This window comes from Clostridium carboxidivorans P7, from assembly GCF_001038625.1.
Lineage (GTDB): Bacteria > Bacillota > Clostridia > Clostridiales > Clostridiaceae > Clostridium_AM > Clostridium_AM carboxidivorans.
Window position 1 is genome coordinate 1,960,833 of sequence record NZ_CP011803.1, and the last position, 115,343, is coordinate 2,076,175.

At 28.6% G+C, this 115,343-nt stretch carries 99 protein-coding genes, 1 other RNA gene and 3 other annotated features (2 of these 103 cut by a window edge); of the genes, 31 read left to right on the forward strand and 69 right to left on the reverse strand.

What is annotated here, in order from left to right; translation table 11 throughout:
- Positions 1-1,498, reverse strand: partial view of a methyl-accepting chemotaxis protein gene (locus tag Ccar_RS08420; protein ID WP_007059085.1) — the 5' portion only. It extends 215 nt beyond the left edge of the window; 1,498 of the gene's 1,713 nt are visible here — the first part of the coding sequence; the start codon lies at positions 1,496-1,498; its stop codon lies off the left edge, out of view.
- A gap of 493 nt (positions 1,499-1,991) precedes the next feature.
- On the opposite strand from Ccar_RS08420, the gene Ccar_RS08425 reads away from it, so the two are divergent.
- Entirely contained in the window at positions 1,992-2,366 is a 375-nt protein-coding gene (locus Ccar_RS08425; RefSeq protein WP_007059084.1) for a hypothetical protein, read from the forward strand.
- Positions 2,367-2,436: 70 nt separating this feature from the next.
- Here Ccar_RS08425 and Ccar_RS08430 read toward each other — a convergent pair whose 3' ends face one another.
- The 4 genes from Ccar_RS08430 to Ccar_RS08445 all read right to left on the reverse strand — a co-directional run bounded on the left by Ccar_RS08430 (position 2,437) and on the right by Ccar_RS08445 (position 8,725).
- On the reverse strand, positions 2,437-3,693 hold the full coding sequence (locus Ccar_RS08430) for a glutamate-5-semialdehyde dehydrogenase (RefSeq protein ID WP_007059083.1): 1,257 nt from the start codon (positions 3,691-3,693) through the stop codon (positions 2,437-2,439).
- Positions 3,694-3,721: 28 nt separating this feature from the next.
- Complete coding sequence (gene proB / locus Ccar_RS08435) at positions 3,722-4,849, reverse strand: glutamate 5-kinase (RefSeq protein WP_007064678.1); 1,128 nt, start codon at positions 4,847-4,849, stop codon at positions 3,722-3,724.
- 509 nt (positions 4,850-5,358) lie between these two features.
- Positions 5,359-7,644, reverse strand: a complete 2,286-nt coding sequence (locus tag Ccar_RS08440; RefSeq protein WP_007064677.1) for a sensor domain-containing diguanylate cyclase — start codon at positions 7,642-7,644, stop codon at positions 5,359-5,361.
- 229 nt (positions 7,645-7,873) lie between these two features.
- A complete protein-coding gene (locus Ccar_RS08445) occupies positions 7,874-8,725 on the reverse strand; it encodes a CAP domain-containing protein (RefSeq protein WP_007059079.1) in 852 nt (283 codons plus the stop codon).
- A 247-nt stretch (positions 8,726-8,972) separates the two neighbouring features.
- Here Ccar_RS08445 and Ccar_RS08450 point away from each other — a divergent pair, with 247 nt between their 5' ends.
- Positions 8,973-9,443, forward strand: coding sequence for a hypothetical protein (locus tag Ccar_RS08450; RefSeq protein ID WP_007059078.1), 471 nt, complete (start codon positions 8,973-8,975; stop codon positions 9,441-9,443).
- Positions 9,444-9,587: 144 nt separating this feature from the next.
- Here Ccar_RS08450 and Ccar_RS08455 read toward each other — a convergent pair whose 3' ends face one another.
- From Ccar_RS08455 to Ccar_RS08470, 4 genes are all read right to left on the reverse strand, one after another.
- The gene (locus Ccar_RS08455) at positions 9,588-10,880 is read right to left on the reverse strand and encodes a lactate racemase domain-containing protein (protein WP_007059077.1); all 1,293 of its coding nucleotides are present in this window, start codon (positions 10,878-10,880) and stop codon (positions 9,588-9,590) included.
- A gap of 62 nt (positions 10,881-10,942) precedes the next feature.
- Positions 10,943-12,364: a sodium:solute symporter family protein gene (locus Ccar_RS08460; protein WP_007059076.1), complete on the reverse strand. Its 1,422-nt coding sequence runs from the start codon at positions 12,362-12,364 to the stop codon at positions 10,943-10,945.
- 220 nt (positions 12,365-12,584) lie between these two features.
- Positions 12,585-12,792: a binding site (T-box leader), on the reverse strand.
- A 170-nt stretch (positions 12,793-12,962) separates the two neighbouring features.
- Complete coding sequence (locus Ccar_RS08465) at positions 12,963-16,067, reverse strand: DEAD/DEAH box helicase (RefSeq protein WP_007064676.1); 3,105 nt, start codon at positions 16,065-16,067, stop codon at positions 12,963-12,965.
- 24 nt (positions 16,068-16,091) lie between these two features.
- Positions 16,092-16,991, reverse strand: a complete 900-nt coding sequence (locus Ccar_RS08470) for a sensor histidine kinase (protein ID WP_007059074.1) — start codon at positions 16,989-16,991, stop codon at positions 16,092-16,094.
- A 291-nt stretch (positions 16,992-17,282) separates the two neighbouring features.
- Between Ccar_RS08470 and pdxR the strand changes: the two genes are divergently transcribed.
- Together pdxR and Ccar_RS08480 are read left to right on the forward strand one after the other, a co-directional pair.
- The gene (gene pdxR, locus Ccar_RS08475) at positions 17,283-18,761 is read left to right on the forward strand and encodes a MocR-like pyridoxine biosynthesis transcription factor PdxR (protein ID WP_007064675.1); all 1,479 of its coding nucleotides are present in this window, start codon (positions 17,283-17,285) and stop codon (positions 18,759-18,761) included.
- The gene (locus Ccar_RS08480; RefSeq protein ID WP_007059071.1) at positions 18,762-19,457 is read left to right on the forward strand and encodes an aspartate/glutamate racemase family protein; all 696 of its coding nucleotides are present in this window, start codon (positions 18,762-18,764) and stop codon (positions 19,455-19,457) included.
- Between the two features lie 338 nt (positions 19,458-19,795).
- On the opposite strand, the gene Ccar_RS08485 is transcribed toward Ccar_RS08480, so the two are convergent.
- From Ccar_RS08485 to Ccar_RS08535, 11 genes are all read right to left on the reverse strand, one after another.
- Positions 19,796-20,992: an MFS transporter gene (locus tag Ccar_RS08485; RefSeq protein ID WP_007059070.1), complete on the reverse strand. Its 1,197-nt coding sequence runs from the start codon at positions 20,990-20,992 to the stop codon at positions 19,796-19,798.
- 168 nt (positions 20,993-21,160) lie between these two features.
- Positions 21,161-21,613 carry a Fur family transcriptional regulator gene (locus tag Ccar_RS08490; protein ID WP_007064674.1) on the reverse strand — a complete coding sequence of 151 codons (453 nt, stop codon included), beginning with the start codon at positions 21,611-21,613 and terminating at the stop codon, positions 21,161-21,163.
- A 38-nt stretch (positions 21,614-21,651) separates the two neighbouring features.
- Positions 21,652-22,281, reverse strand: a complete 630-nt coding sequence (locus Ccar_RS08495; RefSeq protein ID WP_007059067.1) for an O-methyltransferase — start codon at positions 22,279-22,281, stop codon at positions 21,652-21,654.
- A 214-nt stretch (positions 22,282-22,495) separates the two neighbouring features.
- Positions 22,496-23,035, reverse strand: a complete 540-nt coding sequence (locus Ccar_RS08500) for a Chromate resistance protein ChrB (protein WP_007059066.1) — start codon at positions 23,033-23,035, stop codon at positions 22,496-22,498.
- A 146-nt stretch (positions 23,036-23,181) separates the two neighbouring features.
- Complete coding sequence (locus Ccar_RS08505; RefSeq protein ID WP_007059065.1) at positions 23,182-23,925, reverse strand: ABC transporter permease; 744 nt, start codon at positions 23,923-23,925, stop codon at positions 23,182-23,184.
- Positions 23,918-24,841: an ATP-binding cassette domain-containing protein gene (locus Ccar_RS08510; RefSeq protein ID WP_007059064.1), complete on the reverse strand. Its 924-nt coding sequence runs from the start codon at positions 24,839-24,841 to the stop codon at positions 23,918-23,920. The genes Ccar_RS08505 and Ccar_RS08510 overlap by 8 nt, the downstream gene beginning before the upstream one ends.
- Before the next feature lie 139 nt (positions 24,842-24,980).
- Positions 24,981-25,667, reverse strand: coding sequence for an ABC transporter permease (locus tag Ccar_RS08515; protein WP_007059063.1), 687 nt, complete (start codon positions 25,665-25,667; stop codon positions 24,981-24,983).
- 18 nt (positions 25,668-25,685) lie between these two features.
- Positions 25,686-26,426, reverse strand: coding sequence for an ABC transporter permease (locus tag Ccar_RS08520; RefSeq protein ID WP_007059062.1), 741 nt, complete (start codon positions 26,424-26,426; stop codon positions 25,686-25,688).
- Positions 26,419-27,330, reverse strand: coding sequence for an ABC transporter ATP-binding protein (locus tag Ccar_RS08525; protein ID WP_007059061.1), 912 nt, complete (start codon positions 27,328-27,330; stop codon positions 26,419-26,421). Before Ccar_RS08525 ends, Ccar_RS08520 begins: the two co-directional genes overlap by 8 nt.
- Positions 27,331-27,502: 172 nt before the next feature.
- A complete protein-coding gene (locus tag Ccar_RS08530; protein ID WP_007059060.1) occupies positions 27,503-28,954 on the reverse strand; it encodes a serine hydrolase domain-containing protein in 1,452 nt (483 codons plus the stop codon).
- A 421-nt stretch (positions 28,955-29,375) separates the two neighbouring features.
- Positions 29,376-30,704, reverse strand: a complete 1,329-nt coding sequence (locus Ccar_RS08535; protein WP_007059059.1) for an erythromycin esterase family protein — start codon at positions 30,702-30,704, stop codon at positions 29,376-29,378.
- Positions 30,705-30,912: 208 nt separating this feature from the next.
- Between Ccar_RS08535 and Ccar_RS08540 the strand changes: the two genes are divergently transcribed.
- Positions 30,913-31,374, forward strand: coding sequence for a redoxin domain-containing protein (locus Ccar_RS08540; protein WP_007059058.1), 462 nt, complete (start codon positions 30,913-30,915; stop codon positions 31,372-31,374).
- Between the two features lie 78 nt (positions 31,375-31,452).
- On the opposite strand, the gene Ccar_RS08545 is transcribed toward Ccar_RS08540, so the two are convergent.
- Positions 31,453-32,148 carry a response regulator transcription factor gene (locus Ccar_RS08545; protein ID WP_007059057.1) on the reverse strand — a complete coding sequence of 232 codons (696 nt, stop codon included), beginning with the start codon at positions 32,146-32,148 and terminating at the stop codon, positions 31,453-31,455.
- 250 nt (positions 32,149-32,398) lie between these two features.
- On the opposite strand from Ccar_RS08545, the gene Ccar_RS08550 reads away from it, so the two are divergent.
- Together Ccar_RS08550 and Ccar_RS08555 are read left to right on the forward strand one after the other, a co-directional pair.
- Positions 32,399-33,589: a hypothetical protein gene (locus tag Ccar_RS08550; protein WP_007059056.1), complete on the forward strand. Its 1,191-nt coding sequence runs from the start codon at positions 32,399-32,401 to the stop codon at positions 33,587-33,589.
- 43 nt (positions 33,590-33,632) lie between these two features.
- Positions 33,633-34,808 carry a M20 metallopeptidase family protein gene (locus Ccar_RS08555; protein ID WP_007059055.1) on the forward strand — a complete coding sequence of 392 codons (1,176 nt, stop codon included), beginning with the start codon at positions 33,633-33,635 and terminating at the stop codon, positions 34,806-34,808.
- An 87-nt stretch (positions 34,809-34,895) separates the two neighbouring features.
- Here the strand turns inward: Ccar_RS08555 and Ccar_RS08560 are convergent, their stop codons facing one another.
- The 5 genes from Ccar_RS08560 to Ccar_RS08580 form a co-directional block, all read right to left on the reverse strand.
- Positions 34,896-35,858: a methyl-accepting chemotaxis protein gene (locus Ccar_RS08560; protein WP_007059054.1), complete on the reverse strand. Its 963-nt coding sequence runs from the start codon at positions 35,856-35,858 to the stop codon at positions 34,896-34,898.
- A gap of 16 nt (positions 35,859-35,874) precedes the next feature.
- On the reverse strand, positions 35,875-36,906 hold the full coding sequence (locus tag Ccar_RS08565) for an FIST signal transduction protein (protein ID WP_007059053.1): 1,032 nt from the start codon (positions 36,904-36,906) through the stop codon (positions 35,875-35,877).
- A gap of 395 nt (positions 36,907-37,301) precedes the next feature.
- Positions 37,302-37,856, reverse strand: a complete 555-nt coding sequence (locus tag Ccar_RS08570) for a pyruvate kinase alpha/beta domain-containing protein (protein ID WP_007059052.1) — start codon at positions 37,854-37,856, stop codon at positions 37,302-37,304.
- Between the two features lie 25 nt (positions 37,857-37,881).
- Positions 37,882-38,406 (reverse strand): nitroreductase family protein, encoded by a 525-nt coding sequence (locus tag Ccar_RS08575; protein WP_007059051.1) that lies wholly within the window; start codon positions 38,404-38,406, stop codon positions 37,882-37,884.
- A gap of 98 nt (positions 38,407-38,504) precedes the next feature.
- Entirely contained in the window at positions 38,505-39,380 is an 876-nt protein-coding gene (locus tag Ccar_RS08580; protein WP_007059050.1) for a LysR family transcriptional regulator, read from the reverse strand.
- A gap of 461 nt (positions 39,381-39,841) precedes the next feature.
- Here Ccar_RS08580 and cooS point away from each other — a divergent pair, with 461 nt between their 5' ends.
- Positions 39,842-41,734 (forward strand): anaerobic carbon-monoxide dehydrogenase catalytic subunit, encoded by a 1,893-nt coding sequence (cooS, locus tag Ccar_RS08585; protein ID WP_007064672.1) that lies wholly within the window; start codon positions 39,842-39,844, stop codon positions 41,732-41,734.
- A 100-nt stretch (positions 41,735-41,834) separates the two neighbouring features.
- Here the strand turns inward: cooS and Ccar_RS08590 are convergent, their stop codons facing one another.
- From Ccar_RS08590 to Ccar_RS08650, 13 genes are all read right to left on the reverse strand, one after another.
- Positions 41,835-42,542 (reverse strand): TVP38/TMEM64 family protein, encoded by a 708-nt coding sequence (locus tag Ccar_RS08590; protein WP_007059048.1) that lies wholly within the window; start codon positions 42,540-42,542, stop codon positions 41,835-41,837.
- A 456-nt stretch (positions 42,543-42,998) separates the two neighbouring features.
- Positions 42,999-43,679: a YdjY domain-containing protein gene (locus Ccar_RS08595; protein ID WP_082141591.1), complete on the reverse strand. Its 681-nt coding sequence runs from the start codon at positions 43,677-43,679 to the stop codon at positions 42,999-43,001.
- Positions 43,680-43,770: 91 nt separating this feature from the next.
- Positions 43,771-44,451 carry a TVP38/TMEM64 family protein gene (locus Ccar_RS08600; RefSeq protein WP_007059045.1) on the reverse strand — a complete coding sequence of 227 codons (681 nt, stop codon included), beginning with the start codon at positions 44,449-44,451 and terminating at the stop codon, positions 43,771-43,773.
- Between the two features lie 125 nt (positions 44,452-44,576).
- Positions 44,577-45,719: a (Fe-S)-binding protein gene (locus Ccar_RS08605; protein ID WP_007059044.1), complete on the reverse strand. Its 1,143-nt coding sequence runs from the start codon at positions 45,717-45,719 to the stop codon at positions 44,577-44,579.
- Positions 45,720-45,775: 56 nt separating this feature from the next.
- Positions 45,776-46,774 carry a phosphotransferase gene (locus tag Ccar_RS08610; protein ID WP_007059043.1) on the reverse strand — a complete coding sequence of 333 codons (999 nt, stop codon included), beginning with the start codon at positions 46,772-46,774 and terminating at the stop codon, positions 45,776-45,778.
- On the reverse strand, positions 46,752-47,456 hold the full coding sequence (locus Ccar_RS08615; protein WP_007059042.1) for a TIGR04282 family arsenosugar biosynthesis glycosyltransferase: 705 nt from the start codon (positions 47,454-47,456) through the stop codon (positions 46,752-46,754). Before Ccar_RS08615 ends, Ccar_RS08610 begins: the two co-directional genes overlap by 23 nt.
- Before the next feature lie 4 nt (positions 47,457-47,460).
- Positions 47,461-48,135, reverse strand: a complete 675-nt coding sequence (locus Ccar_RS08620; RefSeq protein ID WP_179945233.1) for a TIGR04283 family arsenosugar biosynthesis glycosyltransferase — start codon at positions 48,133-48,135, stop codon at positions 47,461-47,463.
- Positions 48,136-48,193: 58 nt separating this feature from the next.
- On the reverse strand, positions 48,194-49,246 hold the full coding sequence (locus Ccar_RS08625) for an ABC transporter ATP-binding protein (protein ID WP_007059040.1): 1,053 nt from the start codon (positions 49,244-49,246) through the stop codon (positions 48,194-48,196).
- An 11-nt stretch (positions 49,247-49,257) separates the two neighbouring features.
- The gene (locus tag Ccar_RS08630; protein ID WP_007059039.1) at positions 49,258-50,061 is read right to left on the reverse strand and encodes an ABC transporter permease; all 804 of its coding nucleotides are present in this window, start codon (positions 50,059-50,061) and stop codon (positions 49,258-49,260) included.
- A gap of 39 nt (positions 50,062-50,100) precedes the next feature.
- On the reverse strand, positions 50,101-50,961 hold the full coding sequence (locus Ccar_RS08635; protein ID WP_007059038.1) for an ABC transporter permease: 861 nt from the start codon (positions 50,959-50,961) through the stop codon (positions 50,101-50,103).
- Positions 50,962-51,001: 40 nt separating this feature from the next.
- Entirely contained in the window at positions 51,002-52,234 is a 1,233-nt protein-coding gene (locus tag Ccar_RS08640) for an ABC transporter substrate-binding protein (RefSeq protein ID WP_007064667.1), read from the reverse strand.
- 125 nt (positions 52,235-52,359) lie between these two features.
- Complete coding sequence (locus tag Ccar_RS08645) at positions 52,360-53,232, reverse strand: nucleoside hydrolase (RefSeq protein WP_007059036.1); 873 nt, start codon at positions 53,230-53,232, stop codon at positions 52,360-52,362.
- Positions 53,233-53,387: 155 nt separating this feature from the next.
- Positions 53,388-53,621, reverse strand: a complete 234-nt coding sequence (locus Ccar_RS08650) for a TIGR04540 family protein (protein ID WP_007059035.1) — start codon at positions 53,619-53,621, stop codon at positions 53,388-53,390.
- A gap of 284 nt (positions 53,622-53,905) precedes the next feature.
- Here Ccar_RS08650 and ssrS point away from each other — a divergent pair.
- Positions 53,906-54,098, forward strand: a non-coding RNA gene (ssrS, locus tag Ccar_RS26310) — 6S RNA.
- A 59-nt stretch (positions 54,099-54,157) separates the two neighbouring features.
- Here ssrS and Ccar_RS08655 read toward each other — a convergent pair.
- The 3 genes from Ccar_RS08655 to Ccar_RS08665 form a co-directional block, all read right to left on the reverse strand.
- Positions 54,158-55,150, reverse strand: a complete 993-nt coding sequence (locus Ccar_RS08655; protein WP_007059034.1) for a methyl-accepting chemotaxis protein — start codon at positions 55,148-55,150, stop codon at positions 54,158-54,160.
- Positions 55,151-55,169: 19 nt separating this feature from the next.
- A complete protein-coding gene (locus Ccar_RS08660) occupies positions 55,170-56,270 on the reverse strand; it encodes an FIST signal transduction protein (RefSeq protein WP_007064666.1) in 1,101 nt (366 codons plus the stop codon).
- Between the two features lie 258 nt (positions 56,271-56,528).
- Positions 56,529-58,130, reverse strand: a complete 1,602-nt coding sequence (locus Ccar_RS08665) for a cell wall-binding repeat-containing protein (RefSeq protein WP_007059032.1) — start codon at positions 58,128-58,130, stop codon at positions 56,529-56,531.
- 319 nt (positions 58,131-58,449) lie between these two features.
- Here Ccar_RS08665 and Ccar_RS08670 point away from each other — a divergent pair, with 319 nt between their 5' ends.
- Genes Ccar_RS08670 through Ccar_RS08680 form a run of 3 tightly spaced genes read left to right on the forward strand, consistent with a single transcriptional unit; the run spans position 58,450 to position 60,258 of the window.
- Positions 58,450-58,830 (forward strand): hypothetical protein, encoded by a 381-nt coding sequence (locus Ccar_RS08670; RefSeq protein WP_007059031.1) that lies wholly within the window; start codon positions 58,450-58,452, stop codon positions 58,828-58,830.
- On the forward strand, positions 58,817-59,431 hold the full coding sequence (locus Ccar_RS08675) for a DedA family protein (RefSeq protein ID WP_007059030.1): 615 nt from the start codon (positions 58,817-58,819) through the stop codon (positions 59,429-59,431). Before Ccar_RS08670 ends, Ccar_RS08675 begins: the two co-directional genes overlap by 14 nt.
- 59 nt (positions 59,432-59,490) lie before the next feature.
- Positions 59,491-60,258, forward strand: a complete 768-nt coding sequence (locus tag Ccar_RS08680; RefSeq protein ID WP_007059029.1) for a 3'-5' exonuclease — start codon at positions 59,491-59,493, stop codon at positions 60,256-60,258.
- A gap of 27 nt (positions 60,259-60,285) precedes the next feature.
- Here Ccar_RS08680 and Ccar_RS08685 read toward each other — a convergent pair whose 3' ends face one another.
- Entirely contained in the window at positions 60,286-61,422 is a 1,137-nt protein-coding gene (locus tag Ccar_RS08685; protein ID WP_007059028.1) for an SLC13 family permease, read from the reverse strand.
- Positions 61,423-61,594: 172 nt separating this feature from the next.
- Between Ccar_RS08685 and Ccar_RS08690 the strand changes: the two genes are divergently transcribed.
- Positions 61,595-62,131, forward strand: a complete 537-nt coding sequence (locus tag Ccar_RS08690; RefSeq protein WP_007059027.1) for a DUF6143 family protein — start codon at positions 61,595-61,597, stop codon at positions 62,129-62,131.
- A gap of 136 nt (positions 62,132-62,267) precedes the next feature.
- On the opposite strand, the gene Ccar_RS08695 is transcribed toward Ccar_RS08690, so the two are convergent.
- From Ccar_RS08695 to Ccar_RS08720, 7 genes are all read right to left on the reverse strand, one after another.
- Positions 62,268-64,526 carry a DEAD/DEAH box helicase gene (locus Ccar_RS08695; RefSeq protein ID WP_007059026.1) on the reverse strand — a complete coding sequence of 753 codons (2,259 nt, stop codon included), beginning with the start codon at positions 64,524-64,526 and terminating at the stop codon, positions 62,268-62,270.
- Positions 64,520-66,397: a site-specific DNA-methyltransferase gene (locus Ccar_RS08700; protein ID WP_007059025.1), complete on the reverse strand. Its 1,878-nt coding sequence runs from the start codon at positions 66,395-66,397 to the stop codon at positions 64,520-64,522. The genes Ccar_RS08695 and Ccar_RS08700 overlap by 7 nt, the downstream gene beginning before the upstream one ends.
- Before the next feature lie 292 nt (positions 66,398-66,689).
- Entirely contained in the window at positions 66,690-66,833 is a 144-nt protein-coding gene (locus Ccar_RS27010) for a hypothetical protein (RefSeq protein WP_007064665.1), read from the reverse strand.
- 63 nt (positions 66,834-66,896) lie between these two features.
- Entirely contained in the window at positions 66,897-67,340 is a 444-nt protein-coding gene (locus tag Ccar_RS08705; RefSeq protein ID WP_007059024.1) for a hypothetical protein, read from the reverse strand.
- A 165-nt stretch (positions 67,341-67,505) separates the two neighbouring features.
- A complete protein-coding gene (locus Ccar_RS08710; protein ID WP_007059023.1) occupies positions 67,506-69,434 on the reverse strand; it encodes an ABC transporter ATP-binding protein in 1,929 nt (642 codons plus the stop codon).
- Positions 69,421-71,160 (reverse strand): ABC transporter ATP-binding protein, encoded by a 1,740-nt coding sequence (locus Ccar_RS08715; protein WP_007059022.1) that lies wholly within the window; start codon positions 71,158-71,160, stop codon positions 69,421-69,423. Before Ccar_RS08715 ends, Ccar_RS08710 begins: the two co-directional genes overlap by 14 nt.
- A 53-nt stretch (positions 71,161-71,213) precedes the next feature.
- Positions 71,214-71,645, reverse strand: coding sequence for a MarR family winged helix-turn-helix transcriptional regulator (locus Ccar_RS08720; RefSeq protein WP_007064664.1), 432 nt, complete (start codon positions 71,643-71,645; stop codon positions 71,214-71,216).
- A gap of 244 nt (positions 71,646-71,889) precedes the next feature.
- Positions 71,890-72,139: a binding site (T-box leader), on the forward strand.
- A gap of 144 nt (positions 72,140-72,283) precedes the next feature.
- Between Ccar_RS08720 and Ccar_RS08725 the strand changes: the two genes are divergently transcribed.
- The 3 genes from Ccar_RS08725 (at position 72,284) to Ccar_RS08735 (ending at position 74,368) form a co-directional block, all read left to right on the forward strand.
- Positions 72,284-72,799 carry a tryptophan transporter gene (locus Ccar_RS08725; protein ID WP_007062956.1) on the forward strand — a complete coding sequence of 172 codons (516 nt, stop codon included), beginning with the start codon at positions 72,284-72,286 and terminating at the stop codon, positions 72,797-72,799.
- A 17-nt stretch (positions 72,800-72,816) separates the two neighbouring features.
- Entirely contained in the window at positions 72,817-73,995 is a 1,179-nt protein-coding gene (locus Ccar_RS08730) for a M20 metallopeptidase family protein (protein WP_007062955.1), read from the forward strand.
- 115 nt (positions 73,996-74,110) lie between these two features.
- A complete protein-coding gene (locus tag Ccar_RS08735; protein WP_007062954.1) occupies positions 74,111-74,368 on the forward strand; it encodes a hypothetical protein in 258 nt (85 codons plus the stop codon).
- 78 nt (positions 74,369-74,446) lie between these two features.
- Here Ccar_RS08735 and Ccar_RS08740 read toward each other — a convergent pair whose 3' ends face one another.
- The 7 genes from Ccar_RS08740 to Ccar_RS08770 all read right to left on the reverse strand — a co-directional run bounded on the left by Ccar_RS08740 (position 74,447) and on the right by Ccar_RS08770 (position 83,644).
- On the reverse strand, positions 74,447-75,046 hold the full coding sequence (locus tag Ccar_RS08740; protein ID WP_007062953.1) for a TVP38/TMEM64 family protein: 600 nt from the start codon (positions 75,044-75,046) through the stop codon (positions 74,447-74,449).
- Positions 75,047-75,297: 251 nt separating this feature from the next.
- The gene (locus Ccar_RS08745; RefSeq protein ID WP_007062952.1) at positions 75,298-77,292 is read right to left on the reverse strand and encodes a methyl-accepting chemotaxis protein; all 1,995 of its coding nucleotides are present in this window, start codon (positions 77,290-77,292) and stop codon (positions 75,298-75,300) included.
- A 184-nt stretch (positions 77,293-77,476) separates the two neighbouring features.
- Positions 77,477-78,922, reverse strand: coding sequence for a HAMP domain-containing sensor histidine kinase (locus Ccar_RS08750; RefSeq protein ID WP_007064661.1), 1,446 nt, complete (start codon positions 78,920-78,922; stop codon positions 77,477-77,479).
- 23 nt (positions 78,923-78,945) lie between these two features.
- Positions 78,946-79,641, reverse strand: coding sequence for a response regulator transcription factor (locus Ccar_RS08755; RefSeq protein ID WP_007062949.1), 696 nt, complete (start codon positions 79,639-79,641; stop codon positions 78,946-78,948).
- Positions 79,642-79,686: 45 nt separating this feature from the next.
- Positions 79,687-80,499, reverse strand: coding sequence for a CPBP family intramembrane glutamic endopeptidase (locus tag Ccar_RS08760; RefSeq protein ID WP_007062948.1), 813 nt, complete (start codon positions 80,497-80,499; stop codon positions 79,687-79,689).
- A gap of 89 nt (positions 80,500-80,588) precedes the next feature.
- The gene (locus tag Ccar_RS08765; RefSeq protein ID WP_007062947.1) at positions 80,589-81,419 is read right to left on the reverse strand and encodes a CPBP family intramembrane glutamic endopeptidase; all 831 of its coding nucleotides are present in this window, start codon (positions 81,417-81,419) and stop codon (positions 80,589-80,591) included.
- A gap of 275 nt (positions 81,420-81,694) precedes the next feature.
- Positions 81,695-83,644 (reverse strand): oxidoreductase, encoded by a 1,950-nt coding sequence (locus Ccar_RS08770; RefSeq protein ID WP_007062946.1) that lies wholly within the window; start codon positions 83,642-83,644, stop codon positions 81,695-81,697.
- 186 nt (positions 83,645-83,830) lie between these two features.
- Between Ccar_RS08770 and Ccar_RS08775 the strand changes: the two genes are divergently transcribed.
- On the forward strand, positions 83,831-84,379 hold the full coding sequence (locus Ccar_RS08775; protein WP_007062945.1) for a PadR family transcriptional regulator: 549 nt from the start codon (positions 83,831-83,833) through the stop codon (positions 84,377-84,379).
- Positions 84,380-84,482: 103 nt separating this feature from the next.
- On the opposite strand, the gene Ccar_RS08780 is transcribed toward Ccar_RS08775, so the two are convergent.
- Both Ccar_RS08780 and Ccar_RS08785 read right to left on the reverse strand, forming a co-directional pair.
- The gene (locus Ccar_RS08780) at positions 84,483-85,304 is read right to left on the reverse strand and encodes a nitroreductase family protein (RefSeq protein ID WP_007062944.1); all 822 of its coding nucleotides are present in this window, start codon (positions 85,302-85,304) and stop codon (positions 84,483-84,485) included.
- Between the two features lie 347 nt (positions 85,305-85,651).
- Positions 85,652-87,043, reverse strand: coding sequence for a methyl-accepting chemotaxis protein (locus tag Ccar_RS08785; protein WP_007064659.1), 1,392 nt, complete (start codon positions 87,041-87,043; stop codon positions 85,652-85,654).
- 292 nt (positions 87,044-87,335) lie between these two features.
- On the opposite strand from Ccar_RS08785, the gene Ccar_RS08790 reads away from it, so the two are divergent.
- From Ccar_RS08790 to Ccar_RS08805, 4 genes are all read left to right on the forward strand, one after another.
- Complete coding sequence (locus Ccar_RS08790) at positions 87,336-88,052, forward strand: LytR/AlgR family response regulator transcription factor (RefSeq protein WP_007062941.1); 717 nt, start codon at positions 87,336-87,338, stop codon at positions 88,050-88,052.
- Between the two features lie 2 nt (positions 88,053-88,054).
- Complete coding sequence (locus Ccar_RS08795; RefSeq protein WP_048030031.1) at positions 88,055-89,395, forward strand: sensor histidine kinase; 1,341 nt, start codon at positions 88,055-88,057, stop codon at positions 89,393-89,395.
- Between the two features lie 174 nt (positions 89,396-89,569).
- Positions 89,570-90,301: a hypothetical protein gene (locus Ccar_RS08800; protein ID WP_007062938.1), complete on the forward strand. Its 732-nt coding sequence runs from the start codon at positions 89,570-89,572 to the stop codon at positions 90,299-90,301.
- 410 nt (positions 90,302-90,711) lie between these two features.
- The gene (locus Ccar_RS08805; protein WP_048030033.1) at positions 90,712-92,697 is read left to right on the forward strand and encodes a methyl-accepting chemotaxis protein; all 1,986 of its coding nucleotides are present in this window, start codon (positions 90,712-90,714) and stop codon (positions 92,695-92,697) included.
- An 87-nt stretch (positions 92,698-92,784) separates the two neighbouring features.
- On the opposite strand, the gene Ccar_RS08810 is transcribed toward Ccar_RS08805, so the two are convergent.
- Positions 92,785-93,645, reverse strand: coding sequence for an MBL fold metallo-hydrolase (locus Ccar_RS08810; RefSeq protein WP_007064654.1), 861 nt, complete (start codon positions 93,643-93,645; stop codon positions 92,785-92,787).
- A gap of 393 nt (positions 93,646-94,038) precedes the next feature.
- Here Ccar_RS08810 and Ccar_RS08815 point away from each other — a divergent pair, with 393 nt between their 5' ends.
- The 5 genes from Ccar_RS08815 (at position 94,039) to Ccar_RS26315 (ending at position 98,092) form a co-directional block, all read left to right on the forward strand.
- A complete protein-coding gene (locus tag Ccar_RS08815; RefSeq protein WP_007064653.1) occupies positions 94,039-94,533 on the forward strand; it encodes a prolyl-tRNA synthetase associated domain-containing protein in 495 nt (164 codons plus the stop codon).
- A gap of 402 nt (positions 94,534-94,935) precedes the next feature.
- Positions 94,936-95,799, forward strand: a complete 864-nt coding sequence (locus tag Ccar_RS08820; RefSeq protein WP_007062439.1) for a TerC/Alx family metal homeostasis membrane protein — start codon at positions 94,936-94,938, stop codon at positions 95,797-95,799.
- 123 nt (positions 95,800-95,922) lie between these two features.
- The gene (locus Ccar_RS08825) at positions 95,923-96,153 is read left to right on the forward strand and encodes a FeoA family protein (RefSeq protein WP_007062438.1); all 231 of its coding nucleotides are present in this window, start codon (positions 95,923-95,925) and stop codon (positions 96,151-96,153) included.
- Between the two features lie 18 nt (positions 96,154-96,171).
- Positions 96,172-97,935 (forward strand): ferrous iron transport protein B, encoded by a 1,764-nt coding sequence (gene feoB, locus Ccar_RS08830; RefSeq protein WP_007062437.1) that lies wholly within the window; start codon positions 96,172-96,174, stop codon positions 97,933-97,935.
- Between the two features lie 16 nt (positions 97,936-97,951).
- Entirely contained in the window at positions 97,952-98,092 is a 141-nt protein-coding gene (locus tag Ccar_RS26315; protein ID WP_007062436.1) for a FeoB-associated Cys-rich membrane protein, read from the forward strand.
- Positions 98,093-98,128: 36 nt separating this feature from the next.
- Here the strand turns inward: Ccar_RS26315 and Ccar_RS08835 are convergent, their stop codons facing one another.
- The 7 genes from Ccar_RS08835 to Ccar_RS08865 form a co-directional block, all read right to left on the reverse strand.
- Positions 98,129-98,515 carry a CBS domain-containing protein gene (locus Ccar_RS08835; protein ID WP_007062435.1) on the reverse strand — a complete coding sequence of 129 codons (387 nt, stop codon included), beginning with the start codon at positions 98,513-98,515 and terminating at the stop codon, positions 98,129-98,131.
- 96 nt (positions 98,516-98,611) lie between these two features.
- The gene (locus tag Ccar_RS08840; protein WP_007062434.1) at positions 98,612-99,409 is read right to left on the reverse strand and encodes a ribonuclease H-like domain-containing protein; all 798 of its coding nucleotides are present in this window, start codon (positions 99,407-99,409) and stop codon (positions 98,612-98,614) included.
- Between the two features lie 129 nt (positions 99,410-99,538).
- On the reverse strand, positions 99,539-101,230 hold the full coding sequence (gene argS / locus Ccar_RS08845; protein ID WP_007062433.1) for an arginine--tRNA ligase: 1,692 nt from the start codon (positions 101,228-101,230) through the stop codon (positions 99,539-99,541).
- A 119-nt stretch (positions 101,231-101,349) separates the two neighbouring features.
- Positions 101,350-101,566: a binding site (T-box leader), on the reverse strand.
- A gap of 54 nt (positions 101,567-101,620) precedes the next feature.
- Positions 101,621-103,633 (reverse strand): methyl-accepting chemotaxis protein, encoded by a 2,013-nt coding sequence (locus Ccar_RS08850; RefSeq protein ID WP_007062432.1) that lies wholly within the window; start codon positions 103,631-103,633, stop codon positions 101,621-101,623.
- Between the two features lie 275 nt (positions 103,634-103,908).
- Positions 103,909-104,289 (reverse strand): hypothetical protein, encoded by a 381-nt coding sequence (locus tag Ccar_RS08855; protein WP_007062431.1) that lies wholly within the window; start codon positions 104,287-104,289, stop codon positions 103,909-103,911.
- A gap of 130 nt (positions 104,290-104,419) precedes the next feature.
- Positions 104,420-107,467 (reverse strand): efflux RND transporter permease subunit, encoded by a 3,048-nt coding sequence (locus Ccar_RS08860; protein ID WP_007062430.1) that lies wholly within the window; start codon positions 107,465-107,467, stop codon positions 104,420-104,422.
- Positions 107,468-107,483: 16 nt separating this feature from the next.
- Entirely contained in the window at positions 107,484-108,719 is a 1,236-nt protein-coding gene (locus tag Ccar_RS08865; RefSeq protein WP_007064652.1) for an efflux RND transporter periplasmic adaptor subunit, read from the reverse strand.
- Between the two features lie 276 nt (positions 108,720-108,995).
- Here Ccar_RS08865 and Ccar_RS08870 point away from each other — a divergent pair, with 276 nt between their 5' ends.
- The gene (locus Ccar_RS08870) at positions 108,996-109,673 is read left to right on the forward strand and encodes a response regulator transcription factor (protein WP_007062427.1); all 678 of its coding nucleotides are present in this window, start codon (positions 108,996-108,998) and stop codon (positions 109,671-109,673) included.
- Entirely contained in the window at positions 109,663-110,706 is a 1,044-nt protein-coding gene (locus Ccar_RS08875; RefSeq protein WP_007062426.1) for a HAMP domain-containing sensor histidine kinase, read from the forward strand. The genes Ccar_RS08870 and Ccar_RS08875 overlap by 11 nt, the downstream gene beginning before the upstream one ends.
- A gap of 13 nt (positions 110,707-110,719) precedes the next feature.
- On the opposite strand, the gene Ccar_RS08880 is transcribed toward Ccar_RS08875, so the two are convergent.
- Entirely contained in the window at positions 110,720-111,895 is a 1,176-nt protein-coding gene (locus tag Ccar_RS08880; RefSeq protein ID WP_007062425.1) for an MFS transporter, read from the reverse strand.
- Positions 111,896-112,198: 303 nt separating this feature from the next.
- On the opposite strand from Ccar_RS08880, the gene Ccar_RS08885 reads away from it, so the two are divergent.
- The 3 genes from Ccar_RS08885 (at position 112,199) to Ccar_RS08895 (ending at position 114,748) form a co-directional block, all read left to right on the forward strand.
- Complete coding sequence (locus tag Ccar_RS08885) at positions 112,199-112,882, forward strand: response regulator transcription factor (protein WP_007062424.1); 684 nt, start codon at positions 112,199-112,201, stop codon at positions 112,880-112,882.
- Entirely contained in the window at positions 112,882-114,249 is a 1,368-nt protein-coding gene (locus Ccar_RS08890; protein WP_007064651.1) for a sensor histidine kinase, read from the forward strand. Before Ccar_RS08885 ends, Ccar_RS08890 begins: the two co-directional genes overlap by 1 nt.
- A gap of 145 nt (positions 114,250-114,394) precedes the next feature.
- Positions 114,395-114,748, forward strand: a complete 354-nt coding sequence (locus Ccar_RS08895) for a four-helix bundle copper-binding protein (protein WP_007062421.1) — start codon at positions 114,395-114,397, stop codon at positions 114,746-114,748.
- A gap of 120 nt (positions 114,749-114,868) precedes the next feature.
- Here the strand turns inward: Ccar_RS08895 and Ccar_RS08900 are convergent, their stop codons facing one another.
- Positions 114,869-115,343, reverse strand: the final stretch of a protein-coding gene (locus Ccar_RS08900) for an FAD-dependent oxidoreductase (protein ID WP_007062420.1). It continues 1,088 nt past the right edge of the window; the window shows 475 of its 1,563 coding nt (coding positions 1,089-1,563); the start codon falls outside the window, past its right edge; the stop codon is at positions 114,869-114,871.

Here is a 115,343-nt window from a genome sequence, read left to right on the forward strand (position 1 = left end):
TTGAAATTTTTTCAGACATATCTCTTACATAATCAGAATCTTTTTCATACTGCACACCTGTATTCATAAGTAATTCATAGCTAGGTTTAACAATATTTTCCATATAGTGTAATATGTCTTGTCCACTTTTTGATAAACTGTCAAATGCATTCCTTACTTGAGATACCATATTTTGAATATTCGTCACAGCTTGAGAAGATTGTTCTGCCAAATCTCTAACTTCATCAGCAACCACTGCAAATCCCTTTCCTTGTTCACCAGCTCTTGCTGCTTCTATTGCAGCATTTAACGCAAGAAGGTTTGTTTGCTCTGCTATACTTCCAATGGAATCAGCCATAATTTTAACTTCTTCAACCACCTTACCGTCCTCAATTGATTTTATAATATTACTTTTCTTTTCCTTATATATTAAGCCTCCCTCTTTTATGTTTTTAGCTGCTTTATCTTTTATATCAATTGCACGTTTGCTTATTTCCTCTGAAGAATTCTTAGCATCTATTGACCTGTTTAGTAATTCACTAGTTGATATAGAAATATCCTGCATAGATGTATTTACGCCTTCGGTTGTTGAGCTCAACTCTTGAGCTCCTTGTGAAATTTGTTCAGTTGATTCATTTGCAGCCTCCATCATAGATGTAATTTCCTCAGTTGTTGCAGATAATTCCTCGCTGGAAGAACTTATGTCTCCTGCACTATCTATTATTGAACTTATTAATTCTTTCACATTTTCACAAGCTTTATTTAAAGCCTTACCTAAATTACCTATTTCATCTTTTCTATCCACTTCTATAGATTTACTTAAATCTCCTTCTCCTAGAGCTTCTGCAAAAACTAAAACTTTATTTATTTCCTTTGAAATCATAAGTGCTATAAACAAGCCAATTATAATTGCAAGTACTAATCCTACCACACCTATAATAGTTGTAATAATAAAAGATGATTCATATGTACTTTTATTCTGAGCATCTGCCTTATCTGCTTGATCAGAATTTACTTTTATTAGATTATCCATATCTTCATAAATTTTTGTTCTTGATTTAGTAACATCAGAAAATTTTTCTTGTGCACCTTTATAATTATTTTCATCAATAAGTTTTATTACAGCAGTAAATGCTTCTTTATATGTACTCCTATCCTTTTTTAACTGTGAAAAAATTGATTCTTCATCTTTAGACAACAATGTTTTCTCATAAGTATCTATACTTGTATCATTTTTGGCACTTAAATCAGTAATTTCTTTTTTTATGCTGTTCTTATCACTCAAGTCCTGTTGATATACAATTTTTAACAAATCTGAGCGAACATCTGCATAATTTTCTTTCATAATCATCAACGTTTCTATTGACTTAAGATTATAATCATGCATAGAGTTAGCATTAGAATATATTGATTTCATATTATATACTCCAATAAATCCAACTACACCAATAAATAATGCTACTACAACAAATGCCGATATTAATTTTTGTACCATTTTTAAATTTTTAAACCACTGCACAATTTGTACCCCCTTAAAATTTTACTAAACACATTTGATTTTTATCATATTGAATATTTAATCATAAATGTTGTTTCGTTAATTATTTGTAATAATATGGTCCCAAAATTGTTCAAACTTCATGATAATAATACATATCAGCTTAAACCTAAATATTCACAATTTTTAGTATAATTTTTCACTTTAAGATTTTTTGTATTATTTTTTTAAAATTGTACAAGATATACAAAATATTTATTTTGTATAATTCATATATAAGTATACTTTGTTTGTAATTTTATGCTAATCCCATTTAACAAATCATTAAGCTTATATCTCTCCTCATTAGATCATCAAATTCTACTTTTATATCACATAAAATATACTAAAGTTTTTTAACTTATCTATCTCTTACAAACTTCCTTAATTAATTAACAAAATGTTTTCTTGAATGGATAAAACACATATGCTAAAGTAATTGTAATATAATAATAATTTTTTAGGAGGAATGACATTGAATAAGTTTTCTTATTATTTAAAAGATTGTTATGGCTTAGATAAATTTTCTAAATATCTTTTGATTATTTCTCTTATTTTTTCACTAAATAGAAATAGTGTAATCATAGGAATATTATTAGCATTTTATGCTACTTGGAGAACTCTTTCAAAAAATAAATATAAAAGGTATCAAGAATTGCAGGGCTTCGAAAATAGCATTCTTATAATTAAACAAATGATATATAGATTTAAAATGAAAATTAATGATTTTAAATATTATAAGGTATTTAAATGTCCTCATTGTTCTCAAAAACTTAGAGTTCCTAGAAAAAAGGGCAAAATACTAATTACATGCAAAAAATGTCATACTGAATTTCATGGTAGAACTTAAATAAAAAATAAACTAGAAACTTTTATATTGTTTCTAGTTTATTTTTTTATTTAAATTTTCACACTCTCTTTTATTTTCTAGTTTGTCCCTGACCATATATAATATATTTCGTGGTAGTCAACTGCTCAAGTCCCATAGGCCCTCTAGCATGAAGCTTTTGAGTACTTATTCCTATTTCTGCACCAAATCCAAATTCACTTCCATCAGTAAAACGTGTAGATGCATTTACATATACTGCAGCTGCATCAACCTCATTTAAAAATCTCTGGCTATTTTTATAGTTATTCGTAATTATAGCTTCCGAATGTTTGGTTCCATATTTATAAATATGATCCATTGCTTCATCCATAGAATTCACAACTTTCACTGCTAAAATCAAATTTAAATATTCAGTTTCCCAATCTTTCTCCTCAGCTGAAACTATATCCTTTATATACTTTTCTGTTTCCGTGCATCCTCTTATTTCAACCCCTAAAGCTTTCAAAGTTTCACCAAGCTTTGGTAAAAATTTTGGAGCAGCATTTTTATGCACTAACAATGTTTCCATAGCATTACATACAGCAGGTCTTTGAGTTTTTGCATTAACCACTATATTTTCAGCCATTTCCAAATCGGCATCTTCATCTACATATACATGACAGTTTCCAACTCCAGTTTCAATTACAGGTACAGTGGAATTTTTCACTACATTTTGTATAAGGCCTGATCCACCTCTAGGAATAAGCACATCTATGTACCCATTCAGCTTCATCATGCAATTAACTCCTTCTCTGTCAGTAACTTCTATAAGCTGAATACTTCCCTTTGGAAGTCCTGATAGTTCTCCTGCCTTGATTATAGTATCTGCAATAGCCTTATTAGAATTTATAGCTTCTTTTCCTCCTCTAAGAATTACAGCATTTCCGGACTTTATACATAAAGCTGCTGCATCTACAGTAACATTAGGTCTTGCTTCATAAATAATTCCTATAACTCCAAGAGGTACTCTCATTTGGCCTATTTGAAGATCATTAGGTCTTCTCCACATTTTTAATACTTGGCCTACAGGATCACCCATAGAAGCAACATTTTTGAGACCTAATGCCATATCCTCTATTCTCTTGTGATTTAAAGCCAATCTATCTAACAAAGCTTCTGTCATACCATTGCTTTTACCTTCTTTTAAATCTTTTTCATTTTGTTCCAGTATAAAAGTTTCATTATTTATTAAAGCTTCACTCATACTAATTAGTGCTTTATTCTTTTCTTCAGCACTCAAATAAGCGAGTTTTCTTGATGCTTCTTTAGCTTTTAAAGCCTTATCAAATATATAATTATTAATATCCATCTTCGTACCCTTCCTTTAGTTTATGTTTTTAGGATATGACCATATTATTACAATGTATTATTTCATCATAATTTTTGTACCCTAATTTGTTTTCTATTTCATCTGAATTCAAACCTTTAATTTGTTCAATTTCACTTGAACTATAATTAGTTATTCCTCTTCCTATTTCTATACCTTTAAAATTTTCAATAGATACAATTTGACCTTGTTCAAAAAAACCTTCAACATTTACTAACCCTTTAGGTAAGAGGCTCTTATGATTATAAAAAATAGCTTCAAAGGCTCCATCATCCACTACTAGCTTTCCTTTTAAATCAGTACTGAAGGTAATCCAGTGCTTCCTAAGTGGAAGTGGATGTTCATTAGGTGCAAATAATGTGCCAACTTCTTTTAAATTAACAATATCCCTTATAACATTTTCATGTTCACCATTTGCTATCACCATTGAAACCCCCGCAGCAGTAGCAATTCTTCCAGCACTTATTTTTGTAGCCATTCCACCTGTCCCTAAAGAAGACCCTGCACCACCAGCACAATTTTCAATTTCTTCTGTAATTTCTTTAACTTCATGTATAAGCTTTGCATTAGGGTTGGTTCTTGGATTGCTATCATATAATCCTTCAATATCTGAAAGCAAAATCAATAAGTCCGCTTCGACAAAAGAAGCTACAGTTGCAGATAAAGTGTCATTATCTCCAAATTTTATTTCATCTACTATAATAGCATCATTTTCATTTACTATAGGAATTGCTCCCATTTCAGCTAAAGCAAAGAATGTATTTCTTGCATTTAAAAATCTAGTTCTATGAGAAATATCATCCTTTGTTATAAGAATTTGTGCAGCTACTTTTCCATATTCCGAAAAAATTTTTTCATACATATGCATAAGTATTCCCTGGCCTACAGCAGCAGCTGCTTGCTTTTCTGGAATTGTTTTAGGTCTGCTTTTAAGTCCTAATTTCCCAATTCCAGCAGCAATAGCTCCTGATGTAACTAGTACCACCTCTTTGCCTTCATTATGCAAATCAGCTATTTGCCTCACAATTTTTTCAATTTGATTTAAATTTAAGAGACCACTTTTGTGTGTTAAAGTAGAAGAACCAACCTTTATGACTATTTTTTTTACGTTTTTTAAATATTTTTTCCTAAGCTCCATAACCTTTTAGTTGCAAAACGCAACTTAAACCCGCCACTTAAAATATAAACATGTGTTATTAAAATGATATAATGTAAAATGTATAACTTCATATTCTATGTTATGAAATTCAATTTAAAGCATAATTTTGACTAACGAAATGAATGTTACCTATTATCACAATTTATCATGAAATGATTACTTTAAAAATTGACCTGTTCACATTGACAAAGTTTGCAGCAGATTTTTTACCACCTTCCCTGTTTTTTGCAGTGATCATTATTTGCAATACTTAACATAAATTTAATGGATCAGTAAACATATATTAATCACTAAATAAGTTCAGCTGAGTTTTAGATAATACAAAAATATCCAAAACTTACTTAAACAAATATATTTTTGATGCCCTTGCCCACATCTTGCTTCTTATTGTAGAACTTTCAAAATATTATAATTTTGAATTTTCTTTTCATATATAATAATATATATTTCTCACTTATGCAACCACATGTATATATCTTTTTAAATTTTTAAGTGTTTTTTTTCATTATTTTCTTCTTTTCATACATTCTTTTATCTGCTATTTTTAAGAGCTCAGCAATATTAGTAGAATCCTTTGAGAACTCCGCAAGTCCATATGCAAATGTGATTTTTAGATATTTACTAAAGTCAAAGGAATAATTCTTTAATGTAACATTAATTCTTTCAATAATGTCAAGAACTTGAAGCTTGTCTTTATTAACAAATATCACTTCAAATTCATCTCCCCCGCTTCTTCCAAAAATATCATTATTATCAATTTCAGCTTTGAATATTTCTACAAATTTTACTAAAAATTTATCTCCAATATCATGACCATAATTATCGTTAACTGTTTTTAAATTATTTAAATCTATTATGCATACAACAAAAACTTTATTTGAAAGAACTGCTTCATTTATGGTTTTGACGAATAATTCTCTAAAATACCGTCTATTGCACAAACCAGTTAAAGTATCATACCTTGACATATATAAGGTCTTTTCTATTAATTGAGCATTTTTTAAAGCTATAGCAATTTCATTACACAAGTGCTTAACTAAAAGTTTATCCTCTTCTGAAAATTTACTATTATTATCTATATTAAATAAACTAATAAATCCAATTATTTTATCATCAATGATAATGCTGTTGCATAAAAGTTCAACAGGAACCTTATTAAACATGCTTTTCCAATGATCATATATATATTTTTTTCTAAATAGAAATTTATCCAGTTCACCTACTATTGTAGGATTATTCAATTTATCTAAATAATAACGCTGGTACACAGGTATATCTTCAATATCATAACTCATTTCCAATTGATCAAAAGAATACCCTTTTGAAGCCTCATAGATTAACTTGCTATCTCTTATAAATAAAATACTTCCAACTTGTGCATTGGGGATTATTTCCAAGGATTTTTCTAATATCATCTGAACAGAATTTCCAACTTCTTCAGAACTCAATGTTTGATTACTTATTTCCATCATTGAACTTGTTATATTTTTCATTTGTTCTATTTTATGTCTTTGGCATTTTAACAATTCATTTGCTTCCTGCAATTCTTTTGTAACTTCATTAGTAAGGTGAGTAAAGGCTCTAATTACTCCAATATCCTTATCATCAAAAAAACTTTTTAAGGAACATTTTTTATTAATTATTGCTTCTTTATTATTCCTTGATACTTGTTCTCCTTCTGAAAGTCCTAATATTGTCATAGTTGCATTTAATAATTGATTTGAATTATTACCAGTAAAAAACTCTCCATAAGTAAAAAATCCATAAGCAGGAGCTATTCTATTTAAAGGTATTGTTTCCAATTCAATATTATTTTGCATGAAAGATCTTCTTATAGAACATGAATAAATAAATACACCTTCTATTGGCTTATTTTGTAAACTACTAACTATGTTTAAAGAATTATCAATTATCATATTAACATTACCATAACCAAATTGAACCTTGTCACCAGTTTCTATATTTCCAAGAAAAGTCATAGATCCATCATCATGACATTTAAAAGGTACTCTAGCTATATTTATATTATCTTTTTTTATTATTAGAGGAAATTCTGTAGCAGACATAGGTAATTCTTCAGCTACTTTATCACCAAGATACTTTTTATAAATATCCATAGTTTTTATATTATTTATTGTAAAAATTCTATTATTTATTGCTTTAGTAATGGTCATTAATTTTCCAATGGAACACCAACAAAAGCTATATTCAGTAGTAACATTAAGTTCTCTACCCGTAAGAGAAGCAGCTGCAACACCATTTTGTATAATTTTTTCTTTTGTGAATACAAACGTTTTCTCAAAATATCCATTATCACTAGCTTTTCCACCACAAACTATGATATTAGAATTTGCTTTCTGTATTCCTTTAATTATGCCATGTCCACTCATTAACAAACCTTCTGAAAATAAAATAATAACCTTTGTGTTTTCTTCAACTAAATCCTTTACAATACAGTTTCCTAATTTATTTTCATTGTCATGGTTGTTTAAAATTTTTGTTTTAACTTTGGTTTTTTCAAAAATTGAAAAAGATATTATAGTAGCTTTAGTACAAACTTTCCCTTCAAATATTTCTCCAGCGGTTGTTGAACCTATAATTTCTGCTTGAGGAAGTAAGGAGGTTATCTCACTTATAATTCTTCTAATAAATTCAATTTCAATTACTCCAGTAAAAATTTGAATAAGAATATTACATTCAGTATCTATATTTTTACTATAAATAAAAGATTTCATTTTCATAAAATCAGTATATATAAATCCATATTGTTTCATACCGCACCTCCTAATAAAATAATTATCTTAATCCTCAAAATATCTAATTCTAATTATAGTACAAAATTTTATAAAATTATTATATCACATTGCAATAATGTAAATATAATAATTTAACATTTTAATGTAGTTTATTTATCAAATCTTATAATAAAGAGAAATAAGCTATACTATACCTATTTTGTAAATTTAGTTAGGTATAAATATAGCTTACTTTATTATATTTATATTATTGAGGTCTACTTATAAACATCTGACTAAACATATTGCTATAAGGTCCACCTTGTCTTATTCCTATTCCTATATGAGTAAAATCAGGATTTAATATATTTTTTCTATGCCCTGGAGAATTCATCAATGCATTTTCAGCATTTTGAACACTCTGGTTACCAGCAATATTCTCACCAGCTGCAACATACTTTATTCCAAAGGATTTCATCATATCAAAAGGACTTCCATACTTAGGTGAACTATGACTAAAATAGTTATTATCTATCATATCCTGAGCTTTAATTCTAGCTACATTACATAATTGAGTATCAACCTTTAATGCAGGCAAATTATTTTGAGCACGAGCATCATTTACCATCTTTATCATCTGCTGTTCTCCAGAACTTAAAGTACTGGAATTTGTTTGTGCACTTGGTGTTTTTGGTATGTTTGTTCCTTGTGCAGCACCTCCAGTAGTACTTCCTTGCGGTGCTGTTGCAGTATTATCAGGTGTAGCTTGAGGTTTTTTATCATCAACTACCACAGCTTTGCCTTGTTCTGTAGGTATAAAACCAATTGAATTGTCAGGAAGCTTTACTGCATACCAATCTTGAACCTTACTAACTACATCATAGGAATTTCCCTTACTTGTTCTTTGTATTACAGGTGCATCATTAGCACAGCTTCTTCTTATACTGGTATTGTCATCAGTTATTTTTATTCTTTGAACATTTTCTGTTCCATATGCCGAAGATTCTACTCCGCCAATAGGTTGTGCTTTCTTTGGCATAGCAGCATTTTGCCTAGCTGTGCATCCAAATAGAGAAAGGGATAATATACATATAGAAAAAATAGATATTTTCTTTTTCACTGCATTTCCACCTTTCTTTGTAAATTTACATTATTTAATGAACACCTATATTATTAGTAGATATTATGTATTTTATTTATGTAAGTTTTTACACAATAAATTTATAAAATCAAAATATGCAAATTTATCTATAAATATATATTTACATATTTTAATTTTATAATTATTATATAAATATACATATTTTATGTAATTGGTTTGTTACACTAATTAATTTATTAAGAACAGTCATAAAGGAGTTGTTTATATGGACAATACTGAAAGCATTAAAAATATTAATACTCATAAAAAAGAACCATTATTATATGAAAAATCTAGAAGAAAAAAGGTTGCATTAAAGAGTGCTAGAGACTATCTGGAATTTAATGAATTGATGAAAAAGGAATTGAACACCTATGGAGAAAGAAGAACCAATGATTTGTCCGAACTAATATTATTAGTTAAAAATGTTTTATTAATGACCTCAGACGATGTGAATTTAGAAGCCCTAAATTATTCGGATACTAAAATTCCTATAATAGATTACAATATCAATATTGAAAAAACTCAACTGGATTTAGTTTTAATAAAGGATTCAGAAATTTGTAAAAAGACTATAGACTTTGGAAAATGTTCAGGTACATATATATGTTCTCATAGAATAAAAAATTCTAAATTATTAAGTATAGGCATACCTTATTCAAACATACCAGGATACACTATATATATAATTTATTGATATATACTTTCTAATGTGTTGATGGACTAGCTGTTCTAATGCTATCATAATTTAAGAATTATATTTTTTATTCATAAACTTTAAGATTGCTATAATTAATTAAGCTCTTAGACTTTTCATAATTATAGCAACCTTAATAACATTTTATTTTGTAAGTATTGGCAGTGTATTTGCAGCATGAGGCATCAAATAAGTTTTAATATTTTCTCCCTTTTCTTTATACACTATTTTCAAAGCTTCATCTACAGTTTTTACAACAGTAATATTAGCATTTTTAACTAACTCCTGCTTAATATTCGATACCAAAATCACTTTAAATTTATAAGCAGTTTCACACATGCAATATGCTATAAATTTGCCAATTGAAAAATTATTTCTAACAAATTTTTCTCTGTCAAATATATTATCATAGTTCAAAATCAAATCTTGAATTTCTTTTCCTCCCCCAAGGCCTTCTCTACACTCTAGAAGTGCAATCATATATCCACCTTCATTTATTGCTTCTCTAGCATTTGTCAATGTTTTTGTAGCTTGGTACAAATTTATGTCCTTTGGATATCCTCCTGAACTTGCAATTACTAAATCAGCCTTTTCTTTTATACCTACTCCATCTATATTCTTTAAAATTTCCATTCCCTTTTCATGAGCAGCTATATAATTTCCTGCTACAGCAGCAGCTATTTGCCCTTCTGAACCCATTACTACATTAAACATGAAGGTTGGCCTTACAAAGCTAGCAGCCTGAAGCATATCCTGATGTACAGGATTGTTTTCTATACCACCTGGATATACACCATCTCTTATACTTTCACCTAAATTATCATTTAAGGAAAGTGAATGATTCTTCATTATAGTTTCTGCACCAGATATACCTGGTAAAATAGTTTTCTTTCCGCCTGCATAACCTGCAAGTAAATGATATACTATACCACCTGTTATTACTATATGATCACATTCCATGGCAATTTTATTTATGTAAACAGAATTGCCATAAGTAGTTTCCCCAAGATATACTAGATTATCTTTATCATAACAATCATGATCTATAACCTCAAATCTAGCTGCAAGTTTTTCTCCAAGCAATTTTTCATGCTCTTCTCTTGTTTGCTTTCTGTGCGACCCCAATGCACTTATAAAGACTATGTCTTTATCCTGAACTCCACCAGCATTTATTTCTTCTACTACTTTATTTAAATATTTATCTGTTTTTTGCCATGCTCTAGTAACATCTGGAATTACCACACATACTTTTTCTCCTTGATGTACAAGTTCTTTAAGTCTGGCACTCCCTATTGGATTTTCTAAAGCCTCTTTAATAATTTCATCTTCACTTTTTTCTTCTTTTAACTTATTAGATTCAATTACCCCAATTAAATTTTTTTCCTCTACACATATCTCCATAGATGTGCTTCCATAATTCATTTCAACCTTTTTCATATTAAAAATGCCCCCTTTTATAATGTAATTATTTAAAAATCAACTTCTAATGATTCATAAATTTAATTTTCACTTAATGCCACTTCAATTCCTTCCACAGCATTAATTGTTTTTCTATCAAACAATGGAGTTATTAAGAATGTTATAAGACAAACTATCCATTCTGCATATATGACATGAGGTAATATCCTTACTGCTGGTACTAACTGCCATACTACTAACACTATAATTCCTGCTACTGCTGTATTAAATGCTGAATTTTTTCTACAAATAGATGGTACAAATGTTGTAAATATAAATACTATACTAAAAGCAGTAGTTAAACTTAAAGCCATCATTAATAAACTCAATATTCCCTTTGCTTGAATAGCTATAAAGAATGTTACTACTCCTAAAATTACTACAAAGAATTTAGTAATTTTCATAAGTTCCTTTTCCCCTATATTTTCATTGACAAATCTCTTATATATATCTTGTGAAAATAAAGTTGCTGAACCCAAAAGCATATTGCAAGCTGTTGATATATCAGCTGCCCATAAAGCTGCTAAAGTTATACCTGCAAGTAATGGATTTAAAGATGTAATAACCATTGGAAGTGCCATAGTAGCACTTACACCTGGATATGACACTCTAGCAACCATTCCAAGCATTGCTGCAAAGAAACCAATAGGAATCATTAAAAGCCCTCCTATTATGTATCCTTTTCTTGCAGCATCTGCATCCTTTGCACAAAAGGAAACTTGTACAACACCTTGAAGTGAAAAACATTCTGTTATCATTACTATAAACCATACTATTATTGTAGGCAACCCTAATCCATTCACTGGATGAAAATAAGTAGCTGCATTTGGAACTTTTAAAGCCATATTATGAATTCCACCACTAAAAGCTACTGCTAACACTGTAACTACAATGACTCCCATATATTTTAAAGGTACATTAAATAAATTACAAAGTCCTGTAGACCACATACCCCCAATAAAAGTTATTCCTATGAATACAACTGCAGTAGTAATCATTCCTGTTTTCAATGTAAATACAGCTGGAAGTAATGAAGATAAAATTGCTCCTCCTGCTATATATTGAAGTGAAGTAATCATAAGTTGAATTACTATTTGTCCTATTACACAAACTATTCTTCCTTTAGTATCATAAAATCTTTCAAACATTTCTGGTACTGTGGAAACATTTAACTGTCTATATTTCTTTGCTCCTATTAACCCCATAAGAATAGAACCTACACCCCATGCAACAGTATACCATCCTGCTGAAAGTCCTACCTTATAAGCTTGTTCAGCTACACCTATAGTAGATGAGCCTCCTATAGCAAGCCCCACCATTGTAACAGTTATAAGGGTAGTATTTAATCCCCTGCCTGCCAATATATAACCTTCTGCCCCAGATGATGCTTTTTTTCTAGCATAAAAACTAATACAAAATAATATAGCAACGTAAATAGCTACAACTATAAAAGATATATTCATAAATAGCCCTCCTCATTTTATAATTTCAATAATTTCATATGTATTTATATAAATTTTCGCGAAATCTTTATATTCTTAAAAGTAAAATTATTTTTCAACACTGTATAGTGGTAAATTGAAAATATTAAAAAAATCATCTCTAACAAAGTTAGAGACGAAAATATCGCGGTACCACTCTATTTAATTATTTATGAATTTTGGGTATAAAAAAAGTACCTTGAAAAGGGACGAGTTCTTTCTCGCGGTACCACCCTGATTGATTACATAAATAATCCACTTTTACCTGTAACGTAGGTCTTACGCCATGGTCTACTTAATTTCAACCTGAAACTTAGGAATGAACTTCACCATGCTTCATCGCTAATTTGCACCAACCATTAGCTCTCTTTTTGAATCTGCACAATTACTCTTTCCGTCATCGCTTTTAAATTTACTACATTTATTGTTTCAAATTATAAATCATAAATTTTACTCGTGCAAGTCTATAGCAAGCTAAATATCCTTATGTAATCGTTAATTTATTCATTTTTCATTAATTTTCTTTGAATTTATCCAATTTATAATTATTTAAAATATCAATTACATTATTATAATATTTCTAACCACTACCAAAAAGTTGTATTAATTCTTCCTTTGATAACTTATTTATTACATTACTATTTTTAAGTTCTCCTGTGATAATATTATGAATTAATTCTTTTTTATGCTCTTGTAATAAAATGATTTTTTCTTCTATAGTTCCTCTTGCAACTAATTTAATCACCTCTACCACATTTTTTTGTCCTATTCTATGTGCTCTATCTGTAGCTTGATCTTCTACTGCTGGGTTCCACCATGGATCAAAATGAATAACTAAATTTGCTGAAGTTAAATTAAGTCCAGTACCTCCAGCCTTTAATGAAATTAAAAATACCTTTACTTTTGTGCAGCTGTTAAATTCATTTACTAATTTAATTCTTTCCTTAGATTTAGTCGAACCGTCTAAATAAAAATATTCAATATCATCTTCTTTTAAGGCTTCTCCTATTTTTTTGAGTACAGAAGTAAATTGAGAAAATAAAAGTACTTTTCCATCAGAGGTTATATGTTCTTTCACTAATGATAATGCCACTTTAAGCTTACCATTTCCTCCTTTATATTCATCAAATATAATAGATGGATCTAAGCAAATTTGTCTTAACTTCGTTAGATAAGAAAAAACCTCTATTTTTCCCTGATAATTATTTTTTACTTTTTCCCTAACACCCTTTATATAAGAATTATATATTGATTTTTGAGCTGATGTCATTTCAACTAATATCTTTTTTTCTATTTTATCTGGTAAATCTTCTACAACTTCCTTTTTAGTTCTTCTTAGAATAAAAGGTTTGATTAATAGCTTAATACTATCCAAATCACAATCATTATCCAAAATAAACTTTTTTTCAAAAACTTCTTTGGAATACAAATATCCAGGCATTACAAAATCAAATATAGACCAAAGCTCTACTAAATTATTTTCAATTGGAGTTCCAGTAAGTGCAAACTTTACTCTTGCTTTAATGTGTTTAACAGTTCTTGTGATTTGTGCTAAAGGGTTCTTTATATTTTGTGCTTCATCAATGATACAATAATCAAATTCAATATTTTCATATTTATCAATGTTATTTTTTAAAGTTCCATAAGTGGTTAAAATCACTTCATGTTCATCTATTATTTTTTCATAGTTCACACTGCTTCCATACGCAATTCCTATGTTTAAATCAGGTGCAAATCTTTCTATTTCATCTCTCCAATTATAAATTAATGATGTTGGAGTGATTATTAAAGTTTTCTTATTTTCTTCTGACATAATAAATGCTATTGTTTGTACTGTTTTACCAAGCCCCATTTCATCTGCTAAAATACCACCTAATTCTAATTCACTTAAATTTTTAAACCACTTTAATCCGTTAAATTGATACTTTCTAAGTTCTGTTTTTAAATTACTAGGTACTCTTACTTTGTCGTGATTTATGTCTTCAAGCCTAGATTCTATATTTTTTAATATTTCTTCCCCCCTAGTAAACTTAAAATTTCTATTCTTTAAGCCTTCTTTTAAATATAAAGCTTTATTTTTATCTATAATTATTGTATCCTCTATATTCTCATTAGCGCTTAATACTTGTATTAAATTAAATAAACTTATTATACCTTCATCTTCAAAATCTATAAATTCATTATCCTTAGTTTTATAAAATTTATTATTAGATTTATAGCTTTGAAAAATGTTATCAAATTCATTTGGGTTAATATCCCCAATATTATAATTAAGCTTAAAATATCCATCTTCTTCATACAAATTTAATTTTACATATGATGCATCGTAAACCTTATTTTTTAATCCTTCTCCTATAATAACATTACCTAATGAGTGTATGTTATCTTTACCATTTCTCAAAATATAGAAAAGATCTTCATCATTGCCAATAAACATAAATCGATTTTCTCTTTTTATAAATTTATAATATTCAAGCTTCATAATAACTTTTTCTTCTTTATTAAAATTTCTTATAAGCTTTTCTTTACTATCAGCATTTTCTAATATATTAAATTTGTCCTTATTATAGGTTATAAAAGCATCACAATAGACATTGGAATTTTCCTCATAAATAAAAAAGTCCAATTTAAATGAGCTAGACCCAAACCTCTTTACACTTTCTGAAACAGTAACATCTTTTGATATACTGCTAAGTAATGCAATAATTTTTTTATAATTTTCTATAGTCTTTCCATATAAAATTTCATTCTTCATTTCAAACTTGTTATACAAAGGAACATATTTGTTAATTTGACTATTTGAAGGCAAATAAATCTTATCATTAAAAAGATAAACATCTCTATTTTCATTTAAAGCAACAGGCAGCTTTTTATGGGTTGTTATCACAAAACACTCATTTTTTTCCTTAAGTGTGAAGCTAAGAGGTAAATTTTCATTTGTAACCAATGCCTTATATTCTATAGCATTATATTTAAATACAATCTTACTTCCACAAATACACTGCAGAAATTCTCTTAAATCATTAGGATTAATTACTAAATTTCTTACTGATGCCAATATTCCTTTATTTATGTGAATATATTCTCTAATAAAACATACAATTTTCATACTTTCAGAAGAAATACAATATTTAATGGGATTATAAATAAATTGACTGCTAAAAGGAATACTTGTTTTATTATCTATATGAGAAATAAAGCTCTTTATGTTAGTAATTAAATATTTATGTTCTTTACCTAATCTAAACTCCAATTCATAGCTAGTACTTCCCTTCCATGACTTACAAGTTATCTTTACATCTATATCTAATATAATTTTTTTACTATTTTCATATAAATCTTTTTCCAAAGCTTTTTTCTTATAAAAAAAGTTTAAAAATTTATATGCACTAGCTGTTAAATGTTCACACATAAATAACTTCTTACTTTGGGAAATTTCTTTAAAATCACTGCAGCTGCAGCTTACATCTTCTAATTTTTTATTCAATAAGTTTATTTTTATATATGTTTTAAATTTTCTTTCATTAGCACCTTGACTTACATCCCCATATATGTGATATGTATTATTTATATTTTTTCCCTTTATATTTGAAACCAATCCTTCTTTAAATATCTTTTCTCCGCTTTTTCGCATAAAATTAGATGATGGTTTGAAAATTATTTTTTCCAATTCCTTTAAATTCATTTTCTCACCACTTTCCTATATTACTTAAACCTTCTGAAATCTACAACAAATACTTAATACATTCTCTTTAATATCTGCTGATATACTACCATTCATCTTATGAACCAATCCCTTTACAATAGCAAGTCCAAGACCAGTTCCTTTTCCACTTCGTGTTTTATCTGCCATATAAAATCTATTAAAAATATTTTTCACATCATCTAAAGTCAAATCTTCAACAGTATTTTTTACCTGTAATATTGCAGTATTCTTTTCTAATTTTAAACATACTTCTACATTATCTTTTGCATATTTAACACTATTACTTAATAAGTTTTCAATTACACGCTGCAAAGATTTTTCTTCAGCTATAATATATATATTATTTTTAGGTATTTCTATTCTTGGATTTATATCTCTATTTATAAAATCAGTATATTTCCCTAATATGCATTCTTGTAATATTTTATTAATATTCAATTTTTCTAAATTCAATTCATAATCTAATGACTCTATTAAAGATAATTCATAAAAATCATTAAGCAAAACTTCTAGTGCCTTTGCCCTCTTTTCAGCTATATCTAAGTATTCCTTCTTTTCATCTTCACTTGTATTATCTAATTTTAAAAATTGAATATATCCTATTATTGATGTTAAAGGCGTTCTAAGGTCATGAGACATATTTGCAATGGTTTGTCTTAAGTCATTTTCAAGCTTAACCTTATTTGCCTCACTTTGTTTTTTTATTTGTATAATTTCATTTATTTTCTCAGCCAACTTTTCAATTTTTTTGTTTAATAATCCTATAGTTATCTTTTTATCCACTTTGTTTGCATTAATATATACAATCTGATTTGTTATGCTTTTTATTTGTCCTTCTACATAAAACAAACGAAAAGCTAAAAATACACATATAATTAATAAAAATATAATTATGTATACCACCTTGTCCCTGCCTTTCTAAAATAGAAATACAAAAACAGCACTAATATTCACAGGTATTAATACTGTTTTTATTAAAATTTCGCATTTATATTAATATATAATTCAAACATTTTTCTATTATTCACATATTTATTATATCCTACTTATAAACAGAATTAAACATAATTTATATAATTAATGTGAACTATTAATCAAGTGGATGGTATTATAAAACATTAAATTGGAGGTTTTTTAGTAGAATAAAATTGATATAATAAAACTATAAACAAACTTAGCTAAGCGAGTGATTATATGAAAATTAACATTGAAAGAAATAGTAAAACTGCTTTATACCTTCAAATTAAAAATCAAATAAAAGATATGATTTATTTAAAAAGACTTCCTTTAGATTACACATTACCATCTGAAAGAGAGCTTGCAAAAATATTACATGTTAATAGAAGTACAGTTGTTAAAGCTTATGAAGAACTTAAAGCTGAAGGTCTTATTGATTCACAGATTGGTAAAGGAACCTATATTGTTTTCTGCGATGAAAATACACTAAAAAATAGATCCACAAGCTTTAGAAAACATTTATTTTGGGATGAAATATACAGTAAAAATTCAAAAAACAATCATAATGATGTTATTAGTAGAATAATGGATATTGGGAATAATGAAATAGTTTCCTTTGCTGGTGGTATTCCATCACCTGAACTGTTTCCCAAAAATGAATTTCAAAAAGTTCAAATTAAATTATTAAAAGATGAAGTAGAAAACATGTTTTTACACAGTCCAGTAACTGGGTATAATGAACTAAAAAAAGAAATTAAAAATTTAATGCTAAATAGAGAAGTTAGAATATCTACTAACAACATAATGATTACTTCAGGCTCTCAACAAGGACTGGATTTAATTGTAAGAGCTTTTGTAAATCCTAATGATATAATTTTAGTAGAAGAACCTACATTCTTCGGTGCTATTCAATTATTTGAAGCTCTAGGTGCTGAAATTGTAGCAGTACCTGTTGATGAATATGGAATTCAAGTTGATGCACTAGAATACTTAATAAATAAATTAAAGCCAAAATTTATTTACAGCATTCCAAATTTTCAAAATCCAACTGGAATTACAATGAGTTTAGAAAGAAGATATGAACTTATCAGCATTATTGAAAAGTATGGTATTCCTTTAATTGAGGACGACCCTTATGGTGAACTAAGATATGAAGGAAAAGATTTACCTTCTTTAAAAGCTTTAGATAAAAATGATTATGTTATTTATTTAAGCACATTTTCAAAAGTCATTTCTCTAGGTCTTAGGGTTGGTTGGATCGTTGCACCAGAGAGAGTAATAAATAAATTAAGTTCATTTAAACAATTAACTGATTTGCATGTAAATACCTTAAGCCAGCACATGATATGTGAATTTCTAAAGCAAAGCTACTATGAAAATCATATTAAAAGAATAAAAAAAGAATATACCTTCAAAAGAGATCTAATGATTAAAGAATTAGAAAAAAACTTTACAGAAGTGGAGTTTTACAAACCACAAGGAGGATTCTATTTGTGGTGTAAGTTTCCAAACAGTATTGATTTAAATTTACTATTAAAAAAATCAATAAAGAATAAAGTAAATTATATTCCCGGAAATTCTTTTTATGCTAAAAATAAAGAAAAAAGCAACTTTATTAGACTAAATTTTACTTATCCCAAGAGAAAAGAAATAGTTACAGGTATAAAACGATTAAGAAATAGTTTAGATGAAATAATTAAAAAGGAGATGTACTAGTTGAAAAAAATTGGTTTGATTGGTGGAATGAGCTTTGAATCATCCCTAGATTATTATAAAATTATAAATGAAACTACTCAATTAAAATTAGGAGGACTTCACTCTGCTGAATGCTTAATGTATTCAGTGGACTTTGAAAGAATAGAAGTGTTGCAGCATGAAAATAAATGGGAAGAGTTAACTGATATTATGGTGAATATTGCTAAAAAGCTTAAAGATGCAGGTGCAGATTTTATTGTAATATGCACCAATACAATGCATAAAATGGCAAATGCCATAGAAAATAGAGTAGGAATAAAAGTTTTACATATAGCGGAAGCAACCGGTGAAAAAGTAATTGACAATGGATTAAAAAAGGTTGCATTACTTGGAACAATATTTACCATGAAACAAGATTTTTATAAAAAAGTGTTAAAGGAAAAATTTAATATTGATGTAATCATTCCAAATGAAGCTGATAGTGAAATAGTTCATGAAATTATCTATACAGAATTATGTAAGGGAATAATAAATGAATCTTCAAAAGAAAAATATAAAAAAATAATAAAAAATCTAGAATTAAATGGTGCTGAAGGAGTAATATTAGGTTGTACAGAAATACCTCTACTTATAAAACAAGAAGATGTTGACATTCCAGTTTTTGATACAACAACAATACATGCTGTTTCTGCAGTTGAATTTGCTTTAAATAAATAACATCTAAATTGTTAATACGAATTTAAAGCACATTGCGACACAACTTTTCAGAGGACAGAGGACAATTGACAAAGGACAGTGAAGGATGATTTTTCTCCGCTTTGCTGCAAAAAATCTTTAATTAAATTTTTGATGGCTCGTTTCACTAAAGTGAAACATTGCTGATTTATATAAATTAAAAGCTTATTTTGCGTTAGCAAAATAAGCTTAAAATAAATTAGTTTTCTGACGTAAGGAGGAAAACTCACCTTCATTGTCCTCTGTCCTCTGTCAATTGTCCTCTAAAAAATGCTTCGCATTTTGCTTATATTATGAATTATTTTTATGATATTTATCTCCTAGTCATTTTTCTCTAAATTTATAAAGAATGTAGCCAAAATTCCTATCACTAAACAAGCTGCAAGAGATGTGAAAGTAATGGTGTAACTTCCAGTCTTAAGTAAGCGCATAGTTAAAACTGGCCCAATACTAGCACCTAAAAATAATATAAAAGTATACATAGAAACTGCTGAACCTCTTGTTTTTCCTCCAAGCACACCAATTAATGAAATCAAAGTTGGAGTAGTAATTGCAATACCTATTACAAAAATCACACTCATAATAATCATAAATAGAGCACTTCTACTAATTCCTATTAATGCAAGTCCTATAATTGAAAGTAATAATGAACCTCTAAGAACAGATATAATACTAAATTTTTCTACTAACTTTCCTGCATATGGTGACAGCACCATTCCAATAATTCCTATAAGCCGTACGTATAATATTTGTTGAGTAGTAAAATTAAATTTAGGACTACTTAGAAAATTACCTAATGCACTGTACATACCAACAAATGACAATAATAGTACTAAAGCAATAATATATGCATATTTCAATGATTTTATCTTAAATACATTTTTCATCTGTTTAAATACCTTTGAAATATTAGTATCAGGCTGGCTTATAGGAAGATTAGGTATAAACAGTATTATTAATAAAGTAGTTATTAAATATATAAGTCCAAGAATATAAAATACAAAGTTCCATCCTATATGTTGATTCACAAAACTACTAAAAACTTGTCCAATTATTCCTGCCATCAAAAATCCTGTACTGATAAATCCAATAGCTACAACTCTTTTTTTAGGTGGAAATAATTCTACTGCATATGAAAGAGCTACAGGTGAAAAAGTTGCTGCTGCTGCACCTTGTATTCCTCGAAGTGTAATAAGTGTTACTAAGTTATGTACTGTTCCTAAAAGGAAAGAAATAATCGTCAAAGCACTTAATCCAATAATTATTACTTTTTTACGACCATAGCGATCTGACAATGGTCCATGACACAAACAACCAATTGCAAAACAAAGTGAAAATCCACTACTACTCCATACAGCTTTAGAAACCTCCACTGAAAAAATTTGTGAAAATGTTGAAACCAATGGAATTGTAACATACAAACTAGACATTATAACTAATCCTGACCAAAACAGTATCAATGTAATTAGCGAATAACTTTTTGTATCATCTATATTTTTTGAAATAAAATTATTCATTTTCAAAACCTCCAAAATCTTAATTGTTAAAATAATATAATTGCTAAGCTCCCTTATATCCTAATATCTTACTACCTACTTCATGTTCTATTAATTATCTTAAAAATTCAATTTTACAACTTACCCAACTGAAGCTGAATGTACAAAATTAAGAATCATATGTACTATCTATTTCTCCGAAAGTTCCTTATTACAATTTGCACAAACCCCATAAAATTTAAGACTATAATTAATTATTTTCAAATTATATTTCTTCTCAATTTTATTTTTGACAAAACCTAACATAGTGTCCTTTATTGGATATACTTTACCACACTCTTTACATATAAAATGAGGATGTTGATGTTCATTACCTGGTTCCATAAATTCATATCTAATTCCATCTTCATCAAAATCAAATTTACAAACTATACTGTTTTGCTCCAATAGTTGCATAGTCCTGTAAACAGTGGCAAGGCCAATTTCAGGATATTCCTTTCGTATGATCATATAAATTTCCTCAGTAGTTAGATGCTTATGTTGATTTTTAATAATAACATCTAATATTTTTTGTCTTTGCAGTGTTACTTTAACCCCCTTTATTTTTAAATCATTTTTTACTTTTTCTAATAAATTCTCCATAAATACCTCTCGTATTTTCTACAATTTCATAAATATTTTTATTTTTTAACAGCAATAATCACTCCATCGCCAATAGGTATAAGGCTACTTTCAAGTTTAGAACAGTTAATAACTAATTTATTAAATTCATCAACAGGTTCAATAAGTTCACTCCATTTTGCTTCTAATTCCAGTACAGGAAAAAGAGTATCTTCTGCTATTAATAATCCTCCTGTTTTTAAAACTTTTAGGCAATGCTCAAAAAGTTCTGGATATAATTTTTTATCTACATCTTGAAATATTAAATCAAATTTATCTTTAATATTAGGAATTATTTCTCTTGCATCTCCAATTTTTAATTCAATGTATTTCTCAAGGCCTGCATTAATAAAATTTTGTTTAGCTTGAGCTGCTACTTTTTTATCATATTCAATAGTAGTTATCTTCCCTCCATATTCTTTTACAATTCTAGCCATGGATGTAGTTGAATATCCTATACTAGTTCCAATTTCTAAAATTCTCTTTGATTTTGTAATTCTAATCATTAACTTTAACATTCTTGCAACATCATCATCAATAACTGGTATAAAATCTTTTAACTGAGTTCTACTTATATATTCTTTCTTTTTTATTCCTTCTTTCTTTTCATATAATCCTTTGATATACAAATCAATTTTATCAAAATCCATAATACACACCTTCCAACATTTTATTGGTGTTACATGTAACACACGTTTATTGTAACACTTGTTACATGTAACGTCAATTATATTTTTAAAATGCAAAAAAATAAAAACTCTTTATGTATATTAATTTCATAAAGAATTTTTAACTTGTTCTTCAATATTAAGTTTGTCTAAAATCAAAAACGTTACAATATCACTTGGTTTACTTCAACCCAGTTTACTGGTGTACCTTGTCATTTTTATAAACTTCATGTGAATATTCCTGTAATCTTGCTTTTGCTTTTTCGAACATTTCTTTTGAGCTGCATTTTCTTTCTGAATGGAAATAATCCCTACTAGTAATTTTTTCATACCAACGTTGAAATTTTTTTAACTCTTCCTCATTCTCTTGAAGCTCAGAAAATTTAAACTTTCCATTTTCAGTCTCACGATCAAGTTCATATATTAATCTTTGACAGTTATCTTCAAATTCAATATATTCTTCATCTATCTGCTTTTTAAATTCTGATATAATACATTTTTCATCATCTTCACTTATAAAGTTTAGTTCACTTAAAGTTGACTTTCCCCCTAAATTATTAACCTCTTCTCTAAGATCTTTTAAAATTTCAAATAACCTTTCCTCATATGGCAGCAAGGCTACTCCCTGTTGTAAATAAACAGCTCCTATATCTTTGATTTTTCTCCAAATATATACCCTGTTTTTAGAAGTATTGCTTGGAACTTTATATGTAAGAGCTAAAAATTTCATACTCATAAGTTACTTTCATCCTTTCTAATAACAAAAACCCCTTATTCAAAAGTATATCATAAAACACAGAAAACTCTTATAACAAATTTATTATTCTTCTTATCTATGCTTTAAAATAAATATAATTAGCAAAATCTTATAATTTATAGCTCTTATTTAATATCTGATTTGTTAAATACATAAATACCTACTATTGTAGTTATAACTATAATCAATAATGATATAATCATTGCTTGTAAAATTTCAGCTGTTGCAGCTTTATCTGATAGCACAATACCTGGTTGTGCAAATATACTTTTATAAAAAATCCATTCCAATGACGGTTTTTGAACAGATATTAAATCAAAAGTTCTATTAATAAAATCTAAAAATACAATTATAGTAATAGTAACATTAGCATTTCTAGATATAAATGCTATTAACACAGAAATGCTTCCTATAGCTGTGTATATAATTAATATCATTAAAAACAATTTTATTAAAAATTCCATAGAATAAAAGTTAAATATTTCTCCATATCCATTTACTTTTGTATTTATAGAAGATAATATTAATGCTGGTATAAACGTGATAACTATAATACCTATGTAATAAACTATACTTTTTGATACAAAAATATTAATTCTTTTATGTCCATAGGAAATTAAATTTTTAATATATCCTGAAGTAAACTCTGTAACTATATAGTCAGAAGCAAAAATTCCTATTAAAATGTCTAAGGCTAATGAACTTTGTGCTGAAAGTATAAATGTAAATGCTTGTTTTCCACTCATCAATTTAAAATTTTCTGAAAATGCATAAACTACAATACCTTGAAGTAAATTTAAAAACATAGTTAAATAAAACATTTTTGAAGTTTTTAATTTATAAAATTCTACCTTCAACAAATTAGACATTTTCTAAACCTCCTATAACTTCAGAAAAATATGTTTCTAAATCTTCCCCCATGGGCATTATTTGTTCTACTGTAACTCCTTCTTTTACAAGAATCTCTGTTACTTTTCCTGATTCCTCTATATAATCATATAATTTAATAACATTGCCAGGAAAAACATTATAATTTAATGTGTTCAATTTCTTATTTAGTATGACAGCAGCATTAGCGGAATTATCAACTTTAATATGAATAAATTTTTTACATCTATCATTTAATTCATCTATAGTTATTTCTTCTATTAGTTTGCCTTTATGAATTATTCCATAATGATTTGCAATATGATAAAGTTCTCCTAATATATGACTGGAAATAAGCATTGTAACTCCATATTCTTCATTTAATCTCTTTAATAATTCACGAATTTCAATTATTCTAATTGGATCTAAAGCATTAATAGGTTCATCTAAAATTAAAAATTCTGGTTCACCAAGTAATGCCATTGCTATTCCTAATATCTGTTTAGTTCCTAAAGACAATGTTTTTACTTTTTTATCCTTTATGTCATTTAATCCTACCATATTTAGTACTTTTTCTATGCAATCTTCTCCTGGTATACCCTTTTGAATTCTATTAATATGAATATTTTCATAAGCCGTTTTATTTTCATAAAGTGCTGGAGTCTCTATAATAGCACCTATTCTTTTTCTACTATTCTCTATTTTATCTTTTTCATGTTCACCAAATAGTTCAACGCTGCCACTATCTTCTGACACAAGTCCTGTTATAATTCTTATTAATGTGCTTTTTCCTGCTCCATTCAACCCAATAAGGCCATATATTTGTCCCTTTTTTATTGTCATATTTACATTATCAAGCACATTAATATTTTTATATTTTTTAGTGACCTTACTAATCTTCAAAATTGAACTATTCATGCTATAAGATTCCTCCACAAATTTTCTAGTTTTATAAATACACTATTACTAATCTATCTTTTACCTGACCAACATAAAAATTATACCACTTGTTTGTTATTACTCAATGAATATTTTTTAATTTATAATCTACCAACATTTATATATCTTTTCTATTAATTACAGCACAAGCTGCTATTAAAAATAATACTCCACAGCATATCATAATAACAGATTGATTGGTAGTATATCCTCCACTATAAAATCCAGTATTAGCTATATAAAAAGGCAAACTTCTTATAACATGCTTTACAGCTTCACTTCTACCAGATCCTAACGCTTGGTTTAAAAGTGCCAACATCAAATCAAAGTATAATACATAACCTATAATTCCAACAAGTAAAAAATTAGAGGTAAAAACTGAAATCAACAATTCAAAAGTACCTAAAGTAAATGCATAAACAATAAATACATATAAATTATTAAGCAGCATTTTTGAATTAAAAGTATTACAGGCAATTGATAAAATTTCATAAAATGCAAAACATACTATAGCTGCAATTATAAAGCTGCTCAATTTGGAAAGCATTATTTCTATTCTGCTGAATACACCTGTAAATATCATCTTATCTGTTTTATTTGAAAATTCTTGTGTTAATGAAAAGCTGAAAATAACTAAAAGTATATATGATATTATCTGCAGCATCATTTTAGGCATTGCTTGCACTTCACCTTTTGCACAAATTAAAAACAAAATACAAGCTACAGCAAATAAACAAATTAATAAATTCTTAAAAAACCCTTTTTTTCTTATATCCAATGTAATAATCTTTAAAACTCGTTCCAAAATAATCACCTTCTCCTATTACTTAATTTCTCTTTTGCTAATAATGAGTGTAGACAGAGTACAAAATATCACTGCCCAAATTATATTTATTAGTACTGATTGCATACTAAAACATCCTTGCATTAATGCTATTGTATTATAAAATGGTGTTTTCATATAAGTAGAAAATTTACTTATTAATTCTGGATGATTTCCAATTATAACTGTAATAGCTGAACTATAAAAATTTATCAAACTAAGTATCATTATAAAAAATAAAATTAATTTGCTTTCACTAAATACTATAGAAATTATCAAAAGCATAAGAGCTCCCATGGAAAATGCTATAATAATATAAGTGATAAATAGTTGTAGATGATTAAATGCTAAAAAGCCATTGATTCCTATCTTCTTATACAAAATAAGTGATGCTAATATATTATTCACTTCAACTATTATAGAGAAAATAATTCCCCATATGATTAAACCTATTGATTTTGAAATCATTATTTCTGTTCTACTAAAAACCCCTGTAAAAACAGTTTTAATACAATTAGATTTTATATCATTTCTTAAAATCGAAACCGCTGCATACAATATCATTACATACAAAAAACGTCCAAATTCAAAATCATAACCCTCAAGTTCATATAATGGTGGATGTACAAAACAAATCCATAACATTGAATAAGCAAAAGCTGCAATTATTCCTAACAAAAACTCTTTTGAATATGCTGTATTTTTAACATTAAGCCAGGACATTTTTAATAGTTTATGCATTCTTTTCCACCCCCATAGTTTTTAAGTATTTTTCTTCTAAGCTTTCTTTTATTTCATATACACCTCTAAGTGGTATGTTTTCTTTGCCTATACTTGAAATTAAATTTTCTAGTTCATTAATCTTTAATTGAGCTTCAAGTTTATCTTCACTTAGTACTTTGTACTCCAAATTTTTACCATTAAAAAATTTCTTTAATTCTTCTAATTTACTTGTTACAAAAGCAACAAGTGCAGTATCTTTTTCACTTTTCTTTAAACTTTCAACCTTAATTATTTTTCCCTGCTGTATAAATGCAACCTTATCACACATTAGCTCTATTTCAGAAAGAATATGACTGGATATAAGCACTGTTGTATGCTTTTCCTTTGCTATATATTTTATAAACTCTCTAAGCTGAGGTACTATAGCAGGATCTAGTCCATTAGTTGGCTCATCTAATATTAATATAGGTGGATATGATAAAACTGCCTGAGCTATTCCAATTCTTTGTTTCATTCCTAAAGAATAATTTTTTGCTTTCTTATTTACATAGCTTTCAATGCCTAACCTTTTAACTATTTCATTAATTTCTCCTTTATCTTTAAGTCCGGATATTTCAGAAAAAAATAATAAGTTTTCATACCCTGTTAATTCTGGATAAAAACCAGGTGTTTCTATTACACAACCTATCTGTTTTGTATCATGTCTTTTATTATTTTTTATATTTTCATCATTTATATAAACATCTCCATCATACTTTTTAATGAGCTTAGTAATAATTTTCATAAGTGTAGTCTTTCCCGCACCATTAGGTCCTATAAGACCAATAACTTCTCCTTCTTCCAGTGACAAACTAACATTATCAAGAACTGTTTGTTTTCCATAAACCTTAGTTACATTATTAATTTTCAAAACTTCCTTCATAAAAAATCTCCTCCAAAATCTATATTTAGACAAATGTATTAACTACTTTGTCTCCATCTCAACTAACCTGTTGATATCATTGTATAATTCTGCATATAAGAAAACTTAAAGAACTCCTTAAGAAAACCTTAAGTTTTAATATTAGACACAAAAAATAGCTGCATTTCTGCAGCTATCTTTGTACTTGTTCTTTAGATTTTCTAGAGTATACATCAAAAATCATTATGGATTTAAAAATACCTATTATAAATAGTACTATGGAAACTAATATAAGAAAAAGAGAAATATCTGGTGAAAAAATAATAAGAGCTTTCCATGTAGCACCAGTCATGGCAGGTCCTTTTAAAACTAAAGTAATTGGCAATATTATATTTATGATTAGAGTAAAAATCATGTTAAAAATAAATCTAATATTACTCTTTAAAATCCTCTTTTTAAAGCTTCTAAGTCTTACAGCTGATATTACCACCAAAACTGCTATAATAACATAAACCATGTCTATTATTAGTAAAATAGTACCTACATTTTGGGATGCAGAAGGTTTTTCATTAATTGCAATTTTTAGAGCACCTGGAGCAATCTGACCTGCAGTTATAAAACCTCCTACATCATCCATTTCAATTACTGCAACTTTTTCCTCAGGTATAATAACAGCATGAGCATGGTAATTAGATGTTTCTCCTGTATGTTCAATGAGATCAATTTTACCTTTTTTAAAATTTACTCCCCATCCCATAGCATATTTAACTTCGTCCGCATCTGTACCCATAGGAACAAGAGTTTTAACTGAAGGTGTTAGAAGAGTTTTAATCCCTTCAGAGGATAGTATTGATATATCTTTATATTTTCCATCACACATAATTGCAGACAAATAATGGCACATATCCTCTGCACAGCTTATTATATGTCCACTTGGTGCATTACCTTCGAAATAAGGTAAATCTGCTTTAATTGGAAAACCAAACCAGGTCCTATACCCAGCCGCAAGCTCATTTTGCATAGCTTCTTTTTTTGAAACATAACTGTGTTTCATTTCAAGTGGTATAAAAACATTCCTTTCTATATATTCTTTGTAGGATTGTCCCGAAACTACCTGTACGATTTCACCCAATATATTATAATTTGCATTTGAATATAGAAACTCAGTTCCCGGAGGATTTACAAGCTTTAAGTTATTCAACTTTTCTTTTACTACCTGTTCAATTGTAGCATCAGCTTTTGCATCATTATCATAAAAAGGTGGTACACCACTATTTTGATTTAAAAGCTGCCTCACAGTTATTACTGCAGACTGGTTTTTGTAATAAGCTTTAAACCAAGGTAAATATTTATTAACAGGAGTATCCAGATTAATTAACCCCTTTTCTTTAAGCTGCATTACTGCAAGGGCAGTAATTGATTTAGATACTGAACCAATTTCAAAAGGTGTCTGTCCTGTTACACTTTTTCCTGTATCCGCATTTCCATAACCTTTTATATAAACAATCTTATTATCTTTTACAATTCCTATTGAAAGTCCTTTTATATGAGCCTGCTTCATTTGATCTGTAACATAATTATCAATTTTGTCACTACTTATAGCAGAACAATTTAAAGGTAAAACACCAACTAAAATTAAACTCATTAGTAAACCTACAATAGTTTTTTTTATACATTTGATCATAATATAAAAACCTTGCTTTCTTAATATTTTTAGATATTCTATTTACATATATAGTGCAATATTATAAATCTAATGTTCAATAAATTGGATACATTTGTAGTTTGTCTTCAACTATGCTTTAAACTATATACTTCTTTACATCTCTAATCTGTATTATATTCATAAAAATTTCCTCCTTATATTACCTTGTAAGATTTCTTACAGTCTCTTAAATTTAACTTCAATTAGATTGTACTTGTATGGTATTAATTTAGATTTAAAATCATCTTAAATTCATCTTAAGTTTTCTTTACTTAAACTCTTTAAACTCAATTAATTACATAAAAAAAGATAGCAAAACCTTATCAAAAGTCTTACTATCTTTTTTGAATTCATTTTCTAGCTAATTAATTGCCTTAGACTGCGATATATTGTCTATAAATATCATTCCATCATAAGAATTTAAAGGAACTTGTGGTGCATAGGACCCAATAGGATTATATTTTGAATATTCAGCACCAATAGCATGTATTAACTTTAAGTCTGATAACCACTGCTTTATACCTTTATCTTGAGCTGCAGAATTAAAATCCATAAAGTATAAAGGTATATTTAAATTATGAAGATTATGAGCAAATGTAAAAGATGAAGAATTTTTTATAGTAAATTCCTTAATGTGCGCACTTTTGCTGTTGCTAATTGGGTATGCTCTAAAATTTCCTTTATAAAATTCCATTCCTATAACATACATATCATCATTAAACATCTTTTTTAAATGTGATCCCATAGAAGTATAATTTGGCATTTCTTTAGTTACATGTCCATTATGTGCCCAAAGCATGATTTTATCATTTCCAAACTGTTTTTCATAATCTAAAATCCATTTAACATTTTCAGCCATATACTTATCTCTAGTATTAGTATACTCCATTCCAGCTTGGGATTTTACTTGCAAGCATTTATAGATATTGTTTAAATCTTGATAAGCCATTTTATATTCACTATCAGAAGACTTTGAAATATACTGTTCTTTATTTTTATCAAAATCACTTAATAATTCCTTAATATTGTTTTTTACACTTGCTAATTTGTCTTTTCCAAGTGAAGATACATTATCATCATTAAATTTGTTAAATACGCTTTCATATTTATTAATTGAATTACCATCCACTACTTTTAAATACTCTAAAACTTTTTCTTTTTCAATTTTTGTAGATTGAACATCAAAGCCATAAAATTTTATTTTTGTTTTATTATTATCATCTTTATTATAATTTCTCATCCACTCTATCATGCTGGATACTTCTTCAGTTTTCCATGTCCAGTATTTTAAAGCTTTAACAGCATCATTAACATTTCCTTTTCCATAAAGTATATAATCATTAACTACCTGCGCATCTCCAAAACCTGCCTCCATAGCAAATAATCTATATCCCATTTTTATCACTAAAAATTCTAACATACGATGTTTCATTTGAAAGAATTCTTTTGTACCATGTGTAGTTTCTCCTACAGATACAATTTTTTTATCTTTTAATACACTTTCAAGAGGTTTTAAATCTTCAAACCCACTTTCAGCTTTTACTGTTTTTAAAGGTATTACTTTATTTTTCAATACCTCAGCACGCTTTGATTCTGAAATTTTATTCATACCTAAAGTAGCAGCTGCAATTAAAATTAAAACTCCAAATATACATATTAATACTTTCATTAATTTACTTTTTATTTTCATAATTTTCCCTCCTACAATAAATTAAATTAATAGCTTAAACTTATTCTATAAATTGGAACTAAAAAAACCTTAAAGAACTCCTTAAGAAAACCTTAAGTTTGTCCTTTAAGTTTATGACAGTTACTCATCCAACTAAGTATAATTTTTTATAATAAATTCTATTTGAGCATAGAATAATATATTATATCAAAAGAAAGGAGAAAAACTAATGGAACTAATTAAATTAGGAAGTACTGCGCCAAACTTTTCATTAGAAGATAATCATGATAAAATTATTAATTTATCAAATTATAGAGGTAAGAAAGTTTTGCTTTCCTGGCATCCACTTGCATGGACACCAGTTTGCACAGATCAAATGAGGTCCCTAGAAAATAACTGGGATAACCTTCAAAGTCTTAATACAATAGCATTTGGCCTTAGTGTTGATGCTCAACCTTGTAAAAAAGCATGGGCAACTGCTATTGTTCTTAATAATTTAAGTATTCTTTCAGATTTCTGGCCTCATGGAAAGGTTACACAGGATTATGGACTATTTATTCAAAATGATGGTATATCTGAAAGAGCCAACATTATAATAGATGAAAATGGAATTGTTAAATGGGTTAAAGTTTACCCTATGAGCCAACTACCTGACATAAATGAAGTTTTTCAAGCATTATCTAATATATAAATAACATATAATACGTAAACATACTCATGCCTATACTAAATAAGCATGAGTACTTTCATTAAATTTACTATTTATTGTTTATATAATCTTATACCCCATTCCCCATATGGTTTCTATATATTCTTCTTTTGGATTAGCCTTTTGCAACTTACTTCTTAAATTGCTCATATGGACATTTACCGTATTATCATCACCAAGGTATTCTTCTCCCCACACGCTTTCAAATAAATTTGCCTTTGAAAATACCTTTTTAGGATGGGTTAAAAGCAGTTCAAGTATTTCAAACTCTCTTGCAGTAAAAGTTATATTTTTACCATTTACACAAACTTCTTTAGTTTCTTTATTTAAAACTATGTCTTTATAAGTTAAATTTTCATTTACACTAACATTATTATTGCTAAATTTCATATACCTTCTTAAGTTTGAATAAACTCTAGCACATACTTCTTCTATATCAAAAGGCTTAGTAATATAATCATCTGCTCCTAAATTAAGCAATTCTATTTTATCCTTTTTATCAATTTTAGCTGAAATTACAATTACAGGCATTTGCTTAGTCTTTCTTATATTTTTAATCAATTCCTCTCCTGTAATTCCAGGAAGCATTAAATCCAATATTACCAATTGAAAATCTTTAGCTTCAATATGCAACATAGCTTCTGTACCAGAATAAGCTTGTACTACACCGTATCCCTTTTTCTCCATTAGTCTTGCAAGTAAAGTATTTATACCATTATCATCTTCTACTATTAATATGTTAATATTTTCATTCATAGTTTAAACCCTCACATTATATAAAATATATGTAATATTATAACATATATTTTTGTTTTCTTACTTCCCTATTTTATAAATCACCTTATATTTATGCAAATCTTAAACAATTTTATTTAAAATCATTATTTCAATGTGAATTGTGCACACATTATTAGTGAATATGGACAGTTCTAAAATTTTCCACTATTTAATAGTTTATATATTAATAAGTTATTATATTTTTTATTTGTATAAGGGGTGAATAAATATGAAATTTAATGCAATTGGATGTTTCGCCATAGTAATGGCATTTCTATTCATTGGCGAAGCAGTATCCACTAAAACAAAAGCTTATGTTCCTTCTGTATTTTTATCAGCGGTATTATTTATGATAGGATTTTGGACTTTTGTACCTAAAGATGTAGTAAATCAGGCTTCTTTTGGCCCTAACTTTGTATCCGTGTGTATGAGCTTACTTCTAGTACATCTTGGTACACTCATGAGTTTAAAAAAGCTTATAGAACAGTGGAAGGCTGTTTTAATTGCAGTATGTGGCATATGTGGTACTGTTCTGTTGACTATGACAATAGGAAGAATTTTCTTTGACTGGCATGTAGTTGTAGCCGCCACTCCCCCTCTAACTGGAGGAATAGTAGCAGCACTTCTAATGTCTGAAGCATTAAAAGCAAAAGGGCTTATGGCACTTGCTGCACTACCAATAGCAATGTTTATAACTCACAGTTTTTTCGGATACCCTCTAACTTCTTGGTGTCTTAAAAGAGAAGGTAAAAGATTACTTGAAGACTTCAGAAAAAATGGTGCTAATGAAACAGAACTTAAAAATAGTAAACAACTAGCTGAAAAAAGTGTATGTAAGAAACTTATACCACCTGTTCCTGAAAATTATAGAACAACAAGTTTGATACTTTTCAAGGTGATGCTTGTTGCAATTTTGGCAAGTTGGGTCTCAGGACTTACTCATGGTGCTGTAAATCAGTATATTGTATGTTTAGTATTTGGCGTTATATTTTGTGAAATTGGATTTCTTGAAGAAAGTGCTCTTGTTACAGCTGGAGTTTTTTCATGGCTTATATCTGGTTTATTAGCTTATGTATTTGCAGGGCTTTCAGCCGTTGGGCCAGTAGAACTTGCAAAAATGCTGATACCTATAGTTACTTTAATAGTTTTAGGTATTTTGGGTATGTTCATAATGTCAATGATAGTTGGAAGATTTTTTGGTTTTACAAAGGAAATGGGGTTTGCCTGTGCTCTTACAGCACTATTTGGATTCCCTGCAGATTATATTATAACTAATGAAGTATGTGAATCAGTGAGTAAAACTGAAAATGAACGACTTTATGTTGTAGACATACTTCTTCCACGAATGCTTGTAGGTGGTTTTGCTACAGTATCTATAGCATCCGTTATCATAGCAAGCATATTTATAAATTTATTATAAATAATATGTTAATTATAAAATTTTAAACAGGAGGCGTATTATATTGAATACTGATATGCTTAAAAAGGCTAGAGAAATACAGGATTGGGTAGTTAAATTTAGAAGGGACTTTCATAAACATCCAGAACAATCTTTTAAAGAATTCCGAACTTCTAAAATTGTAAGTGAGGAACTTACGAAAATGGGAATTAAAGTAGAACATATTGGCGAAACTGGAGTTATAGGCATCCTTGAAGGAGCATCTAAAGAAAAAGTTATAGCTCTTAGAGCAGATATGGATGCTCTTTCAGTAACAGAAGATACAGGATTACCTTTTTCATCAGAAAATGTTGGATTCATGCATGGTTGCGGTCATGACTGCCACACTTCCATGCTTTTAGGCGCAGCAAAACTTTTATCAGAAGTGAAAGATCAACTTAATGGTACTGTTAAATTTATATTCCAACCAGCTGAAGAAGTTGCTGCTGGTGCAAAAAAGCTAGTAGAAGGTGGAGTATTAAAAAATCCTGATGTTGATTTTATATTTGGTATGCATATATGGTCTGATATTCCTGTGGGAAAAGTAGTGCTCAAAGAAGGCCCTTTTATGGCAAGTGGAGATATATGGGATCTTACAATAAAAGGTAAATCCTGTCATGGTTCATCACCTTGGCAAGGTGTTGATGCCATTGTATGTGCTTCAGCTGTAATAAACGGAATTCAATCCATTGTCAGTAGAATTAATGATGTCAGATCACCAATAGTTATAAATATAGGTACTATTCATGGTGGAGAAAGGTTTAATGTTACACCTGGGTCTGTTAAAATGGAAGGAATGAATAGAGCTTTCAGCACATATACCAGAAAGAAAATTCCAGAATGGGTTGAAAAGATAGTAAAAAGTACCTGTGAAGCATATGGCTGTGATTATGAATATAATTATAACTTCATATGTGCAACAACTACAAATGACGAAAAATGTACTAAATTTGCTAAAAAATCTATTGAAAAATTCCTTGGTGAAGATAAAATAATGTCTTGCGAAAAAATAATGGGTTCTGAAGATATGTCAGAATATCTAGAACACGTACCCGGAACATTAATGTTACTTGGTGGAAGAAATGAAGCGAAAAATTGTTGTTATTCTCACCACTCCAATCACTTTAATGTAGATGAAGATGCACTACCAATAGGTGTTGCATCTTATGCTCAAATTGCTATTGACTACCTATGTAAATAACTGTTTTTATAAAAAGAACGCACTTTAAATATGTGCGTTCTTTTCCATTCTTGCAAGCTCCATATACTTTCACAATGTGATCTTTTTTTACTTATCATGAAGTAATTTAATTTGATTAATTCCATTTAATATATGCATATAAGAATCCGCTTTCTTTTGTATATCTAATGTCAATTCCTCAAGTTCTTCATTTTCTTTTTTAGATTTGTTTACAATATTAGTTAAAGTAGATGCTATTTGTTGAATTCCACCTAAATTTTGTTCTTGAGAATCCTTTACTACTTCCACATGCTTGCATACTTTAGATTCCGAATTAATTATATTATCTAAAAGATTTTTAGAATTTTTTATGATGCTTTCGGTTTTTGATATAGTCTTCCCGCCTTCATTAGACTTATTATTTATAAGCTCTATAGTTTCAGTCATTTCTTTCAAAGTTTCCATAATGTACTTTGCATTTTTTTGAGTATCTATGGACATTTTTTTCATTTCATTTGCAACCACAGAAAATCCTTTTCCAGCTTCACCGGCTCTTGCTGCTTCAATAGCAGCATTTAGTGATAATAAGTTAGTTTGATTTGCAATATTTGTAATTATGGATGCAAAACCTTCTATATTTTTATAATGAGATTGTAATTCTACAAACAATTTAAAAAATTCCTCAAAAACCTTTGAAACACTATTAACTTGATTTATTAAATCATAAAAATCATTTTTAGCACCATCTATTTCTTTTAATGAATCTTTTAAACTTTCAAATACTTCATCTACAAGCTTTGTTGTTTTTTCACTATTTTGAGATAAAGAATCTAGATAATCATTTACCTTTTCAGTTTGATTAGTAGTGTACTCTGTCCCTTCAAGCAATTCATTAAGTCCATATGTTATGCTTCCTTCTTTCTTCAATAAATCCTGTATATTTTTATCAACTTCATTAGTTAACTCATTAACTTCATTTGCATATTTAAAACATTGCATGGAATTTTCTTGTTTCATATCTACAGATTCTTTATTTTCTTGCTTTTTATCTTTTATATTCAATTTTAACATTATACTCCCCCCACCATCATTGAACTAATAACATTACCATAGTTTGATTTGAATGCATTTTATAAAATTGTTCACCATAACTAACGAATCCAGTTGTATTGGAACATGCTTTAAGTATTTCTCTATCAATATCCTTCCAGATTCCTTCTTGCTGGAACTTTAAACTCCTTAATATACAATTTATCACTATAGCAAAGCCCGGTTTAAATGGTAGTTTACTAGTTGTTTTTCTTACTTCTTCAATTGGGTCTACTGCTTTTAAAACTTGAACAAATGTATTTGGTATTAACTGAGAATAAAAAGTTATAGATTTATCATTATTCACTTTCATAGGCGAAGCAATATATATATCTTCTCTATAGATTTTTCCCAAAGGATTATTCATAAAAAACTTTGAGAGCTCTGATTCCTTAATTCCTAAAACTCTTGCATATTCTGTTGCAGCTGGCTTGTTATTAAATGTTTTTACAGTTCTACTGATAGTATCTGCTTCAGTTATCAATAATTTATTTTTAGTTGGAGCATATATATTTTCTTTAATAAGATAAGTTTTACGTTTTGAATTGAAAAATAATATAGCACTATAAACCCTTCTATTTCCTATATAAATTAGTGTCTCGCTGAATTTAAGATTATCCCCAGCACTTCCACCTATTATTTTAAAAGAATCCTCCATAAAATAAAAAGTAGTTAATATAGTTTCTTCCATTCCTGATAATCCATCACATAGCAACAGTGCAAATGCATCTTTATTATCTTTAACTTTTCTGTAACCTTCTTTTAACCTTTCTAAACTTATTATAGGTGGGTATTCTATTTCAATTACTTCTCCTTCATTAGCATCATATTCAAAACCTGTTATCGCACCATTTTTATATCCTTCATTGGTATATTCCCCTGATGTAGAACAAAGTACAACATTATTTAAGGATGCTGAAGAAAGTTTTTTTACCTTTTCAACATCAGCAAATATTACGAAAGCTTTTTCATTTTTTGTTCTAATATAGTTAATCGTTTCTTCAACATTAACAAAATTAACGGATTCCATGAAATTTATCCTCCTAATATACTTATTTTTAATTATAATTGCATATAAAAATCATAATATCGAAAACGTTCGTAACAAAACTATCTTACAAAACTTAGAAATAATATATTTATGATAGGCAAATATATAAAATATATGGAAAAATAGTATAAAATTCATATGACATCACTAACTATTTTAAGTATATTAAAAAAAAATAAATATTGCAATAAAATTATGTAGTATTAAGTCAAATAATGAAATATTTTAATGATTTTGAAACCATTAAATTCCTTTTATTGTAAATCTTCAATTGGTAATTTGAAATAATATTTAAAAAATTAAGTTCAGATAAAATTTATATGGCGTTTAAACTTAATATAAACTCTATCTGAACTTAAAATTATTGTAAAATATTATTTATTATAATATGAAGGCTTACAAATCACCTCATGAATCTTAACGTCAAATATACTGCTGGCATGAGAAGGTGTTAAAATCAATGCAGTATCAGCTCCATATGCTGAACCACCTATTGCAATAATTGGTTCTCCAAATGGTATTAAACCTGCGTCCAAAGCCATAACTGAAACTTCAACACAAACTTTAGTGCCCTGCCCAAACATTCTTAAAGTTTGAGCAATTATTTCAACAGGATTAATTCCACCAAAGGCTCTACTAATTCCTCTTTCTGCACCACTTAATACATGGGTAGTTGTTAGCACCTTTATTCCAAGTTCCTCAAGTTCTTTTCTGATGTCTTCTGTAATTTCACTTTTTCCTGCTTCTGGATACCCATTGGCATGTGTTACAGCTACAATATTTATTCCATTGTCATTTTTTAAAAGTTTTGCTGTACCTCCTTTAGAAGATGCAACAACAATATGCTTTATTCCTTTCTCAACTGCAGTTTTTAATACTAAGTCAATAGTGGTGCTTGTATTTTCTTTACCTTTATTGCTAAAATACATAATTTTATACCTCTTTATACTCTTTCTATTTTACCATTATAACAAAATTATCTTTTCTTGGAGCTGGTTTAGGTAGTTCACAATCCGGATAACCTAAAATACATGAACCTACTCCTATGTAATCACCTTCAACTCCCCATTCCTTTAGTAATTTCTTTCCTTCTCCACTCTCAAACATTTCTCTTGTACGATGTATCCAACAAGAACCAAGTCCAAGAGAATATGCTGCATTATACATATTACCTAAAGCAATGCTTGCATCTTCCACAGGTGTTGCTTTACTTTTATCTGCAAGTACAAGAATTACTGTAGGAGCACCATAATAGGGATCTACATTTTCTTTTTCCATAACAGCTGCATTCATTTTTGATATCTTTTTAATGATATCCTTATTTTGAACTACTATAAAAAGTGCAGACTGTTGATTTGCTCCACTTGGTGCATATTTACCTGCTTCTAAAACAGCCTTCAATTCTTCATCTTTAATTTGTTCTGATTTATATTTTCGTATACTTCTTCTGTTTAATAAAGTTTTCATTGTTTCATTCATAATAACTTACCTCCTAGCTTACAAACAGAACCATATTAATATCATTATTTTTATATATATTTTACTACTGTATTTAACTAGTTACAATGCTTATTATATTAATGATTTAACATATGCTTTGTGAATATTTTCACTAAATTAGACTGGAATCGATCTTTTTTAGTTATTAAGCAGATTTCCCACACAAAAGATTCATCTTTAAAGGGAATTGGATGGACATCTGGATAATTAATATCCCTAGCCATAAAATCAACACTGACGCCAATACCTTTATTAAAATGACTTAATTTATGAATGCCAATAATTTCTGAAGTAGTGAAAACTATATTTGGTTCAAAGCCTGCCTCTTTACATTTATTAATAAAATTACGATGAAAATGAAATTTTTCATTAAGAACAATAAGATTTTCATTTTCAAGATCACTAAAATCCACTGCTGTTTTTTTACACAATGAATTTTTTTCATTTACTAGTATACAAGGATGTTGACTTTTAATGACAGTGGAATTAAAATTTTTCTCATTAACAGGACCAATTGAAACAGCTAAATCTACATTTTCGTTCATAACTACTTCTTCACAAATTGAATCTGGATAAGTTTTTACAATTAGTTGAACCTTGGGATATGCTTCTTTAAAATCTGATATAATGTCTGGTGACAATGCATTAAGAACTCCAAAGGAAAAACATACTGTTAAAGTTCCCTCATTAATATTGTCCATTTTATTTAAACCTTCTAAAATTAAATCAAACTCTTGAACAATATGTTCGGATTGTTTTTGTAAATACTCCCCATACTTTGTTATCCTAATTCCTTTAGATGTATTATAAAACAAAGGATACTGAAGTTCTTCTTCCAAATTGTTAATTGCCTTACTTAATCCCTGCTGAGTAATATAAATTTCTTTAGCAGCCTTTGAAAAACTTTTATGCTTGCAAACCTGTAAAAAATACTTTAATTGTTTTATGTCCAATTCAATACACCTACCTTTTATGCACTATTCATAATCACTTATATAATTTTAAAGTCATTAGAAAAAAGTGACTTAACTTTTAGTTGTATGATTATAAATTTAAGTTGTTTATCAAATGTAAATATCTGTCGTATAATTTAATTGTAAACGTATTAGGGGTACAGCAATAAATACTAATGGATAAAATAAAAGCTATATTGAATATTTCCTTCTTGCGTAAAATATCAAAAATGGTTAACAAGTAAGAAATTTTATCTTTATAAAGATACATAAGTGTAGTCTTAGAAAAACCTAAAACCCAAATTAGTTTCATCTATGACTAGCAGTATATTTTACCCCCATCAAAGATATTTAGCTTTACCCCTACTATGTTTAATTTTCCTAATTTTAGTATATAAGCAATTTAAAAAAATTACAATCTATTTTATGTGTGATGTTATAGATAAGGAGGTATTTTATCAATGGAAGACAGAGGATTGTTAATAAAAAAAGCAGAGGAAGAACTTATTGCAAAAGCAAAAAAAGATGGTGTAGAAACTGCCTGGGATAGAAAAGCTGAAATGAAAACACCTTGTGGTTTTGGTTCAGCAGGTGTATGCTGCAGAAACTGTGTTATGGGACCTTGTAGAGTAAGTCCAGTTCCTGGAAAAGGTGTAGAGAGAGGTATTTGTGGAGCTACAGCAGACGTTATAGTTGCAAGAAACTTTGCAAGAATGTGTGCAGCTGGTTCAGCCGCTCACTCCGATCATGGTAGATCATTATGCCTTTATCTTGAAAATGCATCAAGAGATGGACAAATAAATATAAGAGACGAAAAGAAACTTATGGCTGTTGCTAAAAAATATAGTATTGAGACTGAAGGAAGAGACATTTATGATATAGCACATGATATAGCTGCAGCTACATTAAATGAGTTTGGCAAACCTCATGGGAACTTAACTTTCTCCAAAGCTTTACCTACAAAGAGAAGAGAAGTTTGGGACAAACTTGGTGTAACTCCAAGATCAATTGATAAAGATATAGTTAGTATAATGCACTCAACTCATATTGGATGTTCAGGAGATGCAAAAAATCTTTATAACATGGCAATGAGAGCATCCCTTGGAGATGGATGGGGCGGTTCTTATATTGCAACTGAAATTAGTGACATTTTATTCAAAACTCCATCACCAGTACAAACTGAAGCTAATCTAGGTGTATTAGAAACTAATCAAGTTAACATTATATTACATGGTCATGAACCATCACTTTCAGAAGCAGTTGTTGCAGCTTCTGAAGATCCTGAACTTATTGCTCTTGCAAAAGCTCAAGGAGCAGAAGGAATAAATGTCTGCGGTATGTGCTATACAGGAAATGAAATAACAATGAGACATGGTATTAAAATGGCAGGAAACTTCCTACAACAAGAGCTTGCAGTAATAACAGGTGCAGTTGAAGGATTAATAGTTGATGTTCAATGTATAATGCCAGCACTTGCAAAACTTTCAAAATCTTATCATACTAAATTTATAACAACTTCACCAAAAGCTAATATAACAGATTCTTTGTATATTGAATTTGATGAAGAGCATCCATATGACTCTGCAAAAGAAATGTTAAGACAATCTATATTAAATTATAAAAATAGAGATAGAGAAAAAGTTTTAATTCCTAATGAAAAATGTGAAGCTATGGTTGGATTTAGTACAGAGGCTATAGTAAATAGTCTTGACACAGTTGTTAACTCACAGATAGGACCTATGCAAACAGTTAAACCTCTTGCAGATGTTATAGTATCTGGTACTATAAGAGGTGCTGCGGCTATTGTTGGTTGTAATAATCCAAAAAATCCACATGATACATGTCATGTAGACATGATGAAATATCTAATTGCTCATGATGTAATAATAATTGTTACCGGTTGTGCAGCTCATGCAGCAGCTAAAGCTGGTTTAATGTTACCAGAAGCAAAAGAACTCGCTGGTCCTGGACTTAAGACTGTATGTAATTTATTAGGTATTCCACCAGTTCTTCATCAGGGTTCATGTGTTGATATCAGCCGTAACTTACAACTTGCTGGAGAACTTGCAAATCATTTAGGTGTAGATATCAGTGACTTACCAGTAGTTGGCGCAGCTCCAGAGTGGATGTCAGAAAAAGCTGTAGCTATAGGAACTTACGTAGTAGGCAGCGGTATAGATGCATGGCTAGGAGTTGTTCCTCCTGTAACAGGTTCCCCTTTTGCTATGGATTACTTATTAAATAAGATGGAAGAAGACTACGGTGCTAAATTCTATGTAGAAACTGATCCAATTAAAGCAGCAGAGCAAATGGTACAAAGAATAGAAGCAAAACGTAAAAAAATAAATATATAAAAATTTCAAAGCAGACATTTTTAAAATGTCTGCTTTATTTCATCAACTGGAATTACAACTTTTAACTTATAATATTTCAATTAAGTAAAATTCATTGATTTTAAATTTCTTTAATTTTATCATTGGCTCTTTTCTTATCATTCCAAATTTTTTTAACCAAAACAATTAATGTACTTAATGCAAATAACATTAAAAGACCAATTACAAATGTTTTTACTGTACCTGTTAACATTCCACCTATATAAGAATATATAATAGTTGCAGGAAGCTGTCCTATTCCTGTTGCCACAAAGAATGACCAAAAGCTCATAGATGTTAAACCTGCAGCATAACTAACTATATCAAAAGATATGAAAGGCAGTAGTCTGGCAATTAGAACTGCATATTTACCGTACCTTTCAAAAAACTCATCAATCTTTTTTAAAGCTGTTCTACTTGTAAGCTTTTCCACTACATCTCTTCCTAAAATTCTTGCAATACAATAACATAATGCAGCTCCTGCCATAGCACTTGACCATGATAACATTGCTCCTTTAACCCATCCAAAAAGTCCTGCATTAGCAAAGGTTATTATAAATGCTGGAAGCGGTGCAATTACGGATTGTAATATCATTAGTAAAAAAGAAACAACTGGTGCCCAAATTCCAAAGCTAAGTATATATTCCCTTGCTGCTTTAACATCTACATTTTTCAATACAGAAATTGCCTGATTTACATTAGATTTTATTGGTGGCACAAAAACATATAAACAAATAACTATAAAAATGCAAAAAAATTTCATTATATTTCCTTTAAACACATTTTTCACTTTAATCCCACCTCTCTCAAAAAAACATAAAATAAGTCCAAATATTAAAAAAATCAATAATGCTATATTTATACTAAAAAAATCTATATTAGATTCTTTTATTCCTTCCCTTATAATAGCTGCAGGAACAACTTGTATTCTTTCCTTACCTAAAACTATTATGGATATAGTAGTACAAACTAAAACATTTAAAGTTGTACTAATTAAATTTAATTGTAATATATGTAATTTACTAAACTTTTTAATTAGCATTGCAACAATTAAACTTAATAACATGGTTATAGGAATAAAAATACCTGTATTTATTCTCATTTCAAGCCATTCATTTTGAAAAGTTAAAATAGAAATAAGCATACCCCATATGAAACTATTATATAGTAATCTAAAGATTTTCATATTGCTTCCTCCTAAAAATAAAGGGTACGGAAGTATTCTTCCGTACCCCTCTAATTAACATTACTCAGCTAGTCTAAATATTACAGTTACCTTAGTTCCATCTTTAGGAAGTACATCCTTTTTACCATAAAATTTCACATTTTTTAAAGCTTCAACTTCACCTGCTTTATAAGATGCATTACTTACAATTCCTGTAGCACAACTGTCTAGACATAGCACACATCCTGTGTTATTTTTATTTGCTCTATCAATATTTCCACCAAATCTAAAATCCATTGCTCTTAATGGTAAATCATTACCCTTATAATCAGTTGATTTGATTACATCGCCAAATGGTATCTCTTTTCCAAGACCATCCCATGTAACAAAAACGTTAACCTTTGAACCTTCTATGCTCTTTGCTCCTTTTTTCATATCTTCAGCAGTTAAATTGTTTCCTGGCTTTGCTCCTAGTGACATCATTGCTTCATAGAATTTTTTCTCATCAGCTAATCCTCTTAGTATAGATTTTTCTCCATTTTTACCACCCTTATATACTACTGCATGTCTTGTACCTTCTGTGAAATACTTTCCATTCACTTCTGCCTGCATTTTTACTTCCTTCTTGTCTTTATTAACAGTCATTGTTTCTTCCTTCGTTGATGGTTTACTTTCTTGTGACTGCTGCTGTTTATTTGAACATCCTGCTAATACCATTCCGAGAAGCAATATTGAAGCAGCAATTGATATAATTTTTTTCATTTTTTGTTTCTCCTCTTATAATCCTTAAATTTCTTTAATATGCTCACTTATTCTACTTAATTAACTTAGAATTATTTCTCATTGATATTTACTAATTTTCACCATTTACTTTACTCTTTAGCCCTTTAACTGATATTTTCTTTTTCATAAAGTAGGAAAATATCATAAGCAATACTAATATTAATACTGCTCCAAAGAATTCTAGTGAGAATATGTTTCCTGACTTATCTCCTAAATTTGCATACACCCAAACTCCCGGAATTATACCAACAAAGGTAGCAAGTACAAAATCCTTATACTTTATCTTTGAAAGCCCTGCACCATAACTTATTACATCAAAAGGCACCAAAGGTACAAGTCTTAATATAAGTATAAATAAAAAGCCTTTCTTTTCAATACCATCTTCAAACCATTCTGCCTTACCTTTGATAAGCTTTTCAACCAATCCTCTTCCAAATATTCTTGAAATAAAAAACGATAACGTTCCTCCACATACAGCTCCAATAATAGTATAAAGCGTTCCTATACCTACACCAAAAATCATACCCCCTGCTATTGCTAAAACTGCGTCTGGAAATAGTGTCAGAGGAATTATAGTAAACATAATTATGTAGATAATAGGAGCAAGCATTCCAAAAGAGCTAATATAATTTTTCATACTCTGTGGAGTGCAATTTTCCAATGCTCTTGATGATTTACACAAATACATTACTAAAACAATTATTATAGCCATTAAAGCTATGCTAATATATTTTTTACTAATTTTGTGCATCATTAATCCTCCTATCTAATTATCCAATCCCATTCTACAGAAAATTCTTATTTCTTTCAAATACAAAAAACTTATACACATTTGTCCAACTATAAATAAAAATTATAGTGAAAATAACTCCAAAATTAATTTCCTTTGTGTTTCAAAATTTGTTTGCATTTATATCTTGATGTCCAATTCTGTAAAAAACTTTTCTTTAAAATTGGTATATTTGAATTAGTAGTATAACTATCATCAAACATTAAATCCAATATGTGAAAAGATCTTTTTCCACCAATAGACATAGCTTCCCTGCAGCTTGCACAATATGTTATTACATAATCCCCGAAATTTTCCGCACTTTTTTTTATCACTTCTTGAGAAAGTTTGGGATTTGCAGGTACAACCATTCCGCCAAAACCACAGCATTTAGTATTTTCTCTAGAATACTCTGTTTCTTTAAATTTATATCCTAATTCATTTATAATCCACCTTACACCTTCATGTATATCTGAATTATTTCTTGTAGGACATGCATCATGAACACTGAAAGTAATATTACTATTTTTACCTTTTCCTTTCATTTCATCATATAGTCCTAGTTCAGGAATAACAGTCCATAGAGATCTTACTTTTTGTTTAGGACTAAACTTAGACATTGTAATATAACAATTTTCACAAGCAGTTATTACTTCTTCAGCACCAAGTTTATCAATCTCCTTCTGAAGTTCTGAATACCTTTGATGAAACTTTTCTTCTTCTCCTAATGATAATGTTGGTTTACCACAACATTTTAATATTGCACCTGTTCCAGGAAGTTTTTCCTGCAAATATTCTAAGGTTTTTCCTACAAGTTCCGGCCTGTATGATGATAAGCTGCAGCCTGGAATAAATACCCTTTTTGTATACCCTGCCTTTATATCTGGTATGGAAGTATTAAACATTTTAGAAAAGCTAAAGGCTTGATGAAATTCTATACTTTTATGTCCCTTCATTGGAGATGTTCCTTCATTATGCCTTATATGTTCTTTTCTCATATCAACAAATAATTCTTCAAGCTTTAATCCTTTTGGACATACCTTAGTGCAAGTACCACAAGTATTACAAGAATATGGAATATTAGGGTCAGCATTTATTATATTTGTATCTATATCAAAAAACTTCTTAGGACTAATTTTAAAATTGCTTAGCATTTCACATTCTTTAACACAAGCTTTACAGTTAATACAGCTTTCTGAAAACTCTTTGGCTTTATTATTAAAATCATCTGAATATGTAAAATTACTCATATGGCCTCCCAGATCTTATATCTATTTTAATATAAACTCTATATTATTAACTTTAGTTAAAAATAACTTTTTAATAAGTCTTTCATAAAATCCAAATCTAAATATTCTTTTATTTTATTATAAGTATCCATATTTTTAATTTCCTTATCTTCCTTTTGGTATTCCAAATATGCATATGCACACCAAGATAACGCTCTTAAATAAAGAAATGGGGTATATAGTTGCACCCTTTCTCTTATACTATTATCTTTTAAATTACTTATATATACTTTAAAAAATTCTTCTTTTTCTTCTTCTTTTAATATGCAATCTGTTTTCCACAAAGTAGTAGTTGGTGCTAAAAATTGTGTTAAATCCTGGCAAGGATCACTTATTACAGGCTTCTCCCAATCTATAAGGTAAGACTTTTCCTTTCCAATTATAAAATTACCAGAATTCACTTCAGTGTTATTGATAACATGCCACTTATTTTCCAAAAAATATTTTTCCTCATGCCTATTTTTTTCAGCCCAGTTCGTAAATGTATCAAAAAAATTTTTAAGATACAAAGGTATTTTAGAAGATTTAAAAAAGTCTCTAAGTAATTTTTGAGATTCACTTATTCTTGCAGAAAATATATTATCTTCTACAATAAAATTCTTAAGACCCTTTCCATTTGTATCTATAGAATGTATCTTAGCAAATATTTTTGCTGCAGAATTTAAGTCTTTATCATATCTTAAGGGCCTTCCTTCAAGAAATTCCATTACCAATATTCCATAATCCGAATCTTTTTTACTATCATCTAAATAATAAACTTTTGGTGTTACACTGCTTGCCTCCAAATTTTTTAAAGCTTCATACTCGTATTTTATTTGGTTTTCTAATCCAAGCTGACTGCCCGTATTTACTCTAAAAACATACTTTTTATTAGAGCCTTCAAGTGTAAAATTAATATTATATTCTCCTTGAGCTAAAAATTTTACATTATAATCTTCTCCAATATTAAGTTTTTCATTTAAATTACTATATTTTAAATAGTCATAAATTTTATTATTTAATATATCTTTTAGCACTAGGAACATCTCCCCATTTATTTTCTATAAAGTTTACTGTATTATAAGGTAATAGCTTTGTATTAAATTCTCCTCTTTTTACTCTTTTAATAAGATCTTCAATATCTTCTTTTTCATCTATATCATTAAGCTTTGTTGTAAGACCTACATTATATCCTAAGTTATTAGCTATTGCTAAAGTAGCTTCAAATACAGACTTATTTCCCCACTTCAAATTATTATTAAAAATCTTCTTACAGTTTTTTTTCATGCCAATTAAATAATAACCACCATCATTGGTTGGTCCCAGGCAAATATCGTTATTTTCAAGTTCTTCATAAGCTTTACTAATGTCTTCAGGTTGAAGAGATGGTATATCCGATCCAATTAATATTACCTTTGAATACCCCTTATTTAAAAGTTTTTCAATTGCATTATTCATCCTGTTTCCTAGATCATCTCCTTGCTGCGGAAAACTATCTATAAAGCTTGGAATAATGTGGTCTACTAAGTAAAAGGATTTTTCGGGAGTGTAGGTTATATATATATCTACTGTTTTTCTAATCTTATTAAGCATTTTAAACAAGTCCAAAAGAAAGCATTGCTGCAGCTGTGCACATTCTGTTCCTGTAAAAATTTTCATTAATCGTGTCTTTGTCATGCCTGCAATTGGCACTCTAGTCATAAGTATAAGAGCATTCATTATTTTATCTCACATCCTTATAAATTTTAGCTAATTTATCCGTAGGTGTTCCTAATAAGTACAGCAATTTTATTTTATGCATCAATAAATGGGTTTTTAATTGTCCTCCATTTTTAAATCTTCTAGCTGAAGTACCTATGGTGGTATTAATAAGTTTTAGCTTACCCATCTTTTTCATCAAAAGTGAAAGTTCCCAATCTTCCATTATATCTTGCCTAGGATATCCTCCTACGCCTTCAAATACATCTCTTCTAACAAAAATCCCTTGATCACCAAAGTACAATCCTAAATATTTAGCCCTGAGATTGGAAGTTGTTGATATATACTTCATAAACAATGTATCATAATCATAAAACTTTAATGAAAATCCTCCACCAACATATTTTTCATCTATAGCTAGCTGAATTTTTTCAATAGAGTCCTCATTAATAATTGAATCTAAATGAACAAACCAAAGTATATCTCCACTGGCCTTTGCAGCACCTTTATTCATCTGATTTGCCCTTCCTTTTTCACTTAAGACTACCTTAGCAAATCTATCTGCAATCTGTTTTGTACTGTCACTACTTCCACCATCTACTACAATAATTTCTTTATCACCCTTTAATCTATTAAATTGAATCAAACTTTTTTCAATATTTTTCTCTTCATTTAATACAGGAATTATAATCGATACCATAATCATCACCATCATTAACGTTTTTCAAGCTTCATTATGAAAATTAAAGTTTAAATAATTACTTTTCTTTGTCAGTCATTGAATAAAAAATTCCCTTTGAAAAATTTATATTAAGTTTTACATTTTCACCTACATTAAGTTTCATATACTTATTGGATATTACCTTGAAATCATTTCCTTCAGCTTCAACGATATAGTGAATTTTATCTCCCAAGTATCTTCTCTTTTTTATAGTTCCATATATAATATCACTAAAGTTACTTTCTTCATTTTTAGATAAAAGCTGTATATCTTCTGGCTTTATCATAATTTCACCATTTCCTTCAGAAAATACTTCTATTTGAAAATTTCCAAGTTCACAATGAAATATTCCATTGTAAGCATAACCTTCTATATGATTTTTTTCTCCTAAAAAATCTGCAACCAATGGATCTACAGGTTTTTCATAAATATTTTCTGGAGTATCAAACTGCTTTATATTTCCATTCATCATTATTGCAATTTTATCTGACATCATTAGAGCTTCCTCTTTATCATGAGTAACCAAAACAGTAGTTATTCTAAGTCTCTTTTGTATATCTAACACTAGTTCCCTCATTTCATCTCTCAGTCTCATATCTAAGCTTGAAAAAGGTTCATCTAACAAAAGAACTTTAGGTTCAACTGCTAAAGCCCTGCCTAATGCAACTCTCTGCCTTTGACCTCCTGACAATTCTTTTGGATATCTTTTCTCCAAACCTTGGAGTTTTAACAAATTTATTATTTCTGCAACTTTGTTATCTTTAATATGTTTTTTTACACCAGCCATTTTAAGACCAAAACCAATATTATCTTCTGTATTCAAATGGGGAAATAGCAAATGATCTTGAAATACAATTACTGTCTTTCTTTTTTCTGGTGGTACATTTAAAACAGAATATTCATCTATAATTACATCTCCATTATCAGGTTTCATAAGTCCGGCAATAATTTTTAATGTAGTACTTTTTCCACATCCAGATTCACCTAAAAGAGATATTATTTCACCATCATCTACGAAAAAGTTTATATTTTTCAATACTTTTGTTTCATTAAAACTTTTATTTATATCTTTTATTTGTAACTTAGCCATATGTATTCTCCTTAAATATAAAAATGATTTTCTATTGCATAGTAGGCTTTAACTTTTTTCTCCATTACAACTAAAAGTATTAAAGTAGTAACTATAAATACAATACTATAACAAGCTGCTATAGTTCTATCTCCACTTTGAATGAATGGAAACATAATCATAGAGAAGGTTATAACATTTCCTCCTCCTACTATAAAGGTTAGAAAGTACTGGCTTAAGGATACTATAAATACCAAACTTGCTGCAGATATTAGACCTGGAGATATTAAAGGTAAAGTTACATAAAAAAAAGTCTGCAGCTTACTTGCTCCTAATGTTCTGGCCTGAAATTCCATAGATTCACCTAAAATTTCAAACACATCAGTAAGTATTCTTATACCATAAGGTAAACATGGTATTAAATGTACTAAAACTACACCTAAGAATGTATTTGCAAGTCCAATTTTTATAAAGAACACCTGAATACCAATACCAACTGCCACTGGTGATATAATAAGTGGTAAAAGTACAAGCAGTTTAAAAAAACTTTTTCCTTTAAATTCATATAATCCTAAAGCTCTAGCAGCTGGTATACTTATTATTAAAGTTATTACAGTAACTACAAAGGATAAGAAAATGCTATATAAAAGTATTTTAGTAGAATTACCATAACCAGTTAAAAAATAATTTATTCCTCTTAAGCTATACTCTCTAGGTACAATATATGGCCAAGGCCATCTTTTACTAAATCCCCATAATAGCAAAACTATTAATGGTAAAACAATTAAAAAGACAGCCAAATAAATAACAATATTAAAAGCAATATTTTTCTTCATAAATCCTTTCACTCCTGTATAAAATCAAAGCTTAAAACTTTACATATTTCTGCAAATCAAACTAAGAGTTTTATCATAAATCCATACTATCATTATGGAAATAAAAGTAAGAATAACATTTAAAGCCATTGCATAAGGTCTATTAGAAATATCAGGATTTGAATATTCTATAAAAGCTTTTATTGGTAAAGTTTTAGGTGTGGTAGGTCCAAGCAAGTATGGAACTTCAAATGCACCAAATGAAAATGCAAATATAATAATAAAAGAAGATATAATCGAAGGCCATGATAAAGGAAGTATAATGTACCAGAAGCGCTGTCTTCTGCTAGCACCTAAATTCACAGCTACATCCTCAAGATTTCTATTTATGTTACTCATAAATGCATATACCACCATAGCTACAAAGGGTATCTCCTTCCAAAGATAAGTCATTATAATTCCAATACCATGTCTATCAAAAATTAGATTTGGGAACTGTGATTGTTCCTTTAATATACCAAGTCCATATAAAATTCTAGGCAACAGTCCACTTTGAGATAGAATATTGAACATTAAAAAAGAAGCAACCATATGAGGTACTATTATAGGAAGTATGTACAACGTTTTTTTTATACTTACTCTATGCTTATTAATAAGCATAGAGTAAGCAAGTACTACACCAACTATAACTGCTATAATTGATGAAATCAATGAAATTTTCAAACTAAATATCAAAGATTCTAAAAAACTTTTATCAGAAATTATAGAAACATAATATTTAAATGTTAATTCCCTAATACCAATAATAGGCATATATCCTAAACTTTGTGCTAAAGCCATTATTATACCAGATGCCAATATTCCAAATAAAACAACAGCAGCTGGAAGAAGTAATATATATGGCTTAACTTCTCTTTTCATTTTGCAATGTCCCCTTTAAGTATTTATCAAAAATTTACTATTACTTATCTCCTGGAATTTGTTCTAACCAAATCTTTTCTATAATAGGTACCAACTGCGCTGGAACTTCAGGAATTCTGTGACTCAATAATTTATCCTGAGGTATTACTCCTTCTCCAACCTTAATTTCTTCAAATTTCTTCTTTTCATCTGCTGAAAGTTTACTGTTGTCTAAAACTGGTAAATCTCCCCAACCTTCTGGGTCATATTTTGATGCTTGTGCTTCAACAGTAATTATTGCATTTATAACAGCCATTGCTCCTGATTTATTAGGTGCATTATATGGCATTGCTAAAAAGTGGGTATTTCCTATAGTTCCCTTATTAAATATAAAACTTTTTGTACCTTTTGGATACTCACCACTCTTTACCTTACCAGGTATTGAATTTGGATTATAAGACATACTCATAAGCAATTGATTATCTGCATACATATTATCTAATTGAGCTATGGTAGATGGATAAGTTTTTCCATTATTCCATAAGTAAGGCTTTAACTGCTTTAAATAATCCATAGCTGGTTGAATTACTTTCTCTACTGATGCTTTATCTGGTTTTGCATTAGCTATCTTATCATATCCAACAGTGTCATATATAATGTTTCTTACAAAAGCACTTCCAGTAAAATCAGGAGGTGCAGAATATGTAAATTTGCCTGGGTTTTCTTTTGCAAATTGTAATAATTCCTGTGCACTTGCAGGTGTCTTCGACAGCTTACTTCCATTATACACCATTACAAATTGTGCTTTTCCATAAGGTACTTCGTATCCTTCCACAGAATATCCAAAATCAGATTTTACTTCTATTGAATTCTTATCTATGTACTTATTAAAATTAGGCAGCTTTTCTGCAAAAGGTCCATAAAGTATTCCTGCTTGCTTTGCTGTATAAAAGTTTTCTCCGTTAATCCAAACTACATCAATAGTTCCTTTTTTATTATTCGCCTGTTTATCTCCAATTAACTTATTTAATATGTCCTCAATATTCATAGGAACTCTTTTTAAAGTTATATCATATTTATCCTTTAACATTTTAGTTAAATAATCATCAATCCATGCATTTGTTGTTTTGCTTCCACCCCAACCATAAAAATTAACGGTTGTTCCTTTAGCTTCTTTTAATATCGTATCCCAATTTTTATTCATTGTATCGTCAGTTGAACTTTTCTTTTGAGCACATCCAAAGGAACCTATTGATAACATAAAAATCATAAATAATGCCAATACCTTTCTCACATTTTGTCCTCCCTTATTAAATATATAGATATCTCTAAAAATCCATATTATTATATCATATGTAACCAAAATAATATCCAAGAATAAGTATTACTTATATTTAAACGTTTTACTATAACTTTTTATTATTTAAGTCTTTCCCAAGCTTCAAATACAATTTTATTAAATTCTTCTCTATTTTTTATTTTAGTTGGAATATTTATTTTTGCTGAACTGAATTTGCTATTATCAATTTTAAGATATCCTTTACTTAAATCAGTTTTACTTGAAACTACATACTCATATTTATCTTCGAAAAGTTCTGGATTTGTAACATATACCGCTGATGCAATGTCCCAATTATAAAATCCCCAAACTCCAAAAGTTTTGTGTACATAATTATACCAAGGTTCTATATTTCTTGCTATAAATTCATATATACGATGACCACTTTGACATTTTAGCTTACTTAGTTCTTTTTCTCCAAAAAAAGCTTGAAGACAAGTATGTCCAGTTAATATAGTTACATCACTATTAGAATTCAACACTTCATATACAGCTGAAGGATCACAAGAAAAGTTTAGTTCATCTAAATTCACATCATTTATTATAAGAGGCTTTGTTATTCCCCCCATCAAAACTATTTCTTTTAGATTGCAGAAAAAATTATTATCTAATTCATATGCACCATATAAATTAGTTAGTGAACCTGTTGCAAGTAAAGTAATTTCTCCAGGATTTTTGGCTGCTTCTCTTGCTAAAAAGTTTGCTGCATCACTTATTCTATATTGTGCTGATTTAGCCCCTTTTATCAAAGGTATATTTTTTATATGTAAAAAATTAAACATATTCTTTGTATTTTCAAATACCTCATCAAGAGAGCTATTTCCATAAGTTGTTGTTATACCTTTTAACTCTATATCCTGCCTTCCAAGTAAATACAAAATTACAAGTCCATCATCTACATCTCTACCTGGTAGTCCCATAGTGTTATCACAATCATACAATAATTTTTTCATAAACCACATACTCCTCTTTAAAAAGTTCTATATAATATTAATTTACATATAAAAAGGGCTTTCCCAAAATAAAAATATAATATATTAAGATTTCAACTTAAAAACTTAATATATTATATAAAACTTACTTTAGGATAACCCCTTTTATATATGAATTATTCCATTGTTTTTTGAATCTTGTTTATAACATCCACTCTTTCAGTACCTAAAATACCAGCTAGTTTTGTTGGCATGAATCCATTTTTATAGACCCTATCACCATTGGCATTTATTATAGCTATAATAGTTTTTTCTAATTCTTCATAACTTAATAAACCCTCAAAATACGTATCAACTAAATCTCTCAATTTACTTGCTAATTCTTTTGGATTTTTATAACTTGCTCTCATCTCTAATATACTCCTATGTGCTAAAATTATTTTGATATAAACATAAAATATTATACTGTATTTACTTAATTATTGCAAATGTATATATTTTACACTATTTTAAGTAAATATTACTTTTTTAGTTTATGCTCAAGGAATAAATTACTATAAATAAACCTCTTGAATTGTAACTTTAAATCTGTTATTATATTCACATGGAACAATAATTTATTTTACAGATTTAATTTTAATTAGTAATTTTGTAAAATTATTGAGTTATAATCCTAAATTTAGATTTTAAAATATGTTTTCTGGAGTATTCGTTAAGCTCTTATTTTGAACCTACATTTTTACTTAGGGAGTCCGATAAGTTAAATGTGGAAATGTACCTTTCTATGAGTCCTCTTATGGCATTTAAGGCGATTGAATCATTTATGCTGACGCCCACCTATCGTTAGATAGGGATCAAAATTAGAGTACCGATATTTTGGATATATATTTTAGTAAGTTTCAAGCCAGTGTTTATTTTCAAGCACTGGCTTTTACTTTTAATAAACCTACTTTTTTAATGCATTCATCTTTTCTATGGAAATAGTATCAAGTTGTTCTAAAAAATTAATTATGTCTGAAAAAATTATTGATTTTTCAGACGACTGTATATTTAAGTCAACAATTTCAGTATTTACATCCTTTGAGGAATTCATTATTTCATTTATGTCATTTGATATTTCCTTAAGTCCTTTTTGGGTAACGCTTACAGAATTATTAATTTCTCCCGTCTTTTCTTTTACATGCTTTGAGGAACTAAGAATACTTGAAAAAGCTTCCTGAGTTTTTTCAGTTGAATCTACTCCCTCCTTTAAAGCTGATTTTGAATATTCTACAGAACTAGAAAGGTTTTCAACATTATTATCCATTTCAGCCATTTTTTTATTTATACCATCTACCAATTCTTTAGTTGAATCTGCTAGTTTTCTAACCTCTTCTGCAACAACAGCAAACCCTTTTCCTGCTTCTCCAGCTCTTGCAGCTTCAATATTTGCATTTAATGCAAGAAGATTTGTTTCATTAGCTACATCGCTAATGCTGTTTGATAGCTTACCTATATCTTTAAAAGAACTTTTAAGAATAAAAAATGTATTTGCAAATTCATTCATACTCTTCTCTATATTATGCATTTTACTTTTTAAATCAGCCATCATAATATTTGCATTATCTAGAGCCTTTATAGAATCATCTGTAGCCGTATCTATATTACTTGAACTTTCTGCAAAATGGTTGAAATTATCATTAAAATTATCTAATACATTTCCAATTTTATCTATACTTCCAGATACCTGATTAAAGGTTCTTGAAACATCATTTACTGTCTTGGATATGTTAATTTCACTATCCATAAGGTTAGACATTCTTTCTTGTATGTAACTTAAACTATAATTAATACACTGTTGTTCACTAATATCATCAATTGATTTTATTTCTTTTTCATTATTATCACTACTACTTACTTCAACATCTATTTTTTTATTTTTTCTAAATAATTCAAGCATATATGTACCCCCATTTTATTTATTCAAAAACACCAATCAGCATAGTTTGATTGAAATGATAATCATTCATTTGTTCACCATGGCAGGCAAAACCTATATATGTTCCAAGCTGTCCTAATTCCTTAGCAAATTCTTCTGCAAAGCCTTCCTGTTCAAAAAACATGGTTCTTGCAACACAATTAACTACAATTGCACAAGAAATATGATTAAAATCATTTTTAATTTTAGATATTGTTGATTTTAATACTTGCCTATAATCATCTGGTTCAAGCAAAACCACTTTTGAATTTTTATATATTCTACTATAATAAGAAACAGCTTTATTATCCACTAAATTTTTATTTGCTGAAATGTATAAGTTGTCACCAACAATTCTTCCTAATGGATGGGTTGAAAATAATTCAGGTAGGTTATTTACAGAAACGTTTAGACTTTTGGCAAGAACTTCAGCACATGGCTTTTCATCAAGTTCATACACTATCCTTTGTTTTGCATTTACTTTAGTAGCTATAAATGAATGTTGTGTTTTTCTAAATATATTTTCCTGATATATTTTTATTTTTCCGTTTAGGTTTTTAACTAATACAAACACACAATTGTTATTATATGCTTTTCCATTTAACCCAACATAAGTAGTTTGAAATTCACCATCATCTGCTGAAGTTCCTCCTAATAAAGGTATATCATATACATGCAGTAAAGAATTAATTGTGGAAAGTACTTTTTCCTCACTATTGGTTGTACCAACACAAAATTCAAGGCATATTGTATTACTAGCATCCCCTAACTTACTAATACAATCCTGTACCTTCTGAATATACTTTACAGGATACTTGTCTATGTCTTCAATTACACCTGCAAAACATTCTATTCCTTCTTCAAAACTCATAGCTAACAAAGCTCCATTAGTAAGTCCATATTTATAAATTTCTTTATATGCGGAACTTCCAATTACTACAGAATTAGGGAATTTATTGTATAAAAGCTTAGAAAATTGTTCAAATCGACTTTTACTTGTATAGTAAATTATTAATTTAGGGTTAACAAAATCCTTTGTAGCTTCATCTAACGCTATCTCAAGATCATCCGACATTCCTCTTCCAACCTTTGTTTTAACCATTCTTTTATTTCCCCCTTCTCTAAATAATACATTTAATATAATAACTTTACATTTTTTTCGACACAAAGTAAACATCATTAGAATACAATTTTATATTTAACTTAATTTTATATTTAACTTTTTAAAATTACTATTAAATATTTACTTATGCTAACTAAATAGTATATTTTATACAAAAATCCAATGCTTAAAAATTAAGCATTGGATTTTAATTTATTATTAAAGGAGTTAAGGGTTAATCCTAAAAAAGTTTAAAAGTTACTTTAATTCATTTAATAAACTTAATAATTTATGAGCATATTCCTTATCTGAAGCCCATTTACCATTTCCTAAGTTTTCAATATTAGGAGCGCAGCCCCTTTGTACAAGATTAAATCTTGGATCAATTAATACTTCTCCATCTGGCAATGGATTTTTGCTGCTGTATGCAAATAAGTGCTGAATATGGCATTTAACCCCCTCATCTTCAGTAGGGAAACTTAAAGCTTGTCCTCTTCCATTATTATCCAAAGCTCCCAAGCCTGCATAATTATTCATATTTAATGTGGTTATTGAAGTATCAGAATATCTTAAAAAGTTTGTCTCTAAACACATCTGTACCCATGCACATTCCAACCTTATTCCATAAATGTCACAGTATTTCTTATAAATATTAGCTAAATAAGGAGCATTAGGATTTCTTTTTCTTAGAAATTTTTCACATTGTTCTACTGATACTTGTGATTGCCCATTTATAGGAGTTATTGAACTATTATTTTCATCATTACCTAGGTTTTCACTATTGTCCTGATTTACATTAGTAATTCCATTTCCTCTATTATCATTTATATTATCACTATTACTTATACTATCACTATTATTTACACTAGCAGTAGTATTTGATTTTAATAAAGTTTGCAGTGTTGAATCTGCAATAACACCTTGACCACCAATAACATCAATTTCTCCTACATTTTTTCCATTTTGATCTAAAAAGTTTTTAACTTCATTCATATTATTTTCATCCACAAAAAATAGTGGACTTTTATTCTCTCCTGCTAATGGACTTATACACAAACCATCAGCAAAGGCTTTACTTGATGCTAAATAAATCTTATTTAACTTCATTTTATCCTTAAAAGAATTGTATACTTCAATGTTTGTATCCACTTTATTATATCCTAAAATTTTTAAATGTTTTCCTCCTAAATGCTGTTCAATATTATTCAAAAAATCATAGTCATCCTTTTCTCCTATAATATTATAGGTATGAGTTGTATTGTCTATATTCTTTTTAACTACATCTGGAACACCATCTTTATTGGTAAAAATTATAGGACTATGAGATATGGTAGCTATTGGACTAATTGCTAATGCATTTCTCCAATCTTCGCCATCTACCACATAAATAGAATTATTAGGATTTGTTATGTGACTTGCTACTTTTACTGCTGTTTCATATCTGTCTTGACCTGCAATTCTTTCTTCGATAGATATACCCATGTTTCCTAGTTGTTTTTCAACATTTTTAGATATTAAGCTTGGACCACCTAAAATAAATACTTTTTTAACTCTTAATCTATTTAATTCATCTACTACTGTATCTGGAATATTATCCTTTTGTGTAAGCAGTATTGGTGCTTTGTATTTATCTGCTAATGGTGATGACACAACAGCATCTGCATACATTTCACTATTAACTAAAACTGCATAATCACTTTTAGTCCAACCAGAATCTGCTATACTGCTGCAAGTTTCAAAACGATCTTGTCCTGCTATCCTATTTAATTTTATATCACTAGCAAAGGCTTTAGATGTAAATAGAAAACAAGTACTAGAAGTTATCAATAATGCTATTAAGTGCTTTTTTAATATTGCCATTTTGTGCTCCTCTCAAATTGTATTTTACAGGTTAACTTTATTACCCATCTTAAAGTAAAATTTCATTATATTTCATATTCTACACTACAATGCATATTTTTTCAAACTTCGCAACCAACAATTTATTATATATTTTTTAAATTAATTAAAACCAATATAATATTTCATTATAATATTGACTAATAGTCAATATTATAACATTATTAAATATATAAATACTCCTTATCCCGATTAAGTATGTATTTTTTAAAACATTATAGATACAACTACACAATAGCATTCTTTTTTAAATTATAATAGTATAAGTGAGATGAACATTATGACAAAAAATTCAAAAATAGCTATATTATCAATATTAATTATCTTAACTACATCTATAATAATTAAACAATCCTTGACATTACATAGAGGATTTAAAAGTATTGAAATTCCTAATAAAGAAAGCAGACAATTGGGAAATATGAGCACTCATAAATGGCTGACTGTAAAAAAAATATCTCATAAATATAATATAAATGAACAAGAAATTTTTGAAGTTCTTGGAATTACCCCTCAAAAAGGTGATGAAAATATACCTATTATTGAATTATTCAAAAAGTATAACAAAACTCCAGAGGAAATTAAAAAAAGCTTGAAAAAACTCATAAAAAATAATAATAATAATAATAATTTAGAAGGTAAAAAACATGAGCAACTTTAGTAATTTACTGATAACATATTTTAGAGATTATAATATTTGGTTCTTAAGTGTAATAATTATGTTTGGATCTATAGGAATTCCCACAGGAGCATGTTTAATAGTAATAGCCTCTGGAGCTTTTGCTTATGCTGGCGAATTTAATATAGTAGTTCTTTTATTAGAAATTTGGTTTTTTTCATGTGTTAGCGATGGCATTTCTTATATGGTATGGAAGACTATAGGTCATAAATTTCTAAATAAATCTACAAAAGTAAAAACTTACTTTGAGCCCAAAATAATAAAAGCACAAAATTATTTAAAAAAGCATGGTAAAGGCACAATTTTTTTTACCAGATTTTTAATATCAGCTATGGGTCCTTTTGTTAATGCAGCTGCAGGTATTACAGAATATAAGTTAATAACTTTTAGTTTATTTGTTGGTTTAGGCGATTTATTATGGACATCCATGTACTTAGGACTAGGTTATTGGTTTGGTGACTCCTGGGAAAGCATAGTTCCCATAGTAACACAAGCAGGTGAATTTTTAACTTGTATAACAATTTTAGTTATTAGTATATACTTTTTTGTTAAAATCATTAGATCAAATAAGCAGAAAAGTTAACACTAATAAATTGTGATATAATCAATCTATAGAAATTTTACAAACTCAGGAGGATAACAATGAATTACATAGTATTTGATTTAGAATTTAATCAAAGTTTAAATTCTAAAAAAGAGAACAAAAACTTAACAAATTTAAAATGTCCTTTTGAAATAATTCAAATTGGTGCTGTAAAACTTGATGAAAATCTTCAGATTATTTCTATCCTAAACAAATTGGTGAAACCTGAATTGTATACTGTTATGAATCCTTTTGTAGAAGAAATGACAGGTATTACAATAGATATGTTAAATACAGAACAACCATTTCAAGAAGTTTACAAAGAAATTTTGGAGTTTATAGGTAATGATAAAAACATATTGTGCGTATGGGGTGCTTGTGATATAAAAGAATTATTTAGAAATATTCAATACCATAATTTAGATATAAGTCCAATTTCAAAGGAGTATATTAATATTCAATTTTATGCATCTAAATATCTTAATTGCCCAAAAGGAACCAATATTGGACTTAAAAATGCTGCTGAATTATTAAACATTAATATTGAAAACAAATTTCATAATGCTCTTAATGATGCTTATTATACAGCAGAAGTTTTCAAGAAAATCCCTAAAAAAAATATAAACATTATAAAATATGATGTGAATAAAAATATGAAACCTACTAGAAACAATACTGAAAAAAGCATACTTGATACTTCTAAGCTAATTAAACAATTTGAAAAAATGTTTAATAGAGAAATGTCTGAGGAAGAACAAAAAATTATTAAGCTAGCTTATATGATGGGAAAAACTAGACAATTTGAAATTCCACATTCTGATAATTAAAACGTTTTACACTTAAAAATATAGCTTCTATAAATGAATATATACATAATTTGCAATAGTAAATAAAAATAAACTTACAAAGCTGTAAATGTTGAACTTACTCAAATACAATTTATTTTTTTTATCTTCATTTTCATTTATAAATATTTTATAAGAAATAAGACTTGCTAGTGAAGCTATTAGCGTCCCCATTCCTCCTATATTGACCCCTAAAAGTACCTCTCGCCAATTTTCAGTAAATCCTGCTAACAATACAGAACACGGAACATTACTTATAAATTGACTAAACACTATAGATGAAAAATAAGGCATGTCTCTTATCTGTAAAAAATTATGTAAATATTCTTGAATACTTTTTATGCTGGATACATTTCCAATAAATATAAAAAAGCATATAAATGTAAGTAATAAAAAATAATCTACTTCTTTTATAAGGTGTTTATCCATAAACAGTACACCTATTACTACAATTAAAAATGTGTATTTATAATTTACAATTCCAAATACCGAAAGAACTACAATGAAAAAAATAATTAAATATATGCTAGTCCTCTTTTTATCTTCTATATTTACATTTTTAATGGACAGTTGAAGCTTTTCCTTAGGTATTCTAATATTTAGTAAAATAAGCCAAAACATACCTATACCCACAAATGGTATTGTGATTGTAAAAAACTGAAAACTGCTCAAATTATAATATGTAAATAAAAATAAATTTTGTGGATTTCCCATAGGTGTAAGGCTGCTGCCTATATTAGCTGCTAAAGTTTGAAGTATTATTGTTTTCATTGGATCAAATTTTACTTTTTTAAAAGTAAGCATCGCCAAAGGAACAAAAGTAAGTAAGGCAACATCATTTGTTACTAACATAGAAGCAAAAAAAGTTATTGCAATAAATATCAAGGAAATCATTCTAGTATTTTTACACTTTGATAAAACCATAACTGCAATTTTATCCATAAACTTCAGCTCTTTTAAAGCAGAAATTATTATCATCAAATTAAAAAGAAGTACAATAACCTTAAAATTTATATATGATATTTTGGGGTTAACAAAAAGAGAAGTAAAAATTGAAAGTGCTAATGATATACAAAATACCTTCTCCATCTTTAGTTTCTCAACTATTCTATAAATATTTTGTGAATTTAATCTTAAGTTTTCCATTAATATATTATCCTGTCCTCTCTTGTAAAAATGTTTTAATCTGTACACCATTCATTATAATATATCTTTTTTGTCATAGACACAATAGTATAATTGAAAAATTTATAATTCACAATTTAAGCACATGGAACAATTCTTGCCCTAATTCATAAAATATATCGAGGTGATTCAAATGACGAATAATAGAACTTCTCATTCTTTGAGAGAAGTAGTTAATATTGAAAATCCTATTTTTAAATCCTTTGAAGGCAAATATTTTATTGGAGAATCTGATTTATTAAGTTTTGGTTTTAATAATTATGCCTGGGGAGCTTTATACAATCCTAAAGACTCAGGTGTAAATCTATATTTTAGTGTTACCACTGTTACTAATACTTCAGATTTACCAATAAAATCACAAATATATTTAAACTCTACTATACCAGAAGGAGCAACTAAAGTAACCTCTGTTACACCATCTAACCTTACGATTTTACCTCCACCTAAGCCAAAGATAATATTTCTTACTGGTCAATTTCTAAACAATAAAATTCAAGGTGGTGTTAAAGCTTATACAAGAATTGTTCCTCCGAGCTCCACTCTTGTTAATGAAGAAAATGGTAAAATAATTATTCCTCCAGGAGGCAATATTTTAAACTTATTAATTTCTTCTGCTCAAGTGCTGATTAAGGCTCATATTGCATACGGCTTCTGGAGGGAAGAAATATAGTAAATTTCATAAGGTAAACTGTACACTTTACTAATTGCCCAATAAAACACTCCTCTTTTCTGTATTTATTCTATATATATATTACAGTTTGCCTCCTTTTATTTATGCTATAACATAAATACTAAAGCTTGATAAATTAGCATTTAAAACTTTCCCAGTCTCCTAAATTATTTGATGCATATTCTTTTCCACCAATACTAATCTTTATGCTTCCATCTGATACTTCAATTATTCCACCCATAACATTTTTTCCTTTACCTATTTGCTCTTTTAAATATTTTTGTAAATATTCATTTTTAGCCTTTGTTCTAGTTTCTGCTTCTCTATCATTTTTTGATTTAACTTCAAATATTCCAATTAATCCTGTTTTAAAAAGTACAATGTAATCTGGATAAAATGCATGAGGTATTTCATTATATTCGTAACGTATAGCAAAGTTTTCTTTTCCGCTGTCACCATTTTTATACCACCAAATAATTTTATCTCCACTTTTCTCTATAAAATCTTCAAAAATTTTTTCAGTTTGCTTTCTATTTTTCTTTAAGTAGCATTTATCATATATATTTTTTTGTGATTTAAAAAACTCATAAGAAACATCATCTACAAGCTTAGTTTCTTTTATTGAAAAATCATTATAATATTCTTTTGTCTCTTTAAGTTCACATTTTCTATATTCCTCAATGTAATTTTCTACAGTAGTATTTAATATTGATTTGAAAAATTTCTCGTAATTAACAATGAATAATGATTGTATTGTAGTTATTACCCCTGTTTTCTTTATGCTATAATTAAAAACATCATTAAAATATTTATAAATTAATTCCTTTAAATAAGGATAGAAATTTTCCGAAATTTTTTTTAAAAGAGTTGTAAATACTTCTTCAATATCAAATTCACTTACCTTTATTCTTTTATCTTTATGGGCTATTTTTACATTTACTCTATCCAATTTTGATGTTTCAATATGTCCATCATACATAAGCTGGCTTTCTAAATTATCAATTTCCATATTAAAACTTAGTTTATTCAAAGCATGTAAGTTGTTTACTGCATTTCTATTCGCTGATACATTTAATTCTTTTTCAGCTTGTTTATAAAAAATACGACTCAATATTTCTCTTTTAATAACAACATCTTTACTTGGTTCTCTATAATATGAACGCAAAATAACATTTTTCATATTAGGTTTAATATTAGCTTTTAAAAATTTAACTAATGAAAGGCTGCCGACTTTAACAGAAATATCTTTATTATTAGTATATATATAAGCTTTATTTAAAATTTCATTTCTATAATGCTTCCGCTGAGGCATACGAAGAATTCTTCCAATGGTTTGTATATCAAAAATCTCACTTCCACTTTCTCTAAGCTTTAAAAGTACTTGTGCTCTCGGACAATCCCATCCAGTAGCTACAGCCATTTTGAAAATTAAAACATCAACCTTAGAGTTGAAATCAACAATATTTTCTAAGTTTTTACACTTATTACTTGTCCATACTGCGAGATTATTATTTTCTATTGATATTCCCTTAATTTTAAGTATTCTAATTAATTCATGTAAAATTTCTTCTCCTGTTTTAGCATTAGGTATTTGAATAAGACATAATGGATTTATTTTAACATTTTCCCTGACAAAAGCTTCATTTAACTCCAACCTTCTTTTAATAGCCATTTCTACTACAATTTCAATGGAGTTTTTGTTATCTAAATCTACTTCATCAATATTATCATTTATAAGTACTTCTTTTTTTATTACACCTGATTCAATAACCTCTTCTGGTAAAACTTTTACAAAAGCAGCTCTACTCTCTTCTATATCCTCTCCTGAAGGTATATATTTGGGAGTAGCACTCATTTCAAGCAAAATTTCAGGATTTATTATATTCATCAATTCTCTGGAAGTTCGTGTATCTGTAGTATTATGGCTTTCATCAACAATTAAAATTATTTTTCTTGCACTACTTGTATTTTCCAAAAGCTTAAGAAAATTTATTCCATCCCCTTCTCTCATTAAAACATTATCCCATGCTCCATTTTTCTTTGTATTCAGCTTTTCCCAATTAACTACTACTATGGCATTTCTTTTTATTATTCCATATCTAATAACATCCTCCAGTAATTTACAAGGAGGACTTCCTTCTAGTATACTACTTATTTTATTCTTACTCTGTTCATGCAAATGTCCCTTACCAATAGATATCCATATGAAACAAAAATCTTTATCTTGAAGTTTACTGACCATTTCAATATACTTTGATGCAATTACAGTTTTTCCTGAGCCTGTAGGTGCTTTAAGGACCAGTACCTTCTTTTTCTCATTATTTTTAAGCAACCTATTAGTTTTATCAACTAATTCTCTAACAGCTTTTTTCTGGTAACTTTTTAGCACTACCATGACTTTAGTGCCTCCTCATAAACTTCCATAATTTTTTGTGGTATTGGTTTAACTTTTATTCCTATAGCATTCAATTCTTCAAATTCACTGATTTCGCAATCCAAACTCAGAAAATAAAGAATTTTTTTATATGAATTTAAACATTTTAAATCTTTTTCAATACTGCTTATCATAGAAGCGTCCATAAAACTCTGACAAATTATCATAGCCAAATTATTACTTGTAAAAATATTATACTGGCAACCACTTTTATATAAATTAAAGCAGTTTTCCTTTATACATAGAAGCTCGCTACATCTATCTGCAAGCTTAATTTTCAAAGCATCTCTGCTTTGATTCTTAGGAATAAACTCTACTTTATAATATTTCACATTTCCACCTATTCCTTTTATATAAGTATCATGAGAGTTTATATATCCTGTAATAATATTTCTTATACGCCTATAGGTTATATTTTCACATATATTTAAAATATTTTCTGGGGTTTCCCTTCCAATATTAGATAGTATAAATTGCCTCTCTCCATTATCCTCCTTATTCATTTCTAAAATAGCTTGTCCTAAAGTTCCTGACCCAGCAAAAAAGTCAACAAAAATACCTTTATCATCACACATAGAAACTATTCTCTTTATAAATTTAAGCGGCTTTTTTCCACTGCTAAAAGTAACTCCTCCCTCAGAAGAAATTCCATTCCAGCTAATATCATCCCATAAAGTGCCAAGCTTCTCCTTTTTGTATATTTTTTTATTCTTCATATAAGCTGCATCTGATAACCATATGACTATTCTGCTGTTGATATAGTAATTAGTAGTTAATTTATTTTTATTTTTCCCCGTTTTAGGAACATATTCTATAGATATAAGCCCTCTATAGTCATTAGTACCTTCTATTACTTTTTTTCTTATTGATGATTGAGAATTGGTACTGCTGCATATTTTAGAAAAATATTTTAAATAAACTTCAGCTTCGGATAGGTTTTCTTCCTCCATAATTTCTGATATATTTTTCATAATATATCCTTCATGTTTAAAAATTTTTATATTCCCAGAATTTCCATCCTTTATAGTACACATATATTTCTTAGTACCTTCATTTATAAGCACCTGTCTATAATCGTATTGTTTTCCTTCTTCTCTTCTTTCATTTATAAGATTCATTAAAGGATATTCCTTATATACAGCTTTAAGATTACACCTTTCTCTATTTTTGCAGTAAATAAGCAAGTACTCTATATTCTTTTTTAACTTTTTATCTTCACCACCACCACTAGCACCTGAAGCATTTTTGGTTTTAACACTTATACAATTAATAAAATTATCTTCACCAAATACATCATCACATAACATTTTTAGTTGACTCTGCTCATTGTCATCAATAGATATAAATATAACCCCATCACTACTTAAAAGCTCCCTTGAAAGCCTTAACCGCTTATTCATAAAAGAAATCCATTTGCTGTGTCTATAAGTGTCTTCGCCATTGACATAATTATCATTGTATATAAAATCCTTATTTCCTGTATTATATGGAGGATCAATAATTATATTTATCTGTCTTTCATCATTTATTCCATGAGTAAACAATAAAGTATTTAAAGCATATAAATTATCCCCTTCTATTATTACATTGGTAATATTATTGTTCCCGCTCTTAATTTCCTTTTCCTTAACTTCTGTAAGTACTGGATAATTATTTTTCAAAATTTTTTCTGCTTCCTCTGCTTGTTCTTCCCACACTAAACCATACTTTTTGGTTTTCCTTAGATAATTATTTTCTAACTTTAGCTTTTCTATAATAGAAAGTAATTTTTCCTTTGTAAACTCTATATCATCAATATCTTTTAAATTTTCAAATGCATATACTTTTTCCATAATTTCACCTCCAACATTTACATATTATCATATTTTTTACATTTTTTGTATATAATTTTGTTCAATTTATATTTAACTAAGCTTCTATATACTTGTTTAAGTAAACATCCGCATCAGCATAAAATAGATAATATTTATAGAATTCACCGAATGTGTAAGTAAATTTTATATCTGAAAAGCTGAATGATAACTATAATAAAATAAGAGTTTTAAAAAATATTAAAACTCTTATTTTCTATCTAATATTCAATTGTGAATTTCAATTATAATAATAAAATCCATATTTGTAATACTAACTTCTAGTTTGGTATTCCACTATATATTTTCCATTATTAACTGTGCTGCTTGAAACTTTAAATCCTTTCTTTTCAAGCTTTTTGGAAGCTTTATTAAATTGCTTTTCACTTTCATAAGTTCTTTTAGTGAACTTTTTCACTGTTAATCACCCCTTTTTCATAAGTAAGTACTGTAACTTTACTATTTATCCTTACCTTATTTTTTAATCTTCATCCAAATGAAACTCATCTTCACAAGAATTAGTTTTCGCATCATTGATATACTTATCCATATACTTATTAAACATTTCTAAAGAAATATGCTTATTTTCTGAATATAATTTATCTAATATAAAATTGAGCTGTTCTTCACTTTTAATATTTCTAAGATTCATTTTAATTTTATTTAAATCATTAACAGCACACTCAGAAGTAACGATTTTTATAAAAATTTCTTCAAGTTGTTTCAATGCAGGACATATAGAAGTATTAATTGTACTTTCTAAAGAGCATTTAACAATATTCATAATTTGATTTACTGTCTCAATAACTGCACATTGAATTATGCCTTCATCAATAAGTTTTTCTACTGCTTTTACAATGCCCTTTTCTACTCCTTTCTCTATTCCTTTTTCCATAACTTTTTCTATATCTTTATTTATACTCATATCTACCTCAAAATTAATATGACTTCACTTTAATATTTATTTAATTAAAGTCTATTTAATACATCAATATATAAATTTTAAGCTTTAAAATTCCAAAAAAATTTAAAAGGTAAATTATATCCTTAAAGATACAATTTACCTGATTTTCTTAAAAAATAATTAATTTTACGACAGCTCAAATGCTCCTGTATATAACTGATAGTACTTGCCTTTTTGTTTGATTAAATCATCATGGTTTCCTCTTTCAATAATTCTACCTTCATCTAATACCATAATTACATCTGAATTTTTAATTGTAGAAAGTCTATGAGCGATTACAAATACTGTTCTTCCCTTCATAAGCTTATCCATACCATCTTGAACTATAACTTCCGTTCTTGTATCAATGCTGGATGTTGCTTCATCAAGTATTAAAACAGGTGGATCAGCAATAGCTACTCTAGCGATTGTCAATAGTTGTCTTTGTCCTTGCGACAACTTTCCACCATCACTAGTAAGAACTGTATCATATCCCTTTGGAAGATGTTTTATAAACTGATGTGCATTAGCAAGTTTAGCTGCTGCAATTACTTCTTCATCAGTTGCATCTAGTTTTCCATATCTAATATTGTCTGCAACTGTTCCAGTGAAAAGATGTGGATCTTGAAGTACCATTCCAAGAGAACTTCTTAAATCGTCTTTTCTAATTTTGTTGATATTTATACCATCATACCTAATCTTTCCGTCTTGAATATCATAAAAACGGTTGATTAAGTTTGTAATAGTAGTTTTTCCAGCTCCTGTAGCACCTACAAAGGCTATCTTTTGACCTGGCTTTGCATAAAGCTTTATATTGTGTAATATAATTTTTTCATCATTGTAACCAAAATCAACGTCATCAAATACTACTTCACCAAGAAGCTTTGTATAAGTAACTGTATCATCTTGGTGTGGATGCTTCCATGCCCAAATTCCAGTACGCTTCTTGGATTCTACTAGTTCTCCATTTTTATTTTCTTCCGCATTTACTAAGGTTACATAACCTTCATCAGCTTCTTTCTCTTCATCAAGAAGTTTAAATATACGTTCTGCCCCTGCTAAAGCCATAATTACAAAGTTAAATTGTTGAGACATTTGGTTTATTGTTTGACTGAAGGTTCTTGTTAGCTGTAAGAAGGATGCAAGTGCTCCAAGAGTAAAACCAGCAAATGATCCAATGGCAAGAATAGAACCAACAATAGAAACTGCCACATAATTTATATATCCAATATTACCCATGATAGGCATTAAAACATTGGCATATTTATTTGCATTATTTGCACTGTTAAACAACATATCATTTAATTTATCAAAATTAATTTTTGCTTCTTCTTCATGACAAAAGACTTTTACAACCTTTTGGCCTTCCATCATTTCTTCTATATAACCATTTACTGCACCTAAATCTTTTTGTTGAAGCCCAAAATATTTTCCACTTTTACCACCAATAAACTTAGTAACGTTGACCATCAAAATTATAATTAAAATTTCAATACCTGTTAATGGTAAGCTTAAGAAAATCATAGAAATAAATACACCAATAACAGTTATAATTGCTGATAACAATTGAGGTATACCTTGGCTTATCATTTGTCTCAATGTATCTGTATCATTGGTATAAAGACTCATTAAATCTCCATGAGCATGAGTATCAAAGTATTTAATATTTAAAGTTTCCATATGAGAAAACATATCATCTCTTATCCTTTTAAGTGAACCTTGAGAAATTATAATCATCATACGGCTATATGCATATGTTGCCAAAACTCCAACATAATAAATTAATGCCATAGTAAATATCATTTTGAGTAATGGTGCAAAATCACCTCCAGATTTATTTAAAAGAGGTACTATATATTTATCTATTAGAGTTTTTATAAATAATGTACCAACAACATTGGCAATAGAACTTATAATAATAGTTGCCAGTACCATAAGAAACAAAAATTTATATTCTTTAATTACATAAGCTAACAACCTTTTTAAAGTCTTCAAGGAATTTTTACTCATCTTTGCATGTCCACGTGCACCAGGCCCTCGCATGGCTCTAGGCTTAACACTTTTACTTTGACTCATTGTCATCAGCTCCTTTCATTTGAGATTCATAAACTTCTCTATATATAGAATTACATTTTAGAAGCTCATCATGACTTCCAAACCCATCAATTTTTCCGTCATTTAATACAATAATTCTATCTGCATCTTCTACTGATGAAATACGTTGAGCAATAATAATCTTTGTAGTATCTGGTATTGTTTCTTTAAATGCCTTTCTAATAAGTGCATCAGTCTTAGTATCTACAGCGCTTGTGGAATCATCTAAAATTAGTATTTTAGGTTTCTTTAAAAGTGCTCTTGCAATACATAATCTTTGCTTTTGTCCTCCAGATACATTACTTCCACCTTGTTCAATATAAGTATCATATTTATCAGGAAATTTTTCTATAAATTCATCAGCCTGAGCCTGTCTACATGCAGTAATTAATTCTTCATCAGTAGCATTCTTATTTCCCCATCGTAAATTTTCTTTTATTGTTCCAGAAAACAACACATTTTTTTGTAATACCATGGAAACTTCGTCTCTGAGAGTTTCTATATCATATTTCTTAACATCAATTTCTCCAACTTCAACACTGCCACTTGTTGTGTCATACAATCTTGGAATAAGTTGAACTAAAGTGGATTTAGCACTTCCTGTTCCTCCAATAATACCTATAGTTTCACCTGAATTAATTTTTATATTTACATCTTCTAAAACACAATTATCTAAGCTTTTATTATATGAAAAATTAACATTTTTAAATGTAATAGATCCATCTTTCACTTCATAAATTGAATTTTTAGGATTTGCCAAATCACTTTTTTCTTCTAATACTTCTATAATTCTTTCAGCTGATGATTTTGACATAATTACCATGACAAATACCATAGAAATAATCATAAGACTCATTAATATATTAGTAGTATAAGTAAATAAACTCATTAATTCACCTGTTGTCATAGAATGTGAAACAATCATTTTTGCCCCAAGCCATGATAAAAGTAAAATACAAGTATACACTGCAAATTGCATTGCAGGAGCATTAATTATAATCAATTTTTCAGCTCTTATAAAAAGTTTATATAGGTTTTCAGAAGCTTTATAAAATTTGCCTATTTCATGTTCTTCTCTTACATAAGCCTTTACAGTACGAATTGCCGTTAAATTTTCTTGCACACTAGCATTTAAATCATCATATTTTCTAAAAACTTGCATGAAATATGGGTGTACTCTAGTCATAATAAAATACAATACAATCCCTAAAAAGATAATTGCTCCTAAAAATACTAAAGCTAATTTTGCATTGATATAAAAACTCATTCCCATAGCAAAAATCAACATAAATGGTGCTCTAACAAACATCCTTATTACCATTTGAAATGCATTTTGAACATTTGTTATATCTGTAGTTAACCTTGTTATAAGTCCAGCTGTAGAATACTTGTCTATATTAGAAAAAGAATAATTTTGTATATTATAATACATTGCTCTTCTCAAATTTCTAGCAAAACCAGTAGATGCACTAGCTGCATATTTTCCTGACAATGCACCACAAGTAAGAGATATAAATGATACTGCTAACATTACTGCTCCAACAACGCATACATATTTCATATCTCCTTTTCCTACCCCATTGTCAATAATCCATGCCATTAATAGTGGAATAATAGTCTCCATTATTGCTTCTAAAGCAACAAATATAGGAGTTAAAATTGCATCTTTTTTAAATTCTGCTACATAACTTGCTAATTTTTTTATCATATATTTTCCTCCTCTTGTTAGATTTCTAACTAATGTTACAAAAAAAATTGCACTTAATCAGCAATTTTTTTAGATAATCTGTCAAGTAAATGAATTAATATGTACATTTCATCATCACTTAACTCATCCCTCAAATATTTTTCAATTTTAATAATGGATTCATGTACTTTTTTTTGAATTTCAAGTCCTTTTTTGGTAAGTATTATCTTCTTAAGCCTTGCATCTTCAGAAACACTTACTCTTTCAACATACCCGTTTTTTTCCATCAATTGAAGTACACTAGTTACTGAAGAACGTCTAATATCAAAAACTTCTTCTATATCCTTTTGAAATACATCTCTATTTTGGGACTTATGATATACAAAACCAAGTACCATACTTTGAATACCTGTTATACCATACTTAGCAACTTCTTTATTTATTTTTCTGTTGATTCTATTAGTGAAAATATTTACTTTTCTACCTATCAATTCTTCCTTATCCATATATCATCCTTCTATCATTTTGTTAGACTTCTAACTAATTATAATTTTACCTGTAATTCTTGTCAATATAGTATATTTACTCATTATCATTATTTAATTCTCAAAAATTTGAAAGTAATCGTATAAATTTCACTTGTTCTTACCATATCTATTAATCATATTGAACATTATATATATTTATAAATAAAAGTATTGACAAACAGATTATAAAGTATTACCATGTAAACAATAACTAATTAAAGAAAATAATCCTTTGACAAGGAGTAGTAGCTATTAAGTTTAGTTACAGAGAGCTGAAGGTGGTGTGATTTCAGCACGATAACTAATAGTGAATGGACCTTAGAGGAGTAAACCGAAATTCAAAGTCATTTGAAGAGTAGTATTTACCGTTAGCCATACGTTATAATGGATAGGACATGTTAGTGTCTAAAATTCAAGTGATGTTTTTAATTAAGCATAATTTAGGTGGTACCGCGGATATCTCCGTCCTATTGTTATAGGACGGAGTTTTTATTTTATTAAAGATCTTTTTAGAACTATAACTGTGAACTATTTGCTAGCTTCCGGAGGCTTTCAAATATTAATCAGAATGTTTAAAAAACATTTAACATTAAATAATATTAGAGGAGATGTAAATTATGAAATTGAAAAAAATTATTATAAATTCTTTATTTTTAGCCATCGGAACTGTAATAGCACAAGTTATTCCACCTGTATTCTTTGGAATGAAACCTGGTACTGGATTAGTCATGTTATTTATTATAATATTGCTCAATGATGATTATAAAACATGCATTACTGCTGGAATCGTACTTGGTATACTGTCAGCAGGTACTACAACATTTCCAGGAGGACAGCTGCCAAACTTTATAGATAAAATAATAACAACAAATATTCTATTTATATTATTAAAACCACTTAGAAATAGATTAAATAGCCAGGTAACAACTATTTTAACTTCAGCTTTAGGCACAGCCATTAGTGGAACTACATTTTTATTTCTAGTTTTAATAACTGTAGGACTGCCTACAAAATTAAACCTATTACTTTTCACTGTGGTTCTTCCTGCATGTATCATAAATACTGTATTAACTTCAATTCTATATAATGCTATAAATGCAGCCTTGAAAAGAGCTGCAATCAAAGAAATTTAGTAAAGAAGGTTGAATATATGAATGAATATTATAAAGAAGCATTGGAAATCAATGATGAACTTGTTGCTAATAGACGTATGTTTCATAACTACGCTGAAACTGGATTTGAATTGCCACAAACAATATCTCTTGTAATGAAAAAGCTCACTGAATATGGTTTAAAGCCTTATCTTGTAGGAAAATCAGGAGTAAGTTGTACACTAGGTCAATCTGGTAAGACCATATTACTTCGTGCAGATATGGACGCTCTTCCCATGAAAGAAAAAACCGGGTTGGATTTTGCTGCAACTAATGGAAATTGTCATTCTTGTGGTCATGATTGCCATACTACTATGCTGCTTGGTGCTGCAAAGCTATTAAAGCAAAATGAAAATAAATTAAAGGGTACTGTTAAATTTATGTTTCAACCTGCAGAAGAATTACTTGCTGGTGCAAATGATATGATAGCTGCAGGAATACTAGAGAATCCTAAAGTAGATGCAGCAATGGGAATGCACATTAAAGTTGGTCATGAAAATTCCAATTTTGGTTCCATTACCTATGCAAAAGGTACAGCCTTATATTCAGGTGATGCTGTTCGTATTACTATAACTGGCAAAAATGCTCACGGAAGTACTCCAGAAAAAGGTGTAGATGCAATTAATATTGCAGCCCATGTGGTTATTTCGCTTCAAGAAATTATTGCAAGAGAAATACCTTGTACTGAACATGCTGTATTGATTGTTGGTAAAATACAAGGCGGGGATACTGTCAATACCTTAGCTGGCAATGCAGTAATTGAAGCTTCTATTCGTGCAACTACACAAGAAAGTCGTTCTTTTTTAAAAAAGAGAATTAAAGAAATTAGTGAAAATGTAGCTGAAACTTTTAGAGGACAGGCAATTGTAGAATTTGTATATGGTATTGGCCCTTTATATAATAATCCAACCTTTAGTGAAGAAATTGCAAGTTATTGTAAAGAAATTTGTACTGAAGAAAAAGTAAAAGAAATCCCTACTGCTTGTGGTACAGAAGATTTCACTAGTATTGCAGAACAAGTGCCCTCAGTTATGCTTAACCTTGGTGCTGGAAGTATTAAAGAAGGATATACTTACTCTATGCATAACCCTAATATGATCGTAGATGAAGAAATTTTACCATTAGGTACAGCTTTATATGCGCACTGTGCTACTAAATATCTAGAAAATAATCTATGATAATATGTTAAATTTGTCTATATAAAAATATTATCTAATTTTCAATTAATATGGAATAATTTACTGTTCAAATGAATATAAATATGTTGTATCAATCATATAAGGATGGGTTTATATGAAAATTACTAAAAAAGAGCAAATTATTAAGCTTTATAAGGAAGGTCTTAGAGTAGAGGATATAGTTAAGAAAGGATTTGGAAAAAAATACGTTAACCAGGTTCTAAAGTTTTTAAAAATTCCTGTAAAACCTAATGATAAAACCAATATAAAAGATATAAAAGAATTAGCATCACTGCTTGAAACGCTAGAGAACAAATCTGATAAAATAAACATTAGCATTAATATATCAATAAAAGTGGATGACTGTAAATAATACTGAATAAGGCAAGGGAAAATCCCCTGCCTCACTTTTTTTTAAAATAAAAAATCTTAATTTATCATTATTTAATGTTTATCCTGTTATATGAGTAAAAAGTGCTCCAAATCCATAACTGTAAGCCAATATGCACCAAGGCTTTCCAAGTATGATAATCCACATAAACTTTTTAAACGACATCTTACTTAATCCAGATAAATAACAAAAAATATCATCTGGAGCAAGAGGAACCAATAGTGTAAAGAACAATATAATAGCATATCCTTTTCCACCTTGAAACTTTCCAATATATTTTTCATATTTTTCTTCTGTTATAATCTTTTTTACAAAACTAGCTCCATATTTTCTAGCTAGCAAAAACGATATAATTGATCCTAGAGTAATACCTATATAATTAAATATAAAGCTCTTCAAGCTTCCAAATAGTGCTACACCAACTATAGATCCAAAAACACCAGGAATTACCGGGAATATAACCTGTAACAATTGAATCACTATCAAAACAATTGGTGCAAATACTCCAAATTGGCGAACATAATTTTCAAAAGCTGCTTGTGAAGAAAAATTACCTTCCATATAAACTTTTATAATAAAAATTACCAACATAATTATCATTGTTAGTACAAACACATTAACATATTTCTTTATATTTTTTAGAGATTTTGTATATTCCAAACTTTTCTTTTCCTTTCTTTCATCATATTATCATCAGCACTTATTCATGTTAAATAGCAAGCTGCATGGTATAATTATAACAATTATTATGTCATTAAACAATCCTGTTATTGGAAATAGTATCTAATAATTTGTGTACTAAATACATTGTGTCACATCGTACTTAAATTATCCAAGTATCATTAAAATCTTCTAATTTACCACAAAAAAGATGAAGCATAAAAGCCTCATCTTTTTAAGATACTACATTTTTAAATTTTAAATTTATTTACTTCATCAAGCATTTCCTTAGTCATATTACTAAGTACTTGTGATGATGCTGCTACTTCTTCTGTAGTAGCATTCATTTCTTGTGATGATGCTGAAATTTCCTCAGAAGTTGCTGAAACTTCAAGTGAAACTGAAGACACATCATTTACCCTATTTAAAATAGTATTTTTATCATTGTCTATACCTTCAGCAGAATTTTTAACTACTTCAATTTTAGGAATTACTTCACTTACTGCTTCTATAATATTTTTGAAGGACACTATTGAACTTTCTATGATCTTAACTTGATTTATTAATTCACCATCCATATCACTAGAATCTTTAACTATAGTATCAGTATTTTGGGATATTTCACTAATCAATTTGCTAATATCTTCTGCTGACACTTGAGATTGTTCTGCAAGCTTTCTTATTTCATCTGCAACAACTGCAAATCCCTTCCCTGATTCTCCTGCTCTTGCAGCTTCAATAGCTGCATTTAATGCCAATAAATTTGTTTGTTCTGCAATACTGTTTATTATATTTATAATCTCATTTATTTCATTTATACTTTTTCCAAGCCCCACAATTTTACCATTAAAAGTTTTAAATGAATTACTCACCTTTGATACAGATTGATTTAATCCATTCATTTCTGTACTACTTTCTTTTGCCATTAAACTAATTTCTCTGGACTTTGAGTCCACATCCTGTACTTCATTAACCATTCTGGACAATTTGTTACTAAAATCATTAAGAATATCTGTTACATTTATTAAATCCTGAGACTGAGAACTTGTTCCTTTTGCGATTTCATCTATTGCTTCTGCAACACTTTGTGATGAACTAGCTATTTCTTCCGAAACAGAAGATAAATTTTCTGACTGCATATTAATATTTGCAGAATTTTCTTTTATTCTATTAATCATTGATCTTAATGATTCCTGCATTACTTTCATTGAATTACTCATGTCTCCAACTTCATCTTTCATTTGCAGATATCTAGTAGGAACTTCTTCACTTAAATTTCCTTCTGCCAATAAATCCAAATATTTTGAAGTTGATTTTATTCCTCTTGATATACTATTAGCAATAATATAAATCATTACAGCTCCAATTAATATGAACAATATAGAAAATGCTATAACAGAAATTCTTAAACTAGTAAGCTCAGAGAGTATTTCTCCTTTTTCCACTATAACTCCAACAGACCATTCAGTTCCTTTAACTGGAGCATAACCCATGTATTTATATATTCCTTCATAAGAATATTCACCTATTCCCGTTTCTCCTGCTCCCATTTTCTTTTCAATTTCAGCTAATGGCTGAAGTTTACTGTCCTTTTTTGCTGCTTCTATTGGATTATACATTTTAAGGACTAAATCTTTATTATTACTAGCAATATTTGTACCATCCTTTTTCATCATAAATGCATAACCTGTTTTTCCAAATTTCACTGCATTAGTTATGTCACTCAAACGATTTCCATCTCTCGTTTCAATTAATACTCCTACAACTTCATTATTGTTTTTAATAGGAACTGCATATACAACTACTACATCTCCACCAGTCTTACTTACAAACGGATCTGATACATTGCTTTTATCAGATACAGCTTTTTGAAAATAATCTCTCTCTTTAACATTAACAATTGTTCCATCAGGTTTTGTTATGTTTCCATTTTTATCTACAGCCTCTAGCCTGACACTCCCTATTCTTTTACCTTCTTCTGTAAGAATCTGAATTTTATTTTGCCATGAATTATTAGTGTCTCTTATTTCAGATCTTGCTGCAATGGCTGCTAATACATTCAGCTGCCCTTCAAGTTTACTTTGAACATTATTTGCTGTTTGTTCTGCTATTTTAGGAAGTGTTTTACCCAAATTTGTATTTAATGCCTTTGATGAATTTATAAACGAAATCACACCTAATCCTATACATATAATACATATTAGCAAACCTGAAAACACTATCATTTTTGATTTAATACTCTTCATAATATCCCTCAATTCAATTAAAATACTTACCGTTAAACCAATCACATACATTATAATAATTTTTTAACAATAATTCTAATAGAAATTTCTATATGTATTAATAGTTTTCTTCTATAGAAATTGTATGTATTAGCATAATACTACAATTTTAATTTTTCTGAAAAATATACAAATATTAAATCTTCTAATGAAATTTTAGCTTAAATACCGTTTTATATTCTTTACAACTTTCAATAGTTAAACTTCCTCCATGCTTTTGAACTATTCTATTTGCAATAGAAAGTCCAAGCCCCGTACCACCTTTTGTATATCTTGACTTATCACCTCTTACAAAGGGTTCAAATATATTTTCCTTTAAACCTTCGTCAATACCAATTCCATCATCTGCAATTATCAGTTGTATTTCGTAGTTATCACAAGTTAACTCTATTTTTGCTTTTGTTCCAATTTTATTGTACTTCAATACATTGGATATGATATTTGAAATTGCTCTTTCCATCTCTACCTTATCAAATTCATACATGATTTCATTCTCTGGTAAGTTTATCTCAATTTCAAAACCTTTTTCCTCAAATTCATTATAATATTCAGATACTATTTGGCGTATAAACTCACAAAAATCCCAATTTTCTTTGTTTATTAAAAATCCACTATTATCAAGCTTTGTAAATTCATGAAGATTTTCAATTAAAGAAACTGTTCTTTTAGATTTATTATATATTGTATTTAAATATTGCTTAATTTTTTCATCATCCATTACCACATCATCTCTAAGTGCCTTTGAATAACCCATAATAGAAGTTAGCGGAGTCTTCAAATCATGAGATATATCTGATAAAAGCTGCTGCTTTAATCCTTCCATCCTATTTCTTTCTGCCTTTGAAGTTTCAATTTTTTCAGCCATAAAATTAAAAGCATCTCTTATTTCTGCAAATTCATTTTCTGCATTAAAATTAATTCTTGTGGAATAATCCTCCTCAGTCATTCTTTTTATACCCTGTAATATTTTCTTTAGCGGCATAACCACTTTTTTAGTAGTTAAGTAAGCATATAAAAATACAGAGGTTATTAAAAACACTATAATTATAAGTATAGCTACCAATATGTAGATTGCAGCCTTTTCAATATATTTATCTGGTGAAGGAGCTATATCCACATTTAATTTCACAATTCCAGGAGGTACTTTAACAATACAATAAAATTTTTGTCCATTGTTATTAAATGATGCAACAGAATAAAAATAAGAAGTATCACTTTTCAAATTATTATACGCTAAGTCCATAAAATGTAAGAGCTCATCTTCCGTATAGCTTGCTGCTTTATCTTTTTTACTTCCTATAACATAAATAACTTTTTTATTTGAATCAAGTATTTCAACCCATCCTTTAGATGCAATAATTTTTGATGCATCAATTTTCCTATAATCACTTTTTACTATTTTTGATGCCATAAAAAATTTCTGTGTATCTTTTACATACTCTTCTGATGAAACCATCTTTCCTATAGTAAGAATTACAAAACCTATACTGCCTAATAATATAAGTAACATTAAAAACATAAAGACAATATAGTTCTTAAACATAGTAATATACAATCTTTTAAATTTTTTTCTTAACTTATTTAAAAACATTAATAATACCTTCCATGCATAAATTACTTTTTATACTCAAATTTATATCCAAGTCCCCTTATTGTCTTTAAATACAATGGATTTTTAGAGTCTTCTTCAATTTTATCCCGAAGCTTACTAATATGAACCATTATTGTATTGTCATCACCATAAAAAGGCTCATTCCAAATACATTCAAAAATTTGCTTTTTAGTAAAAACCTTTTTGGGATTACCCATTAAAAGCAATAACAGCTTATACTCTGTAGATGTAATTGGTACTTGCCTACTTCCTTTGTAAAGGGTGCAGGAATCCGTATAAAGTTTCAACTCTCCTATAGTGATAGTTTCTACGATTTCTTCTTCACTATTATCAAATTCCAAACATCTCCTAAGCTGGGCCTTTACCCTTGCTAATACCTCCAGTGGATCACATGGTTTAGTTATGTAGTCATCTGCACCAAGTTCAAGTCCTAATATTTTATCACTAATTTCACTTTTAGCAGACATTACAATAACAGGAATTTTATATTTCTCTCTTATTTTTTTTATAAGGGCATAGCCGTCCATATTAGGCATCATTATATCAATTATTGCAATATCAATTGTATTATCTTTTAAAACATCCAGTGCTGAAAATCCATCATCAGCACCAAACACTTCATAATAATCCTTCTCAAAATACAGCCTTAATAGTTCTATTATTTCCTGTTCATCATCAGCAATTAAAACCTTTTTCATAAATACAAACTTTCCTTTCCTTAAACACATTTAAAATTATAAATATTAAATATTCATTCTACATTTTCTATAACTTCTGTATGAATAAAATACATATATAGTAACTAACACAATACCTCCAATCATAAAACTGGAATTGATATTTACCAAATCACTTGCACCACTATTTCTTTTCAAACCACCTATAAAAACAATAAGATTGTTGCAAGCATGAAGTGCAATTGAAGGTATTAATGATTTATACTTATAGGCAAGAATGGCACAGCTTATTCCTAAAAGTAAAAGCATAGGATTAATGTTTAAGTGCATAAAGAAAAATATAATTGAAGAAAATATAATGGATTTACCCATTCCATACTTATTATACAATCTACCCATTAATATTCCCCTAAAAATAAACTCTTCTACTATGGGTGCAATGATGACAGATGAGATAAAGCTTATAACTATCATAAACATTGTATCTATTTTAGGTGATTTATTGGATAAATTTGAACTTATACTGTTTAACATAGCTGGATTTATACAATTAACTAAAGACAATATTAATAAGATAAATCCTGCACCACCTAAATAAGTTATTATTAAACTTACAGGAACTTCTAATATAAACTTACTTTTTAGTGGCCTTCTTATAAAATTACTAATACTTATGCCATTTTCTCTCATAAATTTTAGTACTATTAAAAACCATATTATTGTAATTACAGCTGAAATAATTTCAATATAACCATCTGTCATATGAATTTTTAAAACCTTTGAACACACTATCATTAATATTATTCCTACTGTAAGTATACAAAGCATTTTTATAAATAAATATCTTGTTTTAGTTTCTTTAAGTAATTCAAAATTCATAGTTTTTCTTTAGTAATGGCATGTGTACAAAGTACAATCCACACTAAAATCCACTTCCTTCCTTCTTTTATATTTAATCACTAAATTCTTTATTGCCCTATAATTTTTTTACTCCAGTTTGCCTTTATAAAGTAAGCGCTCATAACTATTCCTAGCACAAAGCATCCAATTCCAGCTATAAACCCTAATGAATTAAAACTGCTTAAAGTGATGTTTTCCTTGCTTCCATTGGTGTCTATTAAGAAGGATATAGCTTGTACAAAAGAAACCATAAAATTATTAATAATGTGAATTGCTATAGTAGCAAATATATTTCTGGTTTTTAAATATATTAACGACATACATACACCAAAAATAATTGCAGACAATATTCCAAGTTCATAATGAATCATTCCAAATAAAATAGAAGATACTATTATTGCTTTTTTAACTCCAATTTTCATTTTTAACCTGTTAAGTATAATTCCTCTAAATGTAAGTTCTTCCACAATTGGTGCTATAAATGATGCTGCAATTCCATTAATAATTATGCTGTACAAGGTATTTGAGTCACTTTTATTCAATTCTTCTAAAAGCCCATTCATAAATGAAGGTGATATACTTTTTAAAGCATAAATTGCAATTATAACAAATCCTATGGTTATAGTAATGTTTATTATAATACTAAATATTATATCTTTAATATTTAAATCTGTTTTTAAATCATTTATTCCATTTTTAACATCATAACTTACTTTTCTTAATTTTAGCATAAACCACGCTAAAACTCCTAAATTACATAATAATATAAATAAATTTTCGTCTAATATTCCTGTAGATTTAACAAAACTTAATTCAGAAATTATACAAAAGAAAATTACTACAGAAACATAAATAAACATCACTTTTCTTATTTTCGTACTTTCAAAAAAATTGTTCATATTCTTTACATCCTACCTTTAAATTTATTTTTTATATATTTAAATTTAAAGGTATATACTTTCATGCCTCTTAACCAAACCTTAAAATTTCCTTAATCTTTAAAACAAACAAAAAGATGAAGTCTTAAATTACACTTCATCTTAAATTACATTTTATATTTACTTACACAGTACTTTATTAAAAAAATAAGCCTCAGACTGGATTTCCATTTTCATAAAGAATCCAGCCTGAAGCTTTAATTTTAAGTTACCCAAAAATATTTTTTATTTAATGATTAAATATCAAGTGCAGCATGATATCCTTGATATACTGCAGTTATTATAGTAGAAGCTTTTACACAATCTCCAATTTGTGCTACATAAGGCGCACAATCAACTAATTCTTCTACTACATTTCTTCTTGCTTTCTGTCCAAGTGCACATATTACTGTAGTACCTGGAACAAGCTGTTCTTCACCAGCTTTATCAGCACACATAACACCTTTTTCTGTTACTCTTAATCCCTTATATTCTGTATGAACATGAATATTGTTCTTTTCTATTTCAGATAATAAAATTGGTCGATGTCTTATATTTGCATCTGGAGCAAGTTCTGATCTCATTTCTACTAAATGTACATTCTTACCTTCTCGTGCAAGATGTATTGCTGCTTCACAGCCTGCAAGACCTCCTCCAAGTACTACTACTTCATTGCTTACCTTGTCCTTCTCCTTATAATAGTCATTTACAACTACTACGTTATCACCTTTCAAACCTGGAATTGGAGGTACAAGCGGTTCAGAACCAACTGCAATAATTAGTGCATCAACATTTTCCTTTTCTACATACTCTTTTGTAACAGCTGTATTTAATCGAATTTCAACACCTGCATCTTTTGCTAATTTTCCAAGGGTAACGCCTAATTCATACATCTCATACTTAAATGGAATTGCTTGTTCTCCCTTAAGTATTCCACCTAACTCATTAGACTTTTCACAAAGAATTACCTTATGTCCACGTTTTGCAGCTGTAATAGCAGCTTTAAGTCCACCTGGTCCGCCACCTGCTACTAAAACTTTACGAGGAGTTGCTGAAGGAATAATTTCTGTTCCACCTAATTCACGTCCAATTAATGGGTTAACTGTACAACGTCTTGTAGATGTCATAGCACGTTCTGCCATACATGTAAAACATCTTAAACATTTCACAATGTCCTCATCTTTATTTGCCATAACCTTTCTTGGAAGTTCATGATCAGCTAAAAGTGCACGAGCCATTTCAACTACATCTGCCTTACCACTAGCTATGATTTCTTCCATCTGAGCTGGATCATTTAATCCACCAAGTGTTGCAACTGGCACACTTACATGTTTTTTAATTTCTGCTGCAAGATAAACATTACAACCATGTGGTACAAACATAGATGGATGTGTTATCCCAAATCCTCTTTGGTAAGTTCCTGCAGATACATGAAGTAAATCTACTCTTGATTCTATTAATTTAGCAATTTCAACACCTCCATCAAGATCATAGCCACCTTCAAATAATTCAGAACCACTCATTCTAAACTCTATTGGGAAACCAGGTCCAACTGCTTTACGGACACTATCAAGAACTTCTTGTGCAAAACGTACTCTATTCTCTAAAGAACCACCATACTTATCTGTTCTATGATTAAAATAAGGAGACAAGAACTGATTAATCAACCATCCATGTCCACCATGGATCATGATCATTTCAAAGCCTGCTCTTTTAGCTAACCCAGCACAATTTCCATAAGCTGCTACTATGTCATCTATAAGCTCTTGAGTAAGTTCTTTTACTTCACGACCATCTGGACGAACTCCAGCACTTGGTCCCCATTGAGCAAGTCCTTGCTTTTTATTCTTGTCAGTTAAATAAGTTCCAGCATATTGTCCTGAATGGGATAATTCTACACTGGCAATTGCACCATGACGACGAATAGCATCTGCAGTATATGTAAAGCTTGCAAGTGAACCTACTGTTTGCAAATCCAGATGAAACATATGAGAACCTTCTGTTTCTGGATGTACCACACATTCGCTGACAGTGACTGAAGCAGCACCACCCTTAGCTCTTAATTCATAAAAAGCTGTAGATGCAGGCCCAATAGTGCAGTCAGCTGTAATATCTGTTCCCCCCATAGGAGCAGAAAACATTCTGTTTCTAAAATTAACATTCCCAATTTTAATTGGTTTACATAAGTTTGGATACTTTCTTTCCATGATTTTACTCCCCTTATTAATTTATTTTTCAAGAATTATTTTTTGTTGAATAATTGATTATATGTTAATATTATCATCCAGTACTAAACATGTCAATTCTTATATGTTTAAATTTATATATTTGCACTTATATAATTATGAAAACCATGTTATAATGTTATATGCAAAATAGGAAGGTGGATTTTTATGAGAACTCTTAAATATGCAATTTTAGGATTAGTAAATAGAAAACCTATAACTGGTTATGATATAGGAAAGGAATTTAATTTTCAATTAGCTGAGTTTTGGAATGCAAGACACAGCCAAATATATCCAGAATTAAAAAAATTAGTGGATGAAAAACTTTTAGTTTATGCCATTGAAGTTAGCGGAGACGTATTAGAAAAAAAAGTTTATACTATTACAGAAAAAGGTAAAAAAGAATTTTTGAAATGGCTTAATAAGGATGAACCTATGGAGCAGACACCTAAAAATATTTTCCGACTTAGAATGTATTTTTCAAGCAATTTAGATGTAAATACCAGAATAAGTTTGTTGGAACACCAATTACTCCAACACCATGAAAGGCTTTCATTTTTATACTCTCAAAAGGAACGGTATGATATTGTTCCACCTGTTGATAGTGATGATTTTGGAGATTTTATTGTTCTAGATGGGGCTATTATACGAGAAGAATCTACTATTAAATGGTTGGAAAATTGTATCAATTATTGTAAAAATAGAAATGAAGTATAGTTAAATTATCATACACTTTAACTGACTTTTACCAAAAATGCATTACCTTTACAATTATTAATGGTAGTGCATGCTTATTATTATTTAAAATAATACTTTAATCTTATGTCCATGTTACATCTACAGCTTTCCTTGGTACAGTTCTCAAATATTTAACATCTGGATACCCTATTATCATACATGCTGCAATTTCTGTTCCCTTTTTTATTCCAAGTAAATCATTAATTTCTTTATTGTCCTTTGCAGCCATTAAGAAAAATCCACTAAATAGTGTTCCAAGTCCTAATGCATCTGTTACAAGTTCCATATTAGAAGCTGCTAAAGCTCCATTAAATGGTAACCTTGCTGTAACTATTATTACTAAAGGTGCATTAAAAAATAGACTGTCATTTTGTTTAGGATCTTTTTTATAAGCATCATACATATTTAGCCACATTATTGCATATCTTTTGAACATTATATTATCAGAATTTAAATTATCTAAAATATTTTGACCTTTATTTTTTAAACCTTCAAATACTAATTCTTTAAGTTCTTCAATTTTTTCTCTAACAACTATATAAGACACATCCTGCATATTACTTGCTGTTTGCGTAAATCTACCTGCTTCTATAATTTTATTTATTTTCTCCATTTCAACTTCTTTATCTTTAAATTGCCTTACAGTCCTTCTAAACTTAATAAAATTTAATAAATTATCTGGATCTATTAAAAATTCTTCTTTAGTAAATTCCTTTACTTCCTTCATATCATATTCATCTGTTGATACAGCATTTTTAGGACATATAGCTATACAATGTCCACACTTTATACAAGTTTTATTATTAATTTTAGCCTTTCCATTAACCATTTCAATATCTCTTATAAAACAATCTTTAATACATTCACCACAACCTATACATTTTTCTGTATTAACATTCATCATATAATTATCCTCCCCTTAATTCGCTTATATGTTCCATATATAACCTATATTATTTTTTCTATGTTATGATTATATCACTTTATATTAAATTGTGCCCAATTGTTTATATTTTTATATAATGTAAATCTAACTAATTGAGCGCAATCGTCATTTTTAAATAAGCTATATCCTAAGATTCCCTCAATCTTTCTTTTTTTCTTATACCATAATACAATTCCAAAAAATTACATTTAAAAACATTTCATAAAAAATAATGTTGTATAAAAAAATAGCTATTACTTTAAGTTAACGCAATAGCCATTTTACATACATAATTATTTTCTACAAACTTTTTACATGTCAAACTTTTAAGATAATAATTTTTTTATTCCACCCATTAAAGTAAACACTTTCTTAGAACACATGTCCATTTTTTCAAGACATTGTTCTGCCAACTTTATGTCCCCTCTCTCATATGCAATAACAGCCTCTTTTGCTGCATCATGCAATTCTATATGAGGTTTTTCTAATTCTATAAAAGCTTTATTATCTCTAAACTTATCACACCCTATACCATAATACCACTTTCCAAGCCTACATCCCTTATAGTCTCCTACAACATTAATATTTACTTTTTCATTACCAAGAAACATATTATATACTTTCCATCTCCAAAGTAAGTGATCAGTTTCATAAACATTTATCATATCACAATCTGTTAAACAAAATCTATCTTCAATCATGTCTAATCTAATGGAATCTATCTTTTTACTTAAGTCATATATAGTTTTTCCCATTCCAACACAACCGTTATCTATATAATCAGCATGTTGTGATAATTCCATAATACTGCTAGTAAAGGATTGAGTCACTGCAGTTTGTTCTTCTGTATTTGCTGTAACCTGATCAACTGTTTCATTAACAGTATCTATGGAATGGTCAATTAAGTTAATTGAATCCAATGAATTATTAACTAATTGTTTACCTGAATCCAATTGTTTAGATGTTTGTTCAATTTTATTAACCGATGAATCTATATCATTTTGTAGAGCGGAAACATTGTTTTGTATATCTAAAACCGAATTTGTAGTGTGTTCAGCAAGTTTTTTAACTTCGTTTGCAACAACAGCAAAGCCTTTACCATGCTCCCCTGCTCTTGCTGCTTCAATGGAAGCATTTAATGCCAATAAACCTGTTTGATCTGCAATACCTTTTACAATATCAATTATTTCATTTATCTTATGAGTTTTTTCTTTAACCATTTGCATTTTATTATTTATAATCTCAATATCCTCAAATGACTTTTTTACAAATTCAATAGATTCAGATACACTTGATACCCCCGCTTCAGATACTTGTTTTGTATCACTTGAGTATTGTGACATTTTCTGAGACATATTAGAAACTTCCTCAATAGATGCTGCTAATTCTTCACTATTTGCTGACATGGAATGTAATGCTTCCGTTTGTGTATCAACACTTTTAATAATATCCCTAACAGAATCCATTCTAGTTACCTTTTGTAGTAAATCATTTACTTCAAGAACTGATTTTCTCCTTGAACTACATAATACATCTATAACCTCATTCCATTTGTCTACTACATCACTGCATTTTACATCATCTAAAGTTAATTTTCTTGGTTTTCCCTGTATTACATCAGAAAATAGCTTTATAAGTACATCCTTATGAATGTACTCTGCATTACTTAAATATTCACTTTTTTTCTCTTCTGTGTTTTTTAATAATTTTTTAAACAAAAATAGTCCCCCTAACTTTTATTTAATATTGTTTAATATATAAAATTCAATGTACTAACCTTTAAATTTTACATGTTTGCACTAACTTGCATAATTTTATTCATTCTTCACCAAGAACAAATTATAACATATTTAATTAACATTTGTCATATATTTGCTGTAATTTGTAGAAAAAAGTTTTATTTGTCAATTCTTGTTCAAAAAATCTTAAGTCAACTTTTTTACATTATTTTTAAACATTACTATCATTCTCTGGTATAATGTATTTGTATGTTTAGAAGGGATGATGTGCATGTTTAAAATTGCAGTTTGTGATGATGAAATACTTCAAAGGCTTGACATTATAAATAAACTGAAAAGCGCATTAGAAAATATGGATTTTGTTTTTGAAGTTGAAGAATTTACTAGTGGTGAAGAACTACTTTCTTGCAAAAGTTATTTTGATATTATTTTTCTAGATGTAAAAATGCATAAGCTTTCAGGAATAGATGTAGCTAAAAAACTAAGAGAAAATAAAAATAATTCCAAAATCATTTTTATAACATCCTTTAAAGAATATGTATTTCAAGCTTTTGATGTATCAGCATTTCATTATCTAATGAAACCTGTATCTAAAGAAAAGATATTAAAAGTTACAAATAAAGTTTTAAGATCATTTAATAAAGAAAAAAATGACGATTTGTATATAGTAATTACAAAAAGCAGACGAGCCATTAAAGTATTATTAAATAGTATATACTTCTTCGAAATGCAAAATAGAATTGTAATTATACATACAACTAATGGAAGTATAGAATATTATGATAAAATTTCAAATATAGAAGAAAAAATTCCAAGTAGTGATTTTTTTAGATGTCACAGAAGCTATATAGTTAATTTAAAATATGTAATGAAGTTTGATAAATCAACCATAACACTTGATAATAATGAAAAGATACTGCTATCTCAAAGTAGATATGATGACTTTTCAAAAGCATTTCTAATTTATTTAAAAAAAGGTCAGGTGTAAATATGTTCGATATTACTATAATAGAAAAACTAGTTGGAATTATAAATTCTACAGCAAATGTTATCATGCTTTACATATTATTCAAGAGATTTTTAGGCTTTAAAATAAATAAGTTATACATAATTTTAACAATGGCTGTAACCGTAAACGTACCTTCGCTTACTGCAAGGATGTTAAATATAGACGGAATTTATGAATGGATACTTATATCAATATATGCCTTTATTTTATCCCTAATTTTTTGTAAGGGAACATATTTCAAAAAATTTATATCAATAATAATTTACACTTGTCTTGGAGAACTTGTTCAATATACAACAATACCCTTAATTTATGTATCCTCCTATATTAATATAGGAAATTCACCTTATAAAACTAATCTTATAAGAATGTTAATAAATCAATCATCTGTAATTTGTTCAACTTTGCTTTTTATTTTTATAATAAATTTTATAACAAAACATTTTTTTTCATATGAAGCTTCTGGTACCATAAAATATGGATTGCTTTTTACTATTCCCAATATATTTATAGTAATTATACTATGTGAATATTTTAAGATTTACTACATTACTAATGGTACAGGATTTAATTCTTTATTTGGTAATATTAAAATGATAGTTTTATCTTCCATGGCTCTAATTTGCTCATTATCTATTATAATAATTTTAGATAAACTTCTTAAAGAAAATAAACTTAATGAAAAAGAATTGTTATTAAAACATCAATTTGATATACAATCAAAACATTATAAAAACTTACAAAAACAGTTTGAAAATACGAAAGTATTTAGACATGATTTAAATAATCATTTAATTTGCATTAAAAATCTAATGGATAATAATGATATAAAAAGTGCAGAAAAGTACCTTAAAAAAATCACCAAGTCTGTAGAATGCCTTAATTTAAAAGTAAATACAGGAAACCCCTTTGCTGACGCCGTTATAAGTGAAAAGTACAATATTTGCATAAACAAGAATATAGAATTTAAATGCAATGTAAAAATACCAAATAACTCTAAAATTGATCCATTTGATTTGTGTGTATTGCTTGCAAATGCTTTAGACAATGCAATAGAAGCCTGTGATAAAATTACACAAAAAAATATATTAAAATTTATACACATAAGAAGCATATTAAATAAATCGTTTATTATATTTGAAATAAAAAATAGTATTGTAGGATATTTAAGTGAAAATAAACTTAACACAAGTAAAGATGATGCTTCAAATCACGGTTTAGGACTTTTAAGTATTAAAAATACTGCAAATAAATACTTAGGCACTACTTATATTGAAATTAGTAAAAATTTATTTACTTTAAACATTATGCTGCAAATTTAACAATTTTTATAATGCATATTAAAATCAACCATAAATGTACCATTCACTACAATTAAACATATTATTTACAACACTAACGTTATTTCCCCTATTTTCCTACCGATACTATCTATAGGTGTACTTTTAAGTATATGCCTAAATTAAATATCTAATTAAGGAAAGGAAGTTATTCATATGAAAATTAGTGGAGTATCTAATGTAATTAATAAGAATACAGCAAGTGCACTATTAAATAAGAGTAATACCACTAACAAACAAAATAGTCCTTTTGAAAAGCAAAAATCACAAATTCAAAAGCAAATAAATGATGTTGAAAAGAGTAATATCTCTAAAGAAGAAAAAGCTTCAAAAATAAAAGAACTTGAAAAAAGTTTGCAAGACATTGAAGAAAAAGAAATGGCAGAAAAAGCTCAAAAAGTACTACAAAACTCTGATGTGGAAAATATTAAACCTAAAAAGGAATCAGAAAATAGTGAAAAAACTAAAGTTGAAAACGATGAAGGCAATCAAGTACTAAATAAAGATGTTATGTATGGTTTGACTTCAGCTTCATCTCATATGAAAATTGGTAAAGTTGCGTATGCAGTATACAAGGATGCAATGCTTAGAGGTAAAATGGATGTAGCACAAAGGGCATTGTCCTATACTTCAAATGAACTTAAAGAGTCAAGAAAAAGTACAAAACTGGTTGCAAAAGCCATTAATGAATATAAGAAACAGCTTGAAAAGATTAAAAAGAATGATCGTTCAACTGATAATAAAGACAATATCTCAATTGATACTATAAAAGAAGCTTCAACTGATACTAAAAAAGAAGTTTCAACTAACATTAACATAAAAAAAACTGACGTTGTAACTGACTCAAATAAGCCAGTGAATACTAATGCTAACAATAAGAATTCTTAGTTTCTTAAATATTTTATTATAATTTAATCATAAAAATTTTTTACTAATATTATAATAACAGCTGTTCATACAATGTTATTTTTGAATTTTATATATCTATAAAAATACTTGTGGCAAGAAAATTATTCTTGCCACATTTACATATCTATATGGATCTCATATATAAATTTGTTTATTTTTCTATTACTTTTCTAAAATATTAATAAAATTTATAATAAACATTTAACATTTTTTTAACTGTTCTCATGCAAATGTACATTACACAATTAACAATATATTGACCATGCTCATTTTTGGTGTTAAAATATTCGTAATAAAAACATTATTCCCTATATTCTTACAAATTACCAGCACTAATTTAAGTTACAAATACACTAAATGAAAACATCATTTGAATTTGGAGGAATTTTATGAAAAAGCGAAATTCACTACAACTTAAGGCAATTTGTATAATATCTTTTATTTTTATTTTAATAATAAGTATTCTTACCGTTATTTGTTATAACAATTCAAAAAAATCAATTTTAAATTCTATGGAAAGCTCTGGCAAACAGACAGTTACTATTCATGCTCAAGACTTGTCTTCTTGGGTAAATTCAAGATTATCACAAATGCAGGTAATTGCAAATACAGAATTGGTATCAAGTATGAATTATGATAAAATACTACCTTACTTTCAGCGTGAACAAAAAAATTATAATGGAATTTATAATACTTTAGGTATTGGTGATACAAGCGGAAAGCTAATTTTACAAAATGGAACTGTAATTGATATAAGTTCTGAAAGCACTTTTTCTTTAGTGATGCAGGGTAAATCAGTTATATCAAATCCATTTAGTGCCAAACAAAGCCCTTCTGATTGGATTATATCTATGGAATGTCCCGTAAAAGATACAGGAACTAATAATGTTATTGGTGTTGTAAGCGGTGCTTGCCTTGTTTCTACAGTGTTTAAAGAAACTACTAATTTTCATTTAGGAAAAACAGATAAAGTGTATATACTTAATAAAGATGGTACTGTATTATTCCATCCAGACAATAAACTAATTAATACTAGTAACTTTCTAAAAAGCTCCAACAGTCAATATGCAAGTTTAGTTAAACAAGCTGTTTCTCAAAATAGTTTTTCTGGAGAATTTAAAGATAATACTGAAACAAAAATGCTTTTTTCATCACACGTTGATGGAACCGATTGGTACATGTTTCTAGAAGTACCTACTAATGAATATATTAGTGGCATAAACTCCTTATTATATTCAACTAGTATTCTAGCAATTATTTCAATAATTTTATTAATTATAATACTAACTTTTTTGACAAAATACTTTTTTAACAGATTATTAAATGTATCTACAGCTGCTGAAAGAGTAGCTGATGGATACCTAGTTAACTATTTACCCGAAACCCCAGATGAATTAGGAACATTTAATGCTACTTTTAATAAAATGGTAAAAAATTTAAAGGACATCGTATTAAAGTTAAGAAATGTTTCAAACATTGTTTCATCATCTTCTAAAAATTATAAAGAAATTGGCTTTAAAGTTGCTGAAAGCGCTAAATGTATTCAAGAAAACATTACAGATTTAGCTTCAGGTTCTAAAGTAGCTGCTTCTGAAATTTCAAACGTTACCAAATATATTGGTGACATGGAAAAGCAATCAAAAAGTCTAGTAGATATAAGTGTAAATATTGACGCCATGATATTAGAGGCCAAGAACAATGTATCTGATGGTTCCCACAATTTAAATTCTACAATGGACTTATTAGACAATATGAAAAATAGTATATTAAATTCTAGTAAAGTTATAACAAAACTTTCTGATGGATCTAAAAACATTGAAAATATAACAACTTCAATAAGCTCTATATCAGATCAAACAAATTTATTAGCTCTAAATGCCAGTATTGAAGCTGCAAGAGCTGGCGAGCATGGTAAAGGTTTTTCTGTAGTGGCAGAAGAAATTAGAAAATTAGCTGAACAATCTTCTACCTCAACTGAAGAAATATCTAGAGAAATATCTGAAATACAAAAACAAATATTAGAAGCTTCATCAACTATGAAAGACAGTATAAATTATATGGAATCAGGTACAAGCTCTATGGAAACTATTTCAGATGTATTCTCTAAAATAGCCAATAAAATTGAAAAAATAAAAAATGTCAGTTCTGATGTATCTGAAATTGCAAAGAAACTGCTAAATGAAAATATAAATATTCATAAAGCTATTTCAAATGTTTCTTCAATAAGTGAAGAAGCTGCTGCCAATACGTCATCTACTGAAGAAATAGTAAATGATCAAGAAAAGATGTTTTTAGAGCTTAAAACTGCTTCAAAGGAGCTAGAAGATCTTTCAATACTATTGTCAAACGAAATTTCTAAATTTAAAATTGACTAGCAGAAACTCTATATGATTAATTTTAAATAAAAAAAGCTATGAAATATAGGATAAATACCCCAATTTCATAGCTTTTTTACATATTACCTATAGATCTAGTACTGTTCCCGTTCTATTTATAAAACTTCCTTTACATTCCTCATTAAACATTTTTACAGCCTTTTCACCAGTGCAATGAGATAATCCTAAAATATTTATATCCAAAGAATTCAAATATTTAATTGACTTCTCTATTCTCTCATCATCTGCTTCAATAAGGTGTGTTCCACCTATTATACCTATTACCTTTTCTCCAGTCTTTTCAGTAATTGTATTTATCATATTTAAAAAACCAGGATGAGCACATCCAAGTATAACAATAAGTCCTTTTTCTGTCTTAAGACATAAAGCTATTTCATCCTCAAAATTATCGATTTCATATTTATCATTAATTTTAATCTTCATATTTTCATTGATTTTTTCAAAAGAATAGTGTCTATTAAAATTTGAAATTACAAAAGCATTATCATTTATCTTTAATAAATCATCTTTGACAAAATTGATAGGTACCTTTTTACTTTTGATATATTGTTCATCAAAGTTTATTCCTATATATTTATAACCTACCCCATTTGAAAAATCAATTTTAAGCTTTCCATCAGAATAGTGATATTTGTTGCTTTTTTCAAAAAAATGCTCACTTATAATAAGCTTAGGTTTTATATCATAATTTTCCAACAATCTTTTAACTCCACCACAATGATCATAATGAGCATGGCTTAAAACTAAAACATCTGTAGTTTTAATATCTACATCCAGTTTTTCAGCATTTTCTATAAAATCTCCACTTTTTCCTGTATCAAACAAAATGTTACAGTTATCCATTTGAATAAACATTGAAAGTCCGTGTTCATACTTCAAATTTTTACTTTCATCTTCAGTGTTTTCTATTAAAGTAGTTATTTTCACTTGATCACCTCATTACATTTTTTCAGCAAATTCTTTTAAAGTTGCTGTTGTAGAATTAAGTTCCTCTACTGCTGCTGAAACCTGTTGTATTGCCGCCATTTATTTTTGTAATATTTTATTTAAATTGTTAAGTATTTCATAATAATGAATAATATATAAACCAACCAACATAACTATTGTCGTAATCATTTTCAATAACTTTAACAGAATTTGAAGTACCAAAAAATGAATTCAATTTTATTCTAAGCTAAAAAATCATCAAACAAATTTTTATAATATTTTATTATGAATTTTTTGTTAATAAAAGCATCAATTATACACTTATAACTTAAATGATTTATAATAGTGTATAATTATCACAAAATAGTAAATTGATATGGAGGGTGAAGATAAATGGTTACAGAAAATGAAAAAAAATTGTATGCTGCATTAGACGGACTTAATATAGAATATACAAGATATGAGCATGATGCCGTTTATACCATTGAAGAAATTAAGGAAAAAAATCTTGTTTTTGATGGAGCTGGTTGTAAAAATCTATTTCTTCGCAATAGAAAAGGTGATATTCATTATCTTGTAGTAGTAGAGGAATCTAAAACCGTTGATTTAAAAAAACTTTCTAAAGATATAGGCAGCACCCCTTTAAGTTTTGGATCAGAAGAAAGACTATATAATAACCTAGGTTTGATGCGAGGCTCTGTTACTCCTATGGGATTAATAAATAATACTGACAAGAAGGTAAAACTCATTATAGACAGTGATTTAGCAAAATCCCAGAAAATAGCTGTTCACCCTAATGTTAACACTGCAACTATTGTTTTATCCCTTAAGGATTTAGAAAAATTTGTTCATTGGTGTGGAAATGAATTTTCATACATAAAAATTTAAATTGTAGTTTTATTTTTGTAAAGCAAATCTTTCCAATATTTTTATAACTTTAGCTTCTGCGTTTAAAATACAGAAGCTAAAGTTCATTTTATCCTTATTTATTTATAATTAACAGTATTAATTACTTCTTTTAGTATTTAAAAATATTATTATAAATATTATTTTTTAACTTGACATGAGGTTAGCTTTTATGTTAATATTTCATCAAGAAGTTAATATTAACTAGTTAAAAGGGAGTAATTTAAATTATAAAGTCAACAATTCGATTTATATCTGGCTTTGTAAACCTGTTTATGGTAATGAGACTTTTAACATAATACTATTTTGACGTAGTTTATGTTAAAAGTCTTTTTCTTTTATTCTCATAATTATCTATATTCAAATTAAGGAGGTATTTATCTTATGTCAACAAGAAAATCACTACAGCATATCCTATTCTGGGTTGGAGTTGCCTTATTATTTAATATTGGAGTTTATTTCTTCATGGGTCAGGAAAAAGCCCTATCCTTTTTAGGAGGTTATGTAATTGAACAAAGCTTGAGTTTAGACAATTTATTTTTATTTTTGCTTATATTTGAAAGCTTCGGAATAAAGCCTCAATATCAAAAAAGAATTCTAACTTATGGTATAGCTGGAGCCATAATTTTAAGATTTATATTTGTAATTTTAGGAGTAAGAATTGTTAATGAATTTCACTGGGTATTGTATGTATTTGGCTTATTACTTATGATAAGTGGCTTTAAAATGATATTTGAGAAAAAAGAAAGGCAAAACTTTAAAGATAACAAAATTTTAAAGCTTTTGCACAAAATAATACCTGTTTCCGATAAATTAGAAGGAGAAAAATTCTTTACAAGAAAAAATAAAATTCTTTACGCCACTCCACTTTTTGCAGTACTTATACTTATAGAAGGGTCCGATATATTATTTGCAATAGATTCAATACCTGCTGTATTCTCAATAACTACAGATCCTTTTATAGTGTATACCTCTAATATATTTGCAATATTAGGACTTAGAAGTATGTATTTCTTACTAGAAAAACTTCACAACAAATTTGCTTATGTAAAATATGGAGTTGCTTGTATACTTATATTTACAGGTATAAAACTTTCAGCTGGATTCTTCCATATTGATATTTCAGTTGTAGTATCTCTAATAACTATATTTGCCCTATTAGCTATAAGCATTATATTTTCAATATTTATGCCTAAAAAAGAAAAAGTATCATTATCCTATGAAAATTCAAAAGATATATCTCAATAAACTGAGTGTGGCTTTTTAGCCACACTTCTATATATTTTTCTATTTAATGTTGACACTACTTATAAATGATGTTATTATTATAATATAATAAATGATAATGATTTTCATTACGAGGTGGTAATAATGAGCATTTGTGATTTAAAACTTGGAGAAACAGCTTTAATAGAAAGTATATGTGGAAATGAAAAATTAATAAAAAGACTTCTTGCTTTAGGATGCATAGAAGGAACTGAAGTTGCTTTAAAGGCTTCTGCCCCATTTGGTGACCCTATAGTAATAAACTTAAGAGGATTTAATTTAGCAATACGTAAAAAAGATGCAAAAAATATATTTATAAAAAGTTCCAAATTGTAATGTTTTAGGAGGATTAATATGATTACAGCAGCTTTGCTTGGCAACCCTAATGTAGGTAAAACTTCACTTTTTAATATTTTAACTGGATCCAATCAATATGTAGGTAATTGGGCAGGAGTAACTGTAGAAAAAAAAGAAGGTTTCTTGGATAATTCCTTAAAAATTGTGGACCTTCCAGGAATTTACGCTATGGATACTTTCTCTAACGAAGAAAAAGTATCAAGAGAATTTCTACTTAATGGAGATGCAGATGTAATAATAAACATAGTAGATGCTTCTAATTTAGATAGAAATTTATACCTTACAACTCAACTTAAAAGCTTTAATAAACCTATAATATTAGTATTAAACATGGTAGATGTGGCAGATTCTAAAGGAATTAATATTGACTACTCCACATTATCTAAAGAATTAAATGTAACAGTAATACCTATTGTTGCTTCCAAAGGCATTGGAATAGACCATTTAAAGAAAATGCTTCTTGATGGCCATTTTTTAAGCCAACTTACTGATAATGATTTTCAATTTCAAGACGAAAAAGAAACTTATGCTTTTATTAATGGAATTTTAAGTAAATGCTTTACTATGACAAGCAATAATTATGTGTCACCTACAGACAAAATAGATAAAATTGTACTTAATAAATTTTTAGCTTATCCTATATTCTTTGCTATTTTGATTTTGATTTTCAAATTCACTTTTAGTTGGGTAGGTCAACCTCTATCAGATGAATTAGATACAATTTTAAATTCAAACTTAGTTCCTTTTTTAGAAAATGTCTTATCAAGTACAAGCCCTTGGTTTAAATCATTACTTGTAGGAGGAATTTTAGGTGGTGTCGGTTCTGTTGTAATTTTTCTACCTGTTATCATGGCACTTTTTCTTGGTATCTCTATACTTGAAGACAGTGGCTATATGGCTAGAGCAGCTTTTATAATGGACAAGTTAATGAGAAAAATGGGACTATCCGGCAAAGCCTTTATACCTTTGGTAATGAGCTTTGGTTGTTCGGTTCCAGGAATTATGTCAGCAAGAACTTTAGAAAGCGAAAAAGATAGAAAACTTACTGCACTTTTAGTCCCTCTTATGTCTTGTAATGCAAGACTTCCTATATATGCAGTATTTGCTTCTGCTTTCTTTCCTGCAAAGCAAACAGGTATTATAATGTCATTATATCTTTTAGGTATTATTATCTCTTTCATAATAGGATTATTGTTTAAAAATACTTTATTTAAGAAGGAAGAAGAACCTTTTATAATAGAGCTTCCTGAATATAAACTTCCTGAATTTAGGAATGTTATATTACATACCTGGGATAAAGGTAAAGGATTTTTAAAAAAAGCTGGTACTATTATATTTTCTATGTCAATACTTATCTGGTTCTTATCCAATTTTAACATTTACGGTATGACAGATATAAACAATAGTATACTATCCTATATTGGAAAATGTATTAGCATAATATTTAAGCCTCTTGGCTTTGGAGATTGGCAAAGTTCAGTTTCATTACTTACAGGTCTCATGGCTAAAGAAGCAGTAATAGGCACTATGGGTGTTATATATGGTGGTGACTTAAAGTTATCATTGCTCCATCATTTTACTCCAATATCAGCTTATGCATTTTTAGTTTTTGTGTTACTATATACCCCATGTATATCTGCTGTAGGTGCTATGAAAAAAGAATATGGTAAAAATATGGCCATATTTTCTGTAGTATATCAATTTAGTTTAGCTTGGCTAGTTTCTTTTATAGTTTTTAGATTAGGTTCTTTAATATTCTAGATTGGGAGGTAATCATATGTTAATAGAAATTTTAGTAACAGTTGTTTTAGTTGCTTTTGCAGCACGCATACTGTATAAAAATATAAAGAAAAAATCCTCTGGAGGATGTGACTGCGGTTCTTGCTCCAGTCATTGTGCACATTATAATAAAAAATAGTTAACAAAAAAGCCTGTCCATTGAACAGGCTTTTTATTAACTATAATATTGTTCCTTTTCTATAATATAGTCAACTATGTCTTCAATTGTAACTATACCCTTCAAAACACCTCCGTCAACTATAGGAATAGCAATAATATCGTTTTCTCTAAGTCTAGCTGCTACTTCTACGATATCCTCATCTTCAGATGCTGTAACAACATTTTTTGTCATTACCCAATCCACAGGACAAGTATCATAGTGACCTTCTTCCATTAAAAATCTATATATATCAGCTTTAACTATTATACCAACCAACTTATCATTTTCATCAACTACAGGTGCTCCATTCACTTTATTTGCATTTATAGTTTCAAGTGCTTTCTTTAGATCATCCTCTGTTTTAAGTTTAACTATATCTGAATGCATTATTTCCTTTATCATAAACATCTACCTCCTTTCCTATATTATACAATGAATTGTGTATAAAGTCTAAATATTTTTAACACTCACATTAACTATTTACTGTACTAAATTATACTAATAACTGTTGCTAATTATATCCTTCAATTCATTGCAATCCACACACCCTCTTAATATATTGTCTATAGTTCTTGCAGCAGCTTTTTTCGATATTCTATCTATATCAACGTTTAAAACAATATTATTCTTTTTAAGAAGGCTTTTAAGATATCTGCACTGTTTTTTTGTAATTACATTTTCCCTAACCAAATCATGATCATTTTCTATCTTAAAAATGAGTTCATGTATCTTAGGTAGACTCAATACATCTTCATAATTATGAAGCATTATTTTTTTCTTAAGTTCTTTATTTGCAGTTAATAAAAATTCCTTATACAAATCTACACTTATACCACCATCTATTTTATCTTCTCTTTCTATACCTATATATTTTTCTACGGTTTTGAGATTGCATCTTTCCATACCCATTTGTTTATAATAAGGTCTTATAAGTCTATACAAATCTATATGATACTTTGGAGACTCAAATACTATATTCTGTTTTTCCATCCTTCTCTTTATAAAAGGTTCATCAAAAGCTATTCCATTATAAGAGCACCATTTTTCATATTCCAATAAATCCCTTTGGAAATTATATAATATTTCCTTTTCATCCTCTAAATCTTCTGCAAAATACTGCTTTACACAAAAAAACTTATCATCTTTAAATCTTCCCATGGATATAAGTATTACTCTATCTTCTTCCTTATCAAACCCTGTAGTTTCTATATCAAAATATGCAACCTTATCCATATTATAATATTGAAATACATTTTCATGTAAATCTAATACTTCTTTATATTCTTCTATAACCATTCTAAAGTCCTCCAAATTTCTGGTTTAATAAACCTACATTACTTATTATATAACAATATAAAAAATTTGAAAATAACTGAACAAAAGTGCTTTAGAACAATAATTACTTATTCTAAAGCACTTTTAAATCTACATTTTTTCTACAGTTTCAATTCCTATCAAATTTAATCCGTTCTTTAGTACTTGACAAGTAGCTTCTACTAATTTAATTCTTGCTATTTTTGTAGCTTCATCTTCTGCATTCATTATGCTGTGAGCATTATAAAACTTATTGAAACCTTTAGCTACATCAATTATATATCTTGTTACTATATAAGGTTCTAATTTATCTATAGCATATAATATAGATTTCTGGAAACCTTCAAGAGTTTTTACAAGTTCAAATTCTTCTTTAGAATTTAATTTGCTGTAGTCAATATCTCCTTCAACTTCTCCTGCTCTTCTAAGAATACTCTTTCCTCTAGCATAACTGTATTGAACATATGGACCTGTTTCGCCATCAAAGCTTAAAATTTCCTTCCAGTCGAATATTATATCTTTTTCTCTGTTGTTCTTTAAATAAGTAAATATTACTGCTCCTATACCTATCTTCTTTGAAACTTCTTCTTTATTTTCCAAATCAGGATTCTTTTCATTTATAACTTCTAAAGTTTTTTCAACTGATTCATTTAATAAATCTTCAAGGAATATAACATCACCTTTTCTTGTTGATAATTTCTTATCTGCAAATCTAACAAGTCCAAAAGCTACATGTTTACAATCATCAGCCCAATCATGTCCCATGAGTTTTAATGTAGTAAATAACTGTTTAAAATGAAGGGATTGATCAGATCCTACCACGTATATGCTCTTGTAGAAATCATAAGTTTTCTTTCTATAAGTTGCTGCTGCTAAATCTCTAGTAGCATAAATAGTTGCTCCATCTGCTTTTTTTATAATACATGGAGGCATATTGTACTCATCAAGCATTACTACTTTAGCTCCATTACTTTCCACAAGCAATCCTTTTTTATCTATTTCATCAATTACGGCATCCATTTTATCATTATAAAAGCTTTCTCCTGTATAATAATCAAACTTTATTCCAAGCATGTCATAAACAACTTTAAATTCCTTTAAGCTTAAATCCTTAAATCTCTGCCAAAGTTTAGTTTCTTCTTCGCATCCATCCTCTAAATTCTTAAAATGCAATCTTGCTTCATCTTCTAGGGATGTATCCTTTTCAGCTTCTTCATGAAATTTAACATATATTCTTAATAATTCTTTTATAGGTTCTTTTTCTAAAACTTCTTCATCACACCATCTTTTATAAGCAGATATAAGCTTTCCAAATTGAGTTCCCCAATCTCCTAAATGATTTATACCTATACAATTATATCCTTGAAAAGATAATATTCTATATAAGGCATTTCCTATAGATGTACTGCATAAATGTCCAACATGAAAAGGCTTTGCAATATTAGGTGAAGAATAATCTATAGTTATATTCTTTCCAGTTCCTATATCTGAAGAACCATATTTATCTCCATTTTCAAGAACTTTTTCTATAGTGTTTTTTGTAAAGTCAATTTTATCAACAAAAAAGTTCAAATAAGGTCCTAGGTTTTCAATCTTTTCAAAGTTATCTTTATTTATTTTTTCCTTTAATTCTTCTGCTATAGCATTTGGGGCTTTTCTTAAAGTCTTTGAAAGTTGAAAACATGGAAAAGCATAATCTCCCATATCTGATTTTGGTGGTATTTCTATTAATTTATCCAATGTTTCTAAATCCAATTCCACATGTTCTTTTATTCTTTCTGCTACCAATTTTTTATAATTCATTTTAAAACCTCCAAAATATAATTTTTCAACAGTTTAATTTATATCCACAAGCTTTATTTCAATAAAAATTATGGATTGATAATTTAGTTTAAATTACAAAAAACCCATCTCTTTTTAATAAAAGAGACGGGTTATATCCGCGGTACCACTCTAATTGATAGGTATCACTACCTTATCCACTCATACTTTAACGCAGTTAACGTCTTGTTTTTTCATTGTGATTTCAAAACAAGCTTCTCAAAGACTCTCTTCCATTTTAGATATCAATACAGGCTTTCACCGTCCCTGCTCTCTTTAAAGGAACTCTAAAAGTACTCTTCTTTTCAATGAATTAATATACAATTTACAACTTATTATATTACTCATTGCAATTTCGTGTCAATACCTAATCTACAATTTAAACATTTTTACACTTTCTGCTAGTTCCTCAGATAATTTATTAAGCTTTTGTAAATCATCAGTAACACTTTGAAGTACTGCTGTTTGTTCTTCAGAAGATGCTGCTACTTCTTCAGTATTTGCTGCTGTATTTGTTGTAACATCTTGTATTTTATTTACACTTCCATCTACCCTATCAATAGTTTCCTTTGAATTTGTAATCATGTCATTAACTTTTTCCAAGCTATTTTTTATTTCATCAAAGGATTTTAAAATTCTATATAATGATTCTCCAACCACCTTTACTGTAGTTGATCCTTTTTCAGATTCCTTGCTACCTTCTTCTATTGATATAAGTGCCTTGTTAGTTTTTTCTTGAGTGTCATTAATTAAATTTTTAATATTATTTGAAGATGTCATAGATTCTTCTGCTAGCTTCCTTACTTCATCTGCAACAACCGCAAAACCTTTTCCTGCTTCTCCTGCTCTAGCAGCCTCTATAGAAGCATTAAGTGCTAATAAACTAGTCTGATCTGCTATTCCATCTATTATTTCTACAATGTTTCCTATTTCCTTTGAATTTTGTTGAAGTTCAGCTATTACATTTGATGAATAATTAACGCTATCTTTTACAGTGTTAATTTGTTTAAACATAGTATCCATTTTTTCTCTTCCATCTACTGCAAGCTTATTCACTTCTTCAGATGCTTTTACCACATTAACAACCTGCTCTTTTATGCTTGTTATATTATCAACTACATTTTTCATAGCCTTTGATATTTCATCTGTAGCTGTAACCTGCTTTTCTGATCCATCTGCAACTTGCTGTATAGAAGTAGCTATTTCTTCTGATACCTGTGAAACCTGCTGTGAAGATGTTAAAATTGATTTTGTCGAACTTTCTACATTTTGTGATACATTAGTAATATTTGTAGTCATACTTCTAAGTTTTTCAATCATATTATTAAAACTATGTCCAAGCTTACCTATTTCATCTTCAGTTTTTACTTCTATATTCTTTGTAAGGTCACCTTGTGAAACATTTTCTGCCCCTTCTGCTAAATTAGCTAAAGGTTTTAAATTTTTACCTATTAATGACTTCAATAAAATTGAACCTATTATAAAAGCAAGAAGGGATATTATTGTAAAGCTTAATACAACACTAACTAATGCTTCGTGCTTATTTTGGAGTGAAATTCCCACATCTACAGCCCTTATTACTTTTCCATTAGCATCTTTTACAGGCACTATAACATCGTATACATCTATGCCTTTATATTTGTACACAGAACTATGAGGTTTGCCATTTATTGCTTCTTTACTTCCTTCATCTGTTAATGAAATTCCCACTCTGCTCTTATCACTATGTGATAAAGCCTTTAAATTACTGTCAAAGGTTAATGCAAATACAACATTTGATTTTTTTCCTAATTTAGTTACTAAGCTTTCATCATTTACTTCTTTATTTAGTTTTTCAACTTCATTGGCAATAACACCTACTTGTACAAGTCCTCCACCTTTCAAAGCTACAGAACCATATTTATAATAATTAGTATCTGCTGAATTTGAGCTTTTTCTTGTTGCCTCAATAAGTTCATTTTTTTGTCCCTTAATAACAGCCTGTGCAGCATGGTCTTCTGGATATTTATATCCAATATTAGCTGGAAGATTTGAATAAACTATTACTCCCTGAGGATTGCATATGTTTATTTCCTGTACATCAATATCTTTTGCCACTTGCATTAAATATTCATTTGATACAGTTGGATTTTGTCCAACTAAATAAGCTGTAGTTTTAATTTTCTGTCCTAAAAGCGAATCCAAATTTTTGATTACTGCAGTATTAGTTTGAATTTCTGAAACCACTTCATCTACAAAATTATTTCCATCCATTTTTATTTGTGCATCTAATCTTTTGCTAATTATGCTATAAGACACAATTGCAAGCACTACTGTAACTAAAAATACTACTAGTATAGAGTTTAGCGTTACTTTAAATTTTAGAGTTTTCGTATTACTTTTCATCAAGTTGTCCCCCCATTATGTATTTTAAATAAAATAATTTTAATTAAATATTTAGAATTATTTTATCAGCCACTTAAATTTTACATTAAATATCAATAAACTTCAACATCTTTTAATATTTAATGATAATTTGCCATAAATTACATCTTTCTATTTACTAATGCCTTCTTATAAACTCTTATAAAATCACAAATTTCGAACTTTAAAATATGTTTTCCATCTCAAATTATCATTAATCTATATGTGAAAAAGATCACTATCAAGGTTTATTGACTTTAGTAAATTGATACATCCTTAACATATTTACTTTTATACTCTTCATACACCTCTTTCCAAAAAATCCCTGACTTCATTAAAATAATACTGTTATTTTTCTCATTTACTGATACATCAAATTGAATACCATCATAAAAAATAAATTTTGATTTCATATATTGTACTTGATTTTTTACTCTAGTATAAAATTCCTTCTCTTCATTAGTTATAATCAAATAATCCTCATTAGTTATATTTTTTACTATTACTCTAAATTGCTTTTTATCGATTTCTACAGTATGTAGTTGGTTTAAATTATCCTTCGTAATATATTCCTCCTCATATAGTTCTTTAAGTTTAATTACACTATATTTTTTTCTTTTTATAAGAAAAATATTCATTAATCTATTGTATTTGTATATAAAGAGGTTCTGCAGCAGGACTACCCCATATAAATAAATTTACATAAAAGTGACTATATCTAAGTTTCATAACCTAGACATAGCCATTTAAATTCTAAATATTTTTTCACTAACCTTTTGCAAATTTTTTTCTAAAGAATAGTTTTAAATCATTCAAATATGTGTATACCACTGGCACAAATAATAATGTCAATAATGTAGATGTAATTAATCCTCCAATAATTGCAAAAGCCATAGGTGCACGTTGTTCTGATCCTGCACCAGAAGCTATTGCTGTAGGAATCATACCAAAAATCATTGCTAAAGAAGTCATAATAATTGGTCTTAAACGTGTATGACCAGCATTTATTAAAGCTTCTTTTAAATTCATTCCTTTACTATAATTTTGTTTTGCAAAGTCAATAAGCAAAATTGCATTTTTAGTAACTAATCCCATTAGCATGATAACACCTATTGCAGACATCATATCTAATTCTTTATTGCCAACAAGTAAACCTAAAATTGCACCGATAAGGGCTAGTGGCAGCGAAAGTAAAATAGCAAGTGGATCTACAAAACTTTCAAACTGAGCTGCAATTACAAGGAATATAAACAAAACTCCCATAAGAAGTGCTTGAGCTAAACCTCCCATGCTTTCTGCCATTTGGTCTTGACTTCCTCCAGCACTTAACTTTATATCCTTAGGCGTAGGTGCTTCACTTTTCAGTTTATTACTAAATGCTTTAGTAAAATTACTTTGTGCTACTTGAGCATAATTTGCGCTTAATTGAATTTCTCTTTCTTTATCATACCTATTTATAGTAGATGAAGATGTGGAGAATACTTTTTTAGTTACTTGATCTATAGGAACCATTTTACCACTTGTACTGGTCACATAAATTCCTTGTAAACTACCAAAATCTTTTCTATCATTTTTTTCAAGCTGCATACGGACATCATATCTATCCTTTTCAGTTTCATACTGACTTACTACAGTTCCATTAAATAAAGTATTCAATGTACTAGAAACTGTACTTGGATTTACTCCTAAATCGCCAGCTTTATCTCTATCCACTTCAAGCTTCACTTCTGGCTTTCCAGATGTATAAGTAATGCCTACATCTACTGCTCCAGGGGTATTTTTCATTACTTTTTCAACCTTTAAAGCATATTTTTGCAGTTTTTCAAAATCTGAACCTTGAACATGATATTGAACTGACTTACCTGAGCCTGTAGAACCACCAGCTGAGTTAATTGATAAATTGATTCCTGGAATATTAACTAAATCCTGTCGCATCTTTACTATAATTTCATCAATACTATCTTTTCTATCTTTCTTATCTGAAATTTTTACATTAAGTTTAATTTTATTTGATTGAACTGTAGAAGATATATATTGTACAGTTTTATTCTTCTTAATAACAGCTTCCATATCTTTATCAATCTTTGAAGCATTATCCAGAGTGGAACTTGCATCCAAATCTGCTGTTATTGCTATTTGTCCATTATCCGTTGCAGCAACAAAGCCTGTCTTCAATTGTGTAGCTAAAAGCAAACTTAATACTAATAACCCTATTGGTATCATTAAAGTTACAATTCTATGTTCTAGTGCCCACTTTAACAATTTAGAATAAGCCCTAGATAAGTTATCAAAAGAATTATTAAATCTTTCTAAATACTTTCCTATTATAGGAACTTCCTTTTCTTTACTGCTTAAACTCTTTGCAGAAAGCATTGGTACCAAGGTAAAAGCTACAAATAGTGAAACCAAAACACTGGCAGCAACGGTCAGTCCAAATTGTACAAGGAACTTTCCTACCATACCATTAATCATAGCAATAGGAAGAAATACTGCTACTATGGCAAGAGTAGTAGCTATAACTGCAAGTCCTATTTCTGAAGTTCCATCCTTTGCTGCTTGAATTGGACTTTTACCCATATTAAGATGACGCACGATATTTTCGATAACAACTATAGCATCATCAATAAGTAATCCAACAGCAAGGGATAACGCCATTAGTGATACTGTATTAAGTGTAAAGTTCATAAATTTCATTACTGCGAAAGTAGTAATTATGGATACAGGTATAGAAACTGCACTAATTGCAGTACTGGCAACATTCTTAAGAAATATAAAAACTACAATTACCGCAAGTATACATCCTTCTATCATTGTTTGCTGAACATCTTTAACTGAATCAATTATAGATGTTGAATTATCGGCTACAAGGTTAATTTTAACCCCTGATGGCAAGCTTTTTTTTATGCTTTCAATTTCTTTTTTAACATCCTTAGCTACTTGTACTGTATTTGAATTAGATTGTTTGACAATATCAATACCAATTGCTTCCTTACCATTATAAAAAGATAAACTACTTTTTTCTTTACTTCCATCCTCAACTGTTGCAATATCTTCAAGTTTAATTTCACTACCATTACGTTTGGTAATTAAAACATTAAGAAAATCATCTACCTTCTTTATAGAAGAATTAGTTTTTAAGCTTATTTGTGTATCTCCACTAGAAACTTTACCACTGGATAGATTAATATTATCAGCACTTAAACCATTGGTAAGTTCTGAAACTGTAATATTTAAGGAATTCATTTTCTCTTTATTTAGTTTTATGTGAACTTCTTTTTCCTCTTCACCAGAGGTATTGACGGCTCCAACCCCATTTATGGTTTGTAACTTTTTTACAAGGTTATCATCCACTATCTGTGATAACTCTTTATTAGACATTGAACCAGTTATAGCAAAAGAAAAAATAGCTGATGCACTAGCATCAAATTTTGAAACTACAGGATCATCAATATCTCTTGGCAGACTGTTACGGATATTAGATAACTTATCTTTCACCTCCTGCATTGCTTCAGCCGAAGGTTTTTCTAAAGCAAAGGAAATAGTAGTACTTGAAACTCCTTCTATTATAGTTGAGCTAACATGCTTCACTCCCGATATTTGACTTACTGCATCTTCTACTTTTTTTGTTATCTTTGACTCAATTTGATCTGGATCTGCTCCATTTTGAGTTATCCTAACAGATACCGTTGGCATATCAACATCTGGAAGCTGATCCATTGGTAAATTTATATAACTAATGGCACCTAAGGCCAATAAAGCAATAATAATTACAGTGATAAATACAGGTCTTTTTAAACTAACATCTGATAAAAACATAATTAAACTTCAACTCCTATTCTGCTAATGCTTTTACAGCATCACCATCTTGCAAAGTGCTTATATTAGTACAAATAACATTATCTCCATCTTTTATTCCAGACTTTATTTCTACTGTATCTTCACTAATTTCTCCTACAGTTATATTTTGTTTTTTTGCTACTCCATTATTATTTATAAAAACATAATAGTTTCCTTCACTACCTCCTAATGCTTTTAGTGGCAATGTAATTGCTTTTTTATTTTCATCCTTAACAATTTTTATCTTTCCAAAAACACCAGGCTTAAGCTTTCCATCTTTATTGTCAATCTGAATTTTACACTTAAATGTTCTAGATTGAGGATCTGCTGCACCATCAATATTCTTAATAACTCCATCATATTCTTTTGAATCTTCACTGCTTAGCTTAAATTTAGTTTTTGTTCCTAATTTCACATAACTTAAATCACTATCTTTCACTTCAATAACAGCATTTATTGAAGATATATTTTCTACTTTTCCAATGACTGTTCCAGGACTTATATATTGACCTACAGTAATATTTTTTCCACTGACAACTCCACTAACTGGAGCTGTAATAATTGTGTTTTGTAGTGATTCTCTTTGAGTATTCAAATCTGTTTGTGATTTTTGTATGTTAGCTCTTTGTGCATCTGCAGAAAGACTTGAAGACTCCGCATTCGCTCTAGCTGTTTGTAAATCAGTTTGTGCATTTTTTAGCTGTGTTTCTGCATTTTCAAGATCAACTTTTGTTTCTGCACCTTGATCATAAAGAGCTTTCATTCTATCATAATTTCTTTCGGCACTTTCTAAATTTGTTTGCTGCTTATTAATTCCTATTTGTGAAGAGTTTGCTGAACTCTCTGATGAATTTAATTGAGCTTGTGCAGCAGCAGCTTGTGCTTCACTAGACTTTATACTGTTTCTTATATCAGTATCATCTAACTTTACTAAAGCTTGTCCAGCTGACACACTTTGTCCATTTTCAAAGGAAACTTGTGTAACCTTCCCTCCTACTTTATTACTTATAGTTCCTTCTTCAGATGCCTCAAGTGAAGTATTAAAGGCTGCACTATCTGCAAATGTATCTGTGCTAGCCTTAATTACTTTTACAGCAGCTTTATTCATATTAGTTGTGGAAATAGCTGAATTATTTTTTGCTTTACTTGAAAAAGTTCTTATTCCAACTGATATAGTTCCAACAGCAGCTAAAGCAATTATTATACAAATTAACTTCTTTCTTTTAATCATTTTTTTCCTCCTAAAATAAATGCAAATTATTTATATATTTATTAAAATTAATTTTCACTCTAGTTTTTTCAATAAGCTTAATGTAAATTTTATGATTGGTTTCTTAAACTGATCATAATCGACATTATATGGCAGCATGAAAAACTAAAAATTAACTCAGAGGTTATAAATATGAACAATTTATAAACAAAGATAAATGATAATAATTTCACTGTCAGTTAATTTTAAGTTTTTTTTTTCATGTTATAATTATTTCAAAGAAAAGGAGGTATAATAATGTTTAAAATTTTAGTTGTAGAAGATGATAAAAGCCAGGCTAGGTTGATGAAGGCTATTCTCAGCCATGCTGGATATGAAATACATTTAGCACATAATGGAACTATTGCACTTGAGATCTTAGATCAAGTTCATATTGATTTAATTGTACTTGATGTGATGATGCCAGAAATGAATGGATATGAATTTACTGAAACTATACGAAAAAGTGGAAATATGATTCCTATTCTAATGCTGACGGCTAAGCAACTTACTACAGATAAAATCAGAGGATTTCAATCTGGAACAGATGATTATATGACAAAGCCAGCAGATGAAGAAGAACTGCTTTGGCGTATTAAAGCCTTGCTTAGGCGAGCAAAGGAAGCAAGTGAACATATACTTAAGATTGGCGAAGTTATACTAGATAGTGATGCGTTTACTGTCACACGGATAGATGAGAAACAGACACTTCCAAAGAAGGAATTTCAGCTGCTTTATAGACTGCTCTCTACTCCTGATTATATTTTCACCCGTCTTCAACTAATGGATGAAATATGGGGGATGGATTCAGAGTCTGTGGATACCACTGTTAACGTACATATTACAAGACTACGTAAAAGATTTAGCAGCTATCCTGAATTTGATATTGTTGCTATACGAGGTGTTGGATATAAGGCGGTGAAGAATGTTGAGTAAAAAAACGTCTTACTGGCGATTGACAATGATTTTTACAGGAATTGTATTTCTTATTCTGGTAGTTACTGCATTTATAATGTTTATTATCCTATTATTGAGGAGTAAAGGAATACTTCAATTCCAGCTTTCATCCAATCCTTTTCGCTTATTCATTACGCTTGCTCTAATAAGTATACTGCTTGGAACTATGTTATCGGTTATTTTCAGCAGGATTCCATTAAGACTACTTCGTAAGATTATGATAGCAATAGATGCTCTTGCAGCAGGCGATTTCAGCACGCGAATTAATCTTAAAGGCATCCCGGAACTACAACAGCTTAGCAAAAGTTTTAATCATATGGCGGAGGAACTTAGCAGCATCGAAATTTTACGTTCTGATTTCGTAAATAACTTTTCCCACGAATTCAAATCACCTATTGTATCAATGCGTGGTTTTGCCAAAATGTTGAAATATAGTGATTTAACAGAGGAAGAACATAATGAATATCTTGACATCATAATCAGTGAGTCTGACCGCTTGGTAGAGCTATCTAAAAATGTGCTGAATATCTGCAAAATTGAAAACCAGGCCATTATCTCAAACTCAAAAGAATATAACCTGACAGAACAGATTAGAAGGTGTATTGCAATCATGGCACAAAAATGGAGCGCAAAAGATCCTTCTTTTGATTTTGAGTGCGAAGAAATTAATTTTATTGGAGATGAGGATTTGATTAGCCAGGTGTGGATTAATCTTATTGATAATGCAATTAAGTTTACCACTGCACATGTTCTAATTCATATGAGTCTACATCAGTATAATGACTCAATTCGCTTTAGTATAAGTGATAACGGCCCTGGAATGGATGAGGAAACACAGAAGCATATTTTTGATAAGTTTTATCAGGGAGACACTTCTCATGCCACACATGGAAATGGTTTGGGACTTCCAATTACAAAGAAAATTATAGAACTGCACAGCGGTACTATTTACGTAAAATGCGCAAATGGTAACGGTACAACTTTTATTATAGAATTACCTATACAAAAGTAATTAGCAAATTTATTTAATAAGCAGATACATCATTATCTGTAAATTCCAATTTTCTAACAATAATACATCCTAATATACTTATCATAATAATAAATACAGTTGGTAAATGGTTATTTATCCCCCACAATAAACCTGTTAATGATCCCCCTACAAATGAACCAACAAATTGTATTGTGTTATAAACACCAGTAACAGTTCCTCTGGTATTCTTTGTAGAAAGCTTTGTTACACTACCTGGTAATAGTGCATTAAGACTCATATATCCTGCCATAAAGATAGTTGTTCCTAAAAGGATACTATAAAAATTAGTAAAGAAGAGACATACTCCACCAATTAAAATACTTATAAAAGAAATAAGCGCTGATTGTGACAATTTCCCTCTATCTGCTCGCTTTGAAAAGATACTCATAATAATAATACCTATTAAGGTGGCTGGTAAAAATACTTTCCACATTGAAGCTACACCAACACTTTTTTCTAATAATTGAGGGATGATATAAAAAATACTTACCATAGTATAACTTATAATAAAACCTGAAATGGACAGCTTTGTAAATAACTTATTTTTCAATAATCCTATATAGTCTACTTTACTTTTTTCTTCATGTATTTTTTTAACATTATCTTTTTTAATAAATATAACTATATAAATCCATGACAAAAACACTAATACTGAGCAACCTGCAAACATTTTAGAAACTGAAATTATATTATATAAAAAAGGTCCTCCAACAAATCCTATTACCGCTGCAGATCCACTAAACATACCAACAATACTCATTGACTGATTTCTTTTTTCATCTGGAATATTATCACCAATCCAAGAAAAACAAACAGCAGCAATTGCTCCTATGCCTTGCAGTGCTCTTGCTGTTATAAGAAGGTATATATTATCCGATATTGCCGCTAATGCTAGCCCTGATGCCAAAAATAGCGAACCAATGGTAAGTACATTTTTTCTTCCAATTCTATCACTTAAACTGCCAAAAGGCATCTGCATAATCCCTTGAATCAGACCATATATTCCAAGAGCTATACCTACCAGTGCCGGTGTATTATACAATAATGTCTTACCATACACAGACATGAATGGAAGAATCATAACCATAGCAAGCTGCCTTAAAGCCATTGCAATACTTAAACTTACAATAAAGCTAATTTCATACCTAGTAAAAGTACCTTTTTTCACAATTTTTCACTTCCTTTAATTTGTATTTTACCACATTTAACTATATTCCCCACAAATTATTTCCAACCTTTATATTTTCATACAGTACCATTTTATGTAGTTACATATTAAATTGTTCATTTCTCAATTTTTACACATACAATTTTGAGTTAACATAAGCATGGTGCTAAATCTATAGATTAAATTTCTTACTTTATATATACTATAAGTTAAGTATGTGAAAATTTTATAATCTACATATAATCTTTATAAAATTCAGCTATTATAAAGAGTAGTATATCTATATGATTTGAGGTGACTAACATGAATAAAATTCTTATAGTAGAAGATGAAGAAAAAATATCAAATGTACAAAAGGCTTATTTAGAAAAAGAAGGCTACGAAGTATATACATCAACTACAGGGCTAAAAGCTTTGGAATTATTTGATTCAATTGAATTTAACTTGATAATACTTGATTTAATGCTGCCAGATATTCAAGGAGAAGAAATATGTAAAATTATAAGAAATAAATCTGATGTATATATATTTATGGTTACTGCTAAATCTGCATTGGAAGACAGAATAGAAGGTCTTAATACTGGTGCTGATGAATATTTAGTTAAACCTTTTAGTCCAAGAGAATTGGTGGCAAGAGTTAATTCCCTATTTAGAAGATTGGTATCAAATAATAGTTCCATTTTATGCTTTGACAATGGAAATTTAGAAATTCATAAAGATAGCAGAATTGTAAAAGTTAAAGGACTTGAAGTTTCTCTAACTCCTAATGAATTTGATATTTTATACTCTCTTGCAATGAATAAAGGAAAAGTTCTTACTAGAGAACAGTTAATTGACAGAGTTTTCGGTATGGACTTTGAAGGTTTTGATAGAACAGTAGATGTCCATATAAAAAATATAAGGAAAAAAATAGAGGAAGACAGCAAAAACCCTAAGTATATACTGACAGTTACAAAACTTGGCTATAAGTTTGGTGGTGAAAGCTAATGTATAGTATTAGAAAAAAGCTGAGTATTATAATTTTAATTTGCTCTGTATTAGCTGCGTTTCTAACTGCTATTTTTGTAAATGTTACAATAAACAATAAATTTAATAAATACATGTTAGATATTCAAAATAAGAGGAATAATAGAATAGTGCAGTATTTTGAAGAAGTTTATAAAAGGGATAAAAAATGGACATCAAATTCAGGAAGTGAAATGAAACATGAAGCATATATGAGTGATTATTGTTTAACTCTCCTGGATTCAAATAAAAAAATGATCTGGATGATGGATCCAAACGATATTAAAGGTAAAGAACATTTTAAAGCTTTAAGCAACAAAAGTGGTGTTTATATTACAAACAGTTTTCCAATTAAATATAATGGAAGTACTGTTGGATATGTAGAAATAGGCCAATATTCTTCAGTATTATTATCTACTGAAGACATAAATTTTAAGTTATCCATTAATAAGGGAATTGGTGCTAGTATCTTTTTAAGCCTTTTCATTATAATAATTATAAGCCTTTATATTTCAAAACAATTTTCAGTTCCCATAAGAGAAGTATCTAATATATCTGTAAACCTATCTAATGGAGATTATAATTCTAGAACTAGTGTAAAAACAGACATATTGGAAATTGAAAAACTTAAAAGCAGCATAAATACTTTAGGGGAAAAACTTAAGCATCAAGATCTATTAAGAAAAAGACTAATTTCTGACATATCTCATGAAATAAGAACTCCATTAAATATTCTTCAAAATAACTTAGAAGCTATGATTGATGGAATTTTCCCCGTAAATACAGAACAACTAGTAGCTTTAAATGATGAAGTTATTAGATTTGGTAAGCTTTTAAATAATCTAAATACCCTAAAAAAATTTGAGTCAGAAACAATTTCTATTAATAAGGAAAAAGTACCTTTAAATGAGCTATTATCTTCAATATGTGATGATTTTTCGATTGCATTAAATGAAAAAAACATAGAGCTAATCTACAATACAAAATCAGGTAAAAGCTATAATATATTTGGAGATACAGATAAATTAAAACAGGTATTTATTAACCTTCTATCTAATGCAATAAAATTTTCAAATGTCAGTGGAAAAATTTGGGTTAATTTAACCAGAGTAAAAGAAGAAATTATTGTTAGTATAAGAGATACCGGAATTGGAATTCAAAAGGAAGATTTACCTTTTATATTTGAAAGGCTTTACAGAGGAGATAAAAGTAGAAATAAAATTGAAGGAAGTGGACTAGGTTTAACCATAGTAAAGGATATTTTAACTTTACATTCAGCCTCAATTAATGTTGAAAGCGAAGAAGGAAGAGGCTCTACATTTACTATACGATTTAAAGCAATTAATTAACATTTAAAAAACAGCCTAATGATTAAAGCAATTTTTTCATTAGGCTATTTTATATATATTGTATTAAATGCATAAAGTTAAATTGTTTAGTACAAAATAAAACTTGTAAATATAGATATAAAAGATTTTAAGGAGGATTTGAATTATGAATGCAACTTTAATGGCTCCAAGCACTCAATATCAGGCTTGTATTGATGCTTGCAATAAATGTGCACAATTATGTCAAGAATGTTTTAGAATGTGTCTATTAGAAGCAGATGTAAAGGCAAGAGAGCACTGCATAATGGATTTAGTTGATTGTGCAGAAATTTGTTCAACTGCTGCCTGTGCAATGTCTAGAAGAAGTTTTCATGTAAATGAACTTTGCAGTTCATGTGCAACAATTTGTGATGAATGTGCTTCACAATGTAGTAAATTCCCTCAAGAACATTGCAAAATGTGTGCAGATGCATGCCGTCAATGTGCTAATGAATGCAGAAAGATGGATAACATGGTGTAAAATTCAATAATCTCAAGTAATGATGTGAATTATAAATAGAAGGTGAATTTTAGCTTAAAATGCTATTTTCACCTTTTATTGTACTTTAATTTTATTTTCTTTTAATATTGTAAAACATATCTAAAATACATTTGAATCAATAGTATTTTTTCCTTCCCCATAGTGATTTAATCTTGTTACAGCTGGACCTTCTATAATATCACCTTCAAAGGTGAATCTTGAACCATGACAAGGACAATCCCATGATTTTTCTGCACTATTCCACCTTAATTCACATCCTAAATGTGTACATGTTATATCAACTAAATGTAATTTGCCATTTTTATCTCTATATACACCATATCTTTCTCCATGAACATCTATCACCTTTCCCTCATCATTTTCTAAATCAGCGTTATACTGTCCAATCTCAAGTTTTCCCTTTATTAATTCCTTTGCAACATCAAAATTTTCTTTAACTAAATTTTTAATTCCTTCAGTTATAATTTTACGTGAAGGATTATACACATCTTCATAAGGACTTTCATTTTTAACAATAAGATCCCTTATTATATTTGCAGCGGCTGTTCCATTTGTCATCCCCCACTCACCATAA

Bases quoted from the DNA above. Each gene is read 5' to 3' on its own strand.
- Ccar_RS08430 (WP_007059083.1), bottom strand. From the start codon at position 3,693: ATGGATATTAATAATTATATATTTGATAAGGCTTTAAAAGCTAAAGAA.
- proB (WP_007064678.1), bottom strand. From the start codon at position 4,849: ATGGAGCTTAGGAAAAAATATTTAAAAAACGTAAAAAAAATAGTCATA.
- Ccar_RS08440 (WP_007064677.1), bottom strand. From the start codon at position 7,644: ATGAAACAATATGGATTTATATATACTGATTTTATGAAAATGAAATCT.
- Ccar_RS08450 (WP_007059078.1), top strand. From the start codon at position 8,973: ATGGACAATACTGAAAGCATTAAAAATATTAATACTCATAAAAAAGAA.
- Ccar_RS08455 (WP_007059077.1), bottom strand. From the start codon at position 10,880: ATGAAAAAGGTTGAAATGAATTATGGAAGCACATCTATGGAGATATGT.
- Ccar_RS08460 (WP_007059076.1), bottom strand. From the start codon at position 12,364: ATGAATATATCTTTTATAGTTGTAGCTATTTACGTTGCTATATTATTT.
- Ccar_RS08465 (WP_007064676.1), bottom strand. From the start codon at position 16,067: ATGAATTTAAAGGAATTGGAAAAAATAATTTTCAAACCATCATCTAAT.
- pdxR (WP_007064675.1), top strand. From the start codon at position 17,283: ATGAAAATTAACATTGAAAGAAATAGTAAAACTGCTTTATACCTTCAA.
- Ccar_RS08485 (WP_007059070.1), bottom strand. From the start codon at position 20,992: ATGAATAATTTTATTTCAAAAAATATAGATGATACAAAAAGTTATTCG.
- Ccar_RS08490 (WP_007064674.1), bottom strand. From the start codon at position 21,613: ATGGAGAATTTATTAGAAAAAGTAAAAAATGATTTAAAAATAAAGGGG.
- Ccar_RS08495 (WP_007059067.1), bottom strand. From the start codon at position 22,281: ATGGATTTTGATAAAATTGATTTGTATATCAAAGGATTATATGAAAAG.
- Ccar_RS08500 (WP_007059066.1), bottom strand. From the start codon at position 23,035: ATGAGTATGAAATTTTTAGCTCTTACATATAAAGTTCCAAGCAATACT.
- Ccar_RS08505 (WP_007059065.1), bottom strand. From the start codon at position 23,925: ATGTCTAATTTGTTGAAGGTAGAATTTTATAAATTAAAAACTTCAAAA.
- Ccar_RS08510 (WP_007059064.1), bottom strand. From the start codon at position 24,841: ATGAATAGTTCAATTTTGAAGATTAGTAAGGTCACTAAAAAATATAAA.
- Ccar_RS08520 (WP_007059062.1), bottom strand. From the start codon at position 26,426: ATGCATAAACTATTAAAAATGTCCTGGCTTAATGTTAAAAATACAGCA.
- Ccar_RS08525 (WP_007059061.1), bottom strand. From the start codon at position 27,330: ATGAAGGAAGTTTTGAAAATTAATAATGTAACTAAGGTTTATGGAAAA.
- Ccar_RS08530 (WP_007059060.1), bottom strand. From the start codon at position 28,954: ATGAGTTTAATTTTAGTTGGTGTTTTACCTTTAAATTGTTCTGCTATA.
- Ccar_RS08535 (WP_007059059.1), bottom strand. From the start codon at position 30,704: ATGAAAATAAAAAGTAAATTAATGAAAGTATTAATATGTATATTTGGA.
- Ccar_RS08540 (WP_007059058.1), top strand. From the start codon at position 30,913: ATGGAACTAATTAAATTAGGAAGTACTGCGCCAAACTTTTCATTAGAA.
- Ccar_RS08545 (WP_007059057.1), bottom strand. From the start codon at position 32,148: ATGAATGAAAATATTAACATATTAATAGTAGAAGATGATAATGGTATA.
- Ccar_RS08550 (WP_007059056.1), top strand. From the start codon at position 32,399: ATGAAATTTAATGCAATTGGATGTTTCGCCATAGTAATGGCATTTCTA.
- Ccar_RS08560 (WP_007059054.1), bottom strand. From the start codon at position 35,858: ATGTTAAAATTGAATATAAAAGATAAAAAGCAAGAAAATAAAGAATCT.
- Ccar_RS08565 (WP_007059053.1), bottom strand. From the start codon at position 36,906: ATGGAATCCGTTAATTTTGTTAATGTTGAAGAAACGATTAACTATATT.
- Ccar_RS08570 (WP_007059052.1), bottom strand. From the start codon at position 37,856: ATGTATTTTAGCAATAAAGGTAAAGAAAATACAAGCACCACTATTGAC.
- Ccar_RS08575 (WP_007059051.1), bottom strand. From the start codon at position 38,406: ATGAATGAAACAATGAAAACTTTATTAAACAGAAGAAGTATACGAAAA.
- cooS (WP_007064672.1), top strand. From the start codon at position 39,842: ATGGAAGACAGAGGATTGTTAATAAAAAAAGCAGAGGAAGAACTTATT.
- Ccar_RS08595 (WP_082141591.1), bottom strand. From the start codon at position 43,679: ATGAAAAAAATTATATCAATTGCTGCTTCAATATTGCTTCTCGGAATG.
- Ccar_RS08600 (WP_007059045.1), bottom strand. From the start codon at position 44,451: ATGCACAAAATTAGTAAAAAATATATTAGCATAGCTTTAATGGCTATA.
- Ccar_RS08605 (WP_007059044.1), bottom strand. From the start codon at position 45,719: ATGAGTAATTTTACATATTCAGATGATTTTAATAATAAAGCCAAAGAG.
- Ccar_RS08615 (WP_007059042.1), bottom strand. From the start codon at position 47,456: ATGAATGCTCTTATACTTATGACTAGAGTGCCAATTGCAGGCATGACA.
- Ccar_RS08620 (WP_179945233.1), bottom strand. From the start codon at position 48,135: ATGGTATCGATTATAATTCCTGTATTAAATGAAGAGAAAAATATTGAA.
- Ccar_RS08625 (WP_007059040.1), bottom strand. From the start codon at position 49,246: ATGGCTAAGTTACAAATAAAAGATATAAATAAAAGTTTTAATGAAACA.
- Ccar_RS08630 (WP_007059039.1), bottom strand. From the start codon at position 50,061: ATGAAGAAAAATATTGCTTTTAATATTGTTATTTATTTGGCTGTCTTT.
- Ccar_RS08635 (WP_007059038.1), bottom strand. From the start codon at position 50,961: ATGAAAAGAGAAGTTAAGCCATATATATTACTTCTTCCAGCTGCTGTT.
- Ccar_RS08645 (WP_007059036.1), bottom strand. From the start codon at position 53,232: ATGAAAAAATTATTGTATGATTGTGATAACACTATGGGACTACCAGGT.
- Ccar_RS08650 (WP_007059035.1), bottom strand. From the start codon at position 53,621: ATGAGAGCAAGTTATAAAAATCCAAAAGAATTAGCAAGTAAATTGAGA.
- Ccar_RS08655 (WP_007059034.1), bottom strand. From the start codon at position 55,150: ATGCTTGAATTATTTAGAAAAAATAAAAAAATAGATGTTGAAGTAAGT.
- Ccar_RS08660 (WP_007064666.1), bottom strand. From the start codon at position 56,270: ATGGTTAAAACAAAGGTTGGAAGAGGAATGTCGGATGATCTTGAGATA.
- Ccar_RS08665 (WP_007059032.1), bottom strand. From the start codon at position 58,130: ATGGCAATATTAAAAAAGCACTTAATAGCATTATTGATAACTTCTAGT.
- Ccar_RS08670 (WP_007059031.1), top strand. From the start codon at position 58,450: ATGACAAAAAATTCAAAAATAGCTATATTATCAATATTAATTATCTTA.
- Ccar_RS08675 (WP_007059030.1), top strand. From the start codon at position 58,817: ATGAGCAACTTTAGTAATTTACTGATAACATATTTTAGAGATTATAAT.
- Ccar_RS08680 (WP_007059029.1), top strand. From the start codon at position 59,491: ATGAATTACATAGTATTTGATTTAGAATTTAATCAAAGTTTAAATTCT.
- Ccar_RS08685 (WP_007059028.1), bottom strand. From the start codon at position 61,422: ATGGAAAACTTAAGATTAAATTCACAAAATATTTATAGAATAGTTGAG.
- Ccar_RS08690 (WP_007059027.1), top strand. From the start codon at position 61,595: ATGACGAATAATAGAACTTCTCATTCTTTGAGAGAAGTAGTTAATATT.
- Ccar_RS08695 (WP_007059026.1), bottom strand. From the start codon at position 64,526: ATGGTAGTGCTAAAAAGTTACCAGAAAAAAGCTGTTAGAGAATTAGTT.
- Ccar_RS08700 (WP_007059025.1), bottom strand. From the start codon at position 66,397: ATGGAAAAAGTATATGCATTTGAAAATTTAAAAGATATTGATGATATA.
- Ccar_RS08705 (WP_007059024.1), bottom strand. From the start codon at position 67,340: ATGAGTATAAATAAAGATATAGAAAAAGTTATGGAAAAAGGAATAGAG.
- Ccar_RS08710 (WP_007059023.1), bottom strand. From the start codon at position 69,434: ATGAGTCAAAGTAAAAGTGTTAAGCCTAGAGCCATGCGAGGGCCTGGT.
- Ccar_RS08715 (WP_007059022.1), bottom strand. From the start codon at position 71,160: ATGATAAAAAAATTAGCAAGTTATGTAGCAGAATTTAAAAAAGATGCA.
- Ccar_RS08720 (WP_007064664.1), bottom strand. From the start codon at position 71,645: ATGGATAAGGAAGAATTGATAGGTAGAAAAGTAAATATTTTCACTAAT.
- Ccar_RS08725 (WP_007062956.1), top strand. From the start codon at position 72,284: ATGAAATTGAAAAAAATTATTATAAATTCTTTATTTTTAGCCATCGGA.
- Ccar_RS08730 (WP_007062955.1), top strand. From the start codon at position 72,817: ATGAATGAATATTATAAAGAAGCATTGGAAATCAATGATGAACTTGTT.
- Ccar_RS08735 (WP_007062954.1), top strand. From the start codon at position 74,111: ATGAAAATTACTAAAAAAGAGCAAATTATTAAGCTTTATAAGGAAGGT.
- Ccar_RS08745 (WP_007062952.1), bottom strand. From the start codon at position 77,292: ATGAAGAGTATTAAATCAAAAATGATAGTGTTTTCAGGTTTGCTAATA.
- Ccar_RS08750 (WP_007064661.1), bottom strand. From the start codon at position 78,922: ATGTTTTTAAATAAGTTAAGAAAAAAATTTAAAAGATTGTATATTACT.
- Ccar_RS08755 (WP_007062949.1), bottom strand. From the start codon at position 79,641: ATGAAAAAGGTTTTAATTGCTGATGATGAACAGGAAATAATAGAACTA.
- Ccar_RS08760 (WP_007062948.1), bottom strand. From the start codon at position 80,499: ATGAATTTTGAATTACTTAAAGAAACTAAAACAAGATATTTATTTATA.
- Ccar_RS08765 (WP_007062947.1), bottom strand. From the start codon at position 81,419: ATGAACAATTTTTTTGAAAGTACGAAAATAAGAAAAGTGATGTTTATT.
- Ccar_RS08770 (WP_007062946.1), bottom strand. From the start codon at position 83,644: ATGGAAAGAAAGTATCCAAACTTATGTAAACCAATTAAAATTGGGAAT.
- Ccar_RS08775 (WP_007062945.1), top strand. From the start codon at position 83,831: ATGAGAACTCTTAAATATGCAATTTTAGGATTAGTAAATAGAAAACCT.
- Ccar_RS08780 (WP_007062944.1), bottom strand. From the start codon at position 85,304: ATGATGAATGTTAATACAGAAAAATGTATAGGTTGTGGTGAATGTATT.
- Ccar_RS08790 (WP_007062941.1), top strand. From the start codon at position 87,336: ATGTTTAAAATTGCAGTTTGTGATGATGAAATACTTCAAAGGCTTGAC.
- Ccar_RS08795 (WP_048030031.1), top strand. From the start codon at position 88,055: ATGTTCGATATTACTATAATAGAAAAACTAGTTGGAATTATAAATTCT.
- Ccar_RS08800 (WP_007062938.1), top strand. From the start codon at position 89,570: ATGAAAATTAGTGGAGTATCTAATGTAATTAATAAGAATACAGCAAGT.
- Ccar_RS08805 (WP_048030033.1), top strand. From the start codon at position 90,712: ATGAAAAAGCGAAATTCACTACAACTTAAGGCAATTTGTATAATATCT.
- Ccar_RS08815 (WP_007064653.1), top strand. From the start codon at position 94,039: ATGGTTACAGAAAATGAAAAAAAATTGTATGCTGCATTAGACGGACTT.
- Ccar_RS08820 (WP_007062439.1), top strand. From the start codon at position 94,936: ATGTCAACAAGAAAATCACTACAGCATATCCTATTCTGGGTTGGAGTT.
- Ccar_RS08825 (WP_007062438.1), top strand. From the start codon at position 95,923: ATGAGCATTTGTGATTTAAAACTTGGAGAAACAGCTTTAATAGAAAGT.
- feoB (WP_007062437.1), top strand. From the start codon at position 96,172: ATGATTACAGCAGCTTTGCTTGGCAACCCTAATGTAGGTAAAACTTCA.
- Ccar_RS26315 (WP_007062436.1), top strand. From the start codon at position 97,952: ATGTTAATAGAAATTTTAGTAACAGTTGTTTTAGTTGCTTTTGCAGCA.
- Ccar_RS08835 (WP_007062435.1), bottom strand. From the start codon at position 98,515: ATGATAAAGGAAATAATGCATTCAGATATAGTTAAACTTAAAACAGAG.
- Ccar_RS08840 (WP_007062434.1), bottom strand. From the start codon at position 99,409: ATGGTTATAGAAGAATATAAAGAAGTATTAGATTTACATGAAAATGTA.
- argS (WP_007062433.1), bottom strand. From the start codon at position 101,230: ATGAATTATAAAAAATTGGTAGCAGAAAGAATAAAAGAACATGTGGAA.
- Ccar_RS08850 (WP_007062432.1), bottom strand. From the start codon at position 103,633: ATGAAAAGTAATACGAAAACTCTAAAATTTAAAGTAACGCTAAACTCT.
- Ccar_RS08855 (WP_007062431.1), bottom strand. From the start codon at position 104,289: ATGAATATTTTTCTTATAAAAAGAAAAAAATATAGTGTAATTAAACTT.
- Ccar_RS08860 (WP_007062430.1), bottom strand. From the start codon at position 107,467: ATGTTTTTATCAGATGTTAGTTTAAAAAGACCTGTATTTATCACTGTA.
- Ccar_RS08865 (WP_007064652.1), bottom strand. From the start codon at position 108,719: ATGATTAAAAGAAAGAAGTTAATTTGTATAATAATTGCTTTAGCTGCT.
- Ccar_RS08870 (WP_007062427.1), top strand. From the start codon at position 108,996: ATGTTTAAAATTTTAGTTGTAGAAGATGATAAAAGCCAGGCTAGGTTG.
- Ccar_RS08875 (WP_007062426.1), top strand. From the start codon at position 109,663: ATGTTGAGTAAAAAAACGTCTTACTGGCGATTGACAATGATTTTTACA.
- Ccar_RS08885 (WP_007062424.1), top strand. From the start codon at position 112,199: ATGAATAAAATTCTTATAGTAGAAGATGAAGAAAAAATATCAAATGTA.
- Ccar_RS08890 (WP_007064651.1), top strand. From the start codon at position 112,882: ATGTATAGTATTAGAAAAAAGCTGAGTATTATAATTTTAATTTGCTCT.
- Ccar_RS08895 (WP_007062421.1), top strand. From the start codon at position 114,395: ATGAATGCAACTTTAATGGCTCCAAGCACTCAATATCAGGCTTGTATT.